This window comes from Celeribacter neptunius (assembly GCF_900113955.1).
Classification (GTDB): Bacteria; Pseudomonadota; Alphaproteobacteria; order Rhodobacterales; family Rhodobacteraceae; genus Celeribacter; species Celeribacter neptunius.
In genome coordinates, this window is sequence record NZ_FORH01000001.1 from 1,811 (window position 1) to 113,584 (window position 111,774).

Annotated in this window: 108 protein-coding genes, 5 tRNA genes and 2 pseudogenes (1 of these 115 running past the window's edge); 77 read left to right on the forward strand and 38 right to left on the reverse strand. The window is 62.5% G+C overall.

The features are described from left to right. Positions 1-736: type I secretion C-terminal target domain-containing protein (locus tag BM151_RS00010; protein ID WP_177212974.1), on the forward strand; the 736-nt coding region annotated here is incomplete at its 5' end. Between the two features lie 253 nt (positions 737-989). Here BM151_RS00010 and BM151_RS00015 read toward each other — a convergent pair. Beyond that, a pseudogene (locus BM151_RS00015) lies at positions 990-1,238 on the reverse strand (integrase core domain-containing protein); the annotation flags it as partial. A 159-nt stretch (positions 1,239-1,397) separates the two neighbouring features. Between BM151_RS00015 and BM151_RS00020 the strand changes: the two are divergent. Further along, positions 1,398-1,541, forward strand: a pseudogene (locus BM151_RS00020) (integrase core domain-containing protein); the annotation flags it as partial. 48 nt (positions 1,542-1,589) lie between these two features. On the opposite strand, the gene BM151_RS00025 reads toward BM151_RS00020, so the two are convergent. Further along, a complete protein-coding gene (locus tag BM151_RS00025; protein WP_218151309.1) occupies positions 1,590-2,465 on the reverse strand; it encodes a MurR/RpiR family transcriptional regulator in 876 nt (291 codons plus the stop codon). A 252-nt stretch (positions 2,466-2,717) separates the two neighbouring features. On the opposite strand from BM151_RS00025, the gene BM151_RS00030 reads away from it, so the two are divergent. The 7 genes from BM151_RS00030 (at position 2,718) to BM151_RS00060 (ending at position 8,750) form a co-directional block, all read left to right on the forward strand. After that, on the forward strand, positions 2,718-3,680 hold the full coding sequence (locus BM151_RS00030) for a Bug family tripartite tricarboxylate transporter substrate binding protein (protein WP_090055329.1): 963 nt from the start codon (positions 2,718-2,720) through the stop codon (positions 3,678-3,680). Then, complete coding sequence (locus BM151_RS00035) at positions 3,677-4,615, forward strand: BMP family lipoprotein (RefSeq protein ID WP_090055331.1); 939 nt, start codon at positions 3,677-3,679, stop codon at positions 4,613-4,615. Before BM151_RS00030 ends, BM151_RS00035 begins: the two co-directional genes overlap by 4 nt. Further along, on the forward strand, positions 4,603-5,043 hold the full coding sequence (locus tag BM151_RS00040) for a tripartite tricarboxylate transporter TctB family protein (protein ID WP_090055334.1): 441 nt from the start codon (positions 4,603-4,605) through the stop codon (positions 5,041-5,043). Before BM151_RS00035 ends, BM151_RS00040 begins: the two co-directional genes overlap by 13 nt. Before the next feature lies 1 nt (position 5,044). Next, the gene (locus tag BM151_RS00045; protein ID WP_090055337.1) at positions 5,045-6,562 is read left to right on the forward strand and encodes a tripartite tricarboxylate transporter permease; all 1,518 of its coding nucleotides are present in this window, start codon (positions 5,045-5,047) and stop codon (positions 6,560-6,562) included. A 977-nt stretch (positions 6,563-7,539) separates the two neighbouring features. Continuing rightward, positions 7,540-7,616: transfer RNA gene (locus tag BM151_RS00050), tRNA-Asp, on the forward strand. Between the two features lie 52 nt (positions 7,617-7,668). Next, positions 7,669-7,745, forward strand: a tRNA-Asp gene (locus BM151_RS00055). A 150-nt stretch (positions 7,746-7,895) separates the two neighbouring features. After that, positions 7,896-8,750, forward strand: a complete 855-nt coding sequence (locus BM151_RS00060) for a DMT family transporter (RefSeq protein WP_090055340.1) — start codon at positions 7,896-7,898, stop codon at positions 8,748-8,750. 18 nt (positions 8,751-8,768) lie between these two features. Here BM151_RS00060 and BM151_RS00065 read toward each other — a convergent pair whose 3' ends face one another. Then, positions 8,769-10,166 (reverse strand): helix-turn-helix domain-containing protein, encoded by a 1,398-nt coding sequence (locus BM151_RS00065; RefSeq protein ID WP_090055343.1) that lies wholly within the window; start codon positions 10,164-10,166, stop codon positions 8,769-8,771. Between the two features lie 96 nt (positions 10,167-10,262). Further along, positions 10,263-11,465, reverse strand: a complete 1,203-nt coding sequence (locus BM151_RS00070; protein ID WP_342714528.1) for a multidrug effflux MFS transporter — start codon at positions 11,463-11,465, stop codon at positions 10,263-10,265. Between the two features lie 246 nt (positions 11,466-11,711). On the opposite strand from BM151_RS00070, the gene BM151_RS00075 reads away from it, so the two are divergent. The 8 genes from BM151_RS00075 (at position 11,712) to BM151_RS00110 (ending at position 18,146) form a co-directional block, all read left to right on the forward strand. Further along, a complete protein-coding gene (locus BM151_RS00075) occupies positions 11,712-13,244 on the forward strand; it encodes an acyl-CoA carboxylase subunit beta (protein ID WP_090055348.1) in 1,533 nt (510 codons plus the stop codon). A gap of 18 nt (positions 13,245-13,262) precedes the next feature. Next, the gene (locus tag BM151_RS00080) at positions 13,263-13,628 is read left to right on the forward strand and encodes a hypothetical protein (protein WP_090055350.1); all 366 of its coding nucleotides are present in this window, start codon (positions 13,263-13,265) and stop codon (positions 13,626-13,628) included. Next, positions 13,629-14,054 (forward strand): DUF6497 family protein, encoded by a 426-nt coding sequence (locus tag BM151_RS00085; RefSeq protein WP_245781052.1) that lies wholly within the window; start codon positions 13,629-13,631, stop codon positions 14,052-14,054. Positions 14,055-14,196: 142 nt separating this feature from the next. After that, positions 14,197-14,535, forward strand: coding sequence for a hypothetical protein (locus tag BM151_RS00090; protein ID WP_090055352.1), 339 nt, complete (start codon positions 14,197-14,199; stop codon positions 14,533-14,535). 42 nt (positions 14,536-14,577) lie between these two features. Then, complete coding sequence (locus BM151_RS00095) at positions 14,578-14,979, forward strand: RidA family protein (protein ID WP_218151310.1); 402 nt, start codon at positions 14,578-14,580, stop codon at positions 14,977-14,979. Between the two features lie 14 nt (positions 14,980-14,993). After that, positions 14,994-15,413 carry a hypothetical protein gene (locus BM151_RS00100; protein ID WP_245781110.1) on the forward strand — a complete coding sequence of 140 codons (420 nt, stop codon included), beginning with the start codon at positions 14,994-14,996 and terminating at the stop codon, positions 15,411-15,413. Between the two features lie 361 nt (positions 15,414-15,774). Next, positions 15,775-15,975 (forward strand): glycine zipper 2TM domain-containing protein, encoded by a 201-nt coding sequence (locus BM151_RS00105; RefSeq protein WP_090055360.1) that lies wholly within the window; start codon positions 15,775-15,777, stop codon positions 15,973-15,975. A gap of 170 nt (positions 15,976-16,145) precedes the next feature. Continuing rightward, positions 16,146-18,146 (forward strand): acetyl-CoA carboxylase biotin carboxylase subunit, encoded by a 2,001-nt coding sequence (locus tag BM151_RS00110; protein ID WP_090055362.1) that lies wholly within the window; start codon positions 16,146-16,148, stop codon positions 18,144-18,146. 69 nt (positions 18,147-18,215) lie between these two features. Here the strand turns inward: BM151_RS00110 and BM151_RS00115 are convergent, their stop codons facing one another. Continuing rightward, a complete protein-coding gene (locus tag BM151_RS00115; RefSeq protein ID WP_090055365.1) occupies positions 18,216-18,683 on the reverse strand; it encodes a DUF4174 domain-containing protein in 468 nt (155 codons plus the stop codon). A gap of 101 nt (positions 18,684-18,784) precedes the next feature. Between BM151_RS00115 and scpA the strand changes: the two genes are divergently transcribed. Then, on the forward strand, positions 18,785-20,908 hold the full coding sequence (gene scpA / locus BM151_RS00120) for a methylmalonyl-CoA mutase (RefSeq protein WP_090055367.1): 2,124 nt from the start codon (positions 18,785-18,787) through the stop codon (positions 20,906-20,908). Between the two features lie 74 nt (positions 20,909-20,982). On the opposite strand, the gene nhaA is transcribed toward scpA, so the two are convergent. Next, positions 20,983-22,209 carry a Na+/H+ antiporter NhaA gene (gene nhaA, locus BM151_RS00125; RefSeq protein ID WP_090055371.1) on the reverse strand — a complete coding sequence of 409 codons (1,227 nt, stop codon included), beginning with the start codon at positions 22,207-22,209 and terminating at the stop codon, positions 20,983-20,985. Positions 22,210-22,301: 92 nt separating this feature from the next. Here nhaA and BM151_RS00130 point away from each other — a divergent pair, with 92 nt between their 5' ends. From BM151_RS00130 to BM151_RS00150, 5 genes are all read left to right on the forward strand, one after another. Next, complete coding sequence (locus BM151_RS00130) at positions 22,302-22,934, forward strand: VOC family protein (RefSeq protein ID WP_177212975.1); 633 nt, start codon at positions 22,302-22,304, stop codon at positions 22,932-22,934. After that, on the forward strand, positions 22,931-23,434 hold the full coding sequence (locus BM151_RS00135) for a GNAT family N-acetyltransferase (RefSeq protein ID WP_090055378.1): 504 nt from the start codon (positions 22,931-22,933) through the stop codon (positions 23,432-23,434). Before BM151_RS00130 ends, BM151_RS00135 begins: the two co-directional genes overlap by 4 nt. A 66-nt stretch (positions 23,435-23,500) precedes the next feature. Continuing rightward, positions 23,501-24,184, forward strand: coding sequence for a molecular chaperone DjiA (locus BM151_RS00140; RefSeq protein ID WP_090055381.1), 684 nt, complete (start codon positions 23,501-23,503; stop codon positions 24,182-24,184). Continuing rightward, complete coding sequence (locus tag BM151_RS00145) at positions 24,184-25,239, forward strand: endonuclease/exonuclease/phosphatase family protein (protein WP_090055386.1); 1,056 nt, start codon at positions 24,184-24,186, stop codon at positions 25,237-25,239. The genes BM151_RS00140 and BM151_RS00145 overlap by 1 nt, the downstream gene beginning before the upstream one ends. Before the next feature lie 323 nt (positions 25,240-25,562). After that, on the forward strand, positions 25,563-25,880 hold the full coding sequence (locus BM151_RS00150) for a DUF2059 domain-containing protein (protein WP_090058992.1): 318 nt from the start codon (positions 25,563-25,565) through the stop codon (positions 25,878-25,880). 21 nt (positions 25,881-25,901) lie between these two features. Here the strand turns inward: BM151_RS00150 and BM151_RS00155 are convergent, their stop codons facing one another. From BM151_RS00155 to BM151_RS00170, 4 genes are all read right to left on the reverse strand, one after another. Next, positions 25,902-27,455, reverse strand: a complete 1,554-nt coding sequence (locus BM151_RS00155) for a Ppx/GppA family phosphatase (protein ID WP_090055391.1) — start codon at positions 27,453-27,455, stop codon at positions 25,902-25,904. Between the two features lie 108 nt (positions 27,456-27,563). After that, on the reverse strand, positions 27,564-28,253 hold the full coding sequence (locus tag BM151_RS00160) for a P-loop NTPase family protein (RefSeq protein ID WP_090055395.1): 690 nt from the start codon (positions 28,251-28,253) through the stop codon (positions 27,564-27,566). 3 nt (positions 28,254-28,256) lie between these two features. After that, positions 28,257-29,333, reverse strand: coding sequence for an AI-2E family transporter (locus tag BM151_RS00165; RefSeq protein WP_090055398.1), 1,077 nt, complete (start codon positions 29,331-29,333; stop codon positions 28,257-28,259). Between the two features lie 87 nt (positions 29,334-29,420). Further along, complete coding sequence (locus BM151_RS00170) at positions 29,421-31,202, reverse strand: methyl-accepting chemotaxis protein (RefSeq protein WP_143093003.1); 1,782 nt, start codon at positions 31,200-31,202, stop codon at positions 29,421-29,423. 157 nt (positions 31,203-31,359) lie between these two features. Between BM151_RS00170 and proS the strand changes: the two genes are divergently transcribed. The 4 genes from proS to BM151_RS00190 all read left to right on the forward strand — a co-directional run bounded on the left by proS (position 31,360) and on the right by BM151_RS00190 (position 35,727). Then, positions 31,360-32,703, forward strand: coding sequence for a proline--tRNA ligase (proS, locus tag BM151_RS00175; protein ID WP_090055404.1), 1,344 nt, complete (start codon positions 31,360-31,362; stop codon positions 32,701-32,703). Positions 32,704-33,087: 384 nt separating this feature from the next. Continuing rightward, entirely contained in the window at positions 33,088-33,594 is a 507-nt protein-coding gene (locus tag BM151_RS00180; protein WP_090055408.1) for a DUF2937 family protein, read from the forward strand. A 137-nt stretch (positions 33,595-33,731) separates the two neighbouring features. After that, the gene (locus tag BM151_RS00185; RefSeq protein ID WP_090055411.1) at positions 33,732-35,027 is read left to right on the forward strand and encodes an ABC transporter permease; all 1,296 of its coding nucleotides are present in this window, start codon (positions 33,732-33,734) and stop codon (positions 35,025-35,027) included. Positions 35,028-35,046: 19 nt separating this feature from the next. Then, positions 35,047-35,727 (forward strand): ABC transporter ATP-binding protein, encoded by a 681-nt coding sequence (locus BM151_RS00190; RefSeq protein ID WP_090055416.1) that lies wholly within the window; start codon positions 35,047-35,049, stop codon positions 35,725-35,727. Positions 35,728-35,751: 24 nt separating this feature from the next. On the opposite strand, the gene BM151_RS00195 is transcribed toward BM151_RS00190, so the two are convergent. The 5 genes from BM151_RS00195 to BM151_RS00215 all read right to left on the reverse strand — a co-directional run bounded on the left by BM151_RS00195 (position 35,752) and on the right by BM151_RS00215 (position 41,187). Then, positions 35,752-36,627: a phosphotransferase gene (locus BM151_RS00195; protein WP_090055419.1), complete on the reverse strand. Its 876-nt coding sequence runs from the start codon at positions 36,625-36,627 to the stop codon at positions 35,752-35,754. Positions 36,628-36,858: 231 nt separating this feature from the next. Beyond that, a complete protein-coding gene (locus BM151_RS00200; RefSeq protein WP_245781053.1) occupies positions 36,859-37,248 on the reverse strand; it encodes a hypothetical protein in 390 nt (129 codons plus the stop codon). Between the two features lie 298 nt (positions 37,249-37,546). Further along, positions 37,547-38,353, reverse strand: coding sequence for a hypothetical protein (locus tag BM151_RS21355; protein WP_143093004.1), 807 nt, complete (start codon positions 38,351-38,353; stop codon positions 37,547-37,549). A gap of 129 nt (positions 38,354-38,482) precedes the next feature. Next, on the reverse strand, positions 38,483-40,438 hold the full coding sequence (parE, locus tag BM151_RS00210; protein ID WP_090055426.1) for a DNA topoisomerase IV subunit B: 1,956 nt from the start codon (positions 40,436-40,438) through the stop codon (positions 38,483-38,485). Positions 40,439-40,623: 185 nt separating this feature from the next. After that, positions 40,624-41,187 carry a VPLPA-CTERM sorting domain-containing protein gene (locus tag BM151_RS00215; protein WP_090055429.1) on the reverse strand — a complete coding sequence of 188 codons (564 nt, stop codon included), beginning with the start codon at positions 41,185-41,187 and terminating at the stop codon, positions 40,624-40,626. Positions 41,188-41,489: 302 nt separating this feature from the next. Between BM151_RS00215 and ppk2 the strand changes: the two genes are divergently transcribed. Continuing rightward, positions 41,490-42,521, forward strand: coding sequence for a polyphosphate kinase 2 (gene ppk2 / locus BM151_RS00220; RefSeq protein WP_245781054.1), 1,032 nt, complete (start codon positions 41,490-41,492; stop codon positions 42,519-42,521). Positions 42,522-42,618: 97 nt separating this feature from the next. Here the strand turns inward: ppk2 and BM151_RS00225 are convergent, their stop codons facing one another. Then, entirely contained in the window at positions 42,619-43,578 is a 960-nt protein-coding gene (locus tag BM151_RS00225; protein WP_090055432.1) for an isopenicillin N synthase family dioxygenase, read from the reverse strand. A 181-nt stretch (positions 43,579-43,759) separates the two neighbouring features. Here BM151_RS00225 and BM151_RS00230 point away from each other — a divergent pair, with 181 nt between their 5' ends. Then, positions 43,760-44,224 carry a GNAT family N-acetyltransferase gene (locus BM151_RS00230; RefSeq protein ID WP_177212976.1) on the forward strand — a complete coding sequence of 155 codons (465 nt, stop codon included), beginning with the start codon at positions 43,760-43,762 and terminating at the stop codon, positions 44,222-44,224. Positions 44,225-44,245: 21 nt separating this feature from the next. Here BM151_RS00230 and BM151_RS00235 read toward each other — a convergent pair whose 3' ends face one another. After that, the gene (locus tag BM151_RS00235) at positions 44,246-44,674 is read right to left on the reverse strand and encodes a DUF983 domain-containing protein (protein ID WP_090059000.1); all 429 of its coding nucleotides are present in this window, start codon (positions 44,672-44,674) and stop codon (positions 44,246-44,248) included. A gap of 353 nt (positions 44,675-45,027) precedes the next feature. On the opposite strand from BM151_RS00235, the gene BM151_RS00240 reads away from it, so the two are divergent. The 4 genes from BM151_RS00240 to BM151_RS00255 all read left to right on the forward strand — a co-directional run bounded on the left by BM151_RS00240 (position 45,028) and on the right by BM151_RS00255 (position 47,735). Then, positions 45,028-45,954, forward strand: a complete 927-nt coding sequence (locus BM151_RS00240) for an EF-hand domain-containing protein (protein WP_090055438.1) — start codon at positions 45,028-45,030, stop codon at positions 45,952-45,954. A gap of 101 nt (positions 45,955-46,055) precedes the next feature. After that, positions 46,056-46,646 (forward strand): RNA polymerase sigma factor, encoded by a 591-nt coding sequence (locus tag BM151_RS00245; RefSeq protein ID WP_090059003.1) that lies wholly within the window; start codon positions 46,056-46,058, stop codon positions 46,644-46,646. After that, a complete protein-coding gene (locus tag BM151_RS00250; protein ID WP_090055442.1) occupies positions 46,633-47,118 on the forward strand; it encodes a hypothetical protein in 486 nt (161 codons plus the stop codon). Before BM151_RS00245 ends, BM151_RS00250 begins: the two co-directional genes overlap by 14 nt. Positions 47,119-47,120: 2 nt before the next feature. Beyond that, positions 47,121-47,735 (forward strand): periplasmic heavy metal sensor, encoded by a 615-nt coding sequence (locus BM151_RS00255; RefSeq protein ID WP_090055445.1) that lies wholly within the window; start codon positions 47,121-47,123, stop codon positions 47,733-47,735. Between the two features lie 117 nt (positions 47,736-47,852). On the opposite strand, the gene BM151_RS00260 is transcribed toward BM151_RS00255, so the two are convergent. Then, the gene (locus BM151_RS00260) at positions 47,853-49,241 is read right to left on the reverse strand and encodes a diguanylate cyclase (RefSeq protein ID WP_090055448.1); all 1,389 of its coding nucleotides are present in this window, start codon (positions 49,239-49,241) and stop codon (positions 47,853-47,855) included. 193 nt (positions 49,242-49,434) lie between these two features. Between BM151_RS00260 and BM151_RS00265 the strand changes: the two genes are divergently transcribed. The 6 genes from BM151_RS00265 (at position 49,435) to BM151_RS00290 (ending at position 55,165) form a co-directional block, all read left to right on the forward strand. Next, positions 49,435-49,713, forward strand: a complete 279-nt coding sequence (locus BM151_RS00265; RefSeq protein WP_090055452.1) for a DUF3572 domain-containing protein — start codon at positions 49,435-49,437, stop codon at positions 49,711-49,713. Positions 49,714-49,800: 87 nt separating this feature from the next. Continuing rightward, positions 49,801-50,517, forward strand: coding sequence for an HAD family hydrolase (locus BM151_RS00270; RefSeq protein ID WP_090055455.1), 717 nt, complete (start codon positions 49,801-49,803; stop codon positions 50,515-50,517). Positions 50,518-50,730: 213 nt separating this feature from the next. Then, positions 50,731-51,330 carry a heme NO-binding domain-containing protein gene (locus tag BM151_RS00275; protein WP_090059006.1) on the forward strand — a complete coding sequence of 200 codons (600 nt, stop codon included), beginning with the start codon at positions 50,731-50,733 and terminating at the stop codon, positions 51,328-51,330. Then, the gene (locus tag BM151_RS00280) at positions 51,327-52,346 is read left to right on the forward strand and encodes a GGDEF domain-containing protein (RefSeq protein ID WP_245781055.1); all 1,020 of its coding nucleotides are present in this window, start codon (positions 51,327-51,329) and stop codon (positions 52,344-52,346) included. The genes BM151_RS00275 and BM151_RS00280 overlap by 4 nt, the downstream gene beginning before the upstream one ends. Positions 52,347-52,457: 111 nt before the next feature. Further along, positions 52,458-52,532 (forward strand) — tRNA-Glu (locus BM151_RS00285). 401 nt (positions 52,533-52,933) lie between these two features. Continuing rightward, positions 52,934-55,165 (forward strand): histidine kinase N-terminal 7TM domain-containing protein, encoded by a 2,232-nt coding sequence (locus BM151_RS00290; RefSeq protein ID WP_090055457.1) that lies wholly within the window; start codon positions 52,934-52,936, stop codon positions 55,163-55,165. Between the two features lie 41 nt (positions 55,166-55,206). Here the strand turns inward: BM151_RS00290 and BM151_RS00295 are convergent, their stop codons facing one another. After that, positions 55,207-57,021 (reverse strand): PHA/PHB synthase family protein, encoded by a 1,815-nt coding sequence (locus BM151_RS00295; RefSeq protein ID WP_218151311.1) that lies wholly within the window; start codon positions 57,019-57,021, stop codon positions 55,207-55,209. 242 nt (positions 57,022-57,263) lie between these two features. On the opposite strand from BM151_RS00295, the gene BM151_RS00300 reads away from it, so the two are divergent. From BM151_RS00300 to BM151_RS00330, 7 genes are all read left to right on the forward strand, one after another. Then, complete coding sequence (locus tag BM151_RS00300; protein ID WP_090055459.1) at positions 57,264-58,550, forward strand: MFS transporter; 1,287 nt, start codon at positions 57,264-57,266, stop codon at positions 58,548-58,550. A gap of 157 nt (positions 58,551-58,707) precedes the next feature. After that, entirely contained in the window at positions 58,708-59,100 is a 393-nt protein-coding gene (locus BM151_RS00305) for a DUF2946 domain-containing protein (protein ID WP_177212978.1), read from the forward strand. Between the two features lie 110 nt (positions 59,101-59,210). Next, positions 59,211-61,286: a TonB-dependent receptor domain-containing protein gene (locus BM151_RS00310; RefSeq protein ID WP_090055463.1), complete on the forward strand. Its 2,076-nt coding sequence runs from the start codon at positions 59,211-59,213 to the stop codon at positions 61,284-61,286. Positions 61,287-61,365: 79 nt separating this feature from the next. Then, entirely contained in the window at positions 61,366-62,013 is a 648-nt protein-coding gene (locus BM151_RS00315; protein ID WP_090059013.1) for a MotA/TolQ/ExbB proton channel family protein, read from the forward strand. Between the two features lie 8 nt (positions 62,014-62,021). Next, positions 62,022-62,405 carry an ExbD/TolR family protein gene (locus tag BM151_RS00320; protein ID WP_090055466.1) on the forward strand — a complete coding sequence of 128 codons (384 nt, stop codon included), beginning with the start codon at positions 62,022-62,024 and terminating at the stop codon, positions 62,403-62,405. A gap of 3 nt (positions 62,406-62,408) precedes the next feature. Next, on the forward strand, positions 62,409-62,855 hold the full coding sequence (locus tag BM151_RS00325) for an ExbD/TolR family protein (RefSeq protein ID WP_090055470.1): 447 nt from the start codon (positions 62,409-62,411) through the stop codon (positions 62,853-62,855). Further along, positions 62,852-63,697: an energy transducer TonB gene (locus BM151_RS00330; protein WP_090055472.1), complete on the forward strand. Its 846-nt coding sequence runs from the start codon at positions 62,852-62,854 to the stop codon at positions 63,695-63,697. Before BM151_RS00325 ends, BM151_RS00330 begins: the two co-directional genes overlap by 4 nt. Positions 63,698-63,851: 154 nt before the next feature. On the opposite strand, the gene BM151_RS00335 is transcribed toward BM151_RS00330, so the two are convergent. The 5 genes from BM151_RS00335 to BM151_RS00355 form a co-directional block, all read right to left on the reverse strand. Next, positions 63,852-63,926: transfer RNA gene (locus BM151_RS00335), tRNA-Glu, on the reverse strand. Between the two features lie 99 nt (positions 63,927-64,025). Then, positions 64,026-65,774, reverse strand: coding sequence for a single-stranded-DNA-specific exonuclease RecJ (gene recJ / locus BM151_RS00340; protein WP_090055476.1), 1,749 nt, complete (start codon positions 65,772-65,774; stop codon positions 64,026-64,028). Between the two features lie 83 nt (positions 65,775-65,857). Continuing rightward, positions 65,858-66,820 carry a class II fructose-bisphosphatase gene (gene glpX / locus BM151_RS00345; RefSeq protein WP_090055479.1) on the reverse strand — a complete coding sequence of 321 codons (963 nt, stop codon included), beginning with the start codon at positions 66,818-66,820 and terminating at the stop codon, positions 65,858-65,860. A 255-nt stretch (positions 66,821-67,075) separates the two neighbouring features. Continuing rightward, on the reverse strand, positions 67,076-68,386 hold the full coding sequence (locus tag BM151_RS00350; protein ID WP_090055482.1) for a homoserine dehydrogenase: 1,311 nt from the start codon (positions 68,384-68,386) through the stop codon (positions 67,076-67,078). Between the two features lie 121 nt (positions 68,387-68,507). After that, positions 68,508-68,828 carry a hypothetical protein gene (locus BM151_RS00355; RefSeq protein ID WP_090055485.1) on the reverse strand — a complete coding sequence of 107 codons (321 nt, stop codon included), beginning with the start codon at positions 68,826-68,828 and terminating at the stop codon, positions 68,508-68,510. A 295-nt stretch (positions 68,829-69,123) separates the two neighbouring features. On the opposite strand from BM151_RS00355, the gene BM151_RS00360 reads away from it, so the two are divergent. Beyond that, the gene (locus tag BM151_RS00360) at positions 69,124-69,612 is read left to right on the forward strand and encodes a hypothetical protein (RefSeq protein WP_090055488.1); all 489 of its coding nucleotides are present in this window, start codon (positions 69,124-69,126) and stop codon (positions 69,610-69,612) included. Between the two features lie 35 nt (positions 69,613-69,647). On the opposite strand, the gene BM151_RS00365 is transcribed toward BM151_RS00360, so the two are convergent. The 3 genes from BM151_RS00365 to BM151_RS00375 are packed head-to-tail and all read right to left on the reverse strand — an operon-like array spanning position 69,648 to position 72,480. Continuing rightward, positions 69,648-70,304 carry a TadE/TadG family type IV pilus assembly protein gene (locus tag BM151_RS00365; RefSeq protein ID WP_090055495.1) on the reverse strand — a complete coding sequence of 219 codons (657 nt, stop codon included), beginning with the start codon at positions 70,302-70,304 and terminating at the stop codon, positions 69,648-69,650. 11 nt (positions 70,305-70,315) lie between these two features. Continuing rightward, positions 70,316-70,861: a TadE/TadG family type IV pilus assembly protein gene (locus tag BM151_RS00370; protein ID WP_090055500.1), complete on the reverse strand. Its 546-nt coding sequence runs from the start codon at positions 70,859-70,861 to the stop codon at positions 70,316-70,318. After that, complete coding sequence (locus BM151_RS00375) at positions 70,858-72,480, reverse strand: TadE/TadG family type IV pilus assembly protein (protein WP_090055501.1); 1,623 nt, start codon at positions 72,478-72,480, stop codon at positions 70,858-70,860. The genes BM151_RS00370 and BM151_RS00375 overlap by 4 nt, the downstream gene beginning before the upstream one ends. Before the next feature lie 501 nt (positions 72,481-72,981). Between BM151_RS00375 and dnaG the strand changes: the two genes are divergently transcribed. The 4 genes from dnaG (at position 72,982) to BM151_RS00395 (ending at position 78,306) form a co-directional block, all read left to right on the forward strand. Next, a complete protein-coding gene (gene dnaG, locus BM151_RS00380; RefSeq protein WP_090055502.1) occupies positions 72,982-75,012 on the forward strand; it encodes a DNA primase in 2,031 nt (676 codons plus the stop codon). A 245-nt stretch (positions 75,013-75,257) separates the two neighbouring features. Continuing rightward, entirely contained in the window at positions 75,258-77,255 is a 1,998-nt protein-coding gene (gene rpoD / locus BM151_RS00385; RefSeq protein WP_090055504.1) for an RNA polymerase sigma factor RpoD, read from the forward strand. A gap of 88 nt (positions 77,256-77,343) precedes the next feature. Further along, the gene (locus tag BM151_RS00390) at positions 77,344-77,667 is read left to right on the forward strand and encodes a hypothetical protein (RefSeq protein WP_090055506.1); all 324 of its coding nucleotides are present in this window, start codon (positions 77,344-77,346) and stop codon (positions 77,665-77,667) included. A 336-nt stretch (positions 77,668-78,003) separates the two neighbouring features. Further along, complete coding sequence (locus BM151_RS00395; RefSeq protein WP_090055507.1) at positions 78,004-78,306, forward strand: HlyU family transcriptional regulator; 303 nt, start codon at positions 78,004-78,006, stop codon at positions 78,304-78,306. Positions 78,307-78,328: 22 nt separating this feature from the next. Here BM151_RS00395 and BM151_RS00400 read toward each other — a convergent pair whose 3' ends face one another. After that, complete coding sequence (locus BM151_RS00400) at positions 78,329-79,180, reverse strand: SDR family oxidoreductase (protein WP_090055508.1); 852 nt, start codon at positions 79,178-79,180, stop codon at positions 78,329-78,331. A 124-nt stretch (positions 79,181-79,304) separates the two neighbouring features. Between BM151_RS00400 and BM151_RS00405 the strand changes: the two genes are divergently transcribed. The 6 genes from BM151_RS00405 (at position 79,305) to ribD (ending at position 82,910) form a co-directional block, all read left to right on the forward strand. Beyond that, on the forward strand, positions 79,305-79,694 hold the full coding sequence (locus tag BM151_RS00405; protein WP_090055509.1) for a winged helix-turn-helix transcriptional regulator: 390 nt from the start codon (positions 79,305-79,307) through the stop codon (positions 79,692-79,694). Between the two features lie 98 nt (positions 79,695-79,792). Further along, complete coding sequence (locus BM151_RS00410; protein WP_143093006.1) at positions 79,793-80,149, forward strand: hypothetical protein; 357 nt, start codon at positions 79,793-79,795, stop codon at positions 80,147-80,149. A gap of 73 nt (positions 80,150-80,222) precedes the next feature. Continuing rightward, positions 80,223-80,774: a hypothetical protein gene (locus BM151_RS00415; RefSeq protein ID WP_090055514.1), complete on the forward strand. Its 552-nt coding sequence runs from the start codon at positions 80,223-80,225 to the stop codon at positions 80,772-80,774. After that, a complete protein-coding gene (locus BM151_RS00420; protein ID WP_090055517.1) occupies positions 80,771-81,190 on the forward strand; it encodes a secondary thiamine-phosphate synthase enzyme YjbQ in 420 nt (139 codons plus the stop codon). Before BM151_RS00415 ends, BM151_RS00420 begins: the two co-directional genes overlap by 4 nt. 155 nt (positions 81,191-81,345) lie before the next feature. Next, positions 81,346-81,813, forward strand: a complete 468-nt coding sequence (gene nrdR / locus BM151_RS00425; protein ID WP_090055522.1) for a transcriptional regulator NrdR — start codon at positions 81,346-81,348, stop codon at positions 81,811-81,813. After that, the gene (gene ribD / locus BM151_RS00430; RefSeq protein ID WP_090055525.1) at positions 81,810-82,910 is read left to right on the forward strand and encodes a bifunctional diaminohydroxyphosphoribosylaminopyrimidine deaminase/5-amino-6-(5-phosphoribosylamino)uracil reductase RibD; all 1,101 of its coding nucleotides are present in this window, start codon (positions 81,810-81,812) and stop codon (positions 82,908-82,910) included. The genes nrdR and ribD overlap by 4 nt, the downstream gene beginning before the upstream one ends. Positions 82,911-82,916: 6 nt before the next feature. On the opposite strand, the gene BM151_RS00435 is transcribed toward ribD, so the two are convergent. The 3 genes from BM151_RS00435 to BM151_RS00445 all read right to left on the reverse strand — a co-directional run bounded on the left by BM151_RS00435 (position 82,917) and on the right by BM151_RS00445 (position 87,342). After that, positions 82,917-84,530: a capsular polysaccharide biosynthesis protein gene (locus BM151_RS00435; RefSeq protein WP_177212979.1), complete on the reverse strand. Its 1,614-nt coding sequence runs from the start codon at positions 84,528-84,530 to the stop codon at positions 82,917-82,919. Between the two features lie 146 nt (positions 84,531-84,676). Further along, a complete protein-coding gene (locus BM151_RS00440) occupies positions 84,677-85,810 on the reverse strand; it encodes a polysaccharide biosynthesis/export family protein (protein WP_425429521.1) in 1,134 nt (377 codons plus the stop codon). 209 nt (positions 85,811-86,019) lie between these two features. Beyond that, positions 86,020-87,342, reverse strand: coding sequence for a capsule biosynthesis protein (locus tag BM151_RS00445; protein ID WP_245781056.1), 1,323 nt, complete (start codon positions 87,340-87,342; stop codon positions 86,020-86,022). 292 nt (positions 87,343-87,634) lie between these two features. Here BM151_RS00445 and BM151_RS00450 point away from each other — a divergent pair, with 292 nt between their 5' ends. The 7 genes from BM151_RS00450 to BM151_RS00480 all read left to right on the forward strand — a co-directional run bounded on the left by BM151_RS00450 (position 87,635) and on the right by BM151_RS00480 (position 92,500). Then, the gene (locus tag BM151_RS00450; RefSeq protein ID WP_090055534.1) at positions 87,635-88,234 is read left to right on the forward strand and encodes a riboflavin synthase; all 600 of its coding nucleotides are present in this window, start codon (positions 87,635-87,637) and stop codon (positions 88,232-88,234) included. Next, entirely contained in the window at positions 88,231-88,791 is a 561-nt protein-coding gene (locus tag BM151_RS00455; RefSeq protein WP_090055537.1) for a hypothetical protein, read from the forward strand. Before BM151_RS00450 ends, BM151_RS00455 begins: the two co-directional genes overlap by 4 nt. Before the next feature lie 130 nt (positions 88,792-88,921). Then, complete coding sequence (gene ribB / locus BM151_RS00460; protein ID WP_090055542.1) at positions 88,922-90,037, forward strand: 3,4-dihydroxy-2-butanone-4-phosphate synthase; 1,116 nt, start codon at positions 88,922-88,924, stop codon at positions 90,035-90,037. Between the two features lie 3 nt (positions 90,038-90,040). Then, positions 90,041-90,577: a 6,7-dimethyl-8-ribityllumazine synthase gene (locus BM151_RS00465; RefSeq protein ID WP_090055545.1), complete on the forward strand. Its 537-nt coding sequence runs from the start codon at positions 90,041-90,043 to the stop codon at positions 90,575-90,577. A gap of 14 nt (positions 90,578-90,591) precedes the next feature. Beyond that, on the forward strand, positions 90,592-91,089 hold the full coding sequence (gene nusB, locus BM151_RS00470; RefSeq protein ID WP_090055548.1) for a transcription antitermination factor NusB: 498 nt from the start codon (positions 90,592-90,594) through the stop codon (positions 91,087-91,089). Between the two features lie 299 nt (positions 91,090-91,388). Further along, complete coding sequence (locus BM151_RS00475; protein WP_090059018.1) at positions 91,389-91,697, forward strand: hypothetical protein; 309 nt, start codon at positions 91,389-91,391, stop codon at positions 91,695-91,697. A gap of 326 nt (positions 91,698-92,023) precedes the next feature. Continuing rightward, positions 92,024-92,500, forward strand: a complete 477-nt coding sequence (locus BM151_RS00480; RefSeq protein WP_090055551.1) for an MmcB family DNA repair protein — start codon at positions 92,024-92,026, stop codon at positions 92,498-92,500. Between the two features lie 12 nt (positions 92,501-92,512). Here the strand turns inward: BM151_RS00480 and BM151_RS00485 are convergent, their stop codons facing one another. Beyond that, positions 92,513-92,701 carry a DUF6324 family protein gene (locus BM151_RS00485; RefSeq protein ID WP_090055554.1) on the reverse strand — a complete coding sequence of 63 codons (189 nt, stop codon included), beginning with the start codon at positions 92,699-92,701 and terminating at the stop codon, positions 92,513-92,515. 90 nt (positions 92,702-92,791) lie between these two features. Here BM151_RS00485 and BM151_RS00490 point away from each other — a divergent pair, with 90 nt between their 5' ends. The 4 genes from BM151_RS00490 to BM151_RS00505 all read left to right on the forward strand — a co-directional run bounded on the left by BM151_RS00490 (position 92,792) and on the right by BM151_RS00505 (position 96,128). Then, complete coding sequence (locus tag BM151_RS00490) at positions 92,792-93,724, forward strand: bifunctional helix-turn-helix transcriptional regulator/GNAT family N-acetyltransferase (RefSeq protein WP_090055557.1); 933 nt, start codon at positions 92,792-92,794, stop codon at positions 93,722-93,724. 63 nt (positions 93,725-93,787) lie between these two features. Continuing rightward, positions 93,788-93,864 (forward strand) — tRNA-His (locus BM151_RS00495). Positions 93,865-94,074: 210 nt separating this feature from the next. Next, positions 94,075-95,544 carry a sucrose phosphorylase gene (gtfA, locus tag BM151_RS00500; protein ID WP_090055560.1) on the forward strand — a complete coding sequence of 490 codons (1,470 nt, stop codon included), beginning with the start codon at positions 94,075-94,077 and terminating at the stop codon, positions 95,542-95,544. A 395-nt stretch (positions 95,545-95,939) separates the two neighbouring features. Further along, positions 95,940-96,128 carry a hypothetical protein gene (locus tag BM151_RS00505; RefSeq protein WP_143093007.1) on the forward strand — a complete coding sequence of 63 codons (189 nt, stop codon included), beginning with the start codon at positions 95,940-95,942 and terminating at the stop codon, positions 96,126-96,128. 249 nt (positions 96,129-96,377) lie between these two features. Here BM151_RS00505 and BM151_RS00510 read toward each other — a convergent pair whose 3' ends face one another. Next, on the reverse strand, positions 96,378-96,716 hold the full coding sequence (locus BM151_RS00510; protein WP_090055565.1) for a DUF6476 family protein: 339 nt from the start codon (positions 96,714-96,716) through the stop codon (positions 96,378-96,380). Between BM151_RS00510 and BM151_RS00515 the strand changes: the two genes are divergently transcribed. Continuing rightward, the gene (locus BM151_RS00515; RefSeq protein ID WP_090055568.1) at positions 96,715-97,743 is read left to right on the forward strand and encodes an RluA family pseudouridine synthase; all 1,029 of its coding nucleotides are present in this window, start codon (positions 96,715-96,717) and stop codon (positions 97,741-97,743) included. The genes BM151_RS00510 and BM151_RS00515 overlap by 2 nt on opposite strands. A 41-nt stretch (positions 97,744-97,784) precedes the next feature. On the opposite strand, the gene BM151_RS00520 is transcribed toward BM151_RS00515, so the two are convergent. Beyond that, positions 97,785-98,486, reverse strand: coding sequence for a DUF4386 domain-containing protein (locus BM151_RS00520; RefSeq protein ID WP_090055571.1), 702 nt, complete (start codon positions 98,484-98,486; stop codon positions 97,785-97,787). 93 nt (positions 98,487-98,579) lie between these two features. Here BM151_RS00520 and BM151_RS00525 point away from each other — a divergent pair, with 93 nt between their 5' ends. From BM151_RS00525 to BM151_RS00540, 4 genes are all read left to right on the forward strand, one after another. Then, the gene (locus tag BM151_RS00525; protein ID WP_090055574.1) at positions 98,580-99,482 is read left to right on the forward strand and encodes a LysR family transcriptional regulator; all 903 of its coding nucleotides are present in this window, start codon (positions 98,580-98,582) and stop codon (positions 99,480-99,482) included. Positions 99,483-99,685: 203 nt separating this feature from the next. Beyond that, the gene (gene rpoH / locus BM151_RS00530) at positions 99,686-100,588 is read left to right on the forward strand and encodes an RNA polymerase sigma factor RpoH (RefSeq protein WP_090055577.1); all 903 of its coding nucleotides are present in this window, start codon (positions 99,686-99,688) and stop codon (positions 100,586-100,588) included. A gap of 235 nt (positions 100,589-100,823) precedes the next feature. Beyond that, positions 100,824-101,834: a Gfo/Idh/MocA family protein gene (locus BM151_RS00535; RefSeq protein WP_090055580.1), complete on the forward strand. Its 1,011-nt coding sequence runs from the start codon at positions 100,824-100,826 to the stop codon at positions 101,832-101,834. A 526-nt stretch (positions 101,835-102,360) separates the two neighbouring features. Beyond that, complete coding sequence (locus BM151_RS00540) at positions 102,361-103,161, forward strand: esterase/lipase family protein (protein WP_177212980.1); 801 nt, start codon at positions 102,361-102,363, stop codon at positions 103,159-103,161. Positions 103,162-103,178: 17 nt separating this feature from the next. On the opposite strand, the gene BM151_RS00545 is transcribed toward BM151_RS00540, so the two are convergent. Then, entirely contained in the window at positions 103,179-104,357 is a 1,179-nt protein-coding gene (locus BM151_RS00545) for a dipeptidase (RefSeq protein ID WP_090055583.1), read from the reverse strand. Positions 104,358-104,504: 147 nt separating this feature from the next. Between BM151_RS00545 and BM151_RS00550 the strand changes: the two genes are divergently transcribed. Both BM151_RS00550 and BM151_RS00555 read left to right on the forward strand, forming a co-directional pair. Continuing rightward, positions 104,505-104,822: a DUF4389 domain-containing protein gene (locus BM151_RS00550; RefSeq protein ID WP_090055586.1), complete on the forward strand. Its 318-nt coding sequence runs from the start codon at positions 104,505-104,507 to the stop codon at positions 104,820-104,822. Positions 104,823-104,835: 13 nt separating this feature from the next. Next, complete coding sequence (locus BM151_RS00555) at positions 104,836-105,105, forward strand: DksA/TraR family C4-type zinc finger protein (protein ID WP_090055590.1); 270 nt, start codon at positions 104,836-104,838, stop codon at positions 105,103-105,105. A gap of 103 nt (positions 105,106-105,208) precedes the next feature. Here BM151_RS00555 and BM151_RS00560 read toward each other — a convergent pair whose 3' ends face one another. From BM151_RS00560 to BM151_RS00570, 3 genes are all read right to left on the reverse strand, one after another. After that, positions 105,209-107,041: a M3 family oligoendopeptidase gene (locus BM151_RS00560; RefSeq protein ID WP_090055592.1), complete on the reverse strand. Its 1,833-nt coding sequence runs from the start codon at positions 107,039-107,041 to the stop codon at positions 105,209-105,211. Positions 107,042-107,115: 74 nt separating this feature from the next. After that, the gene (locus BM151_RS00565) at positions 107,116-108,069 is read right to left on the reverse strand and encodes an alpha/beta hydrolase (protein ID WP_090055595.1); all 954 of its coding nucleotides are present in this window, start codon (positions 108,067-108,069) and stop codon (positions 107,116-107,118) included. Positions 108,070-108,132: 63 nt separating this feature from the next. Then, complete coding sequence (locus BM151_RS00570) at positions 108,133-108,423, reverse strand: SCP2 sterol-binding domain-containing protein (protein ID WP_090055598.1); 291 nt, start codon at positions 108,421-108,423, stop codon at positions 108,133-108,135. Positions 108,424-108,532: 109 nt separating this feature from the next. On the opposite strand from BM151_RS00570, the gene BM151_RS00575 reads away from it, so the two are divergent. Together BM151_RS00575 and BM151_RS00580 are read left to right on the forward strand one after the other, a co-directional pair. Further along, positions 108,533-109,090, forward strand: coding sequence for a tetratricopeptide repeat protein (locus BM151_RS00575; protein WP_090055604.1), 558 nt, complete (start codon positions 108,533-108,535; stop codon positions 109,088-109,090). 41 nt (positions 109,091-109,131) lie between these two features. Next, positions 109,132-111,774, forward strand: the 5' portion of a protein-coding gene (locus BM151_RS00580) for a helicase-related protein (RefSeq protein WP_090055607.1). It continues 249 nt past the right edge of the window; only the first 2,643 of its 2,892 coding nucleotides appear in the window; the start codon lies at positions 109,132-109,134; the stop codon falls past the right edge of the window.

The window sequence follows — 111,774 nt, forward strand, 5'->3', positions numbered from 1 at the left end:
CACCATGTTCTATGGCGCCAGTTCCTTCAACCAGGATATCGGGGGGTGGGACATTGGCAGTGTGACGACGATGGCCGGCATGTTCAGTGGTTCCGGTATGTCGCTCGAAAATATGGATGCCACGCTGGAAGGCTGGGCCAAGCTCGACACCACTGCGGGCGAGACGGCAATCCAGTCCGGTGTGGACCTGACCACAGCGGACTACACCGACGCGACGGCCGTGCAATATTTGCGCGATCACTACGGTTGGAACATTTCTGGCACCCTCTCGGGTGGGGCCGTTGCTGGTGACAATGCCGCAGATGACACGATGGACTACTCGGCAGAAGCGATCTCTCAGATCCTGCATGGTCTGGGCGGCAACGATTCCATCACCGGTGGTAGCGCGGCCGACAGCATTTATGGCGGGGCCGGCGATGACACGCTGACCGGCGGGGCCGGGTGGGATACCTTCTGGGTGACCTTCGAGGATGCTGGCAACGACACGATCACCGATTTCGACGCCACGGCGGGCGGTGACGTGCTCGATATTTCGCAGCTCTTGATCGGCTACACCGGGACGCTCGGCGATTTCGTGACCGCCGCGGACGATGGCAGCGGGGGCACTCTTCTCACCATCGATCATGACGGTACAGGGGCGCTTGACAGCCCCGTCACGGTTGATCTCGAGGGTGTAACCTTTGGCGCTACTGTGCTCGATGACCTTTTGGCGAACGGAAACCTCACCGTGATCTGATCCGTACCCCCCCCGCCCCCTCCGCCGGTGTTACCACTCTGTAATGTCTCTCTCCCGGCGGAGGGGGCACTTTTCGAAACTGTCTGGCTGCTATGCCGTGGCCCCTGTTCAGAGGTCTTGGCTATCCGCCTGGTGCTGCCGTTCAGCAACGGTTTCGTGACTTATGTGCCCCGGCTCGGATAATCTCCACTCGGCGAAACCTGTTCGGGCAGTGTGAGCTACTCCCCATCCGTTGGACAGGAACTGGTGTAGTTTAAGCCACTCTTTGCTCATGCTGATCGGTTTGGGTTTCATCTTTTTTCAGCCAATAGACCACAGCAGGTGGTTTGCCACCAAGTGCAGAATGCGGAGGTTTGCGGTTGTAGAACTCGATCCACTTTTCGACGCTGGCCTTTGCTTCTGATCCGGTTTCCCGGGCATGCAGGTAAATGCACTCATATTTCAGGGATCGCCACAGTCGTTCGACGAAGATGTTATCGAGGAACGGACCCTTGCCGTCCATCCATTGCCGACAGGCGATTGCAAAGCAATCTGCCGAGTGGGAGATGCGCACACCGGATGCGCCCTCCAGCAGCGCTCGCTTTCAGGTATGGATCAGCGTCGGATGAACCCCGAATTGGCTCGCCAGCTCCGTTATTGTCTGTTCACCCTTCAGCGCTTCCTGCGCCACGCTCGGCCCCTGATCACGGCATGACGCGACGACTGCAATCATCACCGCCCCCACTCGAGCCTCGACGGGCTTACCCCGTGGGAGTATCACCAAAGGTCAAGTGAGGACCAAACCCTGAACAGAGCGAACCAATAAACGCGGACTCCTTGGGGAGCAGGTCAAGAGAGCTGCAAGTGGCCTGTTTCAAACCTCGCCCAATCGCTCATTTGCCTCGTCGATCAGGCGCAGTTTGTGCTGCGCGTCACGTCCGGCTTTCACTGTCGTGCGTGTCACGATCTGATGGCACAGGGACATGACCGAAGCGTGGTTGAATTGCGGGCTGCTCGTCTCAATCCGGCAGCGGAAATGCCAGCGCGCCCGATGATCCGGCGGATGCCCCTCGTCGGTCACCAGCGCCGTGGTGCCCCCTTGTCTCTGGCACTCCGCGATCAGAGGGTCGGTATTTGCCGCTTTGCGGCGCAGTGCGACAAGGATGACGACATCTTCCGGGGTCATTTCGGCGGTATATTCCCCCAGGCTCTCGCCGGCTTGCGGGATGACGGTCGCCGAGGGCACGACTTTCAGAAGTTGCCAGTAAAGATAGTCGGCAAAAATCCGACTGATGCGATATCCGATAAGCCAAACCCGCCGTGATGCGAGGATCGCCTCGGCCAATGCCTCGAGCTCGGCGGTATCAATGCGTTCGAATGTCCAGGCAACATTCGCAATTTCTTCCTGAACGCTCACCGAAAGCTGGCTTTCCGTGGGCACGTTTTCCGCATGCGCCAGAAAATGACGCGACCCGGTTTGCCGCTCGTCGCGCGCAGCGCGGCGGGCGACTTCGTAGTTCTCGAACCCGATACGACGGATGAAGCGGGAGACGGTCGCCTTTGACACGCCACTCAGGCGCGCCAGCTCCTGTGCATCGTAAGAGGCGAGATCTCCGGGGAAATCGAGCAGGAACGTGCCCAGCTTTCGCTCGGCCCGGTGCAGCTCGGGCAGGACGGCTCTGATGCGAGAGAGAAACGTCTCCTGCGGGTTTTGGTGAAACTGTGGTTCCATATTTCCTGTTTGTGGCATGCGGCGCCTCTTGGCAAGATCAATGTCTCCATCGGGTTTGTCGCGGCGGTCGCGACGCCGATTCGCGCCATTTCTTCGCAGATTTCAATTTTTAAACTGCCTTCAAATCACTCAATCGCGCAGGGGGACGCATAGAAATTGGAGAAAAAATGGTTTCATGTGCGGGTCTTTGTGGAACTGTGGTTTCTTAATATTTGTCTATTTTCGCGAACGTGGAACCATGGTTTCACAAACCGCAGAGAGGAAAGCCCGATGAACAGAAGAACCTTACTCGCCCTGTCCGCCGCGACATTTACCGCTGTCGCCATGCCTGCGCTTGCCCAAAGCGACTGGCCGGAACGCCCGGTCCGCATTCTCGTGTCCTTTCCCCCCGGAGGGTCCTCCGATCTCGTGGCGCGCCTTCTGTCCGAAAAGCTGTCGGCCAGTCTCGGGGCGCAATTCGTTGTTGAAAACAAACCGGGGGCGGCCGGCACTGTCGCGGCATCGGCGCTGCAGCAAGCGGAGCCCGATGGCTATACGTTGATGCTGTCCAACCTTACCCCGTTTAGCGTGGCGCCGATCCGTTTCCCGGATACGCCTTACGATCCGATTGCCGATTTCGATCACATCACCTATGTCGGCACCGTACATTTGGGCCTTTTCGCGGCCCCGATTGTCGGAGCGACGGACTTGGCCTCTTTCGTTGAGATGGCCAAGGCCGATCCGGGCAAGTTCGAATACGGCAGCTCTGGCGTGGGCTCTTGGGGGCATATCATCGCCGAGCAATTCCAGGACGAAACCGGAGCTGAGTTGTTCCATATCCCTTACAAGGGCTCTGGCCCCATGCGTCTCGATTTCATGGGCGGTGTTGTTCCGATGATCTTTGACGCTGTTCCCCAGAACCTTCCGGCGGTCGAAGACGGGACCGCAATCCCCCTGGCAGTGTCGGCCCCGGAACGCATTGCCTCGCTGCCGGATGTCCCGACCTTTGTCGAAAGCGGCTACGATATTGTCGCCGAGAACTGGCTCGGGGTCAGCGCGCCGGCGGGTGTCCCCGCTGAGATCAAGGCAAAGCTGGATGCCGCCTTGCTCGACGCCATGGAAATGCAAGATGTTCAGGCGCAGTTCGACAGCTGGGGGTTGATCCGCAAGCCGAAAACCAGCGCGGAATTCAGCACCTATGTCGCGGAACAGCTGACGCAATGGACCCCGCTCGTTGAAGCGGTTTCGAAATGAGTAACCCTATGAAGATCGCGGTGTTTTTCGTTGGCGAGGTTCAGGACGACGGATTCAATGCCAGCGCGCTTGCCGGTGCGGAACGGGCCGAAAAGGCGGAGATCGCGGAGATATTCGTCGTGTCCGGTGTACGCTACGATCAGGATGAGATCCGTGCGCGCCTGAGCGAAGTGGTGCCCGATGTCGACGGGCTGGTGTTTATCGGCGGTCAGGGCAATATCGCAACGCCGGAGATCGCTGCGGCCCATCCGGACAAGCGTTTCGCCATTGTCCAGGGCCAGAAAACGGCCCCCAATCTGGCAAGCTATGATGTGCGGCAAGAGGATTCCGCCTTTCTCGCGGGCGTGCTCGCAGCAAACCTGACCAGATCGGGGGTTGTCGGACATCTGTCCGGGCACAGGGTGCGCCCCGGTCTCAAGGGCCGGGCGGCCTTTGTCGCAGGTGTGAAACATGCCGCCCCGGCGGTGAAAGCCCTCACCGGGTTTTGCGGTACGCAGGATGACAGTGCGGTGACGCAACGCTGGGCCGAGGCCGAGATCGCGGAGGGTGCGGATGTCATATTCACGATGCTGAACGATGCGAGACGTGGCGCGATCGAGGCCTGTCGCGCGAGGGGCGCCCGGCAAATCGGCAACGCGCTGGACTGGGTCGAGAAAGAGCCCGATGTCTTTGTTGCTTCCGCGCTCGCCCGGATCGACATCGGGGTCGAATGGGCCATACGCGACATGGTCGAGGGGAAAACGCCGTCCGACATTGTGGAATTCGGTCTCGACGAGGGCGACGTCGTCTCCCTGAAGCTCGGCGAGGATGTGCCAGAGGCCGCACGCGAGGCGGTTCTGGCGGCAGTGCAGGAAATCCGCGCCGGCCGTATCGTCATTCCCGACAGATATGACGGCCCTGAGTTCGAACCGGAGACGGTGCCATGCGGCGGCTGATCTCGCATCTCGGCCCGGTGATCATGTTGATGGCTGGGCTCGGCTTCGCCATCGGTGCAGCAACGTCGCTCGAGCTCGGATCGTTTCGACGGATGGGGCCCGGCGCCTTTCCCCTGCTCGTGGGCGCGGTGCTGAGCCTCCTGGCACTCACTGCGTTAATCGAGAACCTGCGCCGGCCAATGCATGTCGATAAAGCCGATCCCTGGGCCGTTCTGGGGGTCATCGGAGGGGTCTCGGCTTTTGCCTTTCTCACGCCGCTGGCGGGGGTGTTGCCTGCGACCGCCCTCGCGGTCTTTGCCACCGGTTCGGTCATTCCCGAGTTCCGTTGGCCGTATCGGATCGCTTTGGCTCTGGGCGTGTCGATGGCTGTATGGCTGATCTTCGTTCTGGGTCTCGGCATCCCCTTCGTTGCAATTCGAGGACTGTAAAATGGATCTGCTCGCCAATCTCGCTTTGGGCCTAGCCACCGCCGCCACAGCTCAGAATCTCTTCTATTGTTTCGTCGGGGTGTTCCTTGGCACATTCATTGGTGTCTTGCCCGGCGTCGGTCCTTTGGCGGCCGTCGCAATGCTTTTGCCGGTGTCCTTTTACCTTCCGCCCGAAACCGCCCTGGTGATGTTGGCAGGCGTCTATTACGGCGCCGAATACGGTGGCTCGATCGCCTCGATCCTGCTCAATATTCCCGGCACACCCTCGGCCTCGGTCACCTGCCTCGATGGTTACCCTATGGCGCAACAGGGCCGTGCCGGCGTTGCGCTGTTCTCCACCGCAATCGCCTCGATGTTCGGGGCGATGTTCGGCGTTGTCGTCATGGTGCTCCTCGCGCCGAAACTCGCGGAATTTGCTTTGCTTTTCCAACCGGCCGAATATTTTTCGGTGATGGTCCTCGGGCTCGTCGCCGCCTCGGTTGTGAGTTCTTCGGGCGCGGTGCGCGGATTGATGATGGTCTGTCTCGGCATTCTCCTGGGGACTGTCGGTGTCGATGTGAATTCCGGGGAGACCCGCTTTACCGGCGGCATACAGGAGCTGCGGGACGGTGTCTCGTTGGTGGTTGTCGCCATGGGCTTGTTCGGCATCTCGGAAGTCATGGTCTCCCTGCGTGGTGCGACCCAGAGCTATGCCGGAGCGGGGCTGACCGGTCGTCTTTTGCCGACCAGATCGGAATGGCAGCGCAGCTTCATGCCGGCAATCCGCGGTTCGACGGTCGGCTCCTTTTTCGGAACATTGCCGGGAACGGGTCAGACTGTCGCAAGCTTTGTCGGTTATGCGCTTGAGAAGCGCGTGAACAGAAACCGCGCCGAATTTGGCAAGGGCGCCATAGAAGGCGTTGTCGTTCCCGAAAGCGCCAACAATGCCGCGGCGCAAACGGCCTTCATCCCGACCCTGACTCTGGGCATCCCGGGCTCCACAACCATGGCCCTGATGCTCGGCGCCCTGATGATCCATGGCATCACCCCGGGACCGCGCCTGATCGCGGAGCACCCCGACCTGTTCTGGGGTCTCGTCGTGAGCTTCGTCTTCGGCAATATTTTCTTGCTGATCCTGAACATTCCGCTGATCGGCATCTGGGTCCGCCTGCTGCGCGTGCCGCATTATTACCTCTATCCGACCGTCATCGTGCTTATCTGCGTCGGGGTCTTTGGTATCTCGAATTCTCTGACCGATGTCTGGGCCACCTTGACTTTTGGCGTGATCGGCTATGTCTTGCGCCTGTTCCGCTTCGAGCCCGCACCGATGTTGATCGGCTTCGTGCTCGGTCCGATGATGGAGGAATATTTCCGCCGTGCCATGCTCTTGTCGCGGGGCGATCCGACCGTCTTCATCTCGCGTCCCGGCAGCGCGGCGCTGCTGGCGGTTGCCGCTTTTCTTCTGGCGGCCACGATCCTGCCGTGGAAGCAATGGGTCCTGCAGGGCATGTCCGCAGTGAGAAACGTCGGTCTGAAATAGCGCGCAAGATCTCACGGGCGCCGAAACGTGAGATGCTCTGGCAATATCAGAGAGCGTCGGGTCTAGCTGCGTCGCCAGCGGCAATAGCATAGCTCGGAGGAGTGCATGGATATCCGTTTTCGGGATCGAGAGCCGTTATGTGTGCCTTTCATCTATAACAATTTAAGTGAAGGTGTCCTCGGAGCAGAATGCTCAGAGCCATTTGGGAACATCGATGCGCTTATAGCGTTTCAGTTTATCGATGAGTGTTCTACGAAGTGCGCCAAGGTTCCGTGAACCCGCGCGGAAGCGAATTGTTTTGCGAGAGGCAGGAATAGCCCGGTTTAAAAACAGTGCTTTGCACGCAACATCAATAGCTTGGTCGCTTGGCGCTTCGTTTACACCGAAGATGTCGGGAGTTCGAGCCTCTCACGACCCACCATTTCCTCTCAGAATCCATGCGATATGTGCTTCACGGGCCTGCTTTGCATCTGTTTGATGGCTGTGAAGACGCCATGTGGTCTTGCGCCGAAGGAAGGGGGGGGGCGCAGGAGTGTAGAGAGAATACGGATCAGGAACTCGGCCAGCAAAGGCGGTGTCGTGAAGATGCTTCTTCTCTTCGCTGCGCTTGCAAGTTTCCGCCTCTCTTTGGTGTCCTGCAAGCCACTTTGGTGGTGGGAGGATCACGAGTATATTGTCTACCTTGCACATGTCATGGCCTGTCTTGTGTCATGCGTCGTCGCATGGCGACTCCGGACGTTTCCAACGACCCGGGAAGGGGTTGAAAAAAGGCTTTGGGGCAGACGACGCAAAAGGTGAATACTGGGTTCGTCAATGGGGATGTCTCGTCTGCCGCGGGCGTAGGTGAAGAGCGGGATTTCCGGTTCAAAGTTTTTTCGCCCTGCGGGTCGCTTTTTCGCGATTCCGTGCTTGACGAGGGCGCGCCCCGGCCATAGAACGCCCCTCACGTTCAGGGCATGGTCCTGATCGGGTAGCGAGCGGTTGTAGCTCAGTTGGTTAGAGTGCCGGCCTGTCACGCCGGAGGTCGCGGGTTCGAGCCCCGTCAACCGCGCCACCGCTGCCCACCGTCTTCCGCAACTCGGAAGACAGTCTGAAAAGACAAATGCGCGGTTGTAGCTCAGCTGGTTAGAGTGCCGGCCTGTCACGCCGGAGGTCGCGGGTTCGAGCCCCGTCAACCGCGCCACTTTTCTCCTCATTCGACGGATCATCACCGATAAGCCGTTCTGCTAAACCGTTCTGTGCGATGGCATTTCGGGATTTCGACCTTTGGCGCTCTTGTCACGGCAGGATTTTGAACCAGACTCCCGAAGATCATGAGCGCGGAGGAGGGGGCATGTTACAGGATTGCGGGGCGCAGCTGCGGCTCATCGGGCTTTTGGCGGCGACATTGATCGCCTTTGCCGGCAATTCGCTTTTGACCCGCGCCGCGCTGGTCGATCCCGACAACAGCGCACTGGGGTTTGCCGGGGTGCGGCTGTTGTCCGGCGCCGTGCTGCTCGTGGCCGTGGCCACGTTCCGGCGCGTGCCGCCGCGCTTTACCCGGGCGGATGTCCCGGCGGTTCTGGCGCTTTTCGCCTATGCCGTGGCGTTTTCCCTGTCCTATCGCGAGATGGCGGCGGCCAGCGGGGCGCTCATTCTCTTCGCGGTGGTGCAGGTCTCCATGCTTGCGGTGGCGACCCTGCGCGGGGCGCGGATCGGGGGCTTAGGCCTCCTCGGCGTGGCGCTGGCATTGGTCGGGCTGACATGGTTGTTGCTGCCGGGGCTTGCGGCCCCGCCCCTGGGGGCGGCGCTCATGATGGCGCTCTCGGGTCTGGCCTGGGGCATCTACAGCCTTCTGGGGCAGAGAAGTGGTTCCGGCGGCGGTGACCCGGTGGACCGGACCATCCGCAATTTTCTCGGCACCGTGCCGCTGGTCCTGCTGATCTTTCTGATCGTGCCGCCGGTGCTCACGCCCTTTGGTTGGCTCATGGCGGTGCTGTCGGGTGCGGTGGCCTCGGCGCTGGGCTATCTGCTCTGGTATCTGGTGCTGCCGAAGCTCTCGACGCCCTTGGCGGCGAGCGCCCAGCTGTCCGTGCCGCTGATCGCGGCGCTTGGCGGCGTGCTGTTCCTCGGCGAGGGGCTGAGCGCGCGCTTCGTCCTGGCCTCCGTGCTCATTCTGGGCGGGATCGCACTCACCGCCCGGCGATAAGGGCGGCGGGCGCCTGCCTCAGTCGATCTTGTAGGGCAGGGTGCCGCGGCTGTTCGGGTCGATGGTGAGCCGGTGCTCGAGCGGCGGGATCGAGCGCTGATGGCAATCGCGCCGCTCGCAGATCCGGCAGGAAATCCCGATCGGTTCAAAAGCGGCCGGTTTGGTCACGTCGAGATCGTCGGCATAGACCAGCTCGGCTGCATGTGTCACCTCACAGCCCAGCCCGATCGCATAGCGTCGCACAGGGGCGTGAAAGGCGCCGCCGGGTTTCGAGACATCGCGGGCAATCGACAGGTAGCGCACCCCGTCCGGGGTCTCGGCCAATTGTCTGAGGAAATGTCCCGGGCGCTCGAAGGCCTGGTGCACGTTCCACAGCGGGCAGGCGCCGCCGTAGCGGGCGAATTGCAGCCGTGTCGCGGAATGGCGCTTGGTGATCGTGCCGGCCTGATCGACCCGGACGAAATAGAAGGGAATGCCCTTGGCGCCGGGGCGCTGGAGCGTCGAGAGCCGGTGTGCCACCTGTTCGACCGAGGCGCCGAAGCGTTCGGCCAGCATTTCGAGATCGTGCCGCGTCTCCTGTGCCGCTTCGAGAAAGGCGCTATATGGCAGAAGTGCGGCGCCGGCGAAGTAATTCGCCATGCCGATCCGGGCGATCTGGCGGGCTTCCTCGCTTTGAAACCGGGCCAGATCCAAGGTCGCGTCCACCAGCTTGCTCTGGGTCAGAAGCGCCAGTTGATGCAGGATCTGGAACCGTCGCGTGGCGGTCGAGGCGCGGGCCGAGATCGTCAGCTCGCCCTTGTCGGCATCGAAGCGGCGCAGATCCTTGTCACCGGCCCTGAGCGTGATGCCGCGGCTTTCGAGCACCTCCACCGCCGCCTTGACCACGTCGCGATCCTCGCCATGCGGCCGGGCAAAGTTTTCCGCCGCCCGGTCCACCGCGTCGATGTAATTGTCGCAATAGTGAAAGAAATCGCGCACCTCTTCCCAGGGGCTGGGGCGCGCCGGGCTGTCTTCGCGATCCAGTGCCTCGTCCATCGAGGCAAGCCGTTCGGTGGTCTGGCGATAGGCCCGGTGCAGTTCGAGAAAGGCGCGGGCCAGCGCGGGGGCGTTCGAGGCGGCGAGCCGCAAATCGGCCAAGGGCGGCGCGCCATCGGCGAACACCGGGTCGGCCAGCGCCTCGCGCATGTCGGTGACCATGCGTTCCGCATCGCCGGAGCTGAGTTCCGTGACGTCAAAGCCGAATTCCTGCGCCAGCGCCAGAACCACACCGGTCGAGACCGGCCGGTTGTTGTTTTCCATCTGGTTGAGATAGGGCAGCGAGACGCCGAGCTTCTCGGCAAAGGCGCGCTGGGTCAGGCCCAGACGTGTCCGGGTCTCGCGCAGTTTCGCGCCGGCGTAGAGTTTTTGCTGAGCCATGATCGCTCCCCACTCGGTTTTTGCAAATCAAGGTTTGCCAGTGCAAACCCGGTCTTGCAAGGGGGCAAAATGCGCCTTCGGACGGTGTGGCGTTGCTCAGCTATCGCGCAGCACATGTTCGCGCCGGACCACCCACAGGGCGGCGAAGATCGACGACAGGGAGGCGCAGAACATGATGACGAGAAGCGTCGTGCCGCTGCTTTCCGGTGTCAGCACCGAGCCGGCAAAGGCCGAGAGGACGGCGCCGCCGCCGATATACATGGCGCCGCCCAGCCCCGCCGCCGTGCCCGCAAGATGCGGCCTGACCGAGAGCGAACCGGCGATGGAATTGGGCAATTGCATGCCATTGCCCAGGCCCAGAAAGGTGATCAGGGCAAAGAAACTTTCGGGTGTCGCCTTGCCGATCAGAAACAGCGAGAGCGAGGCCAGCACACTGGCCGAGCAGATCGTCGCGCCGATCAGGATCATCCGGTTCATGCCGATGCGGAGGGTGAACTTTCCGGCAAGGAAATTGCCGAAGAAATAGCCTATGGCGGGCGCGGCCATATAGAGGCCAAGCCGGTCTTCGGTCAGCCCGAAGACCGTCGAGCCAAGAAAGGGCGCGCCGCCGAGAAAGGCAAAATAGGCGCCGGAGGCCGTGGCGGCGGAAAGCGCATAGCCCAGAAACCTCTGCGAGGTCAGAAGTTCCGGAAAGCCCTTGAGCGTGTCCTTCATCGAGCCGCTGGATTTCGGCGCGGTTTCACCCGTGTCGAATGTCACGATGGTTAACAAAACAAGGCCCGCGGCGAACAGGAGCCAGAAGCTGCTTTGCCAGCCATAGAGGCTCGTCAGCAGGCCGCCGATGGTCGGTGCCACCATCGGCACCAGCGACATGCCCATGGTGACATAGGCGATCATTTGTGCGGCCTCTTCGCCCGGCACCATGTCGCGGACGATGGCGCGCGACAGCACCATGGCGGTGACGATCCCGGCCTGGGCGGCCCGCATCAACAGAAAGATCTGCGCCGAGGGGGCATAGATCGCGCCCAGCGTCGCGGCGAGGAAAATCACGATGCCGCCGATCAGCACTGGACGCCGGCCAAACCGGTCGGAGAGCGGCCCGATCACCAGTTGCAACCCGGCATTCACGGCCAGAAAAATCGCCACCGAAAGCTGCATGACACTGTAGTCCGTGTCGAAATATCGGCTCATTTCCGGCAAGGCCGGCAGGAACACGTTCATCGTCATGGCGGAAATCCCGGCCATGAGCACCAGTGTGACAATATGTGGCGGTGTGGAACGGTCCAGAAAGCGGACCACGGGTTTCTGTAACATTGCGGCAGGATAGGGGGCAAAACCCACCTGTCCACGGAAAACTCATCGCGTTTGCGCACAGCCGGGGTGGCGTTCCTACGCAGAGCCGAGCAGGGGTTTGATGCAGAATAATTTTCAGATTTGCAATTTGCGCCAAGGGTCTTTTGCAGTTTATGCAAATCTGCCAGACTCTTCTTTGAACAGGGGCGCGCGCCGCGTAAGGTGCCGCAGAAATGACGAGGAGGCCTACCCGTGAAAGATATTATCAAAGAACTTCACGACCGCCGCGATGAAGCCCGTCTGGGAGGCGGGCAGCGTCGCATCGACAGCCAGCACGCCAAGGGCAAGCTGACGGCACGCGAGCGCGTGGAACTTCTGCTCGACGAGGGCAGTTTCGAAGAGTTCGACATGTTCAAGACCCACCGCTGCACCGAATTCGGCATGGAGGACACCAAGTTCTACGGCGATGGCGTGATCACCGGCTGGGGCACGATCAATGGTCGTATGGTCTATGTCTTCTCGCAGGATTTCACCGTCTTCGGCGGCTCGCTGTCCGAGACCCACGCCCAGAAGATTTGTAAAATCATGGATATGGCGGTGCAGAACGGTGCGCCGGTGATCGGCCTCAACGACTCGGGCGGTGCCCGTATTCAGGAGGGTGTCGACAGTCTCGCGGGCTATGCCGAAGTGTTCCAGCGCAATATCGAGGCCTCCGGTGTGGTGCCGCAGATCTCCGTCATCATGGGCCCCTGCGCCGGTGGTGCGGTCTATTCGCCGGCGATGACCGATTTCATCTTCATGGTGAAAGACACCTCCTACATGTTCGTCACCGGTCCCGACGTGGTGAAGACCGTGACCAATGAGGTGGTGACCGCCGAAGAGCTCGGTGGCGCCTCGACCCATACCAAGAAATCCTCGGTCGCCGACGGGGCGTTCGAAAATGACATCGAGGCGCTCTCCGAAGTGCGCCGTCTGGTCGATTTCCTGCCGCTGAACAACCGTGAGAAGCCGCCGGTGCGCCCGTTCTTCGATGCGCCCGACCGGCTTGATGCGGCGCTCGACACGATCATTCCGGACAATGCCAACACGCCTTACGACATGAAGGAAGTCATTCATTCGGTGGCCGACGAGGGCGATTTTTATGAGATTCAGGAAGATCACGCGAAAAACATCATCACCGGGTTCATCCGTCTCGAAGGTCAGACGGTCGGCGTGGTGGCGAACCAGCCGATGGTGCTGGCCGGCTGTCTCGACATCGACAGCTCGAAAAAGGCGGCCCGGTTCGTGCGCTTCTGCGACTGTTTCGAAATTCCGGTGCTGACCCTTGTCGACGTGCCGGGATTCCTGCCGGGGACGGGCCAGGAATACGGTGGCGTCATCAAGCACGGCGCGAAGCTGCTGTTCGCCTATGGCGAAGCCACCGTGCCGAAAGTGACGGTGATTACCCGCAAGGCCTATGGCGGCGCCTATGACGTGATGAGCTCCAAGCACCTGCGCGGTGATTTCAACTACGCCTGGCCGACCGCCGAGATCGCGGTGATGGGCGCCAAGGGCGCGACCGAGATCATCCACCGCGCCGATCTCGGTGATGCGGATAAGATCGCCAAGCACACGCAGAACTACGAAGACCGCTTTGCCAACCCGTTTGTGGCGGCGGAACGTGGCTTCATCGACGAGGTGATCCAGCCGCGTTCGACCCGCCGTCGTGTGGCCCGTGCCTTTGCTGCGCTGCGCCACAAGAAGCTCGAGAACCCGTGGAAGAAACACGACAATATCCCGCTCTGAGCGGAATGTCGGTTCCTCATGTCTCGTCCTTCTTGGCATATCTCTGAGGTGGACGGCGCGCTCACGCTGGCGCGTCGGCTCCCCGCGCGGTTCGATGTTTCGGCAACGGCCGTGATCAAGGGCGGCGCCGGGCTCGGAAAAGCCCGGATCGCGCATCAGGTGCGTCAGGATATGTGGCGGGCGCTGCAAAATCTGCGGGGCTTTGCCCCGGTGGTGCAGGTCACGACACAGGGCGAGGATCTCGAGATCACCGCCGGCGGCACGATCGCCGGACGGTTTCCGAAATCTGAGGTGGAGGCGCGGATCGCCGCGCTTCTCGCCGAGGATCATTTGCAAAGCCGCTGGGTGCGTTTCGCGCAGCCCCGCCAGAGACAGGAGGCCTAGATGCGGAAAAGACTGATCGCTTGTGCCATGCTGGCCTCTGCTCTGGGGTTTGCGGCCACTGCGGAACGGGCACCGGTCTCGGCCGAGGCGCTCACCCAGGAGCTCATCGTGCCTTCGGGGCAAAAGGTGGAATTCTTTGAAACCGTGATGGATCGCCCCGCCATGGGGCTGACCGCGCGCTTCCGCTTTCTGGCGCCGGAATTGCCGCGCTATCTCGAGCGGCTGTCTTACGAAGAGCTGGAGGCCGATCTGGCCGCGCTCTGTGTGGGCTATGCCCTGCCGCGTCTGGGAGAGCCCAGCCCCGCAATGATCGTCATTTCGCTCACCTCCGAACCGACCGAATTCGGCGATCCGGCCCCGGATGTGGCGCAGGTGTTCGAAGCCTATCGTCCGGTTGAAGGTACCTGTGCATGGGAGGCATTTTAATGAACTGTTATGTTTTTTTTCCGTTCGATCACGCCTGTGAGCCCTGTCTGTTTCCGGTCGCAGAGACTGTAAACACAGCTTTCTGTCGCAAACTGTGCTATCATGACACGCACAAGACCAAACGTGACAGAAGAGGGACATCATGTTCAATCGCTTTACGATCGCCTTCCTCGGAACCATGGGGATGGCTCTTGCCGGATGCGCGCCGACGCCCGCACCGGAACCCATCATGCCTGAACCGACCTTCGACAAGTTCGGCAATCTCCAATACAATCCGGACGACAGCTGTGTGCCAATCCGGCCAGAGACTTTCGATCCGACCCAGGGGTACTATATCGACGACGGGCTCGTGCCCTGCTGCCCGGAAGGCATGGAATTCAATCCTCGCACGCAGGAATGTGTGCCAATCCCGCAGCGCCCGCGCGATGACCACGACGATCGCGATTACAATCCGCAACTGGACCCAACAGGGCGGACCTGAGCGTAATAATGTCGCCCTTCCTCATTCGGGGAGGGCGATGCAATGAAATTTCACATGTTCTCCAATGGCCCACGTCCGGTTGCGCCGTTCTCTCATGCGGTCGAGGATGATGGCTGGGTCATTCTGACCGGTCAGATGCCGACCGACCCGGCCGCCCCCGATGCGGCGCTGCCGGAAGGGGTCGAGGCGCAGACCCGGCGTGTCATGGACAATCTGCTGCTGATCCTCGGTGAATTGGGGCTCGGCGCCGAGCATATCGTGCAATGCCGGTGTTTCCTGACCGAGTTCGAACGCGATTACCCGCTGTTCAACGACACCTACAAAAGCTACTTCCCCGCGGACCGGCTTCCGGCACGCACCACGGTGGGCGTGACGGCTCTGGCCGTGGGCGCACTGGTCGAGATCGACCTTGTGGCCCGCAGACCTGATGAGGGAGAAGGCTGATGGCACGTGACTACATGCTGAAACACAAGGGATTTCCGGGGCGTCTTCCGGGGTCCGACTATCAATTCGTGATCCGGCGGGCGAATCCGAAAGGCGTGACGCCCTTGAAGGCGCTGGAGCGCTACAAGGATCGCAAACCGTCCGACAAGCGCGCCGATGCCGCCTTCATGTCGGCGCTCTGGAGCTATTTCGGCGAAGAGACATTCGAACGCGGCAATCTCGACGCCGGGCGGCTGTCTTGGCTGTTCGGGCGCGAGGTCGTGCCGGCCGATCCCGACGATTTCGATCCGGCGTCTTACGAGGCCGAGCTGAAGATCGACGTGAAGCGTGCCATGGCCACCTTCCCGGAGCTTTTCGCCTCTGAGGAAGACGAGGAAATGCCCGATTGGGACGCCATGTGGAATGGCGACGAGGACGGGGAGTACGAGGACTGATGCGCGGGTTTTCGCTTGGCTCAGGGCTGTTTGCGCGAACTGCTGCCGAAGACGGCGGGCAGGGCGGGCATGCCCTTGTGAGCGAGCGGATCAGGTCCCATCTTTCTCACAGGCCGATGACGACCAGCAACGTCCCGGCCTGTTCTGAAAACCGTTACCCTTCCCCTTTGGCGAGGTCTGTGCATCCCCCGCACGGTCCTCGCCGCTCTTTCTTGCCCGTTTTCCGGGCCCGGGTTTCCTTGGGGCCGTTGCCCCATGCGCGCAGTTCCGCCGAACCGAGGTTTGCGTGCCGATTTGCCTATGCGTTTCTGTCGGATTGGCGTAAAATTACGGTAGTCACAACCACATCAAGAGCAGAACAATGCGTAAATCCATTCTCATTCTCGCCCTCGTTTCTTCCGCGGCGCTTGCCGGTTGCATGTCCACCGATGGCGAACGTGCCCTCGCGGGCGCTGCCGCGGGTGCCGTCGTCGCCGATGCGACCGACAACAATGTGCTCACCGGCGCAGCCTTGGGTGCGCTTGCCGGCACCTATTGCGACGACGCAGGCGTCTGTAACTAATCCATCTCGTTTGAGCGGCCGCGCGCCGCTCCGCGATGATATCCGTTTTGAAAGCTCCCTGGACCAGTCCGTCCGGGGGGCTTTTTCGTGTTTGAAACCGACGATCCGATCCGGGCGCACGAGGAGCGCGGCCCGGGCGGGACTGACTTGAGAAAGGGAGAGGACAGGACATGTTCGACAAGATCCTGATTGCGAACCGCGGCGAGATCGCTTGCCGGGTGATGAAAACCGCCAAGAAAATGGGGATCAAGACGGTCGCCATCTATTCCGATGCCGACAAGCATGCGCTGCATGTGCAGATGGCGGATGAGGCGGTACATATCGGCCCGCCGCCGGCCAACCAGTCCTATATCGTCATCGACAAGGTGATGGACGCGATCAAGCAGACCGGCGCGCAGGCCGTGCACCCGGGCTACGGCTTCCTGTCGGAGAACTCGAAATTCGCCGAGGCGCTGGCCGCCGAAGGCGTCGCCTTTGTCGGCCCGCCGAAAGGCGCGATCGAGGCCATGGGCGACAAGATCACCTCGAAGAAACTTGCGAAAGAAGCCGGTGTGAACACGGTGCCCGGCTATATGGGGCTGATCGAGGATGCCGATGAGGCGGTGAAAATCTCCAATGAGATCGGCTATCCGGTGATGATCAAGGCCTCTGCCGGCGGCGGCGGCAAGGGCATGCGCATCGCCTGGAACGACACCGAGGCCCGCGAAGGCTTCCAGTCGTCCAAGAATGAGGCCGCCAACTCCTTTGGGGATGACCGGATTTTCATCGAAAAATTCGTCACCCAGCCGCGCCACATCGAAATTCAGGTGCTCTGCGATGCCCATGGCAATGGCATCTGGCTCAATGAGCGCGAATGTTCGATCCAGCGTCGCAACCAGAAGGTCATCGAAGAGGCGCCCTCGCCCTTCCTCGATCCGGAAACCCGCAAGGCGATGGGCGAGCAGGCCGTGGCACTGGCGAAAGCCGTGGATTACACCTCGGCCGGCACCGTGGAATTCATCGTCGATGGCGACAAGAATTTCTATTTCCTCGAAATGAACACGCGTCTGCAGGTGGAACACCCGGTGACCGAGTTGATCACCGGCATCGATCTGGTGGAACAGATGATCCGCGTCGCCAATGGTGAGCCGCTCTCGATCACCCAGGACGATGTTGGCATCAACGGCTGGGCCATCGAGTCCCGCCTCTATGCCGAGGACCCCTATCGCAACTTCCTGCCTTCGATCGGTCGTCTGTCGAAATACCGCCCGCCGGAGGAAATCGTCACCGAGGACGACATCGTGCGCAATGACACCGGTGTCTACGAGGGCGGCGAGATCTCGATGTATTATGACCCGATGATCGCCAAGCTTTGCACTTGGGGCAAGGACCGTGCCTCCGCCCTCGAGAACATGCGCAACGCTCTGGACGCGTTCGAGGTCGAGGGCATCGGTCACAACCTGCCGTTCCTCTCCGCCGTGATGGATCACGAGCGCTTCATCACCGGCAATATCACCACCGCCTTCATCGAGGAGGAATATCCGGAGGGGTTCAACGGTGTGGAACTGCCCTATGAGGATCTGGAGCGCATCGCTGCGGCCGCCGCCGCAATGTACCGCGTCGCCGAGATCCGTCGTGCCCGGGTGTCGGGCCGGATGGACAATCACGAACGCATGGTCGGCTCCGACTGGGTGGTGCAGATCGGCGACAAGGATTTCCCGCTGTCGATCGAAGCCGACAAAAGCGGCTCGACCGTCTCCATCGGCGACAAGAAAATCCGTTGCGAGAGCACATGGACCCCGGGCGACAGTCTTGCGGTGATCGATATGGACCATGGCGGGCCGCTGACGCTGAAGGTCGGCAAAGTGCCGGGCGGCTTCCGCCTGCGCTCGCGTGGCGCCGACATGAAAGTCTATGTTCGCAGCCCGCGTGCCGCCGAGTTGAGCAAGTTCATGATCGAGAAACTGCCGCCGGACACTTCGAAACTGCTCTTGTGCCCGATGCCGGGTCTGATCGTGAAGGTCGACGTGGAAGAAGGTCAGGAAGTACAGGAGGGCCAGGCGCTCTGCACCGTCGAGGCGATGAAAATGGAAAACATCCTGCGCGCCGAGCGCAAGGGGGTGGTGTCCAAGATCAACGCCAAGGCGGGCGACAGCCTGGCCGTCGACGAAGTGATCATGGAGTTCGAGTGATCCGATGAGCGGCTCCGCAGGCATATCCCCTCGGGAATGCGCGGAGCTGCGCGTGAGCCGGGCGGTGGATTATCGCCCGCTCTCCATCTCTTGCTGTCGCAGCGGGGTCTTGTCGATGGCGCGGGTGATCTCGCGCACGTCCCACGGGTCGGGTTTGCGGAGCATGGTGCGGCCGTCCTTGTCGACGATGACAAGCGCGAAGCCGCGCGGACGCAATTCGGTGCGAATGGGGGAACGGGCCTCCGGGTCGGTGTCGGTCAGGACCACCACGTCGCGCTCCAAGAGCGGGTCGGGACGGGATTCGAGAAGTGAGACCTGTTCGTTGAACGACGGGTCCAATGGGCTGTCGGCGAAGACCAGGATCACCCGCGCGGCCCATTTGAAGCGCACGAGCTCGGTCTCGCCGGCCGGGGCGATCAGAGGGGCCGGGTCTTGCAGCTGCTCTTGCGGCGCTGGTTCGGCGGTGTCCTGGGCCATGGCAATGGCAGCCGGACTAAGAAAAAGCGCTGTGAACGCGGCGACATAGAGTTGTTTCATCGGACCTCCCGGGCTCTCCCTTATATAGGGGAGCGGGCGGTCCAAACCAAGGATGATTGCGGGTTTTACCCCCGCGTGTGGAATATGGAGAGGAGCCTGCGATGACGGACAGGAAGACCTGGGAAGAACTGGCCACGAAAGAGCTGCGCGGCAAGCCGCTCGAGAGCCTGGAGTGGGAAACGCTCGAGGGGATCAAGGTCAAACCGCTCTATGCCGAGGACGATCTCGAGGGCATGGCGCATCTGGGCAATACGCCGGGGATCGAGCCGTTCACCCGCGGCGTGAAGGCGACCATGTATGCCGGCCGGCCCTGGACCATCCGGCAATATGCCGGTTTCTCCACCGCCGAGGAATCGAATGCGTTTTATCGCAAGGCACTGGCAGCCGGGCAACAGGGCGTGTCCGTGGCCTTCGACCTCGCCACCCACCGCGGCTATGACAGCGATCACCCGCGCGTGGTCGGCGACGTCGGCAAGGCCGGTGTGGCGATTGATAGCGTCGAGGATATGAAGATCCTGTTCGACGGCATTCCGCTGGACAAGGTTTCGGTCTCGATGACCATGAACGGGGCTGTCATTCCGGTTTTGGCGAATTTCATCGTCACCGGCGAGGAACAGGGCCATGACAAGGCGCTGCTCGCGGGCACCATTCAGAACGACATTCTGAAGGAATTCATGGTCCGCAACACCTATATCTACCCACCGGAACCCTCGATGAAGATCATCGCGGATATCATCGAGTATACCTCGAACGAGATGCCGAAATTCAACTCGATCTCGATCTCTGGTTATCACATGCAGGAAGCCGGCGCCAACCTGGTGCAGGAACTGGCCTTCACGCTCGCCGACGGGCGCGAATATGTTCGCACCGCGATCAAGGCCGGGATGGATGTCGATAAATTTGCGGGGCGTCTGTCCTTCTTCTTCGCCATCGGCATGAATTTCTTCATGGAAGCCGCCAAGCTGCGCGCCGCGCGCTATCTCTGGACCCGGGTGATGGAGGAGTTCGAACCGAAGCTCGCCAAGTCCAAGATGCTGCGCACCCATTGCCAGACCTCCGGTGTGTCGCTGCAGGAACAAGACCCTTATAACAACGTCATCCGCACGGCTTACGAGGCCATGTCGGCGGCGCTGGGCGGCACGCAATCGCTGCACACGAATGCGCTCGATGAGGCGATCGCGCTTCCGACCGAATTCTCGGCCCGCATCGCCCGCAACACCCAGCTCATCTTGCAGGAAGAAACCGGCATCACCAATGTCGTCGATCCGCTGGCGGGGTCCTACTATGTCGAGAGCCTGACCAAGGAGCTCGCGGACAAGGCCTGGGCGCTGATGGAAGAGATCGAGGAGATGGGCGGCATGACCAAGGCGGTCAATTCCGGCATGCCCAAGCTCCGGATCGAGGAAACCGCCGCCAAGCGTCAGGCCAATATCGACCGCGGCGACGAGGTGATCGTCGGTGTGAACAAATACCGCAAGGACAAGGAAGATCCGATCGACATTCTCGACGTCGACAACGTCGCCGTGCGTGAATCCCAGGTCGCCCGGATCAACTCGATCAAGGCCAGCCGTGACGCCGCAACCGTCGAGGCGACCCTCGGCGCACTCGAGGCTGCGGCAAAATCCGGCGAGGGCAACCTCCTTGCACTGGCGGTCGAAGCCGCCCGTGCCCGTGCAACCGTGGGAGAAATTTCTATGGCTATGGAGAAAGCGTTCGGGCGTCACCGCGCCGAAGTCAAAACTCTCGCCGGTGTCTATGGCGCGGCTTACGAAGGCGACGAAGGCTTCGCCCAGATCCAGAAGGATGTGGAGACATTCGCCGAAAAAGCCGGGCGCCGTCCGCGCATGCTCGTCGTCAAGATGGGTCAGGACGGTCACGACCGGGGCGCCAAGGTGATCGCCACCGCCTTTGCCGATATCGGCTTTGACGTCGACGTTGGCCCGCTGTTCCAGACCCCCGAAGAGGCCGCCCAGGACGCCATCGACAACGATGTGCATATCGTCGGCATCTCAAGCCAGGCTGCCGGTCACAAGACGCTGGCGCCGAAGCTCATTGAAGCGCTGAAGGAACAGGGTGCCGAGGATATCATCGTGATCTGTGGCGGTGTGATCCCGCAGCAGGATTACGAGTTCCTCTACAAGGCAGGCGTGAAAGCGATCTTTGGTCCGGGCACCAATATCCCGGCGGCGGCGCGCCAGATCCTCGATCTGATCGCTGTCGAGTAAGCTCGACGGCAGGACATGAAAAAAGGGCCGGGGGATCGCTCCTCCGGCCCTTTTTCTGTTGGTGTCGGCGAGATTTACTGAGCAGGTTCCTGCACCTCGGCGGCGGTGATATCCGCCTCTTCGATTTTCTCTGCCTTGTGGCCTTCCGCCGCCGGTGCCAGTTTCAGCACGGCAAAACCGATGATGGCGGAGAGCACGGAGCCGGAGAGCACGCCGATGCGCACCTCGTTCATATGGAAGGCATCGTCAAAGGACAGCCCGCCGATGAACAACGACATGGTGAAACCGATACCGGCCAATGCGGCGACGCCGTAGATATGCAGCCAGGTGGCGCCAAAGGGTTTCTGGGCCACGCCGAGCTTGACGAGCAGCCAGGTCATGCCGAACACGCCGATCTGCTTGCCGAGGATGAGACCCAGCGCGATGCCCAGCGGCAGCGGCGAGAACACATCGGAGAAGGTCACGCCGGTGAGCACCACGCCGGCGTTGGCAAAGGCGAAGATCGGCACGATCAGGAAGAACACATAGGGCGAGAGCGCGTTCTCGAGCGCGTGCAGCGGTGACTTGCCCCATTTGTCCTTGATCGGGATGAAGAAGGCAGTGATCACGCCTGCGAGCGTCGCATGTACCCCGGATTTGAGCACCAGCACCCAAAGCACCGTGCCCAGGAGGATGATCGGCGCGATCCGGTGAATGCCCGCCCGGTTCAGGTAGAACATGATCGCCAGCGGAATGGTGGCCAGGAACAGGTAGTCGAGATGCAGCTCGGCGGTGTAGAAAAACGCGATGATCAGGATCGCGCCCAGATCGTCGAGGATCGCCAGCGTGAGCAGGAAAATCTTCAGCGAGGAGGGCACACGGTCGCCCACCAGCGCCAGAATGCCCAGGGCAAAGGCGATGTCGGTCGCCGCCGGGATGGCCCAACCGTTGTGGGTTTCCGGCGTGGAAACGTTCAGCGCGAAATAGACCACGGCAGGCATGACCATGCCGCCCACGGCGGCCATGCCGGGAAGCACCACGTCGCGCGGGTTCTTCAGCTTGCCTTCCATCAGCTCATGTTTGAGCTCGAGGCCCACGAGCAGGAAAAACACCGCCATCAAACCGTCGTTGATCCAGAGAATCAAAGGCTTGGAGAGGCCGTTTTCGCCGAGCTGGACGGTGAAATACGACGACAGGGCACTGTCGTAATACGGGTAAAGCGAGGAATTGGCCACGAACATGGCAGCGACGGCGGCCAGCATGAGGACGATGCCGCCGGAGATCTCACTGTCGAAGAACTGTTCCAATTTTCTGAGGAGCATTGTGTTTTTCTGTTCTTTCCTGAAGGTTGGGGTCAAATATGCGTCCCTCAGAGATGGGGGCTTTCCTGACCAATTCAATAAGGACAAATGCAATGTCTTACCGGATCGACCATCTTGTGGTCTCCGCCTCCGATCTCGAGCAGGGGTGCGACGCGATGGAGGCGCTTCTGGACGTGGAATTCGGGCCGCGCGGGTGCCATGCCGAGATGGCCACCGAGAACCGTCTGGTGGCGATGAAACGCCCGGATGGCGAAAGCGCCTATCTCGAGGTGATCGCCCCGGATCATGCGGTGGCGCGGCCGGAGTTTCCGCGCTGGTTCGATCTCGACAATTTCGGAGGACCGCCACGGCTCACCAACTGGGTCGTTGCTTGTCCCGATCTCGAAGAGGCCTGGGAATTGGCCCCGGCCGATGTCGGTCGAATCATGTCGTTCCGGCGTGGCGATTTTGCCTGGCGGATGATCGTGCCGGAAACCGGCATTCTGCCCTTTGACAATTGCTTTCCGGCACTGATCGAATGGCATTCCGAGCGGCCAGGTCCGAAGCTGCCCGATCCGGGGCTGATCCTGCGTCGGCTGAAAATCACCCATCCGGAGCCCGACGCGCTGCGCGCGGCGCTTGCGCCTTTCGTCTCCGCCATGGAAAATGTTCGGATCGTGCAAGGGCTGACGCCGGGCATGACCGCCGAGATTGGCACACCGTCAGGGGAGATCTGGATCGCATGAGCGCGAAACCCTATTTGAGAGAGGCCCTCGCCACGGATGCCCCGGCGTTGAAGGCCATCATGGCGCCGGTGATTGCCGGCTCCACCGCGTCGTTTTCCTCGGAAGAGCGCGATATGGCCGCCTGGGAGGCGATGATCAAAGATCGTCTGGCGCGGGGGCGGGCGTTCTACGTCGCCGAGCTCGATGGCGAGGTGGTGGGCTATGCCACCTATGATCAGTTCCGCCCCGGCAACAACGGCTATCGCTTTACCATGGAGCATTCCGTCTATCTCTTCGACAGTGCGCGGGGGCACGGGCTTGGCCGTATCCTGATGTTGACGATCGAGGAGCACGCGCGCGAGGCCGGGCATCATTCGATGATCGGGGTGATCGATGCGGAAAATGCCGCCTCCATCGCCTTTCACAAGGCGCTCGGCTATCGCGAGGCAGGACGTATCCCGCAGGCCGGGTTCAAATTCGATCGTTGGCTCGACGTTCTGTTCATGCAGAAATTTCTGTAACGAAAACCTTTAATTTCGCAGATTTGTCGCGGGACTTGAGCGCGCGCAACGGGTAAGCTCACCGCCATGTCGATCTGGTCACGCATATTGGAAGCGCTCAAGGCGCTGCGCTCCGGCGAAAGCCTCGCCAAAGTGTTCGAGCAATTCCGCTCGGACCCGGATCGGCGCGTGGGCTTTGCCATCGCGGTGATCGCCCTGGGGGCGAAAATGGCCAAGGCCGACGGGCAGGTCACCCGCGATGAGGTCACCGCCTTTCGCGAAGTGTTCCAGATCGCCAAGGAAGACGAGGCCGCCGCCGCCCGGGTTTTCAACCTCGCCCGTCAGGACGTTGCGGGGTTTGAGGATTACGCCAAGAGCATCAAGAAGATGTATGGCGAGGAATGCCGGCCGCTGATGGATCTGATGGACGGGCTCTTTCACATCGCCATGGCCGATGGCGAATATCACCCGGGCGAAGATGCGTTCCTGATCCGGGTGGCCGAGATTTTCGACATCGACGAACGGGCCTTCCGGGCGCTCAGGGCGCGCTACGTGCCCGATGCCGTGCGTGACCCCTACGACGTTCTCGGCGTCGACCCGGACATGCCGCTCGCCGAGATCAAAGCCGCCTATCGCGCGCTGGTGCGGGAGACCCATCCGGATCGGATGATCGCCCGCGGCGTGCCGGAAGAGGCGGTGCAGCTGGCCTCGGACCGGCTGGTGGAAATCAACGCCGCCTGGGAAGAGATCTCGGCAGAGCGGGCGGCGTGATGCTGCGCATCGCCACTTATAACGTCGAATGGTTCGACAATCTCTTCGACAATAAAGGCCGGCCCCAGGCCGATGACAGATGGTCGGCGCGGCACAATGTGACCCGCGAGATGCAGCTCGAGGCGCTGGGCAAGGTGTTCACCGCCCTGGATGCCGATGCGATCATGATCATCGAGGCACCGGACACCAATCGCCGGCGCGACACCCGGCGGGCGCTCGAGCAATTCGCCGATTGGGCGGGGCTCAGGGCGATGGCGGTCGAAATGGGCTATGTCAACGAGACCCAGCAGGAGATCGCGCTGCTCTACGATCCTCTGGTGCTCAGGGCACATCACGATCCGATGGGGGCGCCGGCGGATTTCGGCGACGGGTTCGAGCCGCCGGCCTTCAATTCGATCTACCGCCTCGATCTCGATACCGACCGCGATCCGGAGGAGGTGCGGTTTTCCAAGCCGCCGCTGGAACTGGCGATGGAACATCGCGAGACCGGGTTCGCCTTTCGTATGATCGGTGTGCATGTGAAATCGAAGGCGCCGCATGGGGCGCGCAACCGCGACGATGTGATCCGCATCTCGATCGAGAATCGGCGCAAGCAATTGGCGCAATGCATCTGGCTGCGCGAGCGGGTCGAGGGGCATCTCGAGGCGCAGGAGCCGCTCATCGTGCTGGGCGATTTCAACGACGGTCCCGGGCTCGATGAATATGAGAAGCTCTTTGGCCGTTCCGGCGTCGAGATCGTCATGGGCCGCGAAGATCCGGATGTGCCGCAGGAGATGCGGCTGTTTGATCCGAATGCCGCCGAGGCGCTGGCGCGACGCGGCAATCAGGGCCCGACCACGGCAAGGTTCTATATCGACGAGGAAGAGCGCTATCTCTCGGCGCTTCTGGATTACGTCATGGTCTCGCAAGACCTGCGACCGGGCGCGAAATGGCGGATCTGGCACCCGTTCGACAATCCCGCCTGTTTCGAGACGCCGGAATTGCAGCGCGCGCTGTTGGTGGCCTCGGATCATTATCCTGTTTCGGTGGATCTCAAATTGCCAACGGGGTTTTGAGGCCATTGCGGACATCGGGAACTTTGTGCAACCGCCCGGAATGGCAACGCAGTTGCCCGGGCGTGCGGTCATGCTGAAAGCATGCCTCCGGCATGACCCGTTCCGGCGGTCAGGCGCATTGCCATCTTCGTGCAACGCTCTGATCTTTTACGGATTTGGCGAACATAAAGCGCAACGTTCAGTCGTTGCAGCGCCTGCCCATGGTCCGGCGCACGCCCTCACGTCAGTCCGGTGATCAGTGTCCGTTCCGTCCGCAAAGCAAACCTCCGCCCGCGACAACCCGCAGGGGTGAAATTCTGCTCCGGAAGGTTTATATGCGTCTCATGAAACGGCTTGTTCTGATCCTTGGCCTGAGTTTGAGCCCTGCGGCCCATGCTCAGGAAACACCCCCGTCCGATGACGGCGCGGAGGGCTGGAGCATGCTGCGCGAAGGCTCCCGGCTTTTGCTGCAACAGCTGTTCGACGAGATGAAGCCGGCGCTCGAGGATCTCGAAGGTTTCGTCGATGATCTGAACGCCTATGAGCCGCCGGTGGTCCTGCCCAATGGCGATATCCTGATCCGGCGCAAGCCGGAGGCCCCTCAGCCGGACAGCCCGGATGAAACCGCCCCCGGAGATCCGGAAAATTCCATCGATCTGTGAGTGTCACACCTTCTTTGAGCGTCACACCTTGATGTGATGCACGTCGCTGCGCGCGCCGAGACTGGACGCGAGCGACTGGAACCGCGCCAGTGTGACTTCGCCGAACAGGTCCTCGGCCTCGGGCCGCAGGCTGAGAATGAGGTGCTTTTTCTTCGGGAAATAGGTCAGCTTGGCGAGATCCGTTGGCACGTCGACGGCGAACATGGCGCCAAAGCGCATGGCCTTGCCGAGCACTTCGGCATCCTGAATCTCTTTTTCCGAGAGCATCGCGATCAGATCGGTAAAGGGCGTGCCCTCGCGCGAGTTCTTGTAGCGATGCAGGAGCGCCAGCCCCAAAAAGATCCGCTCCTTATGGGTCAACCCGCCCAAGTTCGCCCGGGTGGCATTGTCGAAACAGACCTCGGCGCGATAATCCGGATGCGCCCGCCAGGTCACGTCGTGCAGCAGACAGGCGGCGCGGATCAGCCGCATCTTGTCATATTGCCGGGCGCGGAAGATCGGTTCGATGAAATTATGCAGCTGCTTGCCGAAGCCGGGCATGCGCGCGTCCTTGCGTTCGGAAAACCGGCAGGCCTCGATCAGCGGATCGCGGGCGCGCACGCTTTCGGGCATCTGCTCGTAGAGCATACCCTCGCGAATGCCGTAGGACGACACGCAGATCTCTTTCGGATGAAAGCTGCGCACCAGTTGCCGCAACACTTCGGAGGCGATCGGCACGAGGTTCATCCGCGACGCCGAGGTGCCGGTTTTCGCCCGCAACTCGTTGATGTCGCTCTTGCGGATGAATTTGATCGTGTCGGTCACCGAACGGCTCGACATGCGATATTCATGCAGCACATGCAGCGGGTAGTTGCGCCGTTCCATGTCGATCCGCGCGATCGCCCGCCAGGAGCCGCCGACGAGATAGATCCGTTTGTGATCCGTGCCCATGGTCTCGGCCAGATCCTTCATGATCGGCGCGATATGATCCTTGATGCCTTTGCGCCCGCCCTTGAGCCCCTGCAGCTTCAACGGCCCCAGAGGCGATGTGATGCGCTTGCCGACCTGGCCTTTCGAGACCACGGCCAGCTCCATCGAGGAGCCGCCGATGTCGCACACCAGCCCGTCCGCCTCCGGCCAGCCCAGAAGCACGCCCTGTGCCGACAGCCGCGCTTCCTCCGCACCATCGATCACCCAAAGGCTGAGGCCGGTCTCCCGCTCTATCTCCTCCCGAAAAGCGGGACCGTCCTCAGCCTCCCGCACCGCCGCGGTCGCAACCGCGGTCAGTGGTGGGATTCCCATGCCCTGTGCCAGTTTCTGAAACCGCCGGATGGCGGCCATGGCACGGGTCTTTCCTTCCGGGTTGAGCCGACCGGTCTCGCGCAGACCTGCCCCCAACCCGCACATGATTTTCTCGTTGTAGAAATAGGCCGGGCTGCGTGCCGCGCCGTCGAACACCACGAGACGGACCGAGTTCGAGCCGACATCGACGACGCCCACCCGTGAGAGCGCCCGGGCCTCTTCGTCAAGAAACAGCGGGCGACCGAAGACACCCCATTCCTGAGTGCTCAGCTCAATCTCCGGCAGATCGGTCATGTTGGTCAAACTTCATCCCCAAGCTCGTAAGCGACAGTGCCAAAAGGCCGTGGCTTCGTCAATTGCGTGATAATTGGGCGGAAAAGAAACTTTGCCGCGCCTGCGATGTTACTGGTCCGGGTCCCCGGCAAAAATCTGGCCGGCGAGGCTGCGCGAGATGGGTTTGCCGAGGCGCAGTGCTTCGCTGTCCAGCCGTTCGACGATGTCGCGGGCGGCGGCGGCCGAGCGTTCCATACGCTTGACCAGCCAGGGGATCAGGGTTTCCGGCACGGCGATTTGCCGATCTTCGAATTGCTTGACCAGCATGGCGGTGAGCAACATGTCATCGGGGGGATCGATCTTGGCCACCGTCGTGCCCTGCATCCTTGATGCGAGATCGGGCAGGTCGAGCCGCCAGTGATTGGGCGCACGCTGGGCGGTGACGAGGAGCCTGCCGCCCTCGGCTAGCGTCAGGTTGTGCAGGTGAAACAGCGCATCCTGGGCCGGTTTTCCGTCGGGCAGCTCAGACAGCCGGTCGGCATCCTCGACCACGACAAAACGCCGGGCGGCCAGCGCCGGGATATCGGCGGTTTCGAGCTCTGCGGCGGCGACGATCACCGCTTGATGCTCGGCGGCCCAGACATGGGCCATATGGGTCTTGCCCGCGCCTTTGGGACCGACCAGTACCAGCTTGCCCGAGGGCCAGCCGTCCACGGCATCGAGCGTGGCCAGCGCGATCGCGTTCGAGGGCGAGACGAAAAACGCCTCGCGTCCGAGGGCCTGACGGACCGGAAGATCGAGGATGAGTTGTTCCGCCATGGCTCAGCTTTCGTCGTCATCCGGCAGGGCGGAGAGCCCTTGATAGAGCCGGCTGTCACGATATTGCAGCACGGCGAAGCGGGTGATCACGCCCAAGGCTGCGGCCACCGGCACGGCGACCAGCATGCCGACGAAGCCGAACATGGTGCCAAAGGCCGAGAGCGCGAAGATCAGCCAGACCGGGTGCAGCCCGATCGAGGAGCCGACCAGATTGGGGGTCAGGATATTGCCCTCGACAAATTGGCCGATGGCGAAAATACCGACCACGGCGGCGATCCAATGCCATTCGCCCCAGAACTGGAACAGCGCCAGACCGATCGACAGGAGCCCGCCGACGATGGCGCCGACATAGGGAATAAAGGTCAGAGCCCCGGCAATGGCGCCGGCGACCAGGCCGAATTTCAGTCCGACCAGCATCAGCCCCGCGGCATAGAAAGTGCCGAGGATCAGACAGACCGTGCCCTGGCCGCGAATGAACGAGGCGAGCGTACGATCGATGTCGCCGGCCAGCCTGCGAATGACCGGGGCGTGATCGCGCGGCAAAAGCGCATCGATTTCGGCCACCATCCGGTCCCAGTCCATCAACAGGTAAAAGGTGATCACCGGCACCAGCACCAAGAGCATGAGCACGTTGAAGACGCTCATCGCCGAGGCCAGTGCGCCCGAGAGCAATTCGCCGCCCTTGGATTGGATGGTCTCGCCGATTTTCACCAAGGTCTGGCGCAGCTGGCTGGTCTGATCGAGCAGGACCGGGAATTTCTCGGTCAGAAAGTTCTGGAGATTGTCGATCAGCTCCGGCGCGATATTGACCAGATCGGTGGCCTGTTTGATCAGGGTCGGGATCACCAGGAGCGCCACCAGCACGAACAGCACCGCGGCTGCAAGCGTGATCACCACCGTCGCGGCGATGCGGCTGAAGCCCCAGGTCTCGAGCCGGTCGGCCACCGGGTCGAGCATATAGGCCACCGCCATGCCCAGAACGAAGGGCAGGATCACATTGCCCAGCAGATAGAGCAGCGCCAGAAAGACCGCGGCCGCGATTCCCCAGTATTTCATTTGGTCTCTGACCGGTAATGCCATGCTGCCTGTCCGTGCTCGGGGTACCTTTTATCCCATATCGCCCGGGACGAATTGGGTTTCAAGGGGAAGTGGCCGCCGGGGCAGGGCTCATCCGGCGTTGCGCAATGCCATGGCGGGCGGCTGGCTCCAGTCACTTTCTCCGGCCTGCGCGGTGCCGGCCACCGTCACGAAGGTCTGGACAAGCTCGCTCAATGTGCGGGCACCATCCGAGAGCTGGGTATTGGCGGCGGTGGTCTGTTCGAACATCGCGGCGTTCTGTTGCGTGACCGATTCCAGCTCGGAGATCGAGTGATTGACCTTGGCGAGATCCTGAGACTGTGCCTGGGTCGCGTCGGCCGAGGATTTCAGCCGGTGGGTGATGGTGTCGACCGAGGTCTTGATGCCGCCCAGCGCGTGGCCGGTGCGGTTGACCAGATCGGCGCCGGATTTCACCTGTTGCGTCGAGCGCAGGATGAGCTGGTTGATCTCCCGCGCCGCATCCGACGAGCGCTGCGCCAGCGCCCGGACTTCGGAGGCCACCACGGCGAAACCACGCCCGGCCTCGCCGGCCCGTGCCGCCTCGACACCGGCATTCAAGGCCAGGAGGTTGGTCTGGAATGCAATGTCGTCGATCACCGTGGTGATCTTGTTGATCTCTTGCGAGCTTTTCTCGATCGCATCCATGGCGGCGACGGCGTCCTGCATGATCGAGGAGCCGTCTTCGGCATCTTTCGAGGTGGTTTCCGCCAGAGACCGTGCATCGGTCGACTCCGTGGCCACGGTTTCCAGGGCGCCGGTCAGATCGTTCACCGTGCGGGCGACATCGGCGAGGGTGGCGGCCTGACGTTCGGTGCGGACCGAGAGATCATCGGCGGAGGCCGCGATCTCGCGCGACAAGCTCTGCATCTCGGTGGATTGTTCGCGCACCTCCTGAATCGTTGCGCCAAGGCGCTCGACCGAGACGTTGAAACTGTCGCGCAACCCGAGATAGGCCTTGTCGAGATCCTCGGTGATCCGGGTGGCGAGATTGCCGGCGGCCAGCTCCTCGAGATGGTGTTCGAACACATCCAGAAGCGTTTGGAGCGCCTGATCTCGCGTGGACCGGGCCGCGTCCTCCTGCTTGCGCAGGGCCTCGCGTTCGGCCCGCGCCTCTTCGCTGTCGCGGAGCGCGGTTTCCGCGGTCTGCTGGGCTTCTTCGGCGCTGGCGCTGGCGGCGCGCGCCTCTTCGAGCGCCAGTTCAGCCCGGGCCTGTTCGGCTTCGATCTGCTCGAGGGCCTTCTGGGCTTCTTCGGCCAGGAATTCCGCCTCCTGGGTGCGGTTCGTCGCGACGATGCTCAATTCGTGACGCCGGGCGAGCATATAGCCCAGGGCGAGGAATTCCAGCAGGCTGATGCCGGAATGAAAACCCAGACGGATGAGGTTCGAGGTGAAATCTGCCGGCGGAAAGACCAGTGTGGGGGCCAGGGCGAGCAGCAGCACGTGATGCAGGGTGATGGTCATCACCGCCCACAAGAGCGCGCTGAAATCCGACATGATGACAATGCCCGCGAGCATCGCGAAGAACAGCATATTGGTGTCGAGATGCAAGGGGGTGCCGGCGAGGGCGGCATTGAGCACGATGGCGAGACCGACGAGCGCCTGACCGACCATGATCGCGGCCAGACGACCGGGCAGGCGCGGCGCAAGAAAGCCTAGGACCATCATCGCCGGTCCGCCGGTCAGGGCGAGGGTCATGTTGCCCCCCGCCGCGGCAACCACCGCGATCAGGATCGCGCCGAGCGGCAGGCAAATCTTGGCCAGCAGACCGAGCGCATCGCGCGATGCGGCGTCGGTCGGGCGGCTGAGCGCGGCTTTGAGGATATCGTTCAATCGGGATAGGGTAACGGCCATGGTGATCAGCAAATCTTCTGGTGACAGATGGCTGAGCAGTAGCAGGGACGGCTTTCGGAATGCTTAATCTCTTTGGCATTTCCACCGTGCTCCGGCTTGTCTGGCCCAAGGCGATGGCATAGACCGATGCAAACACAGTTCAGTCGAGGACCACCCGATGCGTTTGTCGCGCTATTTCCTTCCGGTTTTGAAAGAAACCCCTGCCGAGGCACAGATCGCCTCGCACCGCCTCATGTTGCGTGCCGGCATGATCCGCCAGCAAGCCGCGGGGATCTATTCCTGGCTGCCGCTGGGCTACAAGGTCTTAAAGAAGATCGAGACCATCGTTCATGAGGAACAACAGCGCGCCGGCCATATCCCGCTTTTGATGCCGACGCTGCAATCGGCGGATCTGTGGCGCGAAAGCGGCCGCTATGACGATTATGGCGAAGAGATGCTCCGGATCACCGACCGGCATGGCCGCGACATGCTCTATGGTCCGACCAATGAGGAGATGATCACCGACATCTTCCGCTCCTACGTCAAATCCTACAAAGATCTGCCGCTGACGCTCTATCATATCCAGTGGAAATTCCGCGATGAGATCCGTCCGCGGTTCGGCGTGATGCGCGGCCGCGAATTCTACATGAAGGACGGGTATAATTTCGACCTCACGAAGGAAGACGCGCTGCATGCCTATAACCGCCATCTGGTGAGCTACCTGCGCACCTATGAGCGGATGGGGCTGCAGGCCATTCCGATGCGTGCCGATGGCGGGCCGATCGGCGGCGATTACACCCATGAATTCCTGGTGCTGGCCGAAACCGGTGAGTCTGAGGTCTTCTACGACAGCGAGATCACCGATCTGAAATTCGGCTCGCGCGAGATCGACTATGACTCGGTCGAACAATGTCAGGCCGTGCTCGAGGAATTCACCTCGCGCTACGCCCGCACCGACGAGACCCATGATGAGGCGGTGTTTGCCGAGGTGCCGGAAGAGCGCCGCCGCAGCGCGCGCGGTATCGAGGTCGGCCAGATCTTCTACTTCGGCACGAAATATTCCGAGGCCATGGGCGCCAATGTGCAAGGCCCGGATGGCAAGCCGGTTCCGGTCCACATGGGCTCGCATGGCATCGGCGTGTCGCGCCTTCTCGGCGCCATCATCGAGGCCAGCCACGATGACAAGGGTATCATCTGGCCCGAGGGCGTGACCCCCTTCCATGTCGGCATCGTCAACCTGAAACAGGGCGACGAGGAAGCCGATGCCGCCTGCGAAAGCCTTTACAAGTCTTTCGAGGCGCTCGGGCTCGACCCGCTCTATGACGATCGCAACGAACGCGCCGGTGGCAAATTTGCCACCATGGACCTGATCGGTTTGCCCTGGCGCATCACCGTCGGGCCGCGGGGCCTGAAGAATGGCGTTGTCGAGCTGACCTGCCGCCGCACCGGCGAGAGCGAAGAGCTGAGCCCGGTCGATGCGGTCGAAAAGGTGGCGATGATCTACGCCGGGCTGAAAGGCTGAGCTATCGATATTGGCGACAAGATTGGAAGGCTCCGGGGAGACCTGGAGCCTTTTCCATATGGGCGGGTGACGGTCGCTTTGAGGCTTTTGGGAACCTTCAACCTGGCACAACGCGAGCCGTGAGGAGCCCGCCGGGACGGGCAGGCGCAGGCGCGGCGGCTTCGCCTTGTTCCGCGCCGATGGCCCTTCGTTCGAATGACGGCTAAGTCCGCAATACCGCCATTCGGACCTCTCTGCCTCGCCCGCGTCCTTCACCGCACGTTTGCGCTATCGGCGGGATTTCGCGCCAATTTACCGAGCTGTCCCGGGCCAATTTGCCAGGCGCCCCCGAATCCCCTTAGCCTTTCGCCAATCAACTCCGCAGAAGACGGAAGAGAGGCAGCTATGTTGAGAGCAATCGCCCTTGCGGGTGGCCTGTTGGGGGCCGCCGTTGTGTCCCAGTTTCCCGAGTTCACCCAGCAATACACGCAACGTCTCGGTGGTCAGGTCGAAGCCCTGCGCCTCGTGATCGCCGATTTCGATGCCTCTGCCGAAAGGGCAGAGATGACCCGGGAGGAAGCTCTGGCCTCCATGGGCGGATCGGTGTTCCTCGAGAACCGTCGCCGCGACATGCGCGAGACCATCACGCGGCACAGCCGATTGTCCGCCGATCTCGCGGTTCTGAACGAGGCCTCGCCGCTGGAGCGTCTGACCATGCCGCAACGCGTGGCCGATACCAAGCTTGCCAAGGCGACCTATGAGACCTTCGTGCCGGCGCTGCCCTTGTCGATCGAAGGCGGTCTCTCGGCGCTGGTCGGCTATTTCGGCGGCTATGGCGTGGTGGCCGGGCTTCTGGCGCTTCTGGCCTGGCCGTTCAAGCGGCGCAAGTCCCGCGCCGGGCTGACTTTCTGACGGCACCGTCCGATCTCACATCCCGATCCTGCTGCGCTCACCGATCTGTCAACGGCTGACATCTCTCCGGCTCTCGCCAGCGCTTGACCTTTGGCACCTCAAAGGGTTTGGTCTGGCAAAGCTTTGAGGGAGCCCCGATGGACGCCGCCAGATCGACCAAACCCTTTGCCCGGTTTGAATGGAAAATCGCCTTTGCCTATCTGCGCGCAAGACGCGAAGAGGGCGGGGTCTCGGTGATGACCTGGATCTCGCTGATCGGCATCACCTTGGCTGTGGCTGCGCTGATCATCACGCTCGCCGTGCGCACCGGGTTTCGCAGCGAATTCGTCGATACCATTCTCGGCTCCAACGCCCATGTGACGCTCTATTCCTCGCTCTATGTCACCGAAGACGGCAAGACCTCGCGCGCCATCGCCGATTATGACGACTGGGCCACGAAACTCGCCGCCGTGCCCGGCGTGACCCGTGCCGCGCCCTTGGTGCGTGGTCAGGTCATGGCCTCTTACGGCGGAACGAACGCAGGCGTCGAAATCTACGGCATGGCCTATGACGACTTGTTGACCATCCCGCGCGTCGCCGAGCATCCGGAGGAACACTGGGGCGACATCTCGCGGTTTCAGGAGGGCATCGCCATCGGCTCCGGCGTCGCGCGCGAATTGGGCGTCACCGTTGGCGACAAGATCAAGCTGATCTCGCCCAACGGCGCCAAGACCGCCTTTGGCACCAGCCCGCGCGTGTCCTCCTTCGAGGTCGTTTATGTCTTTACCGCCGGGCGCTATGACATTGATAAGACCCGCGCTTATCTGCCCTTTGCCGAGGCGCAGAAGTTTTTCAACCGCCAGGGCGCGGCCGATGAGATCGAGGTCATGGTCAGCCATCCCGAAGAGGTCGATGACATGGCGATCCCGCTTTTGCAGGCGGTCGGCGAGCGTGGCATGGTCTGGACCTGGCGCGATGCGTCCGGCTCTTTCCTGCGCGCCCTCGACATCGAGGACAATGTGATGTTCGTCATCCTCTCGGTGCTGGTGCTGATCGCGGCGATGAACATCGTCTCCGGCCTGATCATGTTGGTGAAAAACAAAGGCCGTGACATCGGCATCCTGCGCACGGTGGGGCTCACCGAGGCCTCGGTGCTCAGGGTCTTTTTCATCTGTGGTGCCATCACCGGCGTCTTGGGCACGCTCTTCGGTGTGCTCTTGGGCGCGCTTTTTGCCACTTATATCGATCAGGTCATGTCATTCGTGAACTGGCTCAATGGTGGCGGGGCCTGGGACCCGTCGATCCGTGGCATCTATGCGCTGCCGGCCGAGCTGCGCGCGGTGGATGTGGCCAAGGCCGTGACCCTGTCCTTGGGCCTGTCCTTTGTCGTCACCATCTTTCCCGCCCGCCGGGCCGCACGGATGAACCCGGTGGAGGCGCTGCGCTATGAGTGAAGCTGAGAATGAGACTGTGATGCGCGAGATGCTGTCGATCCAGGGCGTGACCAAGACCTATAACGCCGGCAAACCCAATCAGGTCGAGGTGCTCAGAGGTGTCGATATCTCGGTGGCGCGTGGCGAGGTGGTCGGCCTCATCGCGCCCTCTGGGGCCGGCAAATCGACGCTTCTGCATATCGCAGGTCTCTTGGATGTGCCGGACGCCGGCAAGGTCGAGATCGCCGGTCAGGACATGGCCGGGCGCGGCGATCGGGCGCGGACCGCCATGCGCCGCGCCGGTGTCGGTTTCATCTACCAGTTTCACCATCTGCTGCCGGAATTCTCGGCGCTGGACAATGTTGTCCTGCCACAACTCGCCAATGCCGTGCCGGAGCGTGAGGCTGCGGAGCGGGCGATGATGCTCTTGGAAAAGGTCGGTGTCGGGCCGCGCGCTTCGCACCGTCCCTCGGCGCTCTCGGGCGGTGAACAACAGCGCGTCGCCTTCTGTCGTGCGCTGGCCAACAAGCCGGGGCTTCTCCTGGCCGACGAGCCCACGGGCAATCTCGATCCGGACACGTCCGATCTGGTGTTCGACGTGCTGATGGGGCTTGTGCGTGAGGAAGGGCTTTCCGCCCTCATCGCCACCCATAACCTTGAACTCGCAGCCAAAATGGACCGGGTGCTGCGCTTGGACGCCGGCCGCATCGTGCCAGCGTAATCGGCGTGATCAGGGCCTCGCGGATCAGGCCGACAGCAGGGCGGTGACCATGGGATCGGCGTCGTGGATGTCGACGAGACCGGCCCGCCAGCGCGCCAGTTCCACACCGTAGATCAGCGGAAAACTGTTCCTGTCCTCCTCGGTTTCCAGCAAGGAGAGCAGCGGGGCGAGCAGGTCCGAGGACCAGGGCGGGGTGTTCTGCGCCTCCGGGCAATGCTGTAGCAGGCTGCGGGCAAACCGCGCGAGATCGTTGATCAACGGCATCTGCTGCTGCGGCCCGAGATCGATGGCGGTGATGCGATCACCGTCCAGAATCAGGTTTCCGGACCAGAAATCGCCGTGACCGGGCACATGGGTGAGCGCCTCCGGTGCGGCGTCGAGCCGGGCGCGCAGCCAGCGGGTCAGGGGATCCTCATTGGTGGGCAGCGCCGCGATCTGGCGGGCGATCCGGGCGCGCGGCAGGGGGGCGATGTGACGCTCTTTCGTGGCCGCCTCCTGCCAGATCCGAGCCGCCTCGACAACCCGTTCGGCGGTGGCTCTGTCGGCCTTTTTCATAAGGTTCAGAGCGGTTTCGCCCTCGGCGTAGGAGATGATGAAAAGCCCGGCCTTGGGCGCGATATGCAGCACCTCGGGCACAAAAGCGGGCGGTGTCAGCCGCGCCGCCATGCGTTTGAGCGCCGCCGATTGCTGCGATACGGCGGGGGCGCGATTGTCATGCCATATGAGCTTGGCGATGGCCCGTTGCCCGTCCCAGTCGATGTCGAACACGGCGCGCTGATCATAGGTCTGCAAGGTCTCGCGGACCGTGAGACGGGCGCCCAGATGCGGGCGCGCCTGCATCAGCGCCACGAGCCGCCGCTGGGCCTCGATCAGGTCGAAAGTGTCAAAGGAACGCGCCATGGCCGGACTATGGCGACAGGGCGGGGGATGGTCAAAATCTTTCGATCCGGGGCTTGGACGCCTGTCGGATTTGCGTCGGCTTTGCGTCGGACACTTGTCGGGCACGTGCCGGGCACCAGTCACGTGCCTGTTGTGTGGCCTGTCGTGTGGCCAGAGGTGTGGCCTGTCGGGCAGGCGATGGGCCCCCGGCGCTCGGCAAAAGCCGCGTCGCCGGGGGCGGAGACGGGGGCGTCAGTTCGCCGTCAGGTTGTTGTAGATCCCCATGGCCGAGACCACGACCGCCGCGTCACGGGCGATCTTGTAGATCGTGTCGCCGGAGATCGCATAGCGGTTCTGACCCGGATCGGGCAGGCGATAGGGGGCGTAATCGCTGAGGATCACATAACCATCCGGCAGGGTGTCTCCGGTGCGGTGGCGGTACTGATGCCGATGTCGGTACTGGTTCTGGGCCTGCTTTTGGGCCTTGTACTGATGCCCGGGCGGGATCTGTCCGACGCCCCAGCCGCGGCCCTGATTGTTGCCATTGGGCGCGGCGAGCGCCGGCACGGCGGCGGTGAGCGCGAGGGCGATCAGAACGGGTTTGCCCAGACGGGACAGATGCGTTGTTTGCTTGGTGGTCATCTTGGCCTCCTTATGGCCGTTCGTAACGATACCTCCGAAGATAGGAATGCTGTGATCACAGGTCACCTCACGGGACCGTGGGGTGGCGAAGGATTGCCGGGAAAAGCGGGGATTTTCGCCATTCTGCGGTTGTCGCAGAGGGCGGGGAAGAGGGCGTGGTTTGGTGCACAGGGGTGGCATTGGGCAGGTTGCGAGCCACGGGCGCGACCGTCTGATTTCCTTGAAACCCGGGTGCCCTTGCGATTGCAAAGCAATCGCCAAGCATCCTGCCCGCCCCCCCCAGGCGGGATGCTTGGGGTTAATCTCTTAGCGCAGCCGCCCCGAATGTATGTACATCAGCCTCGATTGCTTCGAACATAGGACGGCCAGCGACTAAAAAGTCCGCCTCCATAAGCGCGAGACCAATTTTTTCTTGTTGGTTTTGAGAGATGCTATCCACAATTTTTTTGGCGTTTTGTGCTCTATCCCGGAGAAAATTTTGAACAGAGGGGGGGAGGATCACCCGGGTGCTACCGATTTTTGTACTACGCAGCCCCAATTCTGCACCAACCCATGGTTGGGCGCTATTTTTGATCAGACAAAATGAGACCCATGGTCCAATTTTGAAGTATGATCCAAATAGTTTGCCGCGTTCTGATATAATGATGTCCATTTCCATATGACGGCGAATATAGCGATGCCAATTGGCGGGCATATTGCGTACATTTGAGAACTCGCCTAAGCCAAATGGCAACAGGAATAGTTGCATTGGCATAACGCTATGTCTCTTTCCAACAAGAAAAAGCCGCAGTAGCGAGATTGACTTCTGTAAGTCTTTTCGTTCTTGGTTGCTGTACTTAGACGGTGTGTGTGTATTGCGCCAGAAATACGCTTGGACACGATGATGTACACTCGCTACGAATTTATACTCATTTAGGCCTAGTTTTTTAGGGAGCGATTGATCGGTTACTGAAGGAATAAACACCTGCTGTGAAAATCGATTTTCAACAACGCTTGTCTCTCTTTCGCACTCTAAGCAAAGCAACGGAAGTTTGAAGCCGTCTTGAATTCTTTTGTTTGGGGCGGTTCCGTTTCTCAGATATTTGGTGCCGCCCGTCTCGATCATCCATTTGAATACAAACCTAGGGATAACGTGACTATTCTTAATCGATGGCTGTTTTCGGCACCGTATGCACTTGTCATATCCAGTCAATTCATCCCCCCTTCTCGAAAGTAATACTTTCGAGAACCCTAACTACACATCCAATTCCTCAACGAACCGTGCGTTTTCCTGAATATACTGGAACCGCAACTCCGGCTTTTTCCCCATCAGGCGCTCCACCAGATCTGCGGTTTCGCCCGGCTCGTCCTCATCAATCGTGACGCGGATGAGTTTGCGGGTGGCGGGGTCCATCGTGGTCTCTTTCAAATCCTTGGCGTCCATTTCGCCAAGACCTTTAAACCGCGACACATCAATCTTGCCTTTGCCGCCCAAGCCCTTCTCGAGCCACATGTCGCGCTCCGCCTCGTCGATGCAATAGACGCGTTTGGCGCCTTGGGTCAGGCGGTAGAGCGGCGGGCAGGCGAGGTAGAGATGGCCCTGATCGATCAGCGGCCGCATCTGGGTGTAGAAGAAGGTCATCAACAGCGAGGCGATATGCGCGCCGTCGACATCGGCGTCGGTCATGATGATGATGCGTTCATAGCGCAGGTCCTCGACATTGAACCTTGTGCCCATGCCGACGCCCAGAGCCTCGCAAATGTCGCTGATCTCGGCATTCGAGGTGAGCTTGTTCGAAGCGGCGCCCAAGACGTTGAGGATCTTGCCTTTCAAGGGCAGGAGCGCCTGTGTCTCGCGTTTGCGCGCGCCCTTGGCAGAGCCACCGGCCGAGTCGCCCTCGACGATAAACAGCTCGGTGTTGGAGCGGTCTTTCGAGGTACAGTCGGTCAGTTTGCCGGGCAGGCGGAGCTTCTTGGTCGCCGATTTGCGCTGGGTCTCTTTTTCCTGACGCCGGCGCATGCGTTCCTCGGCGCGCAGGACCAGAAAATCGAGGATGGCCCCGGCGGATTTGGTGTCGGCGGCGAGCCAGTTGTCGAAATGGTCGCGGACCGAGTTTTCCACCAGACGCGCGGCCTCGGTGGTGGCGAGGCGATCCTTGGTCTGGCCGACGAATTCCGGATCGGCGATGAAACAGGATACCAGCGCACAGCCGCCGGTCAGAAGATCGTCGCGACTGATGTCCTTGGCCTTGCGGTTTCCGACCAGCTCGCCATAGGCCTTCACCCCCTTGAGGATCGCGGCCCAGAAGCCGCTCTCATGCGTGCCGCCCTCGGGGGTGGGCACGGTGTTACAATAGGACTGGATGAACCCGTCGCGCGCCGGGGTCCAGTTGATCGCCCATTCGACCTTGCCCGGTGTGCCGAACCGCGGGCCGAATTCGACGGTGCCGGCAAAGGGCCGCTCGGAATAGGTCGAGGATTTGCCGAGGCTCTCGGTCAGGTAATCCGCCAGACCGCCGGGGAAATGGAAAGTCGCCTCGGTCGGCGTCTCGCCATCGTCGATCTCGCTTTTCCAGCGGATCTCGACGCCGGAGAACAGATAGGCCTTGGAGCGCGCCAGCGTGAAGAGGCGTTTCGGTTTGAACCGGTGATGGCCGAAGATCTGCTCATCGGCGTGGAATTTCACCGAGGTGCCACGCCGGTTCGGGGCGGCGCCGATCTTTTCCACCGGGCCTTGCGGGATGCCACGGGAGAAGCGCTGTTCGAACAGTTCCTTGTTCTTGGCGACCTGCACCACCATCAGATCCGACAGCGCGTTGACCACCGAGGAGCCGACGCCATGGAGACCGCCGGAGGTCTGATAGGCCTTGCCGGAGAATTTGCCGCCGGCGTGCAGCGTGCAGAGGATCACCTCGAGCGCGGATTTGCCGGGGAATTTCGGGTGCGGATCGATCGGGATACCGCGTCCGTTGTCGGTCACGGTGACGGAATAATCGGCGTGGAGAATGAGCTCGATCCGGTTGGCATGGCCCGCGACCGCCTCGTCCATCGAGTTGTCGAGGATCTCGGCGACGAGGTGATGCAGCGCGCGCTCATCGGTGCCGCCGATATACATGCCGGGGCGTTTGCGCACGGGTTCGAGGCCTTCGAGCACCTCGATGGAAGAGGCATCATAATCGTCAGGGGCTGCGCCCAGCAGGTCATTGGACATTTCGCGCTCGATTCTCGGACTGTTCTGATTTGGTTGTTTTGCTTTGGTCAAGGATTAGACCATCCGCGCGCCCGAGGCGCAAGCTGTTGACGTGCTGGTGGGGCTTTTGCCTGTCGTTCAGGCCAAAGAAAAGGGCCGAGAGCAAGTCTCGGCCCGATGTTCTGAGGGGGGAGCTTGGGACGGTGTCAGCCTTTGCGCTTGCGACGCAGCGCCCCCATGCTGCCAACGGCGCCCAGCAAGAGCAGAGCGGAAGCCGGGAGCGGCACAGCCGGGATGTCTGCGATGTCGAAGGAGAAGGTCGAATAGCCGACACCTGCCGCAGTGGAACTGTCGACAAAGACCAGCGTGTCGAGGACATAGCTCGAGAAATCCGTGACCCCCTGATCGCCGGAATCGTAGAGGAAGGAGGACACCAGCCCGCCGGAGAGATAGGCGAAAATCTCGACGCTGTCATAGGTCGGGGCGGCGCCGTCAATGTCGAAGGTCAAATTGGTGACCGCCGTGTCGAATGCCATGGTGCCGCCAGCTTCACAAATATAGCTGGAGGTCAGGAAGCAAAACCCATCAGTGTGACCGGCTACGCCGGGGCCGGCCAAGATCCCTCCGCCGCTTTCATGGGTGATGGTGGCGCCGCCGGGCACGTAAGCCGAGCCGGTGCTGAAGCCCTGAATTCCGGAAAAATCGAGTGTCGCGGCATTTGCCGCCGTCGCGGAGGCAAGAATTGCAGCCGAGATAAAGAGTGCTTTCATATCACTTGTTCCCTGAATGACTTGTTAATCGAAACGAAATTACCCGATTCGAGTGTTAGGTGTTAAGATAAGTTAACCAATTTCCTTGTGTGCGGGGGGAGTGTTTAAAAAACAGGCATTTTTGTGATCAGATCGTGTGGTCTGGTCGTGTGTGCGGAGCCCGCCTAAGGCCTGGAGACCGCGGTCGGTTTGGCGCGAAGGGGCTCGCGACATTCTTGCCCCAGATCAACGCGGGGGAAAGAAAATTGGTGTAACAGGGATATGACAAGACCCGTTTTGCCCATCAGTGGAGATATGCCCGTATGACGACGCCGAAAACCCCCGCCGCCACGCCCGAGACTTCCGTGACCTCTGGAAAGGGGCAACCCGCCAATGATCTGGCTGCCGCGCCGAAGGCAGAGGCGGCAAAGACAGATGCGGCGGTTGGCGAGGCGACGGTGCATGGCGGGACGCGCAATTTTCCGACGGTGACCCCGGACAAGATCCGCGATGCATTCGAGAGCGGAAAATATCCCTATCGCAAGAAGATGTCGCGGCTGGAATATGAGCGCACCAAGGTGGCGCTTCAGGCGGAACTCCTGAAGGCCCAGCTCTGGGCGCAGGAGACCGGCGAGAAATTCGTGCTTCTGTTCGAGGGGCGCGATGCGGCGGGCAAGGGCGGTACGATCAAGCGCTTCATGGAACATATGAACCCGCGGCACGCCCGGGTCGTGGCGCTCAACAAGCCGACGGATGAGGAGCGCGGGCAATGGTTCTTCCAGCGCTATGTCGAACATCTGCCGACCTCGGGCGAATTCGTGCTCTATGACCGGTCCTGGTACAACCGTGCCGGCGTCGAACGGGTGATGGGATTCTGTACCCCGAACGAATATCTCGAATTCATGCGCCAGACGCCGGAATTCGAGCGCATGCTGACGCGCTCGGGTGTGCATCTCTACAAATACTGGTTCTCGGTCACCCGTGTGGAACAGCTGCGCCGGTTCAAATCGCGGGAAAACGATCCGCTGAAACAGTGGAAACTCTCGCCGATCGACAAGGCCTCTCTCGACAAATGGGACGATTACACCGAGGCGAAAGAGGCGATGTTCTTCTATACCGACACCGCCGATGCGCCCTGGACGATCATCAAGTCGAATGACAAGAAACGCGCGCGGATCGAATGCATGAAGCATTTCCTGTCGACCATCGACTATCCGGACAAGGATTACGAGCTGATCGGCGAACCGGACCCGCTGATCGTCGGCAATGCCGGCCATGTGGTGCACAAGAGCGATCACATCCTCGGCACGGCGCTGCATCCGGATACTCGGCGTGGCAAAAACGGCAGAATGTGATAGGATCGATGTTAATGGCCTGAGGGGGCCATGGTGGGAAAGCCCCGTCTCTTGGTTGAGGCGGGGCTCCTTCGTGATTGGGGCGCTGTGTGCGCGCCTAGCCGTTCGCAGCGGCGAATTTGTTCATCAGATAGGGGCCGGAGATCACTGGCTCTGCGGCCTCGCCCGACAGCGGCGCCACCTCGGCATGCCAGTTCGGCTGATGGAAATACGCAATCGACATGCGGCGCCTGGTGGCCCAGTCCGGCGGGGTGACGACGCGGTGTAGGGTCGAGGTCCAGCGGCCGGCCGTCCAGAGCGCCATCAGATCGCCGATATTGATCACGAAGGCGCCGTCCACCGGCGGGATGCCTTTCCAGTCGCCTTCGGGTGTCAGAATCTCGAGCCCGCGCGAGCCGGGTTCCGGCAAGAGGATGGTGAGCGAGCCATAATCCGTATGGGCGCCTGCGCGGAGCTGTTTGTCCTCCGGCGCCTTGTCCTGGGCCGGGTAGTTCAGCGCCCGCATGCCGGAGATCGGCGTCGAGATGAAGGGCGCGAAATAGCCCTGTGGCAGATCGAGCGCCACGGCGAAGACCTCCATGATTCTGGCGGCGAGGGCCTCCATCTCGGCATAATAGCCGCGCCAGGCTTCCTTGAAGCCGGGCAGGTCGGGAAAGGGCGTCGGCGCATAGCAAAAGGCCAGCGCGTCCGGGTCGGTCTCGCCTTCCGGAATGCCGGCGGGGCCGCCGTTGAAGCTTTCCTTCAGATCCGGTGGCGTGTCCTCGCCGCGCGACTTGGCCAGGGCTTCGGTGCCCGGGCCGAGATAGCCATAGGGACCGCCCGGGGGCGGGGCGACGCTGTGTTTGGCGTCGGGGGCCTGATCGAAAAAGCCGCGCGCCTGCGCCCAGAGTGCGTCGATCACCGTGTCGGGCACGCCATGACCGGTGACCGCGAGAAAGCCGGTCTCGCGACAGATCCGATCGACCTCGGCGCCGATCCGGGCCTTGCCCGCGGCATCGGCGGCAAGGAATTCGGCAAGGTCGAGCATCGGGAAATCCGCTGTGGCGTGATCTGACATATGGGGGCCTTTCTGTTGCTGTGCCCCGATTGAAGAGCTGCCCGCGGGAGCTGTCAATTTGTTGCAGGGCTGGGAGGCGCGCACAGGGCCGTTGCGCGGGCGGTGTGGCCTTATAATCGGGCAGCTCTGGACCTATCACGCGGCCTTGCCGAGGCGTTCGCTGCCGTGGATGACTGTGCGGATGAGTGAAAAGATCGACCCTATCTTGCGACGGGCACTGCCAGAGGACGCGATGGCCGTGACCGATCTGGTGCAGCGTGCCTTTGCGCAATACACGCCGCTCATTGGCAAGCCGCCGGCACCGGCGCTCTACGATTATACGGTGCTGATTGCCTCCGGGCGGGTGAGCCTGGCCGAAGACGGGTCTGGCCTTCTGGGCGTGATCTACAGCTATGTCGAAGCGGACGGGGCGGTGATGCTTGATGTGCTCGCGGTCTCACAGGCTGCACAGGGCCGCGGCATAGCCAAGCGCCTGATCCAGCACGTGGAGGATCGAGCGCGGGTAGAGGGCGCCCGGCTGATGCGGGTCTATACCAATGCGGTGATGACCGGCCCGCAGGCGATCTACCCGCGGCTCGGCTATCATGAGACCCATCGCGGCGAGAGCGACGGCTATAGGCGCATTCATTACGAAAAGCCGCTCTGACGCTCCCGGAGCGCCGCCACGTCAGTCGTCGTTTTCGAACCCGTGCATGCGCTTGGCCCATTGAAAGGCCACGATCATGCCCTTGAGCCGGGGCAGAAGGAACAGCGACAGCGCGACCGTGCCGATGGAGAACAGCGCCACCAGCACCAGCGGATCGGGGCGGAATTCGATGAAGACGAAGCCCAGAAGCGGCGCCATCAGATGGCCGACGATCAGAATGGTCAGATAGGCCGGACCGTCATCGGCGCGGTGGTGGTGCAGCGCCTCGCCACACACCGGGCATTCGTCGCGCACCTTGAGATAGCCCTTGAGCATCGGACCACCGCCACAGGAGGGGCAGCGGCGTTTCCAGCCGCGCATCAGGGCGGGGCGCAACTCGCGCTCACCATCGCCGGGTGTGGTGGTCGATGTGGTCGATGTGGTTTTGGGGGCGCAAAAGCCCTCGGTCATATCAGTCATGTGCGCATCACCTCTTGTGCGGGTTTGGCGTGGCGTATTCAGCTTTGGCTTACCCTGTCTCCTCGTCAGGGCAACAGCGCGCGGATTGTCCGTGCGTCCCGATGTCGCGCTGGCGACAGGCTCCGCGGCTATTTGGTCTTTTTGTGACATGTTTCCAGCGCTGAGGCTATGGTCACGTAACCGTGAGCGGCATTTTACCCTGTGGCACGCGACGGAAAACCGGTCCTGGCACGTTTGTAGAACATAACAGCACGGCGCGAGGGGGGCTGAGGGCTCCGGCAAGACGCTCCCCGAGACGGATCGTGCAAGGGTAACCTTAGATATGCTTTAAAGAGGAAAAGACCATGACACGTAAATCGATTGTTTCCGCCGTTGCGCTGATTGCAATCCTGGGAACGTCCGCCGCCGCCGTGGCTGCGGGGCAGGGACAGGCGCGTATGGGCGGCCGTGGCGGCATGATGCCCCTTGGTCCGCAATTCGATTTCGCCACCGTCGATGCCGATGAAGATGGCAAGATCACGCAAGACGAGATCGACGCGTTCCGTGCCGCGAATTTCGCCGAGATCGACGCCAATGGCGACGGTCAGGTGGATGCCGAGGAACTCTACGCCCATCAGGAAGCGCGGCGCGTGCAGCGTCAGATGGACCGTGCGACCTCGATGATCCAGACCCGCGACCAGAATGGTGACGGGCTGTTGAGCGCCGAAGAGATGCGTGGCCCGGGGGGCGGTATGATCCTGCCGCGGCTCGATCGCGACGGTGACGGTGCCCTGAGCCAGGACGAATTGGCACAGATGAGCCGTCAGGGCCGAATGCCGGGCATGATGCAAGGCAAGATGCGCGGGCATCCCGGCATGATGGGCGGTCAGCGCGGCATGGGGCAGATGCAGGGTCAGGGCTATGGTTACGGGCAGGGCTATGGGCCGCAAATGGGCGGTCAGATGATGCCGGGCATGGGCTATGGCCAGATGAACGGCCAGATGAATGGCATGGGCTATGGTCAGAGCTACGGTCCGATGAGCGGCCAGGGTTTCGGGTCGCAAGGCCAGATGCCGGGCCAGATGCCGGGCATGGGCTACGGTCCGATGAATGGTCAGGGCTACGGTCAAGGCCAGGGCTACGGCCCGATGGGCGGCCAACAGGGCATGATGGGGTACGGCCAGGGCAATGCGCCGATGTATGGCCAGCAAGGCATGATGGGCTATGGCCCGATGTATGGCCAGCAGGCGCCGGTTGCGCCGCAAGATGCGCCTGAGGACAGCGGCAACTGAGCCGATGAAAGACACCGGTCGGGGACCACGGCCCCCGACCATGGACGTGACGGACCTGCCATATGGACCTGTCTGTGCGATTGCGCTACGCAGAACCGGTGATGACCATGCCCTTCGACGCCCTCAATGATGTCTCGGACGAAGCCCTCCTGATTGCCTTTGGCAATGGGGATGCGGCCTCTGCGCGGGCTCTGACCATGCGTCTGACGCCAAAGGTTCTGGGTTATGCCGCACGGATGCTTCGCGACCGGGCCGAGGCCGAGGACGTGGCGCAGGAAGCCATGCTCCGGCTGTGGAAAATCGCGCCGGACTGGCGTCAGGGCGAGGCCAAGGTGACGACATGGCTCTACCGCGTCGTGACCAACCTGTGCACCGACCGGCTGCGCAAGGCGCGGGGCACCGGGCTCGACGAGATCGCCGAGCCGGAGGACGAGCGCCCGTCGCAGGAGGCGGTGCTGATGCAGCGTCAGAGGCTCGATGCGCTGGAAACGGCGCTTGCCAGCCTGCCGGATCGACAACGCGAGGCGGTGGTGTTGCGTCACATCGAAGGTCTGGGCAATCCCGAGATTGCCGAGATTCTGGAAATCAGCGTCGAGGCGGTCGAAAGTCTGACCGCCCGGGGCAAGAGGGCACTGGCGAAGGCTCTGGCCTCCCAGCGCAAGATATTGGGGTTCGAAGATGACGGATCGTGACAACAAACGGATGAATGAGCTCACGGATCAGGCTCTGGACGCGCTTTTCAGCGAGGCGCGGGCGGAAACCGCTATGCCGTCGGCCGATTTGATGGCGCGGATCATGGCAGATGCCGAGGCCGAGATCGCGGCCAGCGCGGCGGCGGAACGTGCCCGCATCGAGAGCCTGCGGCCGCAACCGCAACGCCACCCGCTGATCGCGGCCATGGTCGCGGCGCTGGGCGGTTGGCGCACGGTGGCCGGTCTGGCCACGGCCGGTGTGGCGGGGCTCGGGATCGGTCTGGGCGCGCCCGCGGCGGTCACCAGCCTGGCGCTCGACGGCTATGGCGGCAGTTACAGCATCGGCGGTTACAGCGCTGGCAGTGACGGCAGCGTGGTGCTCAGCGCCGAAACCCGCTCTGACATGACGTCTTCGGGATATGTGCTCGATGCCTTCGTGCCGAGCTTCTACGATCTGGCGGCGGAAGGGTAAGAATGACGGACGATCTGAAATCAACCGGTGCGCCGAAAGCCGGACCGGAGAAGGCCAAAGCCGAGGGCAAGACCGAGGGCAAGAAAGGCATCCGCTGGAGCCGGGTCGTGCTCGTCGCTTCGCTGGCGCTGAACCTGGCGGTGGTCGGGGTGGTCGGCGGTGTGGCGCTGCGGCGTGACGCCGCCGTCGACCGGGCCCGTGCCCTGCAGACGCGGGATTTCGGCTTCGGGCCTTTCGTCGGGGCCTTTGAAACCGATCAGCGCAGGGCGCTGGGCCGGGCCTTCGCCCGTTCCGCCGGCAATCCGATGCAGGCGCGTCGGGAGGTCGGACAGATGTTCGCCGCGATGCTGACCACGCTCAAGACCGAACCTTTCGATGCCGGGGCCTTTGGCTCCGTGCTGTTACAGCAGCAACGGCAATTCTCGGAACGGCAGGAGATCGGCGCGCAACTGGTGGTGGATCAGATTGCGGCGATGAGCCCGGAGGCGCGTCAGGCCTATGCGCTGCGGCTCGAAGAGATGCTCAAACGCCCGCCGACGATGGGACGCGGCCCGCATCAGGGGGCGCCGGCCGATGGTGGCCCGCGCGGACCGGGCGCCGGTCCGAGAGACGATTGAGACCGTCGGACAGGTTTTGATCGCCGAACTGGTTCTGATCCATGTGCAGGAAAAGTGCGAACGCCCCGGGATCATATGATCCGGGGCGTTTGCGTTTGTGACATTGCGGCGGGCAGATCAGGCGGCGCAGGAGCCGCCCAAGGTGACCTGATTGCGGCCATCGGCCTTGGACCCGTAGAGCGCCTGATCGGCGATATCCAACAGCCGGTCGGTGGCCGAGGCCCGCCCGCCGGGCGTCCCGCCCATGGCCAGACCGATCGAGGCCGAGACCGTGACCGGAATGCCCTCCGGAGTGACCGTGGCGGGGTGGGCGCAGATCGCGCTGCGCAGCCGTTCGGCCACCATGCGCGCTTCCATCAGCGAGGTCATCGGCATGCAGATCAGGAATTCCTCACCGCCGAAGCGGGAAACGAGATCCATGCCGCGCAGGTTGTCCCGGAGCCGTTCGGCCACCTCGATCAGAACCGCGTCGCCGACCGCGTGACCATAGGTGTCGTTGACCGCCTTGAACCGGTCGATATCGATCAACATCAACGCATAGGGCTGGCCGGTCTCTTGCGCTTCGGCGGCGATCTTTTCGAGATGCGGCATGGCGTAATGACGGTTGTACAGCCCGGTGAGCTTGTCGCGGGTGGCCAGACGCAGCCCCTCGTCGAGGGTCATTTGCAACAGATCGGCATCTTTCTTGCGGCGCATCTGGGTGCGCAGGCGCAGGGTCATTTCCTCCGGATCGGCACCACGGGTGATCAGGTCATTGGCGCCGAGATCGAGCGCCATCAGCGCTTCCTTGCGGTCCTGCGCGCCATGCACGACCACGATCCCGGCATTGCGGGTCTGTTCGCGGGCGCGCAGGTCGGAGATCAGCCGCAGCCCGTCGCTCGAGCCGCCGGCCTGGGCCGAAATGACATAAAGATCGGCGACATCGCCATGGTAGATCGCCTCGAGCAGGTGATCGGCGCGTTCGATGGAGATCTGATCGCTGACCATGCCCTTGAGCCCGGCGCGCCAGGACATCGCCTCTTCGGTCGTGCTGCCGATGAGGGTGATCTTGCCCGGATGGTCATAGAGGTTGCTCGCCTCGTTGAAGCCCAGGGCATGCGAGGTCTCGTTGCGGCGGCGCAGTTCCTCGGAGGTGGCCGAGGCGCGCATCAGGGCGCGGACGCGGGCCGTGAGGGTGAGCTCGTCGAGCGGCTTGGTCAGGAATTCGTCGGCCCCGGCCTTGAGTGCTGCGATCTTGGCTTCCTTGTCCTGCGCCGGGGTGATGATCGCCACCGGAATATGCGTGGTCACAGGATCGGATTTCAGCTCGGCACAGGCTTCGAACCCGGTCATGTCGCCAAGGTCCATGTCGAGGATGATCAGGTTCGGGCGCATGCGGCGTGCCAGCGCAAGCACCTCGGCCCCCGAAGGTGCCTGTGTCACATCGTAATAGGCCGATGCGAGCTTGACCTTCAGGATGATCCGGTTGGTCGGTACATTGTCTGCGATCAGGATGCTGCCCGCCATTGACGTCCTCTTTGACTACGGTTTCGCCGGGGTTCGCCCGGTCTTGGTTTTGGTGCCTTGGCTGTGATGCCGCTGGTGTGATGCCCTGGTTTTCGTTGCGTCGTTTGCGATATGGTGCCAGTGATCTGTTTGATTAATAAGTAAGGCAGTAATGGTTAAAAATCCGTTTCTGACCTGAGGGAGATGTCCACAGATGCAGCAAGAATCCGCCGAGTTGATCGCCCTCAAAGTGCTGGGGTGGCTCGCCTCAGACGAGGAAATATTCCTTGTTTTTCTGGGCTCTAGCGGAATTTCCGCCGGAGAGCTGATGGCCCGTGCCGGCGAGATCGAAATCCTTACCGCGGTCTTAGACTTTGTGGCAATGGATGACACATGGGTTAACGCCTGTGCCGCGGCGACCGGTCTCGATCCGCATGATCCGATGCGGGCGCGACAGGCGCTTCCGGGTGGGGCGGAGATCCATTGGACCTGAGCCGGCGGCGGACGAGAGCGGGTGAACGCGGGGCAAACAGTGGGCACACACCGGGCAGACACTGGGCAAGTGATTGAAAGGCAAGGCATGAGCGCGACAAGCCGGCGCGAGATCACGGCGGTGCTGTTCGACAAGGACGGCACGCTGATGGATTTCCAGAGCAGCTGGGGGCCCTGGGCCGCCGGGGTGATCGGGCGCATTTGCGGCCCGGATGCGGGATTGAGACGTGCGGTGTCCGCGGCATTGGGATTCGATCATGACCGACAGAGATTCGCCCTCGACAGCCCGGTGATCGCCGGAACGCCGGAGGAGGCGGTGGTGGTGTTGCAGCCGTTCTTTCCCGCCGTGAGCGCGGCTGAGATCTCCGCCTGGCTCGACCCGGACCCGGCGGCCTTCCGGCCGGTGCCGGTGCTGCGGCTGCGCGAGACCTGTGAACGCCTGACCGGGCAGGGGATTCGGCTGGCCGTCGTTACCAATGATTTCGAAAGCGCCGGGGCGGATCATCTGAGTCAGATGGGCGTGTCGGACCTGTTCGAGACGGTGGTCGGCTATGACAGCGGCTATGGTGGTAAGCCGGCGCCGGGCCCCTGTCTCGGCGCGGCAGAGCGTCTGGGCGTGCTGCCCGAGCGCTGTCTCATGGTGGGCGACAGCCTGCACGATCTGATCGCAGGGCGGCGCGCCGGGATGCGAAGCCTTGCGGTTCTGACCGGTGTGGCAGGGGCGGCGGAACTGGCGCCACAGGCGCAGGCGGTGCTCAACAGCATCGCCGAGTTGCCCGGCTGGCTGGCCGGGGAGGACCTCTGAACGCGGCTCTGCCGGGGCGCGAGGTGTCCGGGTGACATGGGCGTCACGGGCATCATGGGAGCGTTATGGCGGGATTGGTTCCGATCCGGCAAAAATGCCGAAAATCCTGCACAATTTAAACCTGTGGAACGGCGTTTGACCGGTCAGGTTGGTAATTTCTTAAGGGTGAGTCCGTAACACTCCGGGCAGATGAATCGGGGAGGCATGGCGATCATGCATGGTATGATTAACCGAGCTATCCAATGTTTCATGCGCGACACTTACGGCGTGCATGTTTGGGAAAAAGTGGCTCAAAATGCGGATCTTGGCTTCGATAATTTCGAGGCCATGTTGAGCTATCCCGATCAGATTACCCTCGATGTGCTGGGGCGTGCCGCGCGGCAATTGCACAAGCCCGTCGAGACCTTTCTCGAGGATCTCGGAACCTATCTCGTGTCCCATCCCAATGTCGAGGCGATCCGCCGTCTGCTGCGGTTCGGGGGCGAGAATTTCACGGAATTTCTCTATTCTTTAAATGATTTGGAGGGGCGCGCCCGGTTGGCGCTCCCCGATCTCGATATGCCGTCGCTTCGCGTCGAACATGTCGAGGACGGGACATTCCGGCTGAGCTGTTCGAGCGCCATGCCGGGCTTTGGCTATGCGATGGTCGGGGTGATGCGGGCGATGGCCGACGATTACGGCGCGCTGGTGTTTCTCGAACATCAGGGCTGGATGGATTCGGGCGAGGAGGTGATCACCATCAATCTCCTCGAAACCGCTTATGCCGAAGGCCGCGCCTTTGAACTGTCCGAGCGAATCGGAGGTGATGTGTGAGTAGTTTCGAGTTTGATCCATCTGCGTTGATTGCCTTCATGCCGATGAGCCTGGTGTTCGACAATGCCGGGGTCATCACCTTTGTCGGGCCGACGCTGGCCAAACTGCGCCCGGCCCAGGACATGATCGGCAGGCCGGTGACGGAAGTGTTCACCATCCGCGACAATGGTCGGGGGAGTGGCGATGATCCGATCCCGCTGGGCACGAAACTCTATCTGAATTTCCAATCCGGGATTTCGACCCCGCTCAAGGGCATGGCGGCGGCGATCCCCGCCGCAAAGGTGAATATCCTCAACCTGTCTTTCGGCATTTCGATCGTCGACGCGGTGGCCAATTATCGCCTCACCGCGGGCGATTTCGCCCATACCGATCTGGCGATCGAGATGCTCTATCTGGTCGAGGCGAAATCCGCCGTTCTGGAAGAGACCAAGCAGCTGAACGCGCGCTTGCAGGGCGCCAAGGTGGCGGCCGAGGAACAGGCCTTTACCGATACGCTGACGGGGTTGAAGAACCGTCGTGCCATGGATCACGTCCTGGCCCGGATGCTGCGGTCCAGCGTACCCTTTGCCCTGATGCATCTCGACCTGGATTACTTCAAATCGGTCAATGACACCCTGGGCCATGCCGCCGGCGATGCCGTGTTGCAGCAGGTGGCGAGAATCCTGTCGGAGGAAACCCGCACCGACGATATGGTGGCGCGGGTCGGCGGCGACGAGTTCATCCTGATCTTCAACAAGATCGTCGAACACGATCACCTCTATCATCTGGCCGCGCGGATCATCACCCGGCTGGAAGAGCCGGTACCCTATGAAGAGACCGAATGCCGGATTTCCGGCTCGATCGGCATCACCACCACGGATTTCTACGATCACCCGGATGCCGACCGGATGATCCACGATGCCGATCTGGCGCTCTACAGTTCGAAATATGACGGCCGGGGCAGGGCGACGGTCTTTGATCCGCTGGTCCATGACGGCAATGTCGGTGAGTTGCCCGCGGTGCAGGTGGGGCGCTGAGCCGGAGGGTTTCCGGCGCGAAGATGCCCTTGCAACGGAAATCTGCATTTCACGCAGAATCCCTCTTGCGCCGCCCCGTCGCTTTGCATAAACACCGCTCACACCAAGCGCGGTCCGTTCGTCTATCGGTTAGGACGCCAGGTTTTCAACCTGGAAAGAGGGGTTCGATTCCCCTACGGACTGCCACTTTTCCCCGACAGCATCATGTGTTCAGCTCCAGACGCGTCTTGTCATGGCCGAGGCTGTCGTGCTGGTGGGGATTGGGCGGTGATTTTGCCGCTCTTTTTCAAGCATATCCGTGGCTTTGGGGGCGGCCGGTGCCCGAGGCGTTTGCCGCACCGATCGGCGCCGGGTGTTCCGGCCAGGCTGAGGGTGGGTTTGCGGATTATCGTTTTCGCGACACGCGGAAACTTACGCCTTGTTTTCAATGTCTTCGGCTTGTAGCCTTGCCGTCACCGACGGAACAACAGCGAGCTTGTCCCAATAGAAATCTGTCGGTGTCGACCCGGAGGACCCACCATATGATTTCGCTGCGCCGGGCCCCAAGCCGCAATTGCCATGTCAATTGTCCTGTCCTGGAGTAGAGCATGGAGTGCCTGACGGATCTGGACCTGACATTCGCCGCCGCCGCCGCTGCCGGCCTGTGGGCGGTGTGCTGTCTGGTGCTGGTCTGGGTCGTGCGCAACAATCGCTTTGCCGGTCAGCCGGCCTTTGTGCTGACCCTGCTGGCGATGCTGTGGTGGTTGTTCACGGCGCTGTTCGATCTCGGTTCGCAGAACGAAAGCTGCAAGGTGGGCTGGTCGCTGATCGCCTGGCCCGGGATCACCCTGCTTCCCATCGCCTGGACCTTCTTTGTCTTCGACTACACGATGAACACCAGCGCGCGCCGGCAACCGCTGCGGCTCCTGCTCTATATCGGCCTGCCGGGCATTGCCGGGCTCATCGCCCTCACCAACAGCCAGACCCATCTGCTTTACGGCACCGATACCCGGCTGGTGACCGAGGACGGGAATTCCTATGTCGTCTTCGATCACGGGCCGCTGTTCTATGCCGTGGCCTCCTGTCTCTATATCTTTGTCATGAGTACGCTGAGCGTGCTGGGCTATGCCTTTTTCAAGGCGAGAAAGGTCATCCGACCGTTCCTCGGCGTGCTGTTCAGCATCACCATCGTGCCGCTGGCCGCCAATCTCGGCTATGTGCTCGGGGGCTTCACGGTTTTCGGCTATGATCCGACACCTTTCATGTTTGCGGTCTCTCTCATCGCTCTGAGTTGGCTGTTGCTGAACAATACGATGATGGATACCGCGGCGCAGGGGCGGAATCTGCTGTTCTATGCCAGCCAGGACCCGGTGATCCTGCTGGATGCCGGCGGGCGCTTTGTCGGGGCGAACCCCGCCGCCAAAGCCGCGTTTGGCACCAACCTGCCAAGACCGGGTGACGAGCTCGACCAGATCGGCCAGATCGGGCCGAACCTGCACCGTCTGATCGAGAATGGCATACAAGGGTTTGCTGAGCCGATCCGGTTGGGGGGGCGCATCTTCGACCCGCGTGCCTTGCCGATCGAAAGCCCGATCCGGACCAAAACCCCGCTTCTGGGCTGGGTCATCTCGCTGATCGACATCACCGAACGCGAACATTCAGCCGAGGCCCTGCGCAAGGCGCTCAGCGATGCCGAGGCCGCCAATCGCGCGAAATCGAATTTTCTGGCCAATGTCAGCCATGAAATCCGCACGCCGCTCAATGGCATTCTCGGCATGGCCTCGCTGCTGGGAGAGACGGAGCTGGACAAGGACCAGCGCGACTATGTCGAAGTGATCGAAGAATCCGGCCAGGTGCTCCTGACCACCATTGGCGATGTGCTCGATCTGTCCAAGATCGAGGCCGGTAAAATCGTTCTGGACACCCGCCCCTTCGTCTTGCGAGATGCGATCGAGGCGGCACGGGCGCTGTTTTCGGCCAGCGCCATGGGCAAGTCGCTCGCGCTCACCGTAACCGTTGAGAAGGACCTGCCCGAGATCATCACCGGTGACGATCACCGGTTTCGCCAGGTGCTCCACAATCTCGTGTCCAATGCCATCAAATTCACCGAGGCCGGCGGTGTCGCGATCCATGCCGCCGCCAGCGCGGATGGCCGCATGCTCCGCCTTCGGGTCAGCGACAGTGGACCGGGGGTCCCGGCCGAGGCGCGTGAGGCGATTTTTCTGCCGTTTCAACAGGCGGATGCCAGCGACACGCGAAAATTCGGCGGGACCGGTCTGGGGCTCTCGATCTCGCGACAACTGTGCCGACAGATGGGCGGCGAGCTCAGTCTGATCCGCGATGTGGACGCGGGCGCCTGTTTCGAAATCCTGCTGCCACTTACCGCATCTGAGGCCCCCCCGGCGGAACCGGTCCCGTCCGACCCTCTCTCGCCGCCGGTCGCCGGCGCCCGGCCCGATACCGTGCTGGTGGTCGACGACAATCGGACGAACCGGCTCATTCTGGAAAAATTCCTGACCGATGTTGCCGGTCGGATCGAGACCGTCGCCAGCGGGCAGGAGGCGGTGGACAGGGTGCGCGACAACGCATTCGACATCATCCTGATGGATATCCAGATGCCGGAAATGGGCGGCGTCGAAGCCACACGGAAAATCCGCGCCCTCGAAGACGCCCGTGGCGGGGCGCGCAGCTATATCGTCGCCGTGACCGCCAATGCGATGCCCGAACAACGCCAGCACTATCTCGATGCAGACATGGACGCGGTGCTTTCGAAACCCGTCTCCAAGGCACAATTGCTCGCCCTGATCGACAAGAGCCACCAGCCCGCGGACCCGACCTGACGCCACGAGAACCTGCCGGGGCGGCAGGCCTGCTGTTGCTCTCAACGCTGGTGGATATAGCGTCCCGGTGCCGCAATCAGCGGCGGGTAGCCCAACGCCTCGGCCCCCATGGCGGGCGGCGCGACAGACCCCGAGGATTGCTGTCTCAGCCAGTCGATCCAGGCAGGCCACCAGCTCCCGTCCTGCACCTCGGTGTGATCGCGCCAGGTCTCCGGCGCCTCATAGAGCGCGCTCTTCGGCCAATGGCCCTGCCGGTAATGCGCGTGCCGGTGTCCCGGCTCGCTGACGATGCCGCCGTTATGGCCGCCGCCGACGAGCAGGAAGCTCATGTCGGTCTCGGTGAAAAGCCTGAGCTTGTAGACCGATTTCCACGGCGCGATATGGTCCTTTTCCGTGCCGACGGCAAAGATCGGCGCCGAGATATCCTTCAAGGCAATGATCCGGTCCTCGACACAGAACCGCCCGGCTGTGAGCCGGTTTTCCAAAAACAGCCCGCGCAGATATTCTGAATGCATTTTCGCCGGCATCCGCGTGGTGTCGTCGTTCCACACCAGCATATCGGAGGGCAGGTCTTCCTGACCGAGGAAATAGCGCCGCACGGCACGGGCATAGATCAGGTCCTCGGCCCGGATCGAGGCGAAGGCGCGCGACATTTGCGGCCGGTCGAGATAGCCCTGCGCCCACATCATGTCTTCGAGAAACGCCACCTGGCTCTCGTCGAGGAACAGCAACAGCTCACCGGCTTCGGAGAAATCCACCTGGGCCGCGAAAAGCGAGACGGAGGCCAGACGGGTATCGCCCAGCTGCGCCATTTTCGCCGCCGCGATCGACAGGATCGTGCCGCCGAGACAATAGCCGGTGGCGTGGATCTTCTGATCCGGCACCACGGCATTGATCACATCGAGCGCCTGCATCACGCCGCGTTTGCGGTAGTCTTCGAGCGAGAGATCCGCCTGTTCGGCCACCGGGTTGCACCAGGAAATGGCAAAAACCGTAAAGCCCTGTCCCACCAGATAGCGGATCAGCGAATTCTCCGGCGAGAGATCGAGAATGTAATATTTCATGATCCAGGCCGGCACGATCAGGACCGGTTCGGCTTGCACCGTTTCCGTGGTCGGGCTGTATTGGATCAGCTCGAACAGATCGTTGCGGTAGATCACCTGACCCGGCGTTGCGGCGAGATCCTTGCCGATCTCGAACCCTTCCGGCACTTTCTTGGGGGTCTGGGACAGGGTCTGCAACAGATCCTCGCCATAATGCCGCAGGCCTTCGATCAGGTTCATGCCCCGCTGCTTGATCGTCTCGTCGAGGATTTCCGGGTTGAGCGCCGGGAAATTCGACGGTGCGAAAACGTCGAGCATCTGCCGGATCAGGAACCCGACCCGGTCGGAATTGGCCCGGCTGACCCCGCGCAGATCGGCGGTGGCATCCTCCCACCAATCCTGTGTCGCCAGCGCCGATTGCTGCCACAGCGCATAGGGCATCGCGGTCCATTTGTCCGATGTGAAACGATGATCATAGGCCGAGGGGCTGAACGGCGGTTCGACGGGGGTGTTGAGGGATTTGTGAATCGCGAAATCGGTCAGTTTGAACGTGTTCTGGACCGCCTTTTCGGCCAGCTCGATCTGGCGCCCCGGGGCGCGGCTCAGGTGCAGCGCCCAGTCGTTCCAGGCTTCCAGCATGGAAAATGGCGAGACCCCGGCGGTGTAGCGCGCCATCATCGCCCGGCTCATCCGGTCGAGATCGCGATAGGGATGCGGCACGCGGTGCTTTTCCTGCGCCTCGGGCGCGGCACAGCCCGGCGCCCGCGGTTTTGCCACCGGGGCCTCTTTCGCGATCTTTGTCATCCGTGTCATGTCGTCTCCTCCTCAGCCCGCAGGATGAAAGCCCTTGCCAAGTGACGCCAATCTACCCCTCATGCTGTCCTGCAGCATTGATATACGTCAGCCCGGGGCATCGGTTGCCCCGGATCGACGGGCAGAATACGGCCATCTCATCCACAGGCAGCGCACATCATCGTGAGCTCACCCGGATGTCTCGCGCGGCACTCGGATTTGCGCTATCGAACAGACAGGGACAGACAGCGGCAGGATCTACGATGAGCGGCGACAAGCAGGATTTCACGGCCCCCGGGATCATTGAAGCGCCCGCGGCGACAGGACAGGAACCGACGCACAAATCGGTGCGCAAACCGGCGCGCGGGCTGCCCGCCGGGATCTGGGCGCTGGGCTTCGTGTCGCTGTTCATGGATATCTCTTCCGAGATGATCCATGCGCTCCTGCCGATCTATCTCACCACCGGGCTCGGCGCCTCGGCGCTGGCGGTCGGTCTGATCGAAGGTGTGGCCCAGGCCATTGCCGCGATGACCAAGGTCTTCTCCGGCGCACTGTCCGACCGGATCGGCCGGCGCAAGGGATTGGCGGCACTGGGCTACGGGCTGGCCGCGCTGACCAAACCGATCTTTCCGCTGGCACCGACGCTGGGCTGGGTGGTGGCCGCCCGTTTCATCGACCGGGTCGGCAAGGGCATCCGTGGTGCCCCGCGCGACGCGCTGATCGCCGATCTGGCGCCTGCCGGCCTGCGCGGGGCCGCCTTCGGGCTGCGGAAATCGCTCGACACCGCCGGGGCGTTCATTGGCCCGCTCGTCGCGATCGGGCTGATGTGGCTTTTCGCCGATGATTTCCAGTCGGTGTTCTGGGTTGCCGTGGTGCCGGCCTTTCTCTCGCTCGGTCTGATCCTCTTCGTGGTGCGGGAGCCGGCACGGCCACAGGGGCTGCGCCAGGTGCGCAATCCGCTGGCCCGCGCCGAGCTGCGACAGCTGGGCAGGCTCTACTGGTGGGTGGTCGTGGTGGCGACCTTGTTCACCCTGGCACGGTTCAGCGAGGCCTTTCTGGTGCTGCACGCCCATGATCAGGGCGTCCCGACCACGCTGGTGCCGCTGGTGTTCGTCGGCATGAACGCGGTCTATGCGCTGAGCGCCTATCCGGTCGGCGTGCTCTCCGACCGGATCGGCCCGATGCGCCTGCTGGTCGCCGGGCTGGCGCTGTTGATCGCCGCCGATCTGACCCTCGCCCTCAGCCAGGGCATTGCCGGGCTGGCGCTTGGGATCCTGCTCTGGGGGCTGCACCTGGGCTTTACCCAGGGGCTGCTCGCCGCGCTTGTGGCCGGGGCGGTGCCCGCCGAGCTGCGCGGCACGGGCTTTGGCATGTTCAACCTGATCACCGGGCTGGCGCTGCTCGTCGCCAGCGTGCTGGCCGGTGCGATCTGGACCGCCGCCGGGGCACCATGGACGTTTTTCACCGGCGCGGGATTCGCGCTGGCCTCGCTCGTCTGCCTCGTGCCACTGCGACATCTGCTCGCACACAGGCCGCATCCGGCGGCCTGAGCACCCGGAGAGGCGGACGGGGCAGGTGTCGTTTCGCGAGAAACCAGCCCCTTCCGCTGCGCTGTTTTGCCTCGCCCCGGGATAAATTCAGAGTTGCATATCTGTGAGCTTCTGAACATATGGACCCATGGGGGAAGGTTTTCTGAATATGCGGCATATGCGGATATTGCGCGGCTTCTGGGCCGTCTGCCTCGCCGTTCTGCTGTCGGTTCAGATCTCCATCGCCTTCCAGCCGGATGCCCGCAGCACCGTCACCCTGTCCGAGACCGAAGTGCTGCTGCAGCTCTGCAGCACCCCCGGCGCCAGCACGACCCTCATCTTCGACACGGCCAGCGGGGAGACCCGGGAAGCCCCCGCCGGCGATGCGACTCAGGGGGCGGATTGTCCCTATTGCGTCGTCGGCGCCGCTTTCTTTGTCGCGGATGTGGCGGCACCCGCCCGGGAGGGTAAGCCGCATCGGGCGGAGATCGCGCCAAGCGCGACCGAGGTGCTTCTCACCGCGCGTTTCGACTTCAGCCGCACCAGCCGCGCGCCCCCTCTGTCCATCTGATCACATGCGACGCCCGTAAAGGGCCTTTCCCCGGACCGGACCCGATCACCATCGGCGCCGCCCGGGTCCAAAACCATATGACCAGATAATATTCCCAGAGGGACACAGACATGACCATCTCACACCCGGTGCGCCTCGGCGCCACCGCTCTTCTGATGAGCACGATTTCCACCATGGCCGCGAGCCTGGCCTATGCCCAGGAGGCCGATCTGACGCTCGATCCGATCACCGTCGAGGGCCAGCAAAGCGTCGCCCAGGCCGTCCAGACCGCCCAGACCTATGCGTTCGACCCGGCGCTTCTGCCGGTGCCCGCGGGTCTCGATGGCGGCGCGCTTTTGTCCTCGGTGCCCGGTGTCGCCGGCAGCCGCATGGGCGGCCATGGCATCGACATCATCATCCGCGGCATGCAGGGCAACCAGCTCAACATCATCGATGCCGGCAGTTTCACCTATGGCGGCTGTCCGAACCGGATGGACCCGCCGAGTGCCATGGCCTCTTTCTACCGCGCCGACGAGGTCGTGGTGGAGCGCGGCTATGCCAGCGTGACCAGCGGCCCGGGCGGCTCCGGCGGCACCGTGCGTCTCGAACGCGCCGCCCCCGACTTCGAGGAGGGCAAGATCTTCTCCGGCGATCTGCTCCTGGGCGGTTCTAGCAACGGCAACGGGCTCTCGGCGGCCGGAACGCTCTCGGCCGATCTCGGCAACGGCTTTTACGCGGAGCTCTCGGGCGAGCATAAGGAAGCCGACAATTACGAGGACGGCAATGGCGACGAGGTGCGCAGCGCCTTTACCCAGAACAGCGCCGGCCTGACGCTGGGCTATGCCGCCAATGGCACCGACCTGGCGCTCGACATCGAAAAGGACGAAGCGCTCGACACGCTGTTCGGTGGCGCCAATATGGACAGCCCCTCGTCGGAGACCCTGACCTACCGGCTGCGCGGCGGCACGGATGTCGACATGGGGGCGCTGACCCGGATCGAAGGCGTGCTCTACAGCAGCGAGGTTGATCATGTGATGGACAATTATTCGCTGCGCACCAACATGATGCCGATGGTGATGCGGGTGCCGACCACCTCGGACACGCTGGGCGGCAAGCTCGAAGGCCAGTTCGATTTCGGCGCGACCAAGGCCAAGATCGGCGTCGATTACCAGTCGAACAACCGTATCGCCTATGCCTATCGCGGCAGCGTCGCCACCGTCGAAGCCGAGGACCCGAATGCGGTCATCGCCCTGATGTGGCCCGATGTCACGATCGAGCAGACCGGTCTCTATGCCGAGACCGAGACCGCGCTGTCCGAGGTCAATACGCTGAAATTCGGCCTGCGCTACGACCATGTACGCAGCACCATCGACGATGCCGATGGCAATGCCACCTACCCGAATGCCGTGACCCCGAACGATGTCTACACCAGCGTCTATGGCGTGAGCTATGACGGGGCGGTGACCGAGGACAACTTCGGCGGGCTGATGCGTTTCGAACATAGGCTCGACCCGGACACCATGCTGTTCGCGGGCCTGTCGCGCTCGGTGCGCACGGCGGATGCCAATGAGCGCGCCATGGCGCGTCAGGTCGGCACCACCATTTGGGCCGGCAACCCCGATATCGCGCCGGAGAAACACAATCAGTTCGATCTCGGCATTGAGATCACCAGGGCGGATTGGGGGCTGAACGCCACCGCCTATGTCGACAAGGTCGAGGATTACATCCTGCGCCAGACCGTCGGCACGGTGACCAGCTACAGCAATGTCTCGGCGCTTCTCGCAGGTGTCGAGATCGGCGGCCATGTCACCTCCGGCGCCTGGACCTTTGCCGGCAATCTTGCCTACACCTATGGCGAGAACCGCAGCGACGACAAGCCGCTGGGTCAGATCCCGCCGCTGATGGGGGCGCTCAGCGCCAGCTATGACGCCGGGATCTGGCAGGCCGGTGCGCGGGTGAATTTCGCCGCCGCTCAGGACCGGATCGATCCGCTGCGCGACGCCAGCACCACGCCCGGCTACGCGACGCTCGATCTCTTCGGCGCCTACGAGATCTCCGACACTGTCATGCTGATCGGCGGCGTCGATAACCTGTTCGACAAGGCCTACGCCAACCACCTGAACCGCGAAACGGTTCTGGGCGAGTCGACCGGGACGATCAACGAGCCGGGCCGGAATGTCTACCTGACCCTGCAGGTGCAATTCTGATCCTCTCTGATCCCTCTCGGGCGCGTCCTTTTCTCGGGCGCGCCCGATCCCATTGAGAAATCACGGTTGGAGGCAGATGATGTCACCCGAAATGCTCGATTTCCTGATCGCCGGCGGGCCTGCGATCTGGGCCATTGCCGCGCTTTCCGTCGCCACGCTGGCGCTGATCCTGTGGAAAGTCTGGGACATGCTGCGCGCCGGCCTCTGGTCCGGCGGGCGCGGCACCGAGGCCGCCGTCCGGCTCTGGCAACAGGGGCAGACGCGCGCCGCACGCGAGGGTCTGAGCCGGCGCCGCAGCCTGCGTGCCCGGCTGGCCCGGCGCGCGATGGAGGTGCAGGCGGCCCAACACCTGCCCGATGAGCTGGCGCGCGAAGAGGTGGACCGCACCGCGCGGGCCTTGTTGAAACGCGCCTCCGCCGGGTTGCGCGGGCTCGAACTCGCCGCCACCATCGGCCCGCTGCTTGGCCTTCTGGGCACGGTGATGGGGATGATCGCCGCCTTTCAGGCGCTGCAGGCCGCAGGCGCCCGCGCCGATCCGGCTCAGCTCGCCGGCGGCATCTGGGAGGCGCTTCTGACCACGGCGGCGGGCATGGCGGTGGCGATCCCGGCACAGGTGGCGCTGACCTGGTTCGAGACCGCGATTGACGGTCTGCGCCATGACATGGAAGACATCGCCACGCGGATTTTCGTGCCGCTGCCGGATACCTCGCCCGAGGCAGGGGAGTGAGCGGCGCCATGTTCAGCTTTGCCCAGCCCCGCAAGAAGCGCCGTCCCGATCTCACGCCAATGATCGACGTGGTGTTCCTGCTGCTGGTGTTCTTCATGCTGGTCTCGCGTTTCGGCGCGCAAAGCGCCCTGCCGCTCTTCCCGGCAGGTGGCGACGGCGCGGCGACATGGCAAGGCCCGCCACGGGTGGTCGAACTTTATGGTTCTGGCGAGATCCGGCTCAATGGCGAAGAGGTGTTTGCCGAACATCTCTCCGGCTGGCTGCGCCCGCTGATGCCCAGCCCGGATGCGCCGGTGATCCTGCGCACCCATGATGCCGATCTGCAAATGCTTGCCGACACGGTGGACCGGCTCTCGGGTGATGGCATCACCCGGCTGATCGTGATGGAGTGACCCATGCGCTTTGATCCGCCGCCGAAATCCTCCGTCTCGACCGGTCTTCTGCCGATGATCAATGTCGTGTTTCTGCTGTTGATTTTCTTCCTGATCGCCGGCGAGATGCAACAGGCGGACCCGCTCGAGATCACCCCGCCCGACACGGCGCGGGCGGAAGAGGCGAAGACCGGCCTGGCGCTCTATCTCGATCCCGAGGGGCAATTGGCCTTCCGCGATCTCACCGTTCCTTTCGCGGAGCGCGCCACGGTCTTGGCCCGGCTCGCAACGGAGCACGACGCGCAATGCCAGGCCGATGCCCCCTGCGCGGCGCAACTCCTGCTTCATGCCGATCGCGGCGCGCCGGCGCGGCTGATCGCGCAAATCTTGCCGGAGCTGGGCGCCATCGGCTTTGCCCAGGTCAATCTGGTGACTGCCGGGCGGGGCACCTCCGAGGCGGCACAGCCATGAGCCGTCTGGTCGAGATTTCCGCCTTTGTCGCCCTGTCTCTGGGCGCGCATGCGGCGCTCTTCGGTCTGCCCCCAGAGCAAGGCGGGGCGCAGTCGCAGGGCGATGGCGGCAGCCAGCTGGTCAGCCTCACCGCCTCGACGGCGGCGCTCGAGAGCCTCGTTGAACGTTGGGATGAATTTGCCCCGCCGGAGCTGCAAGCCGAGAGTGCGCCCCCGGAAGCCCCGGAGCCGCCTGACCCGGTCGCGGCAGAGCCCGCATTGCCACTGGCCAGCCCGACACCGATGCATCTCGACGCGCCCAAAATGCCAATGGCGAACCTTGGCCTGCCCACACCGCCCTCGGAAAGTTTCGAAGAACCGGAGGCGCCGGAAGCCCCGGAGCCGCCAAAACCACAAGCCCCGAAACCACAAGCCTCGAAACCACCCAAGCCACAGCCGCCGAGAAGCCAGAACGCCGTGCAATCGGCAGGTCAGACAGCCAGCGGCAGCGGCGCGCGCGGGGCAAGCGGCACCGCCGGCACGGCACAGGTCGCAACCCTCGATGCCGGCCGGGTTCAGCGCGACCTGAGCACATGGGGCGGCAAGATCCGCAGCGCCATCGAGCGAAAGAAACGCTACCCGTCTGCGGCCCGTGGCGCCAAGGGACAGGTGACTTTGCGGATCACGGTCGCGCGCAGCGGCGCGCTCAGAGATGTCGCGATCTCCCGCTCCTCGGGCAACAGCACACTGGATCAGGCCGCGCTGCGCGCCGTGCAGAGTGTCGGCCAGTTCCGGCCGGCCCCCGATAGTCTCGGCAAGACCAGCTATACATTCACGCTTCAGATCAGCTTTGCGCCCCGGTGATCGGTGCGGATAAAGCCGGCCTGTCGCAACAGCGAGATCACGGCCAGCCCCCTGCGACAGGGCGCATTGCCCCGAATGGACAACCCGAATGCGGGTGATCTCGAACGCCAATGCGGAGAGCGCTCAATTCAGATACCAGTGAGAAGGGGAAAAGTGGCAGTCCGTAGGGGAATCGAACCCCTCTTTCCAGGTTGAAAACCTGGCGTCCTAACCGATAGACGAACGGACCGCGCTTGGTGTGAGCGGGTATTTATGAAATGCGGGCGGGGGGCGCAAGAGGAATTTGACGCCTTTGTGAAGTTTTTTCGCCCGGCTTGGCTGGTCCGACCTAGAGGGCTTCTGCGGCATCCTCGAGCCGCAGCTGCACCGATTGCCGCCCGCCCCATGTGTTGATCTCCAGCCGGCCGGCGAGATGGAAGCGCGCGCCGCCGTGGCGTTCGAGCGCCGGGCCGATCGGACCGTCGAAAGCGCCGAAACAGATCGCGTCGAGCCTTGGGCCCTGGCCATCCGAGAAGGTCAGTTTGAGATGGCTTTCGCCGATGCGGCGGGCGAAATGGATTGCACAGCTTGGGAAGGCAAAGCGCGGGGCAGGGGCGGAGGCGCCATAGGGGCCTGCGGCCTCGAGCTGGGTGATCAGCTCGATCTTTGCCGCCCCGGGCATCAGCATGCCGTCGAGCTTGAGATCGGCGGGGCCGAGGCGGCCGGCACCTTGCTTCGCCAGAAGCTCGGCCAGCCGCGCCATGGCGGGCTCAAGCTGATCGCGCATTACCGTGAGGCCGGCCGCCATCTTGTGGCCGCCGCCCTTGACCAGCAGGCCCTCGGCGGCCAGTCGCTGGATCGAGGCGCCGAGATCGACGCCCGACACGGAGCGGCCGGAGCCCTTGCCGACGCCCTCCTCATCAAACCCGATGACAATGGCCGGGCGGTTGGTGGCCTCCTTGAGGCGCGAGGCGACGATGCCCACGACGCCCGGGTGCCAGCCATCGCCTGCGGCCCAAACCAGAGGCGCGTCAAACCCGCGGGCCTCGGCTTGCAGCAAGGCCTCCTCGCGCACGGCATTTTCCACCTCGCGGCGTTCGGTGTTCAAGGCATCGAGCCGTTCGGCCAGCGCCTGTGCCTCATGCGGATCTTCGGTCGACAGCAGCCTTGCGCCGAGATCGGCGGCGCCGATACGCCCGCCGGCGTTGATCCGGGGGCCGAGGAGGAAGCCGAGCGAATAGGAGGTGGGTGCGCTGTCCATCCGGGCCACATCCGCCAGCGCCCGCAACCCGATACGGTCGCGCCGCGCCATGATCTTGAGCCCCTGGCGTACCAGCGCGCGGTTCACCCCGATCAGCGGCGCCACATCGGCCACGGTGGCGAGCGCGACGAGATCGAGCATCGCCATGAGATCGGGGCTCTTGACGTCCTCGGCGCGCAACAGGCGTCCGAGCTCCACCAGCATCAGGAACACCACCGAAGCCGCGCAGAGATGTGCCAGCTCGCCCGTTTCATCCTGACGGTTCGGGTTCACCACGGCGACACAGTCGGGCAGGGTCTCGCCGCCCAGGTGGTGATCGAGGATGATGACATCGGCGCCCTTGGCCGCGGCAATGGCGTCATGGCTCAGCGTGCCGCAGTCGACGCAGACGATCAGGTCGTGATCCTTGGCGAGCCCGGCCATGGCCGGTTCATTGGGGCCATAGCCCTCGTCGATCCGGTCCGGGATATAGAGTGTCGCGGCGAGGCCCATTTGCCTCAGCCAGGAGATCAGAAGCGCCGCCGAGGTGCCGCCATCGACATCGTAATCGGCGAAGATGGCGATGTTTTCGCGGGATTTGACTGCATTCAGAAAGCGGCTCGCGGCAATGCCCATGTCTTTGAGGGTGAGCGGATCGGGCAGAAGCTCCTTGAGCTTCGGGTCGAGAAAGCCGGCGGCCTCTTCGGGGGCCACACCGCGCCGGGCCAGCGTCTGGCACAAGGGCAGGGGCAGGCGGGTCTGTTGCGCCAGAAGCTCTGCCTGGCGGGTCAGCTCGTCCGTGGGGCCGATCCAGCGGCGGCCGGTCAAAGAGGCGGAGACATCGAGAAAATCACGCATGACTCTCTATCGCCCGGCGCGCGGCCGGATGCAAGAAAGGCGGCCCCGAAGGACCGCCTTTCGCAAAAGATATCGCCTGCCGCTTACTTGATCGGGTTGCGATAGGTCATGCGGCGGATCGAGCCGGTTTTCGAGCGCATCAGGATGGTCTCTGTGGTGAGATAGCCCGGTTCGCGTTTGATACCATGCACGATGGAGCCGTTGGTCACCCCGGTGGCGGCAAAGATCACGTCGGAGGTGACGAGCTCGTCACGGGTATAGATCTTGTCGAGATCGGTGATCCCGGCCTTGGCGGCGCGGCCACGTTCGTCATCGTTGCGGAACAAGAGCTTGCCCCACATCTGGCCGCCCATGCATTTCAGCGCGGAGGCCGCGAGCACGCCCTCGGGGGCGCCGCCGGAGCCCATGTACATGTCGATGCCGGTGGAGGCCTCGGCGCAGTGGATGACGCCAGCGACATCGCCATCGGTGATCAGGCGGATCGCGGCGCCGGTGGCGCGCAGCTCCTCGATCATCGCCTCGTGGCGGGGGCGTTCGAGCACGCAGAGCGTGATCTGGTTCGGCTTGACGCCCTTGGCTTTCGCCAGCGCCTCGACCCGCTGGGTCGGGGTCATGTCGAGCGAGACCACGTCTTTTTCATAGCCCGGGCCGATCGCCAGTTTTTCCATGTAGACATCGGGAGCATGCAGGAGCGTGCCGCGCGGCGCCATGGCGATCACGGTCAGCGCATTGGGCATGTCCTTGGCGGTCAGCGTGGTGCCTTCGAGCGGGTCGAGCGCGATGTCCACCGCCGGGCCGTTGCCATTGCCGACATTCTCGCCGATGTAGAGCATCGGGGCTTCGTCGCGCTCGCCTTCGCCGATCACCACGACACCCTGAATGTCGAGCGAGTTGAGCTGATCGCGCATGGCGTTCACGGCGGCCTGGTCGGCGGCTTTCTCATCGCCGTGGCCGACATAATCGGCAGAGGCGATGGCGGCCTGTTCGGCGACACGGGCGAGGCCGAGCGACAGCATACGGTCGTAGAAGGTGGGCGATTGCGACATGGTATTGGGGTCCCTTTTCACGCGGACAAAATCTTTGCCCCTCCTCATGACCATATGTTCCGCTCACGAGCAAGGGCGGTGCCCTATCCCTAGCGCTAACATGGCGATGTTTGCGCCAACAGTCTGATTTGGTGAAGTTTTCATGACGGGGGAGGCGGAAATGCGAAGCGGGGCGACGGATCGAGCTCGGCCGTGTCGGTCAGAGAGGGCCGGGCAGTTATCCGCCCGCCCGATCCATTGCGTTGCCGGTTCCGCTCAGACGTTCTCGATCCGCAGGGCCACCGGCTCGGTCGCCAGAACCGCGGTGGCTTTCATCCCCTCGAGCGCGGCATCGAGCGAGTTGCGCGAGGTGGCGTCGGTGACGATCAGCACCGGGGCGACCTCGGGGTTGTCGTGCTGGCCATACTGCCGCATCCGGTCGATTGACACGCCGGCATCGCCAAGGGCGGCGGCGATTTTCGCCAGCGCGCCGGGTTTGTCCAGGAGCGACATGCGCAGGTAATAGGGCGCGGGGGTCGCGGCCACGGCCGGGTTCGCTTTTTCCAGCGCCTCGGCGGGCACGCCAAAGGTCGGCACGCGGATGCCACGGGCGATGTCCATCACGTCGGACATCACGGCGGAGGCGGTCGGGCCCTCGCCGGCGCCGGCGCCGCGCAGCACGATCTGGCCGACTTCGTCGCCTTCGAGCACGGTCATGTTGGTGGCATTCTCCAACTGGCCCAGCGGCGAGAGCGCCGGCACAAGGCACGGTGTCATGCGCTGTTCCAAGCCGCGACCGGTCATCTGCGCCACGCCCAACAGTTTGATGCGGTAGCCCATGTCGGCGGCGTGGTGGATGTCTTCGATGGTGATTTTCTCGATGCCTTCGAGCACCATATTGTCGAAATCCACCTGGGTGCCAAAGCCGATGGCAGCGAGGATGGCCAGTTTGTGCCCGGCGTCGATGCCGCCGACATCGAGCGTCGGATCGGCCTCGAGATAGCCCAATGCCTTGGCGGCCTCGAACACCTCGTCATAGGACAGGCCCTCGTTCTCCATCCGGGTCAGAATGTAATTGCAGGTGCCGTTCATCACGCCGGCGATGCGCTCGATGCGGTTGCCCGCGAGCCCTTCGGTCAGCGCCTTGATCACCGGGATGCCACCGGCGACGGCGGCCTCGAAGCGCAGCACGGCGCCTTTCGCCTCGGCGCGGAGCGCCAGTTCCTGACCATGATGGGCGAGCATCGCCTTGTTGGCGGTCACGACATCCTTGCCGGCGGAAAGCGCGGCCTCGGTCGCGGCCTTGGCGGGGCCGTCAGAGCCGCCCATGAGTTCGACGAAAAGATCGACATCCTCGCGCAGCGCCAGGGCCACCGGATCGTCTTCCCAGGCATAGCCGGAAATGTCGACGCCGCGGTCCTTGTCGCGCGAGCGCGCCGAGACGGCGGTGATCACTACCGGGCGGCCGGAACGCTGGGCCAGAAGATTGGCCTTGCGCTGCACGATCTTGATCACGCCGGTGCCGACGGTGCCAAGTCCAGCAATGCCGAGACGCAGGGGGGCTTGGGAAGACGGGGCTTTGGACATGGAAAGGCTCCGGAGTAGGCATGGGATGCGTGAAAACTGACCGTCCTGATAGCGCTGAACGGGGCGATGTGCAACTCTGCGAATGGCGCTCTGTCGTGCGGGGAGACCGGGAAAGTTGCGGCTAGAAATGCCGGTCGATGGCCGCGAGCAACCTGTTGCGGTCGTCCGTGGTGAGCACCGGCCGGGTCGAGAGGCGTCTGGCCCGCGATTGCAGGGCATTGGCGCGGGCGGCCAGTTGCTCCGCCCGGCTGAGCGTGTCGGATTCGGTGTCCGCAGGATCCGTCGCAGCCTCGGCCGTTGTCGCGACCTCCGAGATGTCGATCAGGCTGGGCCAGGGCAGATCAGGGTCCAGTGGCGTGGTGCGCCCCGACAGGTCCGGCCGATCCGCGCAACCGCTCAGACCGGCCAGTAAACCAGCCAGAACTGTCGCCACGGCAAACATGCGGGGTATCCGGAGAGAGGCAGAAGGGCGCATCATGGGTACATAAATTCCAAAAGGATGGCCCTGGGGCGGTTTGCGCGGGGCACTCGCCAGACCCTAATACGGGCGGCCTGCGGGGACAATCGGACTTTGCTGTCGATCTTTCTGCCGAGCTTCCGCTGAGGCCTCTGCTGAGGTCTTTGCGCGGGGGAAGGGCGGGGTTTCGGCGGGCGGCTGCGCAGAGCGAGCTTTCCCTTTGCGGCGCCAGAGGATAGAGCGTGTTGACCCCACCATGCGCAAATGCAGGAGAGCTGCCATGACGGAATTGAACGCGTCAGATCTGACCCTGACCCCTTCGCCCGCCCGGCGTTTCAGCGCGGCGGCCATGCTGGTCCTGCTGGCCCTGATTCTGGTCTGGGTGGTGAGCCGACCCGAAGGCCTCGGGCTTGGCTGGAGTGCGATGCTCGTCGCGATGGCGGCGGGGGCGCTGTTTCTGGCCTGGAAGCTCTGGGTGGTGACCGGGCAACGCCTCATTCTGACCGAGGACGAGTTGCGCCAGGAGAATGGCCCGGTCTTGTGCCGGATCGAAGATGTCGCCGGTGTCGAACGCGGTACCTTTGCCTTCAAACCTTCGAATGGTTTCGTCATCCGGTTGAAAACCCGTGCGCCGCGCGGCTGGGCGCCGGGGCTCTGGTGGCGGCTCGGCAAGCGCATCGGCGTCGGCGGTGTGACGCCTGCGGGGCAGGGCAAGGCCATGGCCGATGTCATTGCTGCACGGGTTGCCGGAATGGGGCGGATCGACTGAGACGTGACCGTCCTGATCCCGGTCCCGGGGGCGCCTCAGTAATATTGCCAGTCGTAGGTCGGCGTCAGGGTGGATTCATCGGTCGTCGTGTCGCTGGTCGACTCCGAGGTCGTGTCCGAGGTGCCGTCGTCGAACGGAACCTGTGTGGCAAAACGCGGTTTGGTGGCGACAATATCGAGGAATTCGAAGTTGGGATCGATGCCGAGCACGCTGAACGGCGCGGTCCAGGGGCGGACGGTTTCGATCAGCAGGACCTCTTCGCCGTCCGCGAGGATCGGCACGCGCTGCTCGACCGTCGCCAATGTCTCGTCCGTGAGGGCGAGGTAGTCACCGGTCGCATAGGACCAGATCAGCTTGTGCGAGCCGTTGCCATCCGTGTCGACCGTATACTGGATGGCGGAGGTGCGCATGTCGATATCGCCTTGGTTGTTCAGGAAGCGATAGACATCGGCCAGCCCGTCGAGAAAGGTGGCGTCGATCGCGTCGGTCTGGCGCGACAGGTAGTCGGAAATCGTGTAATTGGCCTTATTGGCGCGGGCCTTGGCCTCGAACGCGCCGAAGAACATGTAGCAGAACATCAGCATGACCAGGAGGAACGGCGCGATCAGCATGGCTTCGAGCGACATTGAGCCAGCCTCGGCCTCGCGGTATCGCCGCAGGCTCTGACGGAAGGAAGAAAGGATCTGTGCCATCGACTGTCTCATCATGTGTTCGGCTCGTTGACGAAGCCGCTGGTGGAGATCAGGGCATAGCCGGAGCCCGGGGTTTTCTGGAGCGTCGAACCGAGCCATGTGGTCGGGAAGATCGGGTCGACATTGACGCAGGCCCGGACCAGCATCAGTTCGTTTTCGCCACCATCGGTAAAGGTCGTCGCCGGGGTGACATCGGCGGTGCGGTCCAGACAGACCGCGATATGGGTCGGATGCTGGAAATTATTCGCATCCACGGGTTCGAGGGCGATGTGAATGTTTTCCTCGCAATTGCGCACATAGCGGGCATATTCGCAGGTTGCGGATTTCAGGTTTGTCAGGGTCACATTGGGCATGTTCCCCAGACGCACATCGCGCACGGCGAGATCGAGGCCGCGATCGAGCATGGAGGCCGAAACGGTGTAATAGCCGATCTCGTAGCCGCCCATGATCATGTAGGCGAAGATCGGAAAGACCATCGCGAATTCGACCGTGGCGGAGCCCTCTTCGTCACATCCGTGACGCCGGAAGAGCTGGTGCAGGCGGGAGAATATCGTCATTCGACCAGCCTCAGTTCCGTCACCTTCGTGGCAATGGCCGAGAAGGCGTCGGCAATTTCCAAGCCATCGACATCATAGTAATGCGCATCCGAGGAGGCGCAGGATTTGAGCGCCGCTTCTGCATCGGTCGGGGCCTCGAAGCCGATGGTGAAGACCAGAATGCCTTTCTCCTTGGCGGCCGAGCAAATGGCGTCCAGCCGCGCGTTCTTGGTGGCATTGTTGACGCCGACCCGGGTCGCGCCGGTCCAGAAATAGTAGTCGCTGGAGTAGCGCGACGCCTGATAGCGCGTGTAGGCATGGTTCTCGACGGTGATCCGGCTCCAGACTTCCTCCCAGGTCAGCTGTACGGCATTGTTGCCGCCCCAGACCGAGGAGACGTAGCTGCCGGTCGACGGGACGTACCAGCAGTGCGAGTAGTAACAGGCGCTCGAGCGGGTCTCGAAGGAGAGTTTGCCATCTGCGGCCTGATAGATGTCGGAATAGCCGGTGCGGTAGCTGTCGGGCATGTAATATTGCGTGGTGTTCACACCATCGGTCATCACCACCATCACCTTGAGCGACGAATTGGAACTGTCATAGGGGCGATCGCTCATGCCGGCCGAGACTTCGCCGGAGGTGACCAGGGCAGAGGTCAGGGTCTGGGCAGAGGAATCCAGCAGCGCGGCGCCCCATTTCACCCCGAGATCGATCGAGGTGTTGCCATCGGCCGAAAGCCCGGCGATTTTCGATTTGATCGTGTCCAGGGAATCCGACAGGGGCAGGATGTTGTTGCCGCTGTCCGGGTCGCAGACTTGCAGCCGGAGGCCATTGTCGAACCCGGTGTAATACCAGGGATCAAAATGCATCGTCTGATGGTAGAGCGTGGCCGTGTCGATCGCGGTCGTGCTGAAATCGGTCGCGCCGAAATTGATGCAGTAGGAGGTGTCATGCCGGTCCGCGATGTTGAATTCGCCCAGGATGGTCGCACCGGCGTTCACCTGGGTCGAATAGGGCACGACCGAGACCGAGACCGCCCCTTCGGCGGAATTGGCAAAGATCGTATCGGCGAAATCCTCGGCCGCGATCGTCAGGTTGTAGAACTTGTTATTGCTGTTCATCGAGTTCGAGACGTCGAGCACGAGAGAGATCTCGAGATTGGCGAGCCCCTGTTCGGCGGTGCCATGGCTCTTGAAACTCAGATCGTTGATGCCGGCGTAGCGCATGAAATAGGTCGGCAGATCGGCAGATACCCGTGCGGTCACGGACCGTCCGTCCCCGGAGGTGACGGTCTCGACCGAGGCCAGATAGTCGAGCAGGCCGGCCTTGGCGAAGTAATCGGTGACCACGGCTTCCGCATCGAGGGTGCTGTCGAGATTGGCAGCGGCCAGGACCGATCGGTCCAGCGTGTTCTGTAGCTCGGCGCGCAGGGTTTCCTGGCGCATGATGTCGATCCCCATGCCCGCGAGCAGGAGGATGATCACGAACGTGAAGAGGCCGAAAACCGTCAGCGACCCCCGTTCGTCACGGATGTAGCGCTGCCGCAGGCGCCACAAGGCGGGCCTGGCTTTCGAACGCTTCGCGTCCCGGGCATGCATGCCCTTTTCATTCGCCGCTTTGCAGCTGAAATCTGTACCCAACATGACACCGTCTCACTGTATGAGTGGTGCCCCCATATTCCCCAGTTATGCGTCAGATGGCCGGAGTTACCCCGTGCTTACACCCTTCACACAGGCCTATTTTGACTGTGGATTTACCATCGGTAAAGTGTCCGCAGTGGCGGCCTCGAAATGGTCATATTCTCCGCAGCGGAGGCGGGGAACGTCTGTCCAAAGCGTCTCAGGCACCATGATTTCGCCACATCAGGCCCTGAAAAAGCCATCATTTCGAACGACTCCTGCCGCAATCCGATTCGTCTGAAGCGAAATCGCCGAGCTGCCGAGGGCATTTTGCGCTCTGTCGCGGGGGGCGATGCATCGCGCGCCGGACAGGAGAGGAGCGCCCAGAGACAGGAGGTCGGAGGCAGAAGGCGAGCGGCCGGGGGCTGGTGGCGGAGGCGCAGCGGCGGGCATGGGGGCTTTCGGGACCTTCTGCCGTTTGCCGCCTCTGGACCTTGGTCCGGATTTGGGAGAATACTTGCCTTCATGTCACTACCCCCGGGATTCTTGGATGAGCTGCGCAATCGCCTGTCGCTGACCGATGTGGTCGGCCGAAAGGTCATGTGGGATCAGCGCAAGTCCAACCCCGGCAAGGGCGACATGTGGGCGCCATGCCCGTTCCACCATGAAAAATCGGCCTCCTTCCATGTCAATGACAAGGATGGCTATTATTATTGTTTCGGCTGCCACGCCAAGGGCGATGCGATCACCTTCGTGCGCGAGACCGAGAATGTCGGTTTCATGGAGGCGATCGAGATCCTCGCTCAGGAAGCCGGCATGCCGGTGCCGAAAGGCGACCCGAAGGCGCAGGAAAAGTCCGACAAGCGCGCCGAGCTGGCCGAGGTCAACGAGGCGGCGAACCGGTTCTTCCGGCTGTGTCTCAGCCAACAGGGCGGCGCGCAGGCCCGCGCCTATCTCGACAAGCGCGGGATGAAGCCCGAGACCCGCGAACGTTTCGAGATCGGCTTTGCCCCCTCCGGCAACGCGCTTTTGCGCGCGCTGAAGGATCAGGGGATTTCCGAGGATCTGGCGATCGAGGCCGGTGTCGCGGCACGGCCCGACGATGGCCGCAGCCCCTATGATTTCTTCCGCGACCGCATCACCTTTCCGATCCGCGATGCGCGTGGGCGGCTGATCTCCTTTGGGGGGCGGGCGATGGACCCGAACGCCCGGGCGAAATACCTGAACGGTCCCGAGCGGCTTTTGTTCGACAAGGGCAATGCGCTCTACAACCACGGACCGGCCCGCGCCGGCTGTGGCAAGGGCCAGACGCTTGTGGTGGCCGAGGGCTATATGGATGTGATCGCCATGGCCGAAGCGGGCTTTGACGCCACCGTGGCGCCGCTGGGCACCGCCATCACCGAGCGGCAATTGCAGCTGATGTGGCGCATGTCGGATGAGCCGGTGATTGCGCTCGATGGTGACAAGGCGGGCTTGCGCGCCGCGTATCGCGTGATCGATCTCGCCATGCCATTGCTCGAAGCCGGCAAGGGGCTGCGCTTTGCCATTCTGCCGGAGGGGCAGGACCCGGACGAGCTGATCAAGGAGAAGGGCCGCGAGGCGATGCAGGAGGTGCTGGATGGCGCCCTGCCGATGGTCGCGCTCCTGTGGCGGCGCGAGACCGAGGGCAAGGTCTTTGACAGTCCCGAACGCCGCGCCGCGCTCGACAAGAGCCTGCGCAACACCATCCGTCCGATCACCGATGCTTCGATCAAGCGCCATTACGGCGAGATCCTCAAGGACATGCGCTTCGAACTGTTCCGCGGCAAGCGCAGCGACGGTGAGCAGGGTGGCTTTCAGGATGGCGGTTTTCAGGAGGGAAGGTTTCAGGGCGGCGGGCGGCAAGGCGGCAGCGTGCGCCCGCCATGGAACCCCGCGGGTCGCGGTGGACGCTTCGGCAAACAGATCGCCGTGCCGACCGAGGGCGCCAAGGCGTCGATGATCGTCGCCGGCGATGAGGCGCAGGCGGATCTGATGCGCGAGGCGGTGGTTCTGGCGGTGCTGATCGCCAATCCCGGTCTGGCGATGGAGTTCCTGACCCAGCTCGAGGCGCTGCACCCGCGCACCGAAGACCATGCGGTGCTCCTGCATGCGATCCTCACCCATGCCGAGGAGGAGGATACGGAGACCTTGCGGGAAAATGTGATCGCCCTGGCGGGGCGTCCGGCCCTTGACCGGCTGATGTCGCATCCCCATGTGCAGATCACGCCCCCGGTGCGGCGACCCGACCGCGAGGTGGCGCAGATGTGCCTGACCGAGGAGCTGGCCAAGCTCAAGGCGCGACGCGGCTATCAGGCGGAGCTCGACGAAGGGCTCGCGGATATGCTCGCGGCCGAGGATGAAATGGTGACCTGGCGGCTGAGACAGGCCGCCGAGGCCCGCAACAAGGCGACGAAGGCGGAGGCCGAGGACAAGACCGAGTTCGACACGGCAGACAATGGATTGGAATTGTCGCGCAGTGAACGCGACGCCTTCCGCGCGCTTCTGGACCGAATCGCGCCCGGGCGCGGCAAGTGAATCACCCGCCCTGCGTGCGCCCTATGCGACAGAAGCGTGACACTGGCGCAGCAAGTGGTAAGGAAATATGGGTATTCGGGTGGCGAATCGCCGATTCGCATGACATGATTCGTTCGATCGGCCGCATGCGGTCGTAAAACCGGCGCTGGGGCCGGATCGAGCAAGATCGACCAAGATCGGAATGGGGGCTCCCCTGGCCACGGCCAAGGCACCGTTCCCGTGACGTGAAATGAGGAGAGAGCCGCATGGCCGCAAAGGACAACGACGACGCCAAGACCGACGATCAGGACCAGGACGTGATGCTCGACGTGAGCCAGGCCGCGGTCAAGAAGATGATCTCGGAGGCGCGCGAAAAGGGCTATATCACCTATGATCAGCTCAACAAGGTCCTGCCGCCGGAACAGGTCAGTTCGGAACAGATCGAAGACGTGATGTCGATGCTCTCGGAGATGGGCATCAACATCATCGAGGACGAGGAAGTCGAGGACGAGGACCAGAAGGGCGATGCCAAGGGCGGTGAGCTTGTTGCCACCTCCGGCTCGCGCGAACTGGCGACCGCCTCTTCGGACACCGAAAAGCTCGACCGCACCGACGACCCGGTGCGCATGTATCTGCGTGAGATGGGCTCGGTCGAGCTTCTGTCGCGCGAGGGCGAGATTGCCATCGCCAAACGCATCGAGGCCGGGCGCAACACCATGATCGCCGGGCTCTGCGAAAGCCCGCTGACCTTCCAGGCGATCACCATCTGGCATGACGAACTTCTGTCCGAGGATATTCTCCTGCGCGACGTCATCGATCTCGAGGCCACCTTTGGCGGTGGCGTCGATGAGGATGAGGAAGAGGAGAATGTCGTCGAAGGGCTCAACGCCGAGGCCAATGCCGGCGAGTCCAAGGAAAAGGAACAGGAATACGACGCCGACGGCAATCCGATCTCCTCGGATGACGATGACGAGGATGACGACGAGCAGGCCAACATGTCCTTGGCCGCGATGGAAGCGGCGCTCAAGCCGCAGGTCCTCGAGACACTCGCCCGGATTTCCGAAGATTTTGCCCATCTCTCCGAGATGCAGGATCTCAGGATGTCGGCGACCTTGAACGAGGATGGCTCGTTTTCGGCGGCGGAAGAGGCGCAATATCAACAGCTCCGCTCCGAGATTGTGGTGCTGGTGAACTCGCTTCACCTGCATAACAACCGGATCGAGGCGCTGATCGACCAGCTCTACGGCATCAACAAGCGCATCATGTCGATCGACAGCTCGATGGTGAAACTGGCCGACCAGGCGCGGATCAACCGTCGCGAGTTCATCGAGGAATATCGCGGCTCCGAACTGGACCCGAACTGGCTTGACCGTATGGGCGAGAAATCCGGTCGCGGCTGGCAGATGTTCATCGAACGCCATTCCGAGAAGGTCGACGAGCTGCGCTCCGAGATGGCGATGGTCGGGCAATATGTCGGTGTCGACATTTCCGAATTCCGCCGCATCGTGCAACAGGTGCAGAAGGGCGAGAAAGAGGCCCGTCAGGCCAAGAAGGAAATGGTCGAGGCCAACCTGCGTCTGGTGATCTCGATCGCCAAGAAATACACCAACCGTGGTCTGCAATTCCTCGATCTCATTCAGGAAGGCAACATCGGCCTGATGAAGGCGGTCGATAAGTTCGAATACCGTCGCGGTTATAAATTCTCGACCTACGCCACCTGGTGGATCCGTCAGGCGATCACGCGATCCATCGCGGATCAGGCCCGCACCATTCGGATTCCTGTGCATATGATCGAGACGATCAACAAGCTGGTGCGGACCGGTCGTCAGATGCTGCACGAGATCGGCCGCGAACCGACGCCGGAAGAATTGGCCGAAAAGCTGCAAATGCCGCTCGAGAAGGTCCGCAAGGTGATGAAGATCGCCAAGGAACCGATCTCCTTGGAGACGCCGATCGGCGACGAGGAAGACAGCCAGCTGGGCGATTTCATCGAGGACAAGAACGCGGTTCTGCCCCTGGATGCCGCCATTCAGGAAAACCTCAAGGAGACCACCACCCGGGTCTTGGCCTCGCTCACTCCGCGCGAAGAACGCGTGCTGCGGATGCGCTTCGGCATCGGCATGAACACCGACCACACGCTCGAAGAGGTCGGCCAACAGTTCTCCGTGACCCGCGAACGGATCCGTCAGATCGAGGCGAAGGCGCTCAGGAAGCTGAAGCACCCCTCGCGGAGCCGGAAGCTGCGGAGTTTCCTGGATCAGTAATTTAATAGGCGCTCTGAGGAGCGCCTTTTATTTTTCTCGCTTTTGTGAGGTGCTGAGGCATAATTCCCTTATTTTATTGGAGGGAAATATGGCTTTTACATATCGGGAAACCCAAATTGTTAAAGGGATGCTTGATCGAGGAGATAAGCAACATGACATCGCGTCGTATTTCGGGGTGAATGGTGGGAGAGTTGCTGAGGTTTCCACAGGGAAGTGCGATTATCCCAATGCGCAACCTTTTCCAGAGGCTAAGCTCCCCCCGCCGGGGTCTTATGTTGGGGCAAAAACGGTCTTTGAAATTAAAGAAGTTCTGCTGGAAGCGAGAGAATTGATCGAGGAGGCGGGTAACCCGGAAGGTGATGGGGCGGTTGCCATAGACGCAATTGATACAGCAATAGAAAAACTGGATTGAATGGTCTCTTGCGCGGAACAAGGCCGTAGGCCGCCGCGCATCGGTCATGCTGAAAGCATGCCTCCGGCATGACCCGTCCGTCGCACCAAAGGTGCGCCACAAATAGTCGGCACGCCTTTGGCGTGACGGTCTGGCGATTTTGATGGGGCACAGCCTATTTCAAACGTCCGACGGATTTGGTGGGCATAAACTGCCCCGTTCATCCGTTTCGTCGCCATCCCCCGGTCAGGCGTTGCGCGGCTTCGCTCCAGTCTCGAAAGAGGAAAGGGTCGGCGATCCCCACCTTGCACTCCCATCGCTCTCGTTCCACACTGGCCTCCCAAACAGGAGGCCCCCATGTCGCTCTTTTCCAAACTCTTCGGTGGTAAATCCGCTGACACATCCGGTTCAGACGCCGCCTCCAAGCCGACTGCCGAACCCGTCCTCTATGGCGATGATTTCCTGATCTTCCCGGAGCCGATCAAGGAGGCGAGCGGCTACCGCGTCGCCGCCCGGATCGAGAAGGAGATCGATGGCGAGGTGAAAGTGCATGAGATGATCCGGGCCGACACCATGGCCTCAAAGGAAGATGCGGAACAGGGGAGCCTGATGAAGGCACAGATGTTCATCGATCAGATGGGCGAGGCGATGTTCGACTGACCGCCCCGCCGGGGTCTTGCGCTCAGAGCGCCGCTTTCACCGTCTCGGCAATCGGCTCGGTCGGGTGACCGATCAGTTTCGAAAGCGTGTGGCTGTCATCGAACAGCGCGCCCTTGGCGGCTTTCGCATCCGAATCCGCCAGGATTGCGGCGAAGGGGGCGGGCAGGCCCGCGCCGACCAGCGCTTCGGCAAAGGCGGCTTCGGGCATGTCGGTGTAGGACACTTCCTTGCCGGACAGGTCGGTGACGATGCCGGCATAGTCGGCGAGGCTGAAAGCAGCGTCTCCCGCCAGTTCCAGCACCTCACCATCATGACCGCCGGCCAGCACGATGGCGGCGGCTTCGGCAAAGTCCTGACGCGAGGCGGTGGCGAACGTCCCGTCGCCTGCGGCGCCGAAATGCTGACCGAGCTCCAGATCCTGCGCCAGTGTCATGGTTATATTCTCGGAATACCAGCCATTGCGCAGGAGCGTATGAGGGATGCCGCTCTCGACGAGGGCCGTCTCGGTGGCGAGATGCTCCTCGGCCAGCGCCATATCGCCGGTGTCGGCCTTGAGGATCGACGTGTAGGCGATGAACGCCACGCCCGCGGCCTTGGCGGCCTTGATGACATTGCCATGTTGCACGGCGCGCTGGCCGACTTCCGACGACGAGATCAGCAGCAGGCGGTCGACGCCGGCAAACGCCGCCGCGAGCGCGGTCGCATCGGTGTAGTCACCGCGACGGGTGGCGATGCCTTTTGCGGCAAAGCTTTCGGCGGCTTTGTCGGAGCGCACGAGGGCAAGGATGTCATCCTTGGCGACCAGCGTGGCGAGATGATCGACGACACGCTGGCCGAGCTGGCCGGAGGCGCCGGTGACGAGATATGTGGTCATGTCTATTCCCTTTTGGGTTCATTTCGGATACAGGTCTCAATTAGAGACCTTTTGTCGATCTGAAAAGGAGGCACTTTTCCGGTCCAAGGTAACAGCAAGGGAACCACCCGGAGGGAGCGTGGAGATGCGAGATGCCGCCCAAACCCGTCTTGAAGCCTGGAAAGCCCAGGGGTTCGATTTTCAGGCCTGCCCGGTGCGGCAGGTGCTCGACCATGTCGCGGCGAAATGGACCTCGCTCATCCTGTTGGAGCTGGAAAACGGCCCGCAGCGGTTCAACGCGCTGGGGCGCGCCTTGCCGGATATTTCCAAGCGCATGCTGACCCAGTCCTTGCGCGATCTGGAGCGCGACGGGCTTGTCCGGCGCGAGGTCTTTGACACCAAGCCGCCCTCGGTGAGCTACAGTCTCACCGATCTCGGGGCCTCCTTTCTGACGCCGCTGCACGGGCTGATCGACTGGGCCAGCGAGGCGATGCCGGTGATTTCTGAGGCACGTCTGGTCTTCGACGACAATTGATCGACTTATCCACAGATTTCTGATCCGGCCCTGAGGCTTCGTTAAGCATTCCCCTGTTCTCTTGCAGAGAGGTATCGGAACGCACGGGGGATCGTCGCATGAAGTCACGGATCACAGGTCTTGCTCTTGGGCTTGTTGCGATGGCCGGTGCCGCGCCCTTTCTGTCCCGGACGGACGCGGGTGAGAGCATGGTAATTGCGCCCGTTGTGCGCCCGATCATCCGCATGGCCGAGGCGATCGTCTCGCCCGATCCGCTACGAGAAGTGGTCGATGTTGCGCCGGTCAGTGCGGAGGCGCCGGAGGTCGTCGTGATCAGGGTGCCGGTGGCAGATCTTGCGCGCTGCATCGAGACGCTTGATCAGGTCTTCCTGTCCCCGATCGAGGCGGCGGAGGTGCAAAGCGTCTCTCTGAGCCCCGAAAACGTCGGACCCATCGTCCGCTGCGAAGCGGGGTGAGGGCCGCTTAACGCTTTCCCATCGCCGCCCCGTCGGGCTACAATCCTTCCGGTGCGATGATGCGGAGGTGCCAGTGAAACGACTGTCTTATGCGGCGCTGCTGGGCGCTTGTCTGGTCCATGTGAGCCTGGCTCAGCCCGTTCAGGCCGAACCAGGCTCGACCGAAGAGGTGCCGCTGTTCCACTGCGGTTTCGCCAATGGCAAGAGCGTCACGCTCGATGCCGGAATAGACGGTGCCGGACTAGAGGGGCTGCGCTACCGGTTCGGTCGTCCCGGCAAAATGCCGGAGCTGGAAGTGTTCCGCCCCTATGAAGAGGTCCGGGTCACCCCCTGGCCCGGTGTCGGCCGCAGCATCTGGGAGGATCTCAGCCTCACGAACGGCGATTATAGCTATCGGATCTGGGGCAGTCTGGACAAGGAGAAAGCGGTCGAGGAGGCGGCGGATGCGCTTGCCGGCGGGGTGATCGTCGAGCAGGGGGAGCACGAGATCGCAAGGCTCGACTGCCTGCCCGAGAGTGTCAGCTACACGGTGTTCAGCTTTGCCGACACCTATGCGGAGGCGGGCTACTGCTGGGATTTCGAGCATGAGAGCTGGCGCCGCGACGAGGCGGGGAGCTGTCCATGAGCCACCGCCTGTTCGAGATCGACACCCACGGGCCCGGCCTCTACGAGTTCACGCGGGATCTGGCACGCTGGGTGGCGGGCGAGGGGCCGATGGAGGCGGCGCTGACCTTGATGGTGCAGCACACCTCGGCCTCGCTCGTCATTCAGGAGAATGCCGACCCGGAAGTGCAAAGCGACCTGCGCGCCTATTTCCATCGCCTAGTGCCGCCCAGCACCGATCCCTCGATGGCCTATCTGACCCATACCTATGAGGGGCCGGACGATATGCCGGCCCATATCAAGTCGGCACTGTTGCCGACAACCATGACCATTCCTGTCATTTCCGGGCGTATGGCGCTCGGAACTTGGCAAGGAGTATACCTTTTCGAACATCGCACCCGGCCACACCAAAGACGCGTGCTGGCCCTCATGCGTTAGGCGGGGCGGTCGAGAGCGGGGATAAAACCGATGCCACTACATCTTGGGATTAAAATTTAAACTACCCAAATTCTAGGCGGCCCCCTATAGTGCCTGTGGATAACTGGGACAGAGAGCCCAGATTGACGAGGCAGAGATGAGATAAGGGGGCGCTTATGCGTTGTCCATTTTGCGGAAATGTCGATACCCAGGTGAAAGATAGCCGCCCGGCCGAGGATCATGTCGCGATCCGGCGCCGCCGCTTCTGTTCCGCCTGTGGGGGTCGTTTCACCACTTATGAACGCGTGCAGCTGCGCGATCTCGTGGTGGTCAAATCGAACGGGCGGCGCGAGGATTTCGATCGCGACAAGCTCGAACGCTCGATCCGCATCGCGGCCCAGAAACGTCCGATAGAGCCGGAGCGTCTGGATCAGATGATTTCCGGCATCGTGCGGCGTCTCGAGAGCATGGGCGAGACGGATATCCCGTCGAAAACCATTGGCGAGATCGTCATGGAGAGCCTGGCGCGGATCGACACGGTGGCCTATGTGCGCTTTGCTTCGGTCTATAAGAATTTCCAGGCTGCCGACGATTTCGATAAATTCGTCAGCGAGTTGCGCCCGGACCCTAAAGCAGACGAATGAGCCGCGACACCGATGTTCGCCATATGCGCCACGCGCTGTCGCTGGCGGCGCGCGGGCTTGGCCGGACCTGGCCGAACCCGGCGGTGGGCTGTGTCATCCTGCACCAAGGCCGGATCGTCGGGCGGGGCTGGACCCAGCCCGGAGGACGTCCTCATGCCGAGACCATGGCGCTGGCGCAGGCTGGTGACGCCGCTCGCGGCGCGACCGCCTATGTGACGCTCGAACCCTGTTCCCATCATGGCAAGACCCCGCCCTGTGCCGAGGCTTTGGTCGCCTCCGGTGTCTCTCGCGTCGTTGTGGCGCTGGGCGATCCCGATCCGCGGGTGAACGGGCGCGGCATTGCAATGCTGCAAAGCGCCGGCATCGACGTTCTCACCGGCGTCTGTGAGCGCGAGGCCCGGGAACAGCAACAGGGGTTCCTGTCGAAGGTCGTGAACGCGCGCCCGATGCTGACGCTCAAACTCGCCATGTCCTGGGACGGGCGGATTGCCACGGCGACCGGCGAAAGCCAATGGATCACCGGGCCGGAGGCCCGGCGTCGGGTCCATGCCATGCGGGCGGGACACGATGCGGTTCTGGTCGGCGGCGGCACGGCGCGGATCGACGATCCGACCCTGACCGTGCGCGGTCTCGGGGTCGATTACCAGCCGGTGCGTGTGGTCATGTCGCGCAGGCTCGATCTGCCACAGACCGGCAATCTGGCGCGGACCGCGGGCGAGATCCCGGTCTGGATCCTGCATGGCCCGGACGCCGCGCCGGAATTGATTTCGGTCTGGCAGGGGCTCGGTGCGACGCTGATCGAGGTGCCGGTCACCTATGGTCAGCTCGCCCCCGGGGCGGCGATGCAGGCCTTGGCCGAACATGGGCTCACTCGGGTGTTTTGCGAAGGCGGCGGTGCGCTCTCCGCCTCGCTTCTGAGCGCGGATGTTGTGGATCATGTGGCGCTGTTCACCGCCGGGCTCGGGCTCGGCGCCGAGGGCCTTCCGGGCCTGGGGGTGCTGGGGCTCGACCGGTTGGCGCAGGCCAAGCGCTTTGCCCTGGCCAGGATGGAACAGGTCGGCCCGGATGCCTTGACGCTTTGGCAGCGGATCTGTTGAGAAAACCTAGCTGAGACCCAGAAACGCCGCCCGGGCCTGGCGCAGTTTCGCGAGGAGCGCCTGTGTCAGGCGACTGCGTCCTTGCGGTGCCGTGGAGAGATACTCCAGCGCCTCTTCCGGTGACAGCGGGGCGCCGGTTTTCGGGTCGAAATAGCGCGGGTAATCGATGAGCACGGCATGGGCGAGCCCCAAAAGTGTCGGATGCGCCCCGCGCCGGGCCGGCACCTTGCCGAGATCCGTGGTCAGCCCCCAGCCGGCGTAGAACGGCGCGCCGGTGCAGGTGACGGGCCTGTCGCGCAACAGCGCCTCAAACCCGATCAGCGAGGTCATGGTCCAGACCTCATCGCAGGCCTCGATGAGCGCCAATGGATCGGCCTCATGGGCGACGACATCGGCGCGCTTTTCCGCGTCGCCGAGCTTGCCCTTGCGCAGGCCTGCCTCGACATCCGGATGTGGCTTGTAGACGATCACCGCCTGCGGGTGCGCCGCGCGGGCCGCCTCCAGCAGGGCGCGGTTGCTGGCAATCTCGCCCGCGCCCAGGGTGATCGAGGCGTCATCTTCGACCTGTCCGGCCACGAGGATGCGATGCCCCTCGGGCAGGGGCGGCACCCCGGTTCCGACATTGTATTTGCTCAGGTTGAGCGCGCGAAGCCGGGTGAGGAATGTATCGATCCGCCGGGATTGCGCCGGGCTGAGCGAGGCGCGTTCCGCGATCATCTGTTCGAGCCGCGACGGGCGGGTCGGATCGAAATAGATCCCGATGTCATCGAGCACCAGAGACAATGGCCGCACCAGCGCCGCGCCCAGGCCCCGCGAGCGCAGGAAACCGTCCTCGAGTCGCAGATCGGCCGCGGGATCATTGCCCCAGACAAGATGGCGGCGCCCCCTGGCTTTCTCGGTCGCGATCTCCTCCGGGGCGTCGGTCACGGTGATCCCGCCGCGCCCGAGATAGCTCTTCAGAAACCCGTGTTTCCAGCGCAGGATATTGCTGGCGACATAGCCCGAGGCATCTTCGCGCAGGGCGCGCTCGCGGGTCTCGAGCCGGGCCAGAACGGCCTCGATCTCCAGCGCGGTCTCTCCGGCGTGCCATTGCGTCGCGCGCATGAAGGCGGCGTGGAACAGCTGCGCCCGGGTGAGCCGCCGCGTGGCATGCGGATCGGGGCGTTCATCCTGGCTCAATCCGAGGCCACCGTACCAGGGCTGACCGAAGACCCGGGGGCGGTGACCGGCGAAAATCGCATCGGCGCCAAAGCCGGCGCTATGGGTGTAGACCGCGGTGGCGCTTTCCAGCAGGGCGTAGAGATTGCTCTCCGGCGGCAAGAGGCTGATCCGCGGATCGGCATGGCTGGTGAAATAGCCGTCGGCACAGCAGAGCACCGCCACCTGGGCGTTCAGCAGCTCGGTCTGGGCGAACACCAGCATTTCCAGCATATCGGTGTCCGGCGGGGCGCCATCCACGCTTTTCGGCTGATCCAGAACCAGCACATATGGCCCATTCGGAAGCCTGTTTGCGTCGATCGAGGTCGCAGACTTGGACAGTTTCAACGCGACCAGCCAATCGATCGCATCGCGGGCGCGGTCGAGCTCGGCGCTCATGTCCAGCGGGTCGTTGGCGATCACATCGGCCCAGTCTTGTCGCGATGTGCCGCTGAGATCCGGTTCCTGTGCGACGCGGTCAAGGAGCAGGGGGGGCTCAAACGCAGGCCGCCCCAGCGGGGCGGCTGGGGCGGCGGTTTGTGATGGGCCATTCGTGACCATATTCAGCGTCAATTGCTGGCGACGTTGCTCAGCTGATTGGCCGAGGCGGTGACGCCGGTGATCGCACCCAGGGTTTTCTGCCATTGGACGAAGGGCGCTTCGGTGACATAGAGCGTGTCGCCATCGCGGATCAGGAAGTCGCGGGCCAGGAACAGCCCATTGGGCTGGGTCAGGTCGAGCACGTAGATCAGGCGCTGTGTGCCCGTGATGTCGTCACGACCGAGCACCTGGCGGGCGATTTCTTCGGGTTCGTTGCGGAACACGAAGACGCCGGTCGGGTCGGCGGAATTGGTTTGCAGCCCACCCACTTGCGCGATGGCCTCGAGCGCCGACAGGTTGCGGGTCTCGAAAGAGATCACGCTCTGGCCGCCGGTGGCGCCGAGCGCGGTGTAGGTGCGCGGATCGGCCTCGACTAGGATGCGGTCGCCGTCGCGCAGCGGGATGTCGTATTTCGGGTTGTCGTAGAGATCCTGGAACCAGACGCTGCCGCTCTTCGAGCCGCGGATCACTTTGACCTGGGCGACATCGGGTTCGACCGCGAGGCCGCCGGCATGCGCCAGCATGGCGGTCAGACGACGGGTCGGACGTTCGATCGGGTAGACGCCCTGGCCGGAGATCTTGCCGGTGATGGTGACGGTGGCGCCATCGCCGGCGGCGCGCGCCACCATGACCTGCGGATCGGGGGTCTGGGCGTCGAGTTTCTCGGTGATGATGCGGCGGATTGCTTCCGGGCTGTTGCCGGCGGCCTTGATGCGACCGGCATAGGGCACAAAGATGAAGCCCGCGCCATCGACCTGAACTTCAGAGAGGACCGTGGCATTGGCGCCCTGACCGGCGAGAAGCCCGTCATCGACGTTTTCCCAGATCGTCAGCGACAGCACGTCGCCCGGAGAGATCGTGTCGGAGCCGATCACGCCGGCGTTCTGGAAGGCCGTCGAGAAGCCGAGTTCCTGATTGATCGCGGTGATCGCATTGACCCGGTCATTGACCGAGACGACAAAGGAATCACCTTGCTCCATCACGGAACCCGCGAAAATTTCTTTCTTGTTGGGGCCGGAGCGGGGCAGGCCACAGGCTGTCAAGCTGGCGGTCATGGCAAGCACGGCCACGGCGCGGGTAACGCGCGATGTCAGGATATTCACAGCTCGATCTCCTCTGCCCCATATTTTTATCGGGTTTAGATAGAAGCTTAGCCAATAGCGAGTCAAAAATCCAGCAAGCGGGCCGTGCCGCCGGCACGCTGTCGCAGGGGTGTTGCGCAGAGGTCGCGACCATCGCAGGATCTGTGTGTCGGCACATTTCACCCCCTGTATGTAGGGGGAAAGGCGCGGCCAATCGACGGAAATCTTTGCTATTTCACCAGTCTGAGCGGCTGTCGCGGCGGCGCGGTGCCGGACAGCAGCGCCACATCGGGCGCATCTTGCGACAGCATCAGATCGACGACGAGACGCAGGAGCTGTTGCCGTCCGCGTTTGGAGTAGAAACCGCCGGGCACTTGCGAGGTCTCGAGCAGAAACTGACGAAAATCGCGATAGGCGCGGGTGTCCGGCCGGTCGGGATGGGAGAAAAACTCTTCGAGCGGCTGATGCGAGACGAATTCCGGCTTGTCATAGACCGCCTGGCCGAGAATGCGCAGCGGGATGCCGAGCGACAGGACCTGTTGACCGGCGGTGGAATTGACCGTGACGGCGGACCGCGCACTGTGCAACAGCCGTTGCAACTTGCCGCCGCGCACGTAATGCACCCGGTGCTCGACGCCATATTCGGCGGAGATGCGGCGAATTTCATGGCGGAGATTGCGCCGGTCGTTTTCCAGCGGATGCGCCTTGAACACCAGATGATGATGCGCGGGCGCGCCCGTGGCGAAACCCTGGATCACATCGGCGATAAATTCGGGCATGGTGGAATAGGGGCTATGGACCTGAAAGCTGGTATCATGTTCGAGCTGCAACAGCGCGATATGGAACGGATGCCCGGCATTGAGGATGCGCCGCGTGTGCCAGCCGCGCGACAGGTAGTGTTGCGGCATCAGGATCAGGCGCTTGAAATACAGGAGGAATTCGCGGGTCACCGGCAATTCGCGATGGCCCTTGAAATGTTTGAATGCGCCGTTCCGGAACAGCACGAACCAATGATAGAGCGCGCCGTAGAAGATATGCTGGCGCATGTCGCCCCATTGCGCCGGCGGTTCGATATTGTCCTGATCGATCTTGTCGAGTGCGACGCGCATATCCTCGACGGAAAGGCCCATCAGGCTCGAATTTCCGTTCGAGCCATCGCGCTCGTAAGACACCCAATAGGGGCGGATGTAGCCCTCTTCGAACACATGGATGGTCAGGCCCAGTGCGCGGGCTTTCTCGATGGCCAGCGCATGGACCGGGCGGGTGTCGCCATAGAGCACGATATCGGTGACGCCCTTGTTCGCGACGATCTCTGCAAAGGTCTCGGGCCAGGCTTCCGGCGTGCCGGTATAGGGCAGAAAGCTTTTGCTCGAGAACCAGAACGCCCGGTCGCCGGCGTTGAAGCCGACGCGCCAGACCGCGGCACCGGCGGCGCGCAACATCTTGCCCAGACCCCAGAAATATGGCCCGTGCGGTCCCTGAAGCATCAGGAAGACACGGCTGGCCGGTGGGTCTGACGGGCTGAGGTGTTTCATTTCTGTGTTGTGTGACATGGGCGCGCGCTTGTCATGGTTAAAAGCTGTTTACTCAGAAAATCGGGCGGATTTGTGGCTCTGCTGACGCATGGTAAGGCCGGGTTTTCGAGGCGGTGGGCAGAGGAGTGCGGCCTCTCTGGTCCCGATGCTCGCACTGACCATGGCGCAGATCTTGGTGCAGAAAGGTGAATATTCCCTGAGCGCGGTCTCTTGCGGTGCCCGCCGCGGGGCGCTACCTCTTTTCGGGTGACGAATGAACCGCTTGCGTGGCAAGGCTCATCCGTCCCTCTGACAGCAACAGGAGCCCCATATGTTCACAGGAATTATCACCGATGTCGGGACGGTTCTCGAGCTCGAGAAACGCGGCGACCTGCGCGCCCGGATCGGCTGTGCCTATGACGTGGACGGGATCGAGATCGGCGCCTCGATCGCCTGTGACGGGGTCTGCCTGACGGTGATCGCGCTGGGAACAGACCCTCAGAACTGGTTCGATGTGGAAATTTCTGCCGAGAGCATCTCCAAAACCAATATCGGCAACTGGGTGGAGGGCAAGCGGCTCAACCTCGAACGCGCTCTGAAGCTCGGCGATGAACTGGGCGGGCATATCGTGTCCGGCCATGTCGATGGCGTGGCGGAGATCACCGCCATGGTGGAGGAGGGCGACAGCACGCGGATCACCTTTGCGGCCCCCGAAGCGCTGGCAAAATTCATTGCGCCCAAGGGCTCGGTGGCACTGAATGGCACCTCGCTGACGGTGAACGAGGTCGATGGCACCTCCTTTGGCATCAATGTCATCCCGCATACGCAGGAGGTGACCACTTGGGGCGCGGCCAGGGTCGGTGACAAGATCAATCTCGAGATCGACACGCTGGCACGCTATGTCGCGCGTCTGCAGGAATGGCAGGCATGAGCCGCTTTGGCGTCGGCCACAACGGTGGTCCTTCGATGGATGGCGGGGTGAGCTTTCGCCGGTTTGCCTGGCAACAGGCCCGCAAGGGGCTGTTGGGCGAGCGCCTGCCTGTGGAGGTGATCCGGCGTCGGGTGCGCCGGGCCGAGGAGCTCGGGCTGCCCTACCGCTCCTATGCCTCGATTCGCGCCGCGACCGGCCGTGATGTGCTGGGCTTTCTGTTTTCCACCAATGCGCTGCGGCTCATTCGTCAGGGCGACCGCCTGCCGGTGCAATATGCCGACAAGCTGGCGCGGCTGAAGGCGGCGCGGCTGGCGGCGGTGCATGCCCCGCTCGATCCGGGTGCAATTGCCGCTTTGGACGAGATCGACCGGGCCGGGGACGCGCCGCGCGCCTTTGCCGACTGGTCGGTGCAACGGGCTGGTTTGAAAGAGATTTTGGGGGACAAGCTGCCGCGGGATGCGGTGGTGCTGATCTCGGAGGCCGCCTTTGAAGCGGAATGGTGTGCCTCTGGCAAGCTTGCGGGGGCGATCCCGGCCCCGGTCTTTTTCGGCGATTGAGGCAATTGCGCGCAAATTGACAGACGGATGTGCCCAATTCTCCTGTGTTCCGGGGTGGGATGTACTGGCCTTTGGGCCGCCAAACCTGTAGGCAAGGGCGACCCGAAGATCTTAAAGGCCCGCCCGAGACATGTCCGATACCACAGCGACGACCCAAGACAGCTACGAAGCCGCGATTTCCCCGATCGAGGAGATCATCGAGGATGCCCGCAACGGCCGGATGTTCATCCTTGTCGATCATGAGGATCGCGAGAACGAAGGCGATCTGGTGATCCCGTCGCAAATGGCCACGCCCGAGGCGATCAACTTCATGGCGACCTATGGCCGGGGTTTGATCTGCGTGACCTTGACCGGCGAACGGATCGATGCGCTGGGCCTGCCGATGATGGCCTCTTCGAATTCCTCGCGCCACGAAACCGCTTTCACCGTCTCGATCGAGGCGAAAGAGGGGGTGTCGACCGGCATTTCCGCCCATGATCGGGCCCGCACCGTCGCCGTGGCGATCGACCCGTCGAAGACCGCCGAAGACATCGCCACCCCCGGCCATATCTTTCCGCTGCGCGCCCGTGAGGGCGGTGTCCTGGTCCGTGCCGGTCACACCGAGGCCGGTGTCGATGTCGCCCGTCTGGCGGGGCTGATGCCCAGCTCGGTGATCTGCGAAATCATGAACGAGGACGGCACCATGTCGCGGCTGCCGGATCTGGTGAGCTTCGCGCAGATGCACAATCTCAAGATCGGCACGATTTCCGATCTGATCGCCTATCGTCGTCGCCACGACAACCTTGTGACCAAGAGCGCCGAACGGACCATCACCTCGGCCTTCGGTGGCGAGTGGGCGATGCAGATCTACACCGACGATCTGCACGGGGCCGAACATATCGTGCTCTCCAAGGGCGATATCACCGATGGCAAGCCGGTTCTGGTGCGGGTGCATAACCTCAATCCGCTGGAAGATGTGCTGGGCATCGGCAAGACCTCGCGCGAGATCGAAGGCGCGATGGAGCTGATCGCCGAAGAGGGCCGCGGCGTCGTCGTGCTGCTGCGCGACACCCGCATGAAAATGATCGAGGAAGACGCGGCCTCGCCGCAGACGCTGCGCCGCTACGGCCTGGGGGCCGAGATCCTTGCAGCACTTGGCCTGCATGAGCTGATCCTCGTGACCAACAGCCCGCAACCGAAAGTGCCGGGGCTCGATGCCTTCGGCCTCACGATCACCGGAACGCGCAAAATCACCGAAGGAGCCTGAGCCATGGCCGCCGCTGAACAGCATCACATTCTCGACCTGCCGAAGTTCGAACAACCGGTGAAGCTCCTGATCGTCGTTGCGCCCTATTACAAGGACATCGCCGATGAACTCGTGGCCGGCGCCAAGGCCACCATCGAAGAGGCGGGGGGCACCTGGGATCTCGTCGAGGTGCCCGGTGCGCTCGAAGTGCCGACCGCGATCTCGATTGCCGACAAGCTGTCCAACTTCGACGGCTACGTGGCGCTGGGCTGTGTCATCCGGGGCGAGACCACCCATTATGACACCGTCTGCAACGACAGCTCGCGGGCGCTGCAGCTCATGGGGCTTCAGGGCCTCTGCATCGGCAATGGCATCCTGACGGTGGAAAACCGCGATCAGGCGGTGGTGCGCGCCGAAAGCAAAGGTCAAAATAAAGGCGGCGGTGCCGCCGCTGCGGCCTTGCATCTCATCGCGCTTTCGCGCAAATGGGCAAATCCGAGCAAGGGCGTGGGATTCCATACCGACGCGATCAAGCTTGCCGGCGAGACAAAGCCCGCCTGACGAAAGCCGAACACATGACCGCCAACGAGTCCACCGAGAACGAACATCTGAAACCGCCGTCGAAGCGCGAGATGAAATCCGCCGCCCGGCTCTATGCCGTGCAGGCCTTGTTTCAGATGGAGGCCTCGGACATGACGGTGGATAAGGTCCGCCGCCAGTTCTACGATCACTTCTTTGGTCTCGAGACCGAGGAAGAGGGGCTGTTCATCGACGGCGACAGCGATCTGTTTCACGAGATCACCGAGATCGCGGTGAACGATCAGGCCAGGATCGACCAGATGACCGACCGGGCGCTGGTGGCGAAATGGCCGATCGCGCGGATCGACTCGACGCTGCGGGCGCTGTTCCGGGCTGCCGGTGCCGAGCTGCTCTCGGGGCGCACGCCGCCGAAAGTGGTGATTGTCGAATTCGTCGATGTGGCGAAAGCCTTCTTCCCCGACGGGCGTGAGCCGAAATTCGTCAACGCGGTGCTCGATCATATGGCCCGCGAAGCGCGCCCGGAGGCCTTTTGAGGCCAGAGGGCGAGCGAGCCTATTGGATTTGTGAAGCGCGCCCGGAGGCCTTTTGAGGCCAGAGGGCGAGCGAGCAATTCGAACCTGTGAAGCAGGCCCGGAGGCCGTTTCAGGCGAGCGCGCACAGTTTGCACAGTGTGACTTTTATCAACGCCCCGCTTTGTCGGGGCGTTTTGCGTGACGGGTTCCGCGCGCTCGGCACCGGCTGGATGCGACGCTATGGACCTAGAAAATCTCTCAGATTCTGCTACAGTTTTTGAATATGTTTCGGATGCAGGAGCGCTGACATGTCGGATTCGATGCCCAAGCTCGTCAAACTCTATATTACCCAGGTGCTGATCGGCTTTGCCATCGCTGCGGCTTTCGTGGGCGCGCTCATGTATTTCAACGTTGCCAATCTCTGGCATCTGGTGACCCATAATGAGGCCGGGATCATCGCCGTGATCATCCTCTGGTTCGCCAATGGCATCGTGTTTTCCGGTGTGCAATTCGCCATCACCATCATGCGCATGGCCGGGGCGGATGACGAGGATCAGGGCGGCAAGCGTGACGAGATCCCGATGACCGCGCTTGAGCCCATTCCGGTGAAAGTTGCCGAACGCCGCTGAGATCAGATTGCTGAGATGCAGATGCTGAAAAGACAAACGCGCCCCGTATCGGAGGCGCGTTTGTCTTTTCAAAGAAAGGCGGCGGGGGACCACAGCATCCGTAGCAGCGCGATGCTCCCGATGCCTGATATATCAGGTGGGTGCCAGGTAATCGGACCACGGCCCGGACAGAGCCAGCCCCCATTCGGTTGCGTAAGGCCTCCGGAGACTTGCGCCCATGTGTACGTAACGAGCAGATCCCGCCTCGCTCGGAGATAGGGTTTGCGCGGCAGGAGGGCAAGGGGGCAGGCATTGAAATCCTGCGCGCTCTCGATCACTTTCTCTGCATGCCCGAGTCCATTGATCCGTTTTACAGCTCCGCCCAGCCCGGTCAGATCCTCGCCCGGGGCGTGTCGCGCCACCTGCGGACGCATGATTTCGCCTGTGTCGAGGAATTCGTGCCGACCCGGGGTCTGCGTGTCGATGTCATGGCGCTGGGGTCCAAGGGCGAGATCTGGGTGGTCGAATGCAAATCCTCGCGTGCCGATTTCAGGACCGATCAGAAATGGCAGGGCTATTTGGATTGGTGCGATCGTTATTTCTTTGCCGTGGATACGGAATTTCCGGTGGAGATCCTGCCTGAGGAGGCCGGGCTGATCCTCGCCGATGGCTATCAGGCCGAGATCATTCGTATGCCTGCGGAGGATAAACTGCCGGCGGCGCGGCGCAAGGCCCTGACGCTGAAATTCGCCCGCACCGCAGCGCTGCGGTTGCAGGGGGGCCGCGATCCGGGTGTGGCGGCAATGTTCGGGGGAGAGGGGTAGGGCGCTTGGCGCTTACTTGATCTTGCGGGCCTGAGCGGCGGCGGCGCGCAGTTCCTCGGCGATTTCCTCGGCCTCTTCCGGTTCGAAATCCATCGGAATCTCGATGCCACCCGTGGCCTCGATGAACATGCGCACCATGCCGAGCGAGGTGGGGCCGATCTGCAGATTGGCTTCGATGTCTTTTTCCGAGTTGATGCCCATGGGGTCCGGCTCCTTTATGGCTGCAAAGCGTTTAAGGCTTTGGCGATGGTGAGGCAAGGGGGTGTCAATATGGTTGACTGAGTCAAGTATATGCGCCAGCGTGTCCTCATGGATCACGTTTCTCACCTGCGCGCTTTCAACCGCGACTACACGGTCAAACTCGGCCTTCTTGACCGGTCCTATCTCGGTTCCGGGCTGAGCCTCACACAGGTGCGGGTGTTGCAGGAAATCGCCCTTGCCGGCGAGGACGGCACCAGCGCGCGCGACATCGCCAGCCGGATCGGCACGGATGAGGGTTATTTGAGCCGCATCATCGCGGGGTTCGAGGCCAGGGGCTGGGTGCGGCGCCAACAGGACCCGCAGGACGCGCGGCGCAAACGGCTCTGGCCGACCCAAGCCGGCCGGGCGGCTTTCGCGCCTCTGGAGGCCGCCTCGAAAGCCATGATGGAACAGCTTTTGTCGCCGGTGACCGAGGCGGGACGGGACCGGATTTGTGCGGCGCTCACCGAGGTGCAGAGCCTGTTCGCTCCCCCCGCCGGCGAGATCACGATACGCGGGCCGGAGAGTGGCGATCTCGGCTGGGTCCTCGAAGCCCATGCCAGGCTCTATGCAAGGGACGAGGGCTACAATCAGGAGTTCGAAGCCGTGGTTGCGCAGATCCTCGCGGAGTTCGCCAGATCTACCAAGGCGCTGGATCGGGCCTTTATTGCCGTCGATTCCCATGGTCAGCGTCTGGGCAGTACCTTCGTGGTCGAGGAGAGCCCCGGTGTCGCCCGGCTCCGGCTGGTGCTGCTGGAACCACAGGCGCGGGGCCGGGGGCTCGGCAAGAGGCTTCTCGACATGGCGCTCGAGCATGCCCGCGCTTCGGGCTGTCATGAGATGGTGCTCTGGACCCATGAAAGCCATGTTGCCGCCTGCGCCATGTATGCGCGCGCCGGGTTCTCGCTCGTCTCCTCGCAGCCGGCAGAGGCCTTTGGCGCCAAGGTGGTCGATCAGATTTGGCAAAAAAACCTTTTGCCCTGAGGCGATTTTTGCGCAAACTGCCTCTTGCATTCAGCGGCCGGGGACAGTAAATCCCCCGTCAGTGCCGCCTTAGCTCAGTTGGTTAGAGCGCCTGATTGTGGATCAGGAGGTCCCCCGTTCGAGCCGGGGAGGTGGTACCACCCTTCCCCACATCGCTGTTGCCTCTACCGTATGTCGTTTGTGTGGCTTGCGGTCTCCTGCGGGCACTTGCGGCAGGTTCTGGTGCCCGGTAGACCGGGAGGCAAGATGCCGGTGGCATGATCCTCTTCCCACTGGCTTGATGCTGCGCATACCGGCGTGCCCGGCCGGTCGTTTCCTCCCATGTTCAATCCCGTTCGGAGTGACATCCCATGAAAAACAAGGTTCAGCTCATCACCTATGTCGACCGGCTCACCGGCGGCGGTTTCAACGCGTTGAAGGCGATGCTCGAAGGTCCGATGCAGGGGCTCTTCGGTACGGTGCATGCGCTGCCCTTCTTCCCCCCGATCGACGGGGCGGATGCCGGCTTTGACGCCATCGATCACACTACGGTGGATCGCCGCCTCGGCGATTGGGCGGATGTGAAAACTCTCTCGACAGGCACGGATGTGATGGCGGACATGATCGTCAACCACATCTCGGCGCAATCCGCCCCGTTTCAGGATTTTCTCGAAAAAGGCGCCGCGTCCGAATTTGCCGAGATGTTTCTGACCTATGGCAAGGTCTTTCCGGAGGGCGCGACAGAGGCGGATCTGATGGCGATCTATCGCCCGCGCCCGGGCTTTCCCTTCACCAAGATGCGGTTTGGCGATGGCACCCAGCATCTGGTCTGGACCTCTTTCACGGAGATGCAGATCGATATCGATGTGAAAAGTACCCAGGGGGCGGCCTACCTCGACCGCATTTTCGATGCGTTCAAGGCGGGTGGGGTCTCCTCCATCCGCCTCGATGCGGCGGGCTATGCGATCAAGAAGCCCGGAACGAGCTGTTTCATGATCCCCGAGACCTATGAATTCCTGGGCGAGCTGGCGCAAAAAGCCAAGGCGCGCGACATGGACGTTCTGGTCGAGATTCACAGCTATTATCAGGACCAGATCGACATCGCGAAACGCGTCGACCGGGTCTATGATTTCGCGCTGCCGCCGCTCGTCCTGCATGCGCTTTACACCGGCGATGCCGCGCCGCTGGCAAATTGGCTCGAGATCAGTCCACGCAATGCGATCACCGTTCTCGACACCCATGACGGGATCGGGGTGATTGATGCGGGCGCGGCAACCGATGGCCGGCCGGGGCTTTTAACCCCGTCGCAGATCGACAACCTGGTTGAGACCATGCACGAAAAGAGCGGTGGCACCAGCCGCGAGGCCACCGGGGCCAAGGCGTCGAACATGGACCTCTATCAGGTCAATTCCACCTATTTCGATGTGCTCGGCCAGAACGAGGCGGCGTATCTCATCGCCCGCGCCGTGCAATTCTTTGTCCCCGGCATCCCGCAGGTCTATTACGTCGGACTTCTGGGCGGCACCAATGACATGGAGCTGTTGCGGCGGACCGATGTCGGTCGCGACATCAACCGGCATTATTATGGTGCGGGTGAGGTCGAGGCGGCGCTGGCCACGCCGATGGTTGCGGAGCTTTGCGATCTGATCCGCTTCCGCAATACCCACCCGGCTTTCGAGGGCGAGTTCACGCTCAACGTGCTGTCCTCGTCGGTGCTGGAGCTGGTCTGGGAGAATGGCGAGGCCCGCGCCGTGCTCTCCGTGGATTTCGCGACAAAGGCCGCGACGGTGCGGCATGCGGCGGGGACCGGGACGGAAGAGCGCTTTGTGATCGGTGGGTGAGACTGGGCCGGAATGAGCCCATGTCGGACGTTCAGAACTTAGCACCTCGTGCGGAATCAAGGCCGCAGGCCGCCGCACATCGCTGACGCGTCCCGCGCGGCGGCGATTTTGTCAGGACAGCACAATGTGTTGAACTTTTTCGGATTTGGCTGGGGTAAATCAAGAGGCTCATAGCTCAGGCTCGCCACCGCCCGCGTCATCGAGGTGCGGCTTGTGCCAAGACTGTAAACGTCCCCTCCGTCCGCAAAGCCGTCCTTCCATTTCCGGACGGATTGTCTCGCCCCCGGGGCCAAACCTGGATCGGCACCCTGAGCGGTCAGCGACGAACAAAGGGGTGCGACAAAATGTAGCGCCAAATGGGAATCGATGCTATCCTTTCAAAAAGGGAGGACTATATGCATCTTTATTTCGTAGGTTTTACCTACGGCGCATTTGCCATGGCGCCATTGCTCTTTGTCGTATTCGCGGCCCGGACATTGAAAGCGGATTCGGACGCGCGACAGCTCGCTTACCGTGAAGTCCTGGACGAGAACCGTGACGCTGTTCCGGTGATGGCGCAGGCGTCGTGGTATTTCCCATCCTGACCCGTTCGCATGGTTGAGGCCGGTGGGAGGAGTTGACCGGTTTCGGCCCGCGGACACAAGAAGCGGCTCTCGGGCGCGAGAGCCGCTTTTTTATTACACGCGCAGGGTGGGAAGCCCGTAGGGGGGGGGGCGGCTTTCCCCGTTGGTCGACTGGTCGGTCTCTACTGGCCGGCCTTCATTGGCCGGGTTTGACTGGCCGGGGTCGACTGGCCGGGGTCGACTGGCCGGTTTCGAATAGCCGATCGAAGATCAGTCGATCCCGATCCGCTGTCGCAGGGCCCCGGTGGCCGCATCGAAAATCAGGATTTCCTCATCACTTCCGCCCGCCGCGTCCCGTGCGACGATGGCGACCCAGTCAGAACCGCGCGTGAAGGCCTCGGGCGCGAGCCCTTCGGGCAGGGCGAGATTTTCCGGCAGATCGAAGCTGATCGCCGCGCTTTCCCCCTTCAGATCCGGGAAGCGCGTGACAAGCAGGCCAATGAGCACTAGAAACCCGCCAATCATCACCACCAGCAACGTGGTCACCAGCCGGCGCAAGAGCGTCAGCCGGGCCGCGTCTTTCGGATCAATCTCAATCGGATCGTTCATGGCTTCCAAACCTGTCACCAAAGTCGCATTCGTGATCGCGGAGAACCCGCCTAAACGCCTTGATAAGGCGATTGCCCGCGATGTGCCAGAAGAAGCCACCCTGTCGCGCTCGCGATTGACGAAACTGCTGGCCGAGGGCGCGGTAAAGATCAACGATGCGGTGGTGACCGATCAGAAGGCCAAGGTCGCGGAGGGCGACCGGGTCGAGATCACGGTCGAGGAAGCCGCCGAGATCGCGCTTGTGGCCGAGGATATCCCGCTCGAGGTGATCTATGAGGATGAGGATCTGATCGTCATCAACAAACCCGTCGGCATGGTGGTGCACCCGGCGCCCGGCTCGCCTTCGGGCACGCTGGTGAACGCTCTGATGCATCATTGTGGCGACAGCCTCTCGGGCATCGGAGGCGAGAAACGCCCCGGTATCGTCCATCGGATCGACAAGGATACCTCCGGCCTGCTGGTGGTCGCCAAATCCGACAAGGCGCATCAGGGGCTGGCCAAGCAATTCGAGAAACACACGGTCGAGCGCAAATATTACGCGCTGGTCTATGGCGCGCCGGACCCGATGGACCCGCGTCTCAGGGGTGTGAAGGGCGTCGGCTTCGAAGGCTCCAATATTCTGCGTATCACTACGCTTTTGGGTCGTCACAAGACTGATCGTCAGAAACAGGCGGTATCCTTTTCCGAAGGGCGCCATGCGGTGACCCGGGCGCGGGTGGTCGAGCTCTATGGCACGCCGCCGCAGCTCGCCCTGGTCGAATGCTGGCTCGAGACCGGGCGCACCCATCAGATCCGCGTGCATATGGCCCATGCCGGCCACGGGCTGGTCGGCGATCAGACCTATGGCGGGCGCCGCAAGCTTAATCACAAGGCGCTCTCGGATGCGGCGCGCGCCGCGGTCGATGCCTTTCCCCGTCAGGCGCTGCATGCCGCCGTCTTGGGGTTCATCCATCCGGTGAGCCGGGAGGAGATGCGGTTCGAGGCGCCGCTGCCCGAAGACATGCGACGCCTCATCGATCAGCTCTAGGGGGATGGGGGGACAGGTCCCGAGCCGATATGGCGATGCGCTCAGGCGCTTTGGGACCTGTGACCGAACAACAGCCAGAGGCAGAACCACAGCTCGGCCAGAAGCGGGATCGCGTAGGCCGGTTGGATCGCCTCGGCGAGGCCGGGGGCGAGAAGCGTCGCGAGGGAGCCGGTGAGATAGACGGCAGCGGAAGCCATCAACAACATCGGCAGGGCTTTCGGTGCGCGGCCCGAATGGCACAGAAGATGGGCCATCAGTCCGGTGTTCACGGCAAAGAACAAGAGACCGAGATCGTAACCATCGCCCTGTGCCGCCAGAAGCGGGGCGACCATGTCCGGCAATTGCAACGCCACGAGTTGCAGCATCAGCGAGGCGCCGATCACCACCGCCTGAATCAGGCGGAACACCATGGCGGCGCCCGCGAGCCCGCTATTGACCGCGCGGAACACGGAAAACAGCAGAAGCGCCAGGATGACATCGGCCATCAGCATCAGGCTGTCGAGGATCAGGCTGACCCGGAGCGCCAGCGCCTGTGCCGAGGTGTCGCTGGCCGAGAGCGCCATCGGACGGAACATCATGTCGGAGTTGATGCCGGCAAGGATGATCCCGAGATAGGCCACACCGGCCCATCGCAGGCGCAGGTCCTCTTCGAAGCTCAGGGTGAGTTTGGCGTTCGGCTGGGAATGCCCGGAACGGTCTTCACGGGTGGTATGTCGGGGGGGCAGAGGCAGGGAGGCCTGCATGGGGAAACTCCTTCACTGGTATCTGTCGCCTGATACCCATGCTGAACTGTGATATAAATTGCCTAATTCTCTCTATCAGATATACATAAATGCATGGATAGCTCCGAGCACACCACACGAACCGGGCGCGACTGGTCGGCCATCGCTTTCGACTGGAACCGGGCGCGGGCCTTTCTGGTCACCGCCGAGGAGGGCTCGCTCTCTGCCGCGGCGCGGGCGCTCAAGATGAGCCAGCCGACGCTCGGACGGCAGGTCACGGGGTTCGAAGAGGAGCTGGGCGTCACCCTGTTCGATCGCGGCCCGCGCGGGCTCAGCCTCACGCCCACCGGGCTGGCGCTGTTGGAACATATGCGGCGCATGGGCGAGGCGGCATTGGAAGTGACGCTCACCGCCTCCGGTCAGGCCCAGGCTCTCGACGGGCTGGTGTCGGTCTCGGTCTCCGAACTGGTCGCGGCCAATTACATGCCGCCGGTGCTCAAGGCCCTGCGGGAGACCGCGCCGCAATTGCAGGTCGAACTGGTCGTCACCAACGACCCGTCCGATCTGCGCCGGCGCGAGGCGGATGTGGCGATCCGCAGCTTTCGCCCGACCCAGCCGGATCTCATTGCCCGCAAGCTCTGCGAGGAAGAGGTGCATCTCTATGCCGAGAAAGACTATGCCGAAGGGCTCGCCCCGGATCTTTCGAATGCCGCGTTCATCGGCTATGACACCGGGCCACGGTTGCGTCAGGCGCTCGCCGCACTCGGGCTCGATGTGGCGCCGGAGCGGTTCCTGACCCTGTCGAACTCGCATCTGGTGGTGATGGATCTGGTGCGCGCGGGGCTTGGCGTTGGTATCCTGCCTGATCGCGTGGCGGCGCGGGACGGGGATTTGGTCCGTGTCGGTTCCTATCCGCCGCTTTCGCACGCGCTCTGGGCGGTCGCGCACCATGAGTTGCGCACCTCTGCACGCATACGGGTGTTGTTTGATGCATTGGTGCAAAATATAACGTCGTAACGGAGGCGGCAGCTCTGTAACCTTCGCCACATTGGCGTGAGAGCGGTGAAATATTCTGGCAGAGCGCCGGAGAAAGCCGCACCATTCGTTCAGACCTTGAAGAGCATGAAATGCGCGACGGGCCTTGAAAAGGCTTTCAGCCATCCCCAGATGGATGTTAAGCCTTATTACATTGGCGCCTAGACGCGGGAGAGACGTGAAAGATGAGTAATTACGCAAATTTGCCGGCCCCCAGTCCGGAACAGGGGCTCAATCGTTATCTTCAGGAAATCCGCAAGTTCCCGATGCTGGAACCCGAGGAAGAATATATGCTGGCCAAGCGCTGGGTCGATCACGAGGACAGCCGCGCCGCCCATAAGATGGTGACCTCGCATCTGCGGCTGGCCGCCAAGATCGCCATGGGCTATCGCGGCTACGGGTTGCCGCAGGCCGAGGTGATCTCTGAAGCCAATGTCGGCCTGATGCAGGCGGTGAAACGGTTTGACCCGGAAAAGGGCTTTCGTCTCGCGACCTATGCCATGTGGTGGATTCGCGCCTCGATCCAGGAATATATCCTGCGGTCCTGGTCGCTCGTGAAACTCGGTACGACTTCGGCGCAGAAGAAGCTGTTCTTTAACCTGCGCAAGGCGAAAGCCCGGATCGGCGCGTTTGAAGAGGGCGACCTGCGCCCGGAAAATGTCAAACGCATCGCCACGGATCTTGGGGTGACCGAGGATGAGGTGATCTCGATGAACCGGCGCATGTCGGGCGGCGATGCCTCCTTGAATGCCACGGTCGGCAGCGACGAAGAGGGCGCTGCGCAATGGCAGGACTGGCTCGAGGATGAAAGCGCCAACCAGGCCGCCGATTATGAGGCCAAGGACGAGATGGACACGCGCCGCGCGCTTCTCGCCAGCGCCATGGATGTGCTCAACGAGCGCGAAAAGGACATTCTGATGGAGCGTCGTCTGAAAGATCAGCCGGTGACGCTCGAGGAATTGTCGGGCAAATACGAGGTCTCGCGCGAACGCATTCGTCAGATCGAAGTGCGGGCTTTCGAGAAACTGCAAAAGCGCATGCAGGAGCTCGCGAAAGAGCAGGGCATCCTCGAAACCGCCGGGGAATGACCCCGGTGCCGTGTCGCGCGAAGCCGCAGGCCGGACGGTGAACGACCGGCAGTCTGACCTCCGGGTTCATATGGTTTTCTGACGGGGCGCCACCGAGGCGCCCCGTTGCCGTTTGGCGCCCCCGTTAAAAGCCCCAAAGGACAGGGTCGCGGGTGATTGCGCCGGGCTTTTCATCCTGCCTCTTTGCCTTTCCCCGCGACTGCGCCATGTTGGGGACGAGGAAGAGGAGGTACACATGACACAATCCCCCACAGACCCGCAAACCGGGACAGATGCCGGCCCGCTGCGCATTGGCGTGCTGGGCGCATCGCATTTCGCGCTCGAACATATGGCACGGGCCATTCATGAGGCCGAGGGGGCGGTGCTGGCCGCTCTGGCGACATCCTCGCTGGAAAAGGCGGCGCCGTTTCAGGCCTTTGCCCCGGATCTCGAGGTGTTTCTCGACTATCAGGCGATGCTCGCCTCGAATGCCATCGATGCGGTCTATATCCCGCTGCCCAACCACCTCCATGTACACTGGAGCCTGAGGGCGCTCGAGGCCGGCAAACATGTGCTTTGTGAAAAGCCGCTGGCCGCGACAGCGGGGGAAATTGACGCGCTCATCGCCAAGCGCGACGAAACCGGGCTGGTCTGCGCCGAGGCCTATATGATCGTGCATCATCCGCAATGGCAGCGGGTGAAGGCGCTTCTGGCATCCGGTGCCATTGGCGAGCTGTGCCGGGTCGAGGTCGGGTTTTCCTTCGACAATTCCGCCGATGCCGACAATATCCGCAACCGGCCGGAGACCGCCGGCGGGGCCATGGGAGATATCGGCGTCTATGCCCTGGGCTGCGTGCGCTATGCCAGCGGTGAGGAGCCGCGCGAGGTGACCCATGCGGATATCACCTATGAGAATGGCGTTGATGTCACGGCCGAAGTCTCGGCGCGCTTTCCCTCTTTCGATTACCATGGCTATGTCTCGATGCGCATGGCGCCGTTTCAGGAGGCGCGGTTCCATGGCCGCAAGGGCGTGATCAAGGTGGCTGTGCCGTTCAACGCCGGTGTCGCGGGCATGGCGGCGCTCGAGATCACCGATGCCGATGGCGTGATGCGGTGCGAGGCCTTTCCGACCGTGCGCCAATATGTCTGTCAGGTGGAGAATTTCGTGGCCTCCGTGCGCCGGGGCGTGGCCTATCCGTGGACGCTCGAGGATGCCAGGGGCACGCAGGCGTTCATCGATCAGGTGTTCGCGAAAAGCCGGGGCTGACAGGACCCGCATTTGACACGGATCAAGGTTGGGCCCTGCGACTCGGGCTAGGCTTTAGGTGTTGGAAAGGCAAGGAAGGGAGGTCGACATGAGAATGTCACAGCGCTCCGGCCAGAACAACGAGGAGGAACCGCCGATTCATCGCGGCCTCTGACTTAGGTGATCCGGATCCGTGGAGGGATGTTTGGACACAGGGTCGAGGCAGAGGTGAAAGGAACCGCCGCATGGGTGCCGCCGATTGAGGCTGATGAGACCCCGGATGAAGCGAGACGGAGGAGCATGTGCCCCCTCGCTCAAAGGGCCGACACCCATCGCGGAGGGGACTATGGAGGCAAGTCCTTCTGGGAGGTAAGAGGTAAGGGCGCCCTGATCGGGCGCCCATGTTTTTTGGGCAGGTGTAATCCCACAGATAGCTCTGCCACGGGGCTGGCGCGTAAATGTCGGGCTCTCGATGTGAGACGGTCCGATGAGAGCAAGGCCATGCGGATGTCTTGCCGCGAGGCCTCATGACCTCCATATCAAGCGGATGACGCGGTTCCTTATCCTGTTTTCTTATATCTTTGTCCTGTTGACCATGAGCCAGCCCGCGGCGGCGGAGAGAGCGGCCACGGAGAGATTGGCCACGCCGGTTGAACCGGAGGACGCGCGTTGCGTCATCCTGTTGCACGGGCTGGCCCGTACCGACGCTTCGATGCTGGTGATGGCGCGTGCACTCGGCGCGGTCGGGTATCGGGTGATCAATCAGGCCTACCCGTCCCGCGATGCCCCGGTGGCGCTTCTGGCCGATCCGGCGCTGCGTGCTGCGCGGGCGGGCTGTGCGGCCGATCCGGCACCCGATGTGGTGACCCATTCGATGGGGGCGATTCTGTTGCGCAGTTTCGCCGCGGATCACCCCGATCTCGACTGGGGCAGGGTGGTGATGCTCGGTCCGCCCAACCATGGCTCGGAAATCGTCGATGTCTTTGGGGCATATGCCGGGTTTGCCGCGGCCAATGGTCCGGCCGGCTTGCAGCTTGGCACCGCTGGATTGCCCGAGGCGTTGCCGCCAGTGCCCTTCGAGGCCGGTGTCATTGCCGGAACCCGGTCTCTGAACCCGCTCCTGTCGGCCGTTGTGCCGGGGGAGGACGATGGCAAGGTCTCGATCGAGAGTACGAAAGTGGCGGGGATGCAGGCGCATCTCACCCTGCCGGTGACCCATACATTCATGATGCAGAACCCGCAGGTGATCCTGCAGACCCTCGGCTTTCTGGACCATGGGGCCTTTGACCCCGATCTGAGCGCCGCAGAGGCGCTCAGACGGCTGGTTCGGCTCGGGTTGGAGCCGTAGTCCGACCTGTTGCGGGCCTATTGCGGCAGGATCTGCCCGAGAACCCGCAACATGTTCTCGCCCATGACGGCGCGGATCTGCGCCTCTGACAGCCCCTCATCCATCAATGCCTGGGTGAGGGCAGCCAGTTCGGAGGCGTCGAACTGTGTCTCCACCGAGCCGTCAAAATCCGATCCGAGCGAGATCGATTCGATGCCGATGGCGTCAATCCCGGCCTTGATCGCCCTGGCAATGCCCCGGGGCGTGGCGTCACAGGTGACGTCCTCCCAATAGCCGATGCCGATCACCCCGCCGCTGGCGGCGATCTCGCGCATCAGATCATCGTCGAAATTGCGTTTCACCTGACAATGGGAATGGATGCCGGAATGCGACACCACCACGGGCACGCCGCTCTCGGCGGTCATCTCCAGCACGTCGCGGGCCATTTTCGGCGAGGCATGGGCCAGATCGATCACCATTTGTTTCTCGATCATCTCCCGGACCACGGCACGACCAAACTCGGTCAGCCCCTCATTGCCCTCGCCATGCAGCGAGCCACCGAGCGCATTGTCGAAGAAATGCGTGAGTCCCATCAGCCGGAACCCGGCGTCATAGATCCGGTCGAGATTGTCCAGATCGCCCTCGAGCACATGGCCACCTTCCGAGCCGAGGATCACGCCGGTCAGATCGCTGCCGCCGGCGCGGGCCGCGAGCACCGCCTCGAGATCGTCTTTGTCCAGCACGCGTTTCACCTGATCCGGGGCCTTGGTCTCGTAGCCTTCGAGCCGGTCGGCCATGTAGAGCCCGCGTTCGGTGAGGTTGAACCAGCTTTTGACCGGCCAGAGCTCGGCCAGGGCCAAAAGCGTGATGTTGTCGCGCGCGTCCGCCGAATTTTGTTCGTAATTCTGCCCGGCCGGGCTCTTGGTCACCGTGGTCAGCACCTGCACCGCGACATTGCCCTCGCGCAGGCGCGGAAAATCGACCTGGCCGCGATCGCCGCGCTGCAAGAGATTGCGATTCCACAACAGGCTGTCGGCATGCCAATCGCCGATCCGCAATGTGTCGTGCAAGGCCTGTGCCTCTGCCGACACCGGGTAGGGCGCATGCGCCACCACCGGGTTCTGTCCCTTTTCGACAATGCCGGGCAGGATGCCGAAAAACACCACCGCGCCCAGAACGAGCAAAAGCCCGATGCCACGTCCAATCCATTTGATCATTGAAAATCCTCCCAGTTTACCCAGATAGCCTAGGGGCAGCGATATTTTGGGCAAAGCGAAACCCTACGTCGCACTGCGTGTGAGAGGAGGGTTTCCCTCTGTGACAAACGCGCTAGACTGCGCCTTGAGAGAGACAGAGGACAGACCATGGCCGACCCGCATGAATTCGATCACGTGATGCCCGATCTTGGGGGCGAAACGAAAAAGACGCCCGAGGAAATTTCCGAGAACATCGGCGGGCGGATCCTGTTTTCGATCATCATCTGGATCATGATGAATCTCGCCTCGACGATCATCGGCGTTCTGGCGATCCTGCAAACGATCATCCTGATCGTGAATGGCAAGAAACCCAATGAACGTGTCGCCAATGCCGGCACCGATGTCGGCATCTGGTATGCCAAGGCGACTCGCTACATCACCGGCGACAGCGAGGTGAAACCCTGGCCCTGGACCGAGCTGGATTAAGGGGGCGACCGCGATGGCCGGAGGCTGGGCAAAAGATGGCGCGGTGAGCGAACAGATCGAAGCCTCGATCAGTGACGAGCTGGCGCGGATGAAACAGGGGCGGGTCCCCGTGGGGGAGAGCTTTGTAGAATGCGCCGAATGTGGCGAGGAAATCCCCGAAGCCCGGCGCAAGGCGGTGCCCGGCGTCAAGCTTTGCATCGACTGCCAGAACGAACGCGACCACCGTTACAAACCGCGCGGTGGCATCAACCGGCGCGGGTCGAAAGACAGTCAGTTGAAGTGAGCGATGGGGCAGGCCGCGACAGGTCTGCGCCCGGAGATGTCTGCAAAGCAAAAGCCCCGCCGGATCAGCGGGGCCTTGTTGATTGTCAGGGCAGGGCTGCGCCTCACTCCATCGCTTCCAGCTCGTCGATGAAGCCGGAGATCATGCTGAGCCCCTTGTCCCAGAACTTGGGATCGGAGGCGTCCAGGCCGAAGGGTTTCAACAGCTCGGTGTGATGCTTGGAGCCGCCGGCCTTGAGCATGTCGAAATATTTCTCCTGGAAGCCCTCGGGGCTTTCCTCGAAAGCCGCATAGAGCGCGTTCACCAGACCGTCGCCAAAGGCATAGGCATAGACGTAGAAGGGCGAATGCACGAAATGCGGGATATAGGACCAATAGGTCTCGTATTCCGGCATGAATTCGAACGCCGGGCCGAGGCTCTCGCCCTGTACCGACATCCAGATCTCGTTGATCGCCTCGGGCGGCAGCTCGCCACCTTTGCGCGCCTCGTGCAACTTGCATTCGAAGTCGTAAAAGGCGATCTGGCGCACCACGGTGTTGATCATGTCCTCGACCTTGCCGGCCAGAAGCACCTTGCGCTCGGCCTGGCTCGACGCTCCCTTCAGGAGTTTCTGGAAGGTCAGCATCTCGCCAAAGACAGACGCGGTTTCAGCCAGCGTCAGCGGCGTGGAGGAGAGAAGCTCGCCCTGATCGGCGGCCAGCACCTGATGCACCCCGTGGCCCAGCTCATGCGCCAGTGTCATCACATCGCGCTGTTTGCCCAGATAGTTGAGCATGACATATGGATGCGCGTCGGTGACGGTCGGATGGGCAAAGGCGCCCGGGGCCTTGCCCGGTTTCACGCCGGCGTCGATCCAGCCGCAATCAAAGAAGGGCGCGGCGATCCCGGCCATGCGCTCGTCAAAGCCCGCATAGGCCTCGAGCACGGTCTCTTTCGCTTCGTCCCAGCCGATCACGCGCTTTTCCTCCAGGGGCAGCGGCGCGTTGCGGTCCCAGACCTGCAGCTTGTCGAGGCCCAGCCAGCCGCGTTTCAGCTCGTAATAGCGGTGCGAGAGCTTCGGATAGGCGGCGACCACGGCATCTCTGAGCGCCTGCACCACCTCGGGTTCCACGTCATTCGAGAGGTGGCGCCCGGTCTGCGGCGTCGGCATGCCGCGCCATTTGTCCTCGATCTCGCCCATCTTCGCCAGGGTGTTGTGCACACGGGCGAAAATCTTCTTGTTCTCGCCCAGAACCTTGCCGATCTCGCGGGCCGCGGCTTCGCGGACCGCGCGGTCCGGTTCGGTCATCAAGGTGGTCGCGGCCTCGATCCCGAGCTCTTCGCCATTCACCTCGAATTTCAGGTCCGCGACGGTCTCGTCAAACAGTTTGTTCCAGGCCGAGGCGCCGACCACCGACATGTCGTGTTCGTAGCGCTCGAGCTCGTCGGAGAGCTGATAGGGGCGCATCTTGCGCATGCGTTCAAAGATCGGCCGGTAGCGCGAAAGATCCGGGTGGGTGAGCACCTGTTCGATCTTCTCCTCCGGGATGCGGTTCACCTCGAGCGAGAAAAATACCAGGGGTGCTGTGAAATTGGTGATCTTGTCCTGAATGTCGGAATAGAATTTCGCCCGCTCGCCATCGACCGTGTTCTGGTAGTAGAGAAGCCCGGCAAAGGAACCGAGACGCCCGGCGACCTGGGAAATCCGCTCATTGCGCAGGATGCATTCATACATGCCGTCGCCATCGAGATCGGCGAGCTTGCCCTCGTAGTCATGGGCAAAGCTGTTGCAGGCCTCTTCGAGCCAGTCGAGATCGCGTTTGACCTCGGGTGCATCGGTGGCAGGGTAGAGATCGGTGAGGTCCCAGTCCGGCAGGTCCCCGAACTCTCCGCCACCGCTCGCCGGGGCTGCGTCGAAAACCGGTTTGGGGCCAAAGCCCGGCATGCTGAACCGCATCTGATCTCTCCTAAATTCCTTCGGTTAAGAACAGATAGGGGCTTATCCCGGCGGATGCAAAGCCTCAGGCGGATTCAGGCGGATCGTGATTGAATTTGCGCCGCGAACAGCCCGGCGAGACGGTCGTAGAACATGCGCCGCGTTGCCGGTGTTTCCATCGGGATCTCGTGCCTTGCGCCCGCCACCTCGACCAGCTCGCAGCTCGGCCAGCGGGCGGCGAGATCGCGCACGGCATTGGTGTTGACGATTTTCTCGTCGCGCCCGAGAAAACACAGCACCGGCACATCGGGCAGGGGATGGGCATGGGCCCAGTCGTTTTCCGCGATCGCCTCGGTCACCCAATGCGACGATGGCCCGCCCAGCGACAGGTCGGGCTGGGCCAGCACCTGATCGGTCATGTAATCGAACATGTCACGATCAGAGGTCAGAAGATTGTCCTCGAACCCGTGCCAGATCATGTAGCTTTCGGCTTTGGTGCCGGGCGCCCGCGTGTTCTGCAGTCCCAGCGCGTGAAACACCGGCGAGACGAAACGCACCAGCAGCTTTTGGAGGGGAGAGAGGCCGATGCCCCACATCGGCGCGGAAAATCCCGCGGCGAGGAACGGCTTGCCCTCGATCAGGGCGCGGATGCCGATGGCGCCGCCCATCGAGTGACCGATGATGAACCAGGGTTTCGGCATCGCCCTGGCCTCGGCCAGCGCAATCACCGCGTCCAGATCTTTCTGATAATCGGCGAAATCCTCGACATGGCCGATCCGGCGGTCTTTGAGCAAGCGATCCGCGATGCCCTGTCCGCGCCAGTCGATGGCGAGGCTGGCAAAGCCGCGGGCGGCGAAATCCGCCGCCCCACGGCCGTATTTTTCAACGCATTCGGTGCGTCCGGGCAGGATGAACACCGTGCCTTTGGCGCCCTCTTTCGGCCAGAGCCCCGCACGAATGCGCACCCCGTCCGTTGTCGTCAGCCAATAGGCTTCACCCGTGTCGGGGCCATCGGCAATATCGGCGAAATAGGGGGCGCGTTCGGTCATAAGAAAAGTCTTTCGATGAAATCGGTTAAATTCCGACTTACCCTAGGCTCTCTTGGTTGGGAATCAAGCCAGCGCTGAACCCAGCTGCATCGCCATGCCCATGTCGCCATCGACCGAGAGCTTGCCCTGCATGAAGGCGGCGGTCGGGTTGATCTCGCCCTCGATCATGCCCTGGAAGGTCTCGAGATCGGCGGTGAGCGTGACATCGGCCTCATCATCGGCCGCACGCACGCCGTCGCCATCGACGACGATGGCGCCTTCGCCTTCGATCACGAATTTCGCCACGCCGGCGGCAAAGCCACCTTCGATTTTTTCGGACAGGGCCTCGACGGCTTTGGTGATGATATCGCTCATGTGTTTTCTCCGGTTGTCTGGCCGCCATATTGTCCGAAAACGCTCCGAACGGGTGCCACGCATTTGTGACTATGAACATGGGGGCCATCTGGCTACAATCCAGAGTGTTATGAAAGGATTGCGACAGTTTCTCAAATGTGCCGTTACGTTCGGGCTGATTTTTGCCGGAACCACCGCTTTTGCGGGGTCGAACGCGCGGCTTGATGAGCTGTTCGGGCAATTGTCCGGGGCTGATCCTTTCGATGCCGGGCGGATCGAAAGCGAGATCGCGCTGGAAATGGCGCGCTCAGGCTCGGATTCCATGGATCTGTTGTTGGAACGCGGTCGCATGGCGCTCGAGGCCGGCGATATCTCTGGTGCGATCGGCCATCTCACCGCGCTCGTGGATCATGCGCCCGAGTTTACCGAAGCCTATAACACCCGCGCCACCGCCTATTTCATGGCCGGTCTCTACGGGCCCGCGCTCAAGGATATCGGCCAGGTGCTGACCCGTGAGCCGCGCCATTTCGGCGCGCTTTCGGGCCTGGCGCTGATTCTCGAGGACACGGGGGATGCGCCCCGCGCGCTCGAGGTGCTTTTGAAAATTCAGGAGATCCATCCGAATATGGAAGGCCTCGCGGACCGCATCGCGCGTCTTCAACTGGCGCTCGAGGGCACGGCGCTCTAAAACTCTCAAAGCGACTCGAAAAGACCAAGAAGGCGAAGCTGATGACGGGCATGACCGGTCGGATCACGGCGGTGCTCGGCCCCACCAATACCGGCAAAACCCATTACGCGATCGAGCGGATGCTGGCCTATCGCACCGGCGTCATCGGCCTGCCTTTGCGGCTTCTGGCGCGCGAGGTCTATGACCGCATTGTGGCCGCGCGCGGGCCGTCGGTGGTGGCGCTGGTGACCGGCGAAGAGCGGATCGTGCCGCCGCGCGCGCAATATTGGGTCTGCACCGTCGAGGCCATGCCCACCGGCATGGGCGCGGATTTTCTCGCGGTCGACGAAATTCAGCTCTGCGCGGATCCGGAGCGCGGCCATGTCTTTACCGACCGGCTGCTCCATGCCCGCGGCACCCATGAGACCCTGTTCATGGGCTCGGATTCGATGCGGGGCGTGATCGCCCAGCTGGTGCCCAAGGCGCAGTTCATGCAGCGCGATCGCTTTTCGCGGCTGACCTATGCAGGTTCGAAAAAGATAAGCCGTATGCCGCCACGCGCGGCAATCGTCGGGTTTTCTGTTGATGATGTCTATGCCATCGCCGAGCTTTTGCGGCGCCAAAAAGGTGGTGCGGCGGTGGTCATGGGTGCGCTCAGCCCGCGCACCCGCAACGCTCAGGTCGAAATGTATCAAAACGGCGATGTCGATTATCTCGTCGCCACCGATGCCATCGGCATGGGGCTCAATCTCGACGTCACCCACGTTGCCTTTTCCTCGACGGTGAAATTCGACGGCCGCCGGATGCGCTATCTTGCGCCCAATGAGCTGGCCCAGATCGCCGGCCGGGCAGGGCGCTATCAGACCGATGGCACATTTGGTGTGACCGGCGAGGCGGAACCTTTCGAGGAAGAGGTGATCGAAGCCATTGAAGAGCATCGCTTCACCCCGCTGAAGAAACTCAACTGGCGCAATTCCCGGCTCGAATTCGGTTCTGTTGACCGGCTGATCGCCTCGCTCGAGATGGCGCCCAAGGATGCCAATCTGGTCAAGGCGCGCGAGGCCGACGATCTGCAGGCGCTGAAGACGCTCTCGGATCTGAAATCCGTGCGGCCTCGGCTCAGGGGCGCCAAGGATGTCCGGCTGTTGTGGGATGTCTGCCGCATTCCCGATTTTCGGGGAATCAGCCACGGCGAACATACATCGCTTCTGGAACGGATTTTCGAGTTCCTGCATGAATATGGCCGGGTGCCGGACGATTGGCTGGCCCAGCAGATCAAGCGCATCGATCATACCCAGGGCAATATCGATACCCTGTCTAAAAGACTCGCCTATATCCGCACTTGGACTTATGTTGCGCAGCGAGAAAACTGGGTCGATGACGAAAGCCATTGGCGCGGCGCGACCCGCGCTGTAGAAGACCGACTGTCGGATGCGCTGCATGGTGCTCTGACGCAGAGATTTGTTGACCGGCGGACGAGCGTGCTCCTTCGGCGGCTCAAGCAGAAGGAGGGCCTTGTGGCCATTGTGAACGACAAAGGTGAAGTGACGGTTGAGGGCGAATTCGTCGGCCGTCTTGAAGGGTTCCGCTTTCAGCAGGACAAATCCGCGACTCCCGATGAGGCCAAGACGCTGGCTCAGGCGGCGATGGCGGCTCTGGCGCCGGAATTCAGCCTGCGCGCAGACCGGTTCTACAACGCACCGGACACCGAGATGGATTTCACCGAACAGGGTGGTCTGATGTGGGGTGAGCATGCCGTGGGCAAGCTGGTGGCGGGCGATGACGCTCTGAAACCGCGCGCCGTGGCCTTTGTCGACGATGGCGTCGCTCAGGATGTGGTGGACAAGGTCCAGCGCCGTCTGCAGCATTTCATCGACCGCAAGATCGCAACCTTGTTCGAACCGCTGCTGAACATGTCGCGGGACGAGACCCTGACCGGGCTGGCGCGGGGCTTTGCCTTCCGTCTGGTCGAGAACCTCGGGGTGATCCCGCGCGATCAAGTGGCCCATGAGGTCAAGGAACTGGATCAGGACGCCCGTGGCGCGCTGCGCAAACATGGCGTGCGCTTCGGTCAGTACACGATTTTCATGCCGCTTCTGTTGAAGCCGGCGCCGACCCGTCTGCGTCTGCTCTTGTGGGCGCTGAACGCCAAGTTCGACACCTTCCCCGACAGCCCGCCGCCGGGTCTGGTGACCATTCCGGCCATGGTGGATGCGCCGGAAGGCTATTACGCCATGTCCGGTTATCGCCTGTCCGGTCAGCGCGCGATCCGCATCGACATGCTGGAACGTCTCGCCGACCTGCTGCGCTCTCAGGACAGCCGTGGTGGGTTTGAGGCCAACCCGGACATGCTGTCGATCACCGGCATGACGCTCGAGCAATTTGCCGACCTGATGGGCGGCATGGGCTACAAGGGTGAGAAGGGCGAGCGCGTCAAAGTCAAAGCCGTCGATCAGGTGATCGAAGCGGAGGCTGCGCCGTCCGAGACCCCCGACGAGGCCGCTGCCGATCTTTCCGGCGTTGCCGCCGAGATCCCGGATGAGGGCGAAGCGCCGTCTGCCGAGATCGCCGAGCCGGCGCCGAGCGAGGATGAAGCCGCGCAGTTTGCCGAGACCGAGACTCCCGAGGGTCAGGCCGCGGATGCCGGTCTGAACGAGACCGAGATGGAGGTGTTCTACACCTTCACCTGGGGGGGCAACCGGGGC

What these genes read in the sequence shown, in the direction of transcription:
- BM151_RS00025 (WP_218151309.1), bottom strand. Translation starts at nt 2,465, where the DNA reads ATGCCACAAACAGGAAATATGGAACCACAGTTTCACCAAAACCCGCAG.
- BM151_RS00030 (WP_090055329.1), top strand. Translation starts at nt 2,718, where the DNA reads ATGAACAGAAGAACCTTACTCGCCCTGTCCGCCGCGACATTTACCGCT.
- BM151_RS00035 (WP_090055331.1), top strand. Translation starts at nt 3,677, where the DNA reads ATGAGTAACCCTATGAAGATCGCGGTGTTTTTCGTTGGCGAGGTTCAG.
- BM151_RS00040 (WP_090055334.1), top strand. Translation starts at nt 4,603, where the DNA reads ATGCGGCGGCTGATCTCGCATCTCGGCCCGGTGATCATGTTGATGGCT.
- BM151_RS00045 (WP_090055337.1), top strand. Translation starts at nt 5,045, where the DNA reads ATGGATCTGCTCGCCAATCTCGCTTTGGGCCTAGCCACCGCCGCCACA.
- BM151_RS00060 (WP_090055340.1), top strand. Translation starts at nt 7,896, where the DNA reads ATGTTACAGGATTGCGGGGCGCAGCTGCGGCTCATCGGGCTTTTGGCG.
- BM151_RS00065 (WP_090055343.1), bottom strand. Translation starts at nt 10,166, where the DNA reads ATGGCTCAGCAAAAACTCTACGCCGGCGCGAAACTGCGCGAGACCCGG.
- BM151_RS00080 (WP_090055350.1), top strand. Translation starts at nt 13,263, where the DNA reads ATGTCTCGTCCTTCTTGGCATATCTCTGAGGTGGACGGCGCGCTCACG.
- BM151_RS00085 (WP_245781052.1), top strand. Translation starts at nt 13,629, where the DNA reads ATGCGGAAAAGACTGATCGCTTGTGCCATGCTGGCCTCTGCTCTGGGG.
- BM151_RS00090 (WP_090055352.1), top strand. Translation starts at nt 14,197, where the DNA reads ATGTTCAATCGCTTTACGATCGCCTTCCTCGGAACCATGGGGATGGCT.
- BM151_RS00095 (WP_218151310.1), top strand. Translation starts at nt 14,578, where the DNA reads ATGAAATTTCACATGTTCTCCAATGGCCCACGTCCGGTTGCGCCGTTC.
- BM151_RS00100 (WP_245781110.1), top strand. Translation starts at nt 14,994, where the DNA reads ATGCTGAAACACAAGGGATTTCCGGGGCGTCTTCCGGGGTCCGACTAT.
- BM151_RS00105 (WP_090055360.1), top strand. Translation starts at nt 15,775, where the DNA reads ATGCGTAAATCCATTCTCATTCTCGCCCTCGTTTCTTCCGCGGCGCTT.
- BM151_RS00110 (WP_090055362.1), top strand. Translation starts at nt 16,146, where the DNA reads ATGTTCGACAAGATCCTGATTGCGAACCGCGGCGAGATCGCTTGCCGG.
- BM151_RS00115 (WP_090055365.1), bottom strand. Translation starts at nt 18,683, where the DNA reads ATGAAACAACTCTATGTCGCCGCGTTCACAGCGCTTTTTCTTAGTCCG.
- scpA (WP_090055367.1), top strand. Translation starts at nt 18,785, where the DNA reads ATGACGGACAGGAAGACCTGGGAAGAACTGGCCACGAAAGAGCTGCGC.
- nhaA (WP_090055371.1), bottom strand. Translation starts at nt 22,209, where the DNA reads ATGCTCCTCAGAAAATTGGAACAGTTCTTCGACAGTGAGATCTCCGGC.
- BM151_RS00130 (WP_177212975.1), top strand. Translation starts at nt 22,302, where the DNA reads ATGTCTTACCGGATCGACCATCTTGTGGTCTCCGCCTCCGATCTCGAG.
- BM151_RS00135 (WP_090055378.1), top strand. Translation starts at nt 22,931, where the DNA reads ATGAGCGCGAAACCCTATTTGAGAGAGGCCCTCGCCACGGATGCCCCG.
- BM151_RS00140 (WP_090055381.1), top strand. Translation starts at nt 23,501, where the DNA reads ATGTCGATCTGGTCACGCATATTGGAAGCGCTCAAGGCGCTGCGCTCC.
- BM151_RS00145 (WP_090055386.1), top strand. Translation starts at nt 24,184, where the DNA reads ATGCTGCGCATCGCCACTTATAACGTCGAATGGTTCGACAATCTCTTC.
- BM151_RS00150 (WP_090058992.1), top strand. Translation starts at nt 25,563, where the DNA reads ATGAAACGGCTTGTTCTGATCCTTGGCCTGAGTTTGAGCCCTGCGGCC.
- BM151_RS00155 (WP_090055391.1), bottom strand. Translation starts at nt 27,455, where the DNA reads ATGACCGATCTGCCGGAGATTGAGCTGAGCACTCAGGAATGGGGTGTC.
- BM151_RS00160 (WP_090055395.1), bottom strand. Translation starts at nt 28,253, where the DNA reads ATGGCGGAACAACTCATCCTCGATCTTCCGGTCCGTCAGGCCCTCGGA.
- BM151_RS00165 (WP_090055398.1), bottom strand. Translation starts at nt 29,333, where the DNA reads ATGGCATTACCGGTCAGAGACCAAATGAAATACTGGGGAATCGCGGCC.
- BM151_RS00170 (WP_143093003.1), bottom strand. Translation starts at nt 31,202, where the DNA reads ATGGCCGTTACCCTATCCCGATTGAACGATATCCTCAAAGCCGCGCTC.
- proS (WP_090055404.1), top strand. Translation starts at nt 31,360, where the DNA reads ATGCGTTTGTCGCGCTATTTCCTTCCGGTTTTGAAAGAAACCCCTGCC.
- BM151_RS00180 (WP_090055408.1), top strand. Translation starts at nt 33,088, where the DNA reads ATGTTGAGAGCAATCGCCCTTGCGGGTGGCCTGTTGGGGGCCGCCGTT.
- BM151_RS00185 (WP_090055411.1), top strand. Translation starts at nt 33,732, where the DNA reads ATGGACGCCGCCAGATCGACCAAACCCTTTGCCCGGTTTGAATGGAAA.
- BM151_RS00190 (WP_090055416.1), top strand. Translation starts at nt 35,047, where the DNA reads ATGCGCGAGATGCTGTCGATCCAGGGCGTGACCAAGACCTATAACGCC.
- BM151_RS00195 (WP_090055419.1), bottom strand. Translation starts at nt 36,627, where the DNA reads ATGGCGCGTTCCTTTGACACTTTCGACCTGATCGAGGCCCAGCGGCGG.
- BM151_RS00200 (WP_245781053.1), bottom strand. Translation starts at nt 37,248, where the DNA reads ATGACCACCAAGCAAACAACGCATCTGTCCCGTCTGGGCAAACCCGTT.
- BM151_RS21355 (WP_143093004.1), bottom strand. Translation starts at nt 38,353, where the DNA reads ATGATCGAGACGGGCGGCACCAAATATCTGAGAAACGGAACCGCCCCA.
- parE (WP_090055426.1), bottom strand. Translation starts at nt 40,438, where the DNA reads ATGTCCAATGACCTGCTGGGCGCAGCCCCTGACGATTATGATGCCTCT.
- BM151_RS00215 (WP_090055429.1), bottom strand. Translation starts at nt 41,187, where the DNA reads ATGAAAGCACTCTTTATCTCGGCTGCAATTCTTGCCTCCGCGACGGCG.
- ppk2 (WP_245781054.1), top strand. Translation starts at nt 41,490, where the DNA reads ATGACGACGCCGAAAACCCCCGCCGCCACGCCCGAGACTTCCGTGACC.
- BM151_RS00225 (WP_090055432.1), bottom strand. Translation starts at nt 43,578, where the DNA reads ATGTCAGATCACGCCACAGCGGATTTCCCGATGCTCGACCTTGCCGAA.
- BM151_RS00230 (WP_177212976.1), top strand. Translation starts at nt 43,760, where the DNA reads ATGAGTGAAAAGATCGACCCTATCTTGCGACGGGCACTGCCAGAGGAC.
- BM151_RS00235 (WP_090059000.1), bottom strand. Translation starts at nt 44,674, where the DNA reads ATGACCGAGGGCTTTTGCGCCCCCAAAACCACATCGACCACATCGACC.
- BM151_RS00240 (WP_090055438.1), top strand. Translation starts at nt 45,028, where the DNA reads ATGACACGTAAATCGATTGTTTCCGCCGTTGCGCTGATTGCAATCCTG.
- BM151_RS00245 (WP_090059003.1), top strand. Translation starts at nt 46,056, where the DNA reads ATGACCATGCCCTTCGACGCCCTCAATGATGTCTCGGACGAAGCCCTC.
- BM151_RS00250 (WP_090055442.1), top strand. Translation starts at nt 46,633, where the DNA reads ATGACGGATCGTGACAACAAACGGATGAATGAGCTCACGGATCAGGCT.
- BM151_RS00255 (WP_090055445.1), top strand. Translation starts at nt 47,121, where the DNA reads ATGACGGACGATCTGAAATCAACCGGTGCGCCGAAAGCCGGACCGGAG.
- BM151_RS00260 (WP_090055448.1), bottom strand. Translation starts at nt 49,241, where the DNA reads ATGGCGGGCAGCATCCTGATCGCAGACAATGTACCGACCAACCGGATC.
- BM151_RS00265 (WP_090055452.1), top strand. Translation starts at nt 49,435, where the DNA reads ATGCAGCAAGAATCCGCCGAGTTGATCGCCCTCAAAGTGCTGGGGTGG.
- BM151_RS00270 (WP_090055455.1), top strand. Translation starts at nt 49,801, where the DNA reads ATGAGCGCGACAAGCCGGCGCGAGATCACGGCGGTGCTGTTCGACAAG.
- BM151_RS00275 (WP_090059006.1), top strand. Translation starts at nt 50,731, where the DNA reads ATGCATGGTATGATTAACCGAGCTATCCAATGTTTCATGCGCGACACT.
- BM151_RS00290 (WP_090055457.1), top strand. Translation starts at nt 52,934, where the DNA reads ATGGAGTGCCTGACGGATCTGGACCTGACATTCGCCGCCGCCGCCGCT.
- BM151_RS00295 (WP_218151311.1), bottom strand. Translation starts at nt 57,021, where the DNA reads ATGACACGGATGACAAAGATCGCGAAAGAGGCCCCGGTGGCAAAACCG.
- BM151_RS00300 (WP_090055459.1), top strand. Translation starts at nt 57,264, where the DNA reads ATGAGCGGCGACAAGCAGGATTTCACGGCCCCCGGGATCATTGAAGCG.
- BM151_RS00305 (WP_177212978.1), top strand. Translation starts at nt 58,708, where the DNA reads ATGCGGATATTGCGCGGCTTCTGGGCCGTCTGCCTCGCCGTTCTGCTG.
- BM151_RS00310 (WP_090055463.1), top strand. Translation starts at nt 59,211, where the DNA reads ATGACCATCTCACACCCGGTGCGCCTCGGCGCCACCGCTCTTCTGATG.
- BM151_RS00315 (WP_090059013.1), top strand. Translation starts at nt 61,366, where the DNA reads ATGTCACCCGAAATGCTCGATTTCCTGATCGCCGGCGGGCCTGCGATC.
- BM151_RS00320 (WP_090055466.1), top strand. Translation starts at nt 62,022, where the DNA reads ATGTTCAGCTTTGCCCAGCCCCGCAAGAAGCGCCGTCCCGATCTCACG.
- BM151_RS00325 (WP_090055470.1), top strand. Translation starts at nt 62,409, where the DNA reads ATGCGCTTTGATCCGCCGCCGAAATCCTCCGTCTCGACCGGTCTTCTG.
- BM151_RS00330 (WP_090055472.1), top strand. Translation starts at nt 62,852, where the DNA reads ATGAGCCGTCTGGTCGAGATTTCCGCCTTTGTCGCCCTGTCTCTGGGC.
- recJ (WP_090055476.1), bottom strand. Translation starts at nt 65,774, where the DNA reads ATGCGTGATTTTCTCGATGTCTCCGCCTCTTTGACCGGCCGCCGCTGG.
- glpX (WP_090055479.1), bottom strand. Translation starts at nt 66,820, where the DNA reads ATGTCGCAATCGCCCACCTTCTACGACCGTATGCTGTCGCTCGGCCTC.
- BM151_RS00350 (WP_090055482.1), bottom strand. Translation starts at nt 68,386, where the DNA reads ATGTCCAAAGCCCCGTCTTCCCAAGCCCCCCTGCGTCTCGGCATTGCT.
- BM151_RS00355 (WP_090055485.1), bottom strand. Translation starts at nt 68,828, where the DNA reads ATGTTTGCCGTGGCGACAGTTCTGGCTGGTTTACTGGCCGGTCTGAGC.
- BM151_RS00360 (WP_090055488.1), top strand. Translation starts at nt 69,124, where the DNA reads ATGACGGAATTGAACGCGTCAGATCTGACCCTGACCCCTTCGCCCGCC.
- BM151_RS00365 (WP_090055495.1), bottom strand. Translation starts at nt 70,304, where the DNA reads ATGGCACAGATCCTTTCTTCCTTCCGTCAGAGCCTGCGGCGATACCGC.
- BM151_RS00370 (WP_090055500.1), bottom strand. Translation starts at nt 70,861, where the DNA reads ATGACGATATTCTCCCGCCTGCACCAGCTCTTCCGGCGTCACGGATGT.
- BM151_RS00375 (WP_090055501.1), bottom strand. Translation starts at nt 72,480, where the DNA reads ATGTTGGGTACAGATTTCAGCTGCAAAGCGGCGAATGAAAAGGGCATG.
- dnaG (WP_090055502.1), top strand. Translation starts at nt 72,982, where the DNA reads ATGTCACTACCCCCGGGATTCTTGGATGAGCTGCGCAATCGCCTGTCG.
- rpoD (WP_090055504.1), top strand. Translation starts at nt 75,258, where the DNA reads ATGGCCGCAAAGGACAACGACGACGCCAAGACCGACGATCAGGACCAG.
- BM151_RS00390 (WP_090055506.1), top strand. Translation starts at nt 77,344, where the DNA reads ATGGCTTTTACATATCGGGAAACCCAAATTGTTAAAGGGATGCTTGAT.
- BM151_RS00395 (WP_090055507.1), top strand. Translation starts at nt 78,004, where the DNA reads ATGTCGCTCTTTTCCAAACTCTTCGGTGGTAAATCCGCTGACACATCC.
- BM151_RS00400 (WP_090055508.1), bottom strand. Translation starts at nt 79,180, where the DNA reads ATGACCACATATCTCGTCACCGGCGCCTCCGGCCAGCTCGGCCAGCGT.
- BM151_RS00405 (WP_090055509.1), top strand. Translation starts at nt 79,305, where the DNA reads ATGCGAGATGCCGCCCAAACCCGTCTTGAAGCCTGGAAAGCCCAGGGG.
- BM151_RS00410 (WP_143093006.1), top strand. Translation starts at nt 79,793, where the DNA reads ATGAAGTCACGGATCACAGGTCTTGCTCTTGGGCTTGTTGCGATGGCC.
- BM151_RS00420 (WP_090055517.1), top strand. Translation starts at nt 80,771, where the DNA reads ATGAGCCACCGCCTGTTCGAGATCGACACCCACGGGCCCGGCCTCTAC.
- nrdR (WP_090055522.1), top strand. Translation starts at nt 81,346, where the DNA reads ATGCGTTGTCCATTTTGCGGAAATGTCGATACCCAGGTGAAAGATAGC.
- ribD (WP_090055525.1), top strand. Translation starts at nt 81,810, where the DNA reads ATGAGCCGCGACACCGATGTTCGCCATATGCGCCACGCGCTGTCGCTG.
- BM151_RS00445 (WP_245781056.1), bottom strand. Translation starts at nt 87,342, where the DNA reads ATGTCACACAACACAGAAATGAAACACCTCAGCCCGTCAGACCCACCG.
- BM151_RS00450 (WP_090055534.1), top strand. Translation starts at nt 87,635, where the DNA reads ATGTTCACAGGAATTATCACCGATGTCGGGACGGTTCTCGAGCTCGAG.
- BM151_RS00455 (WP_090055537.1), top strand. Translation starts at nt 88,231, where the DNA reads ATGAGCCGCTTTGGCGTCGGCCACAACGGTGGTCCTTCGATGGATGGC.
- ribB (WP_090055542.1), top strand. Translation starts at nt 88,922, where the DNA reads ATGTCCGATACCACAGCGACGACCCAAGACAGCTACGAAGCCGCGATT.
- BM151_RS00465 (WP_090055545.1), top strand. Translation starts at nt 90,041, where the DNA reads ATGGCCGCCGCTGAACAGCATCACATTCTCGACCTGCCGAAGTTCGAA.
- nusB (WP_090055548.1), top strand. Translation starts at nt 90,592, where the DNA reads ATGACCGCCAACGAGTCCACCGAGAACGAACATCTGAAACCGCCGTCG.
- BM151_RS00475 (WP_090059018.1), top strand. Translation starts at nt 91,389, where the DNA reads ATGCCCAAGCTCGTCAAACTCTATATTACCCAGGTGCTGATCGGCTTT.
- BM151_RS00480 (WP_090055551.1), top strand. Translation starts at nt 92,024, where the DNA reads ATGCCCGAGTCCATTGATCCGTTTTACAGCTCCGCCCAGCCCGGTCAG.
- BM151_RS00485 (WP_090055554.1), bottom strand. Translation starts at nt 92,701, where the DNA reads ATGGGCATCAACTCGGAAAAAGACATCGAAGCCAATCTGCAGATCGGC.
- BM151_RS00490 (WP_090055557.1), top strand. Translation starts at nt 92,792, where the DNA reads ATGCGCCAGCGTGTCCTCATGGATCACGTTTCTCACCTGCGCGCTTTC.
- gtfA (WP_090055560.1), top strand. Translation starts at nt 94,075, where the DNA reads ATGAAAAACAAGGTTCAGCTCATCACCTATGTCGACCGGCTCACCGGC.
- BM151_RS00505 (WP_143093007.1), top strand. Translation starts at nt 95,940, where the DNA reads ATGCATCTTTATTTCGTAGGTTTTACCTACGGCGCATTTGCCATGGCG.
- BM151_RS00515 (WP_090055568.1), top strand. Translation starts at nt 96,715, where the DNA reads ATGGCTTCCAAACCTGTCACCAAAGTCGCATTCGTGATCGCGGAGAAC.
- BM151_RS00510 (WP_090055565.1), bottom strand. Translation starts at nt 96,716, where the DNA reads ATGAACGATCCGATTGAGATTGATCCGAAAGACGCGGCCCGGCTGACG.
- BM151_RS00520 (WP_090055571.1), bottom strand. Translation starts at nt 98,486, where the DNA reads ATGCAGGCCTCCCTGCCTCTGCCCCCCCGACATACCACCCGTGAAGAC.
- BM151_RS00525 (WP_090055574.1), top strand. Translation starts at nt 98,580, where the DNA reads ATGGATAGCTCCGAGCACACCACACGAACCGGGCGCGACTGGTCGGCC.
- rpoH (WP_090055577.1), top strand. Translation starts at nt 99,686, where the DNA reads ATGAGTAATTACGCAAATTTGCCGGCCCCCAGTCCGGAACAGGGGCTC.
- BM151_RS00535 (WP_090055580.1), top strand. Translation starts at nt 100,824, where the DNA reads ATGACACAATCCCCCACAGACCCGCAAACCGGGACAGATGCCGGCCCG.
- BM151_RS00540 (WP_177212980.1), top strand. Translation starts at nt 102,361, where the DNA reads ATGACGCGGTTCCTTATCCTGTTTTCTTATATCTTTGTCCTGTTGACC.
- BM151_RS00545 (WP_090055583.1), bottom strand. Translation starts at nt 104,357, where the DNA reads ATGATCAAATGGATTGGACGTGGCATCGGGCTTTTGCTCGTTCTGGGC.
- BM151_RS00550 (WP_090055586.1), top strand. Translation starts at nt 104,505, where the DNA reads ATGGCCGACCCGCATGAATTCGATCACGTGATGCCCGATCTTGGGGGC.
- BM151_RS00555 (WP_090055590.1), top strand. Translation starts at nt 104,836, where the DNA reads ATGGCCGGAGGCTGGGCAAAAGATGGCGCGGTGAGCGAACAGATCGAA.
- BM151_RS00560 (WP_090055592.1), bottom strand. Translation starts at nt 107,041, where the DNA reads ATGCGGTTCAGCATGCCGGGCTTTGGCCCCAAACCGGTTTTCGACGCA.
- BM151_RS00565 (WP_090055595.1), bottom strand. Translation starts at nt 108,069, where the DNA reads ATGACCGAACGCGCCCCCTATTTCGCCGATATTGCCGATGGCCCCGAC.
- BM151_RS00570 (WP_090055598.1), bottom strand. Translation starts at nt 108,423, where the DNA reads ATGAGCGATATCATCACCAAAGCCGTCGAGGCCCTGTCCGAAAAAATC.
- BM151_RS00575 (WP_090055604.1), top strand. Translation starts at nt 108,533, where the DNA reads ATGAAAGGATTGCGACAGTTTCTCAAATGTGCCGTTACGTTCGGGCTG.